Source organism: Streptomyces sp. NBC_01237 (assembly GCF_035917275.1).
Lineage (GTDB): Bacteria > Actinomycetota > Actinomycetes > Streptomycetales > Streptomycetaceae > Streptomyces.
The window spans coordinates 4,880,814-4,992,379 of the sequence record NZ_CP108508.1 but is presented as its reverse complement, the minus strand read 5'-3'; the positions used below and the strand labels follow the sequence as shown (position 1 = coordinate 4,992,379).

Annotated in this window: 113 protein-coding genes, 1 tRNA gene and 7 pseudogenes (1 of these 121 only partly in view); 57 read left to right on the top strand and 64 right to left on the bottom strand. The window is 70.7% G+C overall.

Annotation, left to right across the window (positions count from 1 at the left end; all coding sequences use genetic code 11):
* The first annotated feature begins 73 nt into the window (after nt 1-73).
* Nucleotides 74-940, top strand: a complete 867-nt coding sequence (locus OG251_RS45005) for an Eco29kI family restriction endonuclease (RefSeq protein ID WP_442818358.1) — start codon at nt 74-76, stop codon at nt 938-940.
* A 276-nt stretch (nt 941-1,216) separates the two neighbouring features.
* On the opposite strand, the gene OG251_RS22175 is transcribed toward OG251_RS45005, so the two are convergent.
* Together OG251_RS22175 and OG251_RS22170 are read right to left on the bottom strand one after the other, a co-directional pair.
* Complete coding sequence (locus OG251_RS22175) at nt 1,217-1,906, bottom strand: Eco29kI family restriction endonuclease (RefSeq protein WP_326678799.1); 690 nt, start codon at nt 1,904-1,906, stop codon at nt 1,217-1,219.
* 68 nt (nt 1,907-1,974) lie between these two features.
* Nucleotides 1,975-2,814: a GIY-YIG nuclease family protein gene (locus tag OG251_RS22170; RefSeq protein ID WP_326678798.1), complete on the bottom strand. Its 840-nt coding sequence runs from the start codon at nt 2,812-2,814 to the stop codon at nt 1,975-1,977.
* Nucleotides 2,815-2,930: 116 nt separating this feature from the next.
* Between OG251_RS22170 and OG251_RS22165 the strand changes: the two genes are divergently transcribed.
* The 3 genes and pseudogenes from OG251_RS22165 (at nt 2,931) to OG251_RS22155 (ending at nt 6,678) form a co-directional block, all read left to right on the top strand.
* On the top strand, nt 2,931-4,247 hold the full coding sequence (locus OG251_RS22165) for a DNA cytosine methyltransferase (RefSeq protein ID WP_326678797.1): 1,317 nt from the start codon (nt 2,931-2,933) through the stop codon (nt 4,245-4,247).
* Between the two features lie 140 nt (nt 4,248-4,387).
* Nucleotides 4,388-5,032 (top strand): very short patch repair endonuclease, encoded by a 645-nt coding sequence (locus OG251_RS22160; protein WP_326678796.1) that lies wholly within the window; start codon nt 4,388-4,390, stop codon nt 5,030-5,032.
* A gap of 329 nt (nt 5,033-5,361) precedes the next feature.
* Nucleotides 5,362-6,678 (top strand): annotated as a pseudogene (locus OG251_RS22155) (IS630 family transposase).
* Nucleotides 6,679-6,758: 80 nt separating this feature from the next.
* Here the strand turns inward: OG251_RS22155 and OG251_RS22150 are convergent.
* Complete coding sequence (locus OG251_RS22150) at nt 6,759-6,935, bottom strand: Imm53 family immunity protein (protein WP_326678795.1); 177 nt, start codon at nt 6,933-6,935, stop codon at nt 6,759-6,761.
* On the opposite strand from OG251_RS22150, the pseudogene OG251_RS22145 reads away from it, so the two are divergent.
* Both OG251_RS22145 and OG251_RS22140 read left to right on the top strand, forming a co-directional pair.
* Nucleotides 6,934-8,084: pseudogene (locus OG251_RS22145) on the top strand (tyrosine-type recombinase/integrase); the annotation flags it as partial. The gene OG251_RS22150 and the pseudogene OG251_RS22145 overlap by 2 nt on opposite strands.
* Before the next feature lie 186 nt (nt 8,085-8,270).
* Complete coding sequence (locus OG251_RS22140) at nt 8,271-9,074, top strand: hypothetical protein (RefSeq protein ID WP_326678794.1); 804 nt, start codon at nt 8,271-8,273, stop codon at nt 9,072-9,074.
* Between the two features lie 200 nt (nt 9,075-9,274).
* Here the strand turns inward: OG251_RS22140 and OG251_RS22135 are convergent.
* Nucleotides 9,275-9,351: transfer RNA gene (locus OG251_RS22135), tRNA-Thr, on the bottom strand.
* 179 nt (nt 9,352-9,530) lie between these two features.
* Here OG251_RS22135 and OG251_RS22130 point away from each other — a divergent pair.
* From OG251_RS22130 to OG251_RS22120, 3 genes are all read left to right on the top strand, one after another.
* Nucleotides 9,531-10,667, top strand: coding sequence for an ABC transporter ATP-binding protein (locus tag OG251_RS22130; protein ID WP_326678793.1), 1,137 nt, complete (start codon nt 9,531-9,533; stop codon nt 10,665-10,667).
* 222 nt (nt 10,668-10,889) lie between these two features.
* Nucleotides 10,890-11,303 carry a hypothetical protein gene (locus tag OG251_RS22125; RefSeq protein WP_073720429.1) on the top strand — a complete coding sequence of 138 codons (414 nt, stop codon included), beginning with the start codon at nt 10,890-10,892 and terminating at the stop codon, nt 11,301-11,303.
* A 35-nt stretch (nt 11,304-11,338) separates the two neighbouring features.
* A complete protein-coding gene (locus tag OG251_RS22120) occupies nt 11,339-12,055 on the top strand; it encodes a nucleotidyltransferase family protein (RefSeq protein ID WP_326678792.1) in 717 nt (238 codons plus the stop codon).
* Nucleotides 12,056-12,228: 173 nt separating this feature from the next.
* On the opposite strand, the gene OG251_RS22115 is transcribed toward OG251_RS22120, so the two are convergent.
* From OG251_RS22115 to OG251_RS22065, 11 genes are all read right to left on the bottom strand, one after another.
* Entirely contained in the window at nt 12,229-13,854 is a 1,626-nt protein-coding gene (locus OG251_RS22115; protein WP_326678791.1) for a DoxX family membrane protein, read from the bottom strand.
* Nucleotides 13,855-14,127: 273 nt separating this feature from the next.
* Nucleotides 14,128-15,084 carry a 23S rRNA (guanosine(2251)-2'-O)-methyltransferase RlmB gene (gene rlmB, locus OG251_RS22110; protein WP_266803961.1) on the bottom strand — a complete coding sequence of 319 codons (957 nt, stop codon included), beginning with the start codon at nt 15,082-15,084 and terminating at the stop codon, nt 14,128-14,130.
* 107 nt (nt 15,085-15,191) lie between these two features.
* Entirely contained in the window at nt 15,192-16,592 is a 1,401-nt protein-coding gene (gene cysS, locus OG251_RS22105) for a cysteine--tRNA ligase (RefSeq protein ID WP_326678790.1), read from the bottom strand.
* Nucleotides 16,593-16,818: 226 nt separating this feature from the next.
* Complete coding sequence (locus tag OG251_RS22100) at nt 16,819-17,223, bottom strand: PPOX class F420-dependent oxidoreductase (protein WP_073720434.1); 405 nt, start codon at nt 17,221-17,223, stop codon at nt 16,819-16,821.
* 61 nt (nt 17,224-17,284) lie between these two features.
* The gene (locus OG251_RS22095; protein WP_326681354.1) at nt 17,285-18,460 is read right to left on the bottom strand and encodes an MFS transporter; all 1,176 of its coding nucleotides are present in this window, start codon (nt 18,458-18,460) and stop codon (nt 17,285-17,287) included.
* 197 nt (nt 18,461-18,657) lie between these two features.
* Nucleotides 18,658-20,379: an ABC transporter permease subunit gene (locus OG251_RS22090; RefSeq protein WP_326678789.1), complete on the bottom strand. Its 1,722-nt coding sequence runs from the start codon at nt 20,377-20,379 to the stop codon at nt 18,658-18,660.
* Nucleotides 20,380-20,383: 4 nt separating this feature from the next.
* The gene (locus OG251_RS22085) at nt 20,384-21,910 is read right to left on the bottom strand and encodes an ABC transporter substrate-binding protein (RefSeq protein ID WP_326678788.1); all 1,527 of its coding nucleotides are present in this window, start codon (nt 21,908-21,910) and stop codon (nt 20,384-20,386) included.
* 31 nt (nt 21,911-21,941) lie between these two features.
* A complete protein-coding gene (locus tag OG251_RS22080) occupies nt 21,942-22,553 on the bottom strand; it encodes a GNAT family N-acetyltransferase (RefSeq protein ID WP_326678787.1) in 612 nt (203 codons plus the stop codon).
* A gap of 182 nt (nt 22,554-22,735) precedes the next feature.
* Nucleotides 22,736-23,251 (bottom strand): 2-C-methyl-D-erythritol 2,4-cyclodiphosphate synthase, encoded by a 516-nt coding sequence (gene ispF, locus OG251_RS22075; RefSeq protein WP_073720435.1) that lies wholly within the window; start codon nt 23,249-23,251, stop codon nt 22,736-22,738.
* On the bottom strand, nt 23,241-24,005 hold the full coding sequence (ispD, locus tag OG251_RS22070; protein ID WP_326678786.1) for a 2-C-methyl-D-erythritol 4-phosphate cytidylyltransferase: 765 nt from the start codon (nt 24,003-24,005) through the stop codon (nt 23,241-23,243). Before ispD ends, ispF begins: the two co-directional genes overlap by 11 nt.
* Before the next feature lie 541 nt (nt 24,006-24,546).
* Entirely contained in the window at nt 24,547-25,029 is a 483-nt protein-coding gene (locus tag OG251_RS22065) for a CarD family transcriptional regulator (RefSeq protein ID WP_003953493.1), read from the bottom strand.
* 630 nt (nt 25,030-25,659) lie between these two features.
* Between OG251_RS22065 and OG251_RS22060 the strand changes: the two genes are divergently transcribed.
* Nucleotides 25,660-26,340 (top strand): DUF461 domain-containing protein, encoded by a 681-nt coding sequence (locus tag OG251_RS22060; RefSeq protein ID WP_326678785.1) that lies wholly within the window; start codon nt 25,660-25,662, stop codon nt 26,338-26,340.
* An 81-nt stretch (nt 26,341-26,421) separates the two neighbouring features.
* On the opposite strand, the gene OG251_RS22055 is transcribed toward OG251_RS22060, so the two are convergent.
* Nucleotides 26,422-27,102, bottom strand: a complete 681-nt coding sequence (locus OG251_RS22055; protein WP_073720438.1) for a response regulator transcription factor — start codon at nt 27,100-27,102, stop codon at nt 26,422-26,424.
* Nucleotides 27,099-28,361: a sensor histidine kinase gene (locus OG251_RS22050; RefSeq protein ID WP_326678784.1), complete on the bottom strand. Its 1,263-nt coding sequence runs from the start codon at nt 28,359-28,361 to the stop codon at nt 27,099-27,101. The genes OG251_RS22055 and OG251_RS22050 overlap by 4 nt, the downstream gene beginning before the upstream one ends.
* Before the next feature lie 204 nt (nt 28,362-28,565).
* Here OG251_RS22050 and phoU point away from each other — a divergent pair, with 204 nt between their 5' ends.
* Entirely contained in the window at nt 28,566-29,243 is a 678-nt protein-coding gene (gene phoU / locus OG251_RS22045; RefSeq protein ID WP_266803979.1) for a phosphate signaling complex protein PhoU, read from the top strand.
* Between the two features lie 363 nt (nt 29,244-29,606).
* Nucleotides 29,607-29,756, top strand: a complete 150-nt coding sequence (locus OG251_RS22040) for a hypothetical protein (RefSeq protein ID WP_198953066.1) — start codon at nt 29,607-29,609, stop codon at nt 29,754-29,756.
* Between the two features lie 96 nt (nt 29,757-29,852).
* On the opposite strand, the gene OG251_RS22035 is transcribed toward OG251_RS22040, so the two are convergent.
* A complete protein-coding gene (locus OG251_RS22035) occupies nt 29,853-31,205 on the bottom strand; it encodes an MDR family MFS transporter (RefSeq protein ID WP_326678783.1) in 1,353 nt (450 codons plus the stop codon).
* Between the two features lie 274 nt (nt 31,206-31,479).
* On the opposite strand from OG251_RS22035, the gene OG251_RS22030 reads away from it, so the two are divergent.
* Entirely contained in the window at nt 31,480-32,241 is a 762-nt protein-coding gene (locus OG251_RS22030) for a phosphoglyceromutase (protein WP_326678782.1), read from the top strand.
* A 99-nt stretch (nt 32,242-32,340) separates the two neighbouring features.
* Here the strand turns inward: OG251_RS22030 and OG251_RS22025 are convergent, their stop codons facing one another.
* Nucleotides 32,341-32,520 (bottom strand): hypothetical protein, encoded by a 180-nt coding sequence (locus OG251_RS22025; RefSeq protein ID WP_326678781.1) that lies wholly within the window; start codon nt 32,518-32,520, stop codon nt 32,341-32,343.
* An 817-nt stretch (nt 32,521-33,337) separates the two neighbouring features.
* On the opposite strand from OG251_RS22025, the gene OG251_RS22020 reads away from it, so the two are divergent.
* Nucleotides 33,338-33,526: a GIY-YIG nuclease family protein gene (locus OG251_RS22020; protein ID WP_326678780.1), complete on the top strand. Its 189-nt coding sequence runs from the start codon at nt 33,338-33,340 to the stop codon at nt 33,524-33,526.
* Between the two features lie 374 nt (nt 33,527-33,900).
* Nucleotides 33,901-34,116: a hypothetical protein gene (locus tag OG251_RS22015; protein WP_326678779.1), complete on the top strand. Its 216-nt coding sequence runs from the start codon at nt 33,901-33,903 to the stop codon at nt 34,114-34,116.
* Nucleotides 34,117-34,151: 35 nt separating this feature from the next.
* Here OG251_RS22015 and OG251_RS22010 read toward each other — a convergent pair whose 3' ends face one another.
* Nucleotides 34,152-34,553 (bottom strand): hypothetical protein, encoded by a 402-nt coding sequence (locus OG251_RS22010; RefSeq protein WP_326678778.1) that lies wholly within the window; start codon nt 34,551-34,553, stop codon nt 34,152-34,154.
* 190 nt (nt 34,554-34,743) lie between these two features.
* On the opposite strand from OG251_RS22010, the gene OG251_RS22005 reads away from it, so the two are divergent.
* Together OG251_RS22005 and OG251_RS22000 are read left to right on the top strand one after the other, a co-directional pair.
* Nucleotides 34,744-34,992 carry a hypothetical protein gene (locus OG251_RS22005; RefSeq protein ID WP_073720445.1) on the top strand — a complete coding sequence of 83 codons (249 nt, stop codon included), beginning with the start codon at nt 34,744-34,746 and terminating at the stop codon, nt 34,990-34,992.
* Nucleotides 34,989-35,231, top strand: a complete 243-nt coding sequence (locus tag OG251_RS22000) for a hypothetical protein (RefSeq protein ID WP_073720446.1) — start codon at nt 34,989-34,991, stop codon at nt 35,229-35,231. The genes OG251_RS22005 and OG251_RS22000 overlap by 4 nt, the downstream gene beginning before the upstream one ends.
* 31 nt (nt 35,232-35,262) lie before the next feature.
* Here OG251_RS22000 and OG251_RS21995 read toward each other — a convergent pair whose 3' ends face one another.
* From OG251_RS21995 to mshA, 4 genes are all read right to left on the bottom strand, one after another.
* Nucleotides 35,263-36,102: a hypothetical protein gene (locus tag OG251_RS21995; RefSeq protein ID WP_326678777.1), complete on the bottom strand. Its 840-nt coding sequence runs from the start codon at nt 36,100-36,102 to the stop codon at nt 35,263-35,265.
* A gap of 207 nt (nt 36,103-36,309) precedes the next feature.
* Nucleotides 36,310-38,094: a glycosyl hydrolase family 28-related protein gene (locus OG251_RS21990; RefSeq protein ID WP_326681353.1), complete on the bottom strand. Its 1,785-nt coding sequence runs from the start codon at nt 38,092-38,094 to the stop codon at nt 36,310-36,312.
* A 147-nt stretch (nt 38,095-38,241) separates the two neighbouring features.
* On the bottom strand, nt 38,242-38,754 hold the full coding sequence (locus OG251_RS21985) for a YbjN domain-containing protein (RefSeq protein ID WP_326678776.1): 513 nt from the start codon (nt 38,752-38,754) through the stop codon (nt 38,242-38,244).
* Between the two features lie 246 nt (nt 38,755-39,000).
* Entirely contained in the window at nt 39,001-40,353 is a 1,353-nt protein-coding gene (mshA, locus tag OG251_RS21980; RefSeq protein WP_326678775.1) for a D-inositol-3-phosphate glycosyltransferase, read from the bottom strand.
* A 257-nt stretch (nt 40,354-40,610) separates the two neighbouring features.
* On the opposite strand from mshA, the gene OG251_RS21975 reads away from it, so the two are divergent.
* The 3 genes from OG251_RS21975 (at nt 40,611) to OG251_RS21965 (ending at nt 44,582) form a co-directional block, all read left to right on the top strand.
* Nucleotides 40,611-41,396, top strand: coding sequence for a class I SAM-dependent methyltransferase (locus OG251_RS21975; RefSeq protein WP_326678774.1), 786 nt, complete (start codon nt 40,611-40,613; stop codon nt 41,394-41,396).
* Between the two features lie 336 nt (nt 41,397-41,732).
* Nucleotides 41,733-42,797: a C40 family peptidase gene (locus tag OG251_RS21970; RefSeq protein ID WP_326678773.1), complete on the top strand. Its 1,065-nt coding sequence runs from the start codon at nt 41,733-41,735 to the stop codon at nt 42,795-42,797.
* 426 nt (nt 42,798-43,223) lie between these two features.
* Nucleotides 43,224-44,582, top strand: a complete 1,359-nt coding sequence (locus tag OG251_RS21965; protein WP_326678772.1) for a PP2C family protein-serine/threonine phosphatase — start codon at nt 43,224-43,226, stop codon at nt 44,580-44,582.
* Here OG251_RS21965 and OG251_RS21960 read toward each other — a convergent pair.
* From OG251_RS21960 to OG251_RS21945, 4 genes and pseudogenes are all read right to left on the bottom strand, one after another.
* Nucleotides 44,564-44,905: a DUF2516 family protein gene (locus OG251_RS21960; RefSeq protein WP_326678771.1), complete on the bottom strand. Its 342-nt coding sequence runs from the start codon at nt 44,903-44,905 to the stop codon at nt 44,564-44,566. The two genes, OG251_RS21965 and OG251_RS21960, sit on opposite strands and share 19 nt — an antisense overlap.
* A gap of 128 nt (nt 44,906-45,033) precedes the next feature.
* Entirely contained in the window at nt 45,034-45,720 is a 687-nt protein-coding gene (locus OG251_RS21955; protein ID WP_326678770.1) for a hypothetical protein, read from the bottom strand.
* 52 nt (nt 45,721-45,772) lie between these two features.
* A pseudogene (locus tag OG251_RS21950) lies at nt 45,773-46,144 on the bottom strand (helix-turn-helix domain-containing protein); the annotation flags it as partial.
* A 165-nt stretch (nt 46,145-46,309) separates the two neighbouring features.
* Complete coding sequence (locus tag OG251_RS21945; protein WP_326678769.1) at nt 46,310-46,807, bottom strand: GNAT family N-acetyltransferase; 498 nt, start codon at nt 46,805-46,807, stop codon at nt 46,310-46,312.
* 243 nt (nt 46,808-47,050) lie between these two features.
* Between OG251_RS21945 and OG251_RS21940 the strand changes: the two genes are divergently transcribed.
* Nucleotides 47,051-47,764 (top strand): hypothetical protein, encoded by a 714-nt coding sequence (locus OG251_RS21940; RefSeq protein ID WP_326681352.1) that lies wholly within the window; start codon nt 47,051-47,053, stop codon nt 47,762-47,764.
* A 149-nt stretch (nt 47,765-47,913) separates the two neighbouring features.
* Here OG251_RS21940 and OG251_RS21935 read toward each other — a convergent pair whose 3' ends face one another.
* On the bottom strand, nt 47,914-48,861 hold the full coding sequence (locus OG251_RS21935; RefSeq protein WP_326678768.1) for a helix-turn-helix domain-containing protein: 948 nt from the start codon (nt 48,859-48,861) through the stop codon (nt 47,914-47,916).
* A gap of 96 nt (nt 48,862-48,957) precedes the next feature.
* On the opposite strand from OG251_RS21935, the gene OG251_RS21930 reads away from it, so the two are divergent.
* On the top strand, nt 48,958-49,989 hold the full coding sequence (locus OG251_RS21930) for a saccharopine dehydrogenase family protein (protein ID WP_326678767.1): 1,032 nt from the start codon (nt 48,958-48,960) through the stop codon (nt 49,987-49,989).
* An 11-nt stretch (nt 49,990-50,000) separates the two neighbouring features.
* On the opposite strand, the gene OG251_RS21925 is transcribed toward OG251_RS21930, so the two are convergent.
* Entirely contained in the window at nt 50,001-50,456 is a 456-nt protein-coding gene (locus OG251_RS21925; RefSeq protein ID WP_326678766.1) for a DUF3995 domain-containing protein, read from the bottom strand.
* Nucleotides 50,457-50,697: 241 nt separating this feature from the next.
* On the opposite strand from OG251_RS21925, the gene OG251_RS21920 reads away from it, so the two are divergent.
* Nucleotides 50,698-51,294, top strand: coding sequence for a DUF4240 domain-containing protein (locus OG251_RS21920; RefSeq protein ID WP_326678765.1), 597 nt, complete (start codon nt 50,698-50,700; stop codon nt 51,292-51,294).
* 89 nt (nt 51,295-51,383) lie between these two features.
* Here the strand turns inward: OG251_RS21920 and OG251_RS21915 are convergent, their stop codons facing one another.
* Complete coding sequence (locus OG251_RS21915) at nt 51,384-51,851, bottom strand: MerR family transcriptional regulator (RefSeq protein WP_326678764.1); 468 nt, start codon at nt 51,849-51,851, stop codon at nt 51,384-51,386.
* Between the two features lie 65 nt (nt 51,852-51,916).
* Between OG251_RS21915 and OG251_RS21910 the strand changes: the two genes are divergently transcribed.
* Entirely contained in the window at nt 51,917-53,221 is a 1,305-nt protein-coding gene (locus OG251_RS21910; RefSeq protein WP_326678763.1) for an MFS transporter, read from the top strand.
* Nucleotides 53,222-53,577: 356 nt separating this feature from the next.
* Here the strand turns inward: OG251_RS21910 and OG251_RS21905 are convergent, their stop codons facing one another.
* The 3 genes and pseudogenes from OG251_RS21905 to OG251_RS21895 form a co-directional block, all read right to left on the bottom strand.
* On the bottom strand, nt 53,578-54,156 hold the full coding sequence (locus OG251_RS21905) for a PASTA domain-containing protein (protein WP_326678762.1): 579 nt from the start codon (nt 54,154-54,156) through the stop codon (nt 53,578-53,580).
* Complete coding sequence (locus OG251_RS21900) at nt 54,153-54,635, bottom strand: SigE family RNA polymerase sigma factor (RefSeq protein ID WP_442818428.1); 483 nt, start codon at nt 54,633-54,635, stop codon at nt 54,153-54,155. The genes OG251_RS21905 and OG251_RS21900 overlap by 4 nt, the downstream gene beginning before the upstream one ends.
* Nucleotides 54,636-54,819: 184 nt before the next feature.
* Nucleotides 54,820-55,125: pseudogene (locus OG251_RS21895) on the bottom strand (hypothetical protein); the annotation flags it as partial.
* Between the two features lie 268 nt (nt 55,126-55,393).
* Here OG251_RS21895 and OG251_RS21890 point away from each other — a divergent pair.
* From OG251_RS21890 to OG251_RS21870, 5 genes and pseudogenes are all read left to right on the top strand, one after another.
* Nucleotides 55,394-55,882 (top strand): MarR family winged helix-turn-helix transcriptional regulator, encoded by a 489-nt coding sequence (locus OG251_RS21890; protein WP_326678760.1) that lies wholly within the window; start codon nt 55,394-55,396, stop codon nt 55,880-55,882.
* Nucleotides 55,883-56,145: 263 nt separating this feature from the next.
* Nucleotides 56,146-57,501: pseudogene (locus OG251_RS21885) on the top strand (MFS transporter); the annotation flags it as partial.
* 165 nt (nt 57,502-57,666) lie between these two features.
* Nucleotides 57,667-58,164: a TIGR03618 family F420-dependent PPOX class oxidoreductase gene (locus tag OG251_RS21880; RefSeq protein WP_442818427.1), complete on the top strand. Its 498-nt coding sequence runs from the start codon at nt 57,667-57,669 to the stop codon at nt 58,162-58,164.
* 115 nt (nt 58,165-58,279) lie between these two features.
* Nucleotides 58,280-58,909 (top strand): annotated as a pseudogene (locus OG251_RS21875) (HAD family hydrolase); the annotation flags it as partial.
* Nucleotides 58,910-58,927: 18 nt separating this feature from the next.
* Complete coding sequence (locus OG251_RS21870; protein WP_326681349.1) at nt 58,928-59,602, top strand: HAD family hydrolase; 675 nt, start codon at nt 58,928-58,930, stop codon at nt 59,600-59,602.
* Between the two features lie 161 nt (nt 59,603-59,763).
* Here the strand turns inward: OG251_RS21870 and OG251_RS21865 are convergent, their stop codons facing one another.
* Both OG251_RS21865 and OG251_RS21860 read right to left on the bottom strand, forming a co-directional pair.
* Entirely contained in the window at nt 59,764-60,417 is a 654-nt protein-coding gene (locus OG251_RS21865; protein ID WP_326678759.1) for a TetR/AcrR family transcriptional regulator, read from the bottom strand.
* Nucleotides 60,418-60,524: 107 nt separating this feature from the next.
* Nucleotides 60,525-61,295: a TetR/AcrR family transcriptional regulator C-terminal domain-containing protein gene (locus OG251_RS21860; RefSeq protein WP_326678758.1), complete on the bottom strand. Its 771-nt coding sequence runs from the start codon at nt 61,293-61,295 to the stop codon at nt 60,525-60,527.
* A gap of 98 nt (nt 61,296-61,393) precedes the next feature.
* Here OG251_RS21860 and OG251_RS21855 point away from each other — a divergent pair, with 98 nt between their 5' ends.
* Both OG251_RS21855 and OG251_RS21850 read left to right on the top strand, forming a co-directional pair.
* A complete protein-coding gene (locus tag OG251_RS21855) occupies nt 61,394-62,407 on the top strand; it encodes an ATP-binding cassette domain-containing protein (RefSeq protein WP_326678757.1) in 1,014 nt (337 codons plus the stop codon).
* Nucleotides 62,400-63,173, top strand: a complete 774-nt coding sequence (locus tag OG251_RS21850; protein WP_326678756.1) for an ABC transporter permease — start codon at nt 62,400-62,402, stop codon at nt 63,171-63,173. The genes OG251_RS21855 and OG251_RS21850 overlap by 8 nt, the downstream gene beginning before the upstream one ends.
* A gap of 137 nt (nt 63,174-63,310) precedes the next feature.
* On the opposite strand, the gene OG251_RS21845 is transcribed toward OG251_RS21850, so the two are convergent.
* The 3 genes from OG251_RS21845 to OG251_RS21835 are packed head-to-tail and all read right to left on the bottom strand — an operon-like array spanning nt 63,311 to nt 66,305.
* Entirely contained in the window at nt 63,311-64,564 is a 1,254-nt protein-coding gene (locus OG251_RS21845; protein ID WP_326678755.1) for a GNAT family N-acetyltransferase, read from the bottom strand.
* A gap of 24 nt (nt 64,565-64,588) precedes the next feature.
* Nucleotides 64,589-65,575 (bottom strand): asparaginase, encoded by a 987-nt coding sequence (locus tag OG251_RS21840; RefSeq protein ID WP_326678754.1) that lies wholly within the window; start codon nt 65,573-65,575, stop codon nt 64,589-64,591.
* A gap of 49 nt (nt 65,576-65,624) precedes the next feature.
* Nucleotides 65,625-66,305, bottom strand: coding sequence for an RsiG family protein (locus OG251_RS21835; protein WP_326678753.1), 681 nt, complete (start codon nt 66,303-66,305; stop codon nt 65,625-65,627).
* A 115-nt stretch (nt 66,306-66,420) separates the two neighbouring features.
* Here OG251_RS21835 and dtd point away from each other — a divergent pair, with 115 nt between their 5' ends.
* On the top strand, nt 66,421-66,870 hold the full coding sequence (gene dtd, locus OG251_RS21830; RefSeq protein ID WP_326678752.1) for a D-aminoacyl-tRNA deacylase: 450 nt from the start codon (nt 66,421-66,423) through the stop codon (nt 66,868-66,870).
* A 61-nt stretch (nt 66,871-66,931) separates the two neighbouring features.
* Here the strand turns inward: dtd and ygfZ are convergent, their stop codons facing one another.
* The 6 genes from ygfZ to OG251_RS21800 all read right to left on the bottom strand — a co-directional run bounded on the left by ygfZ (nt 66,932) and on the right by OG251_RS21800 (nt 71,831).
* The gene (gene ygfZ, locus OG251_RS21825) at nt 66,932-67,897 is read right to left on the bottom strand and encodes a CAF17-like 4Fe-4S cluster assembly/insertion protein YgfZ (RefSeq protein ID WP_073720471.1); all 966 of its coding nucleotides are present in this window, start codon (nt 67,895-67,897) and stop codon (nt 66,932-66,934) included.
* A 124-nt stretch (nt 67,898-68,021) separates the two neighbouring features.
* Nucleotides 68,022-68,462, bottom strand: coding sequence for a Fur family transcriptional regulator (locus OG251_RS21820; protein ID WP_326678751.1), 441 nt, complete (start codon nt 68,460-68,462; stop codon nt 68,022-68,024).
* A gap of 46 nt (nt 68,463-68,508) precedes the next feature.
* Nucleotides 68,509-69,081, bottom strand: a complete 573-nt coding sequence (locus OG251_RS21815) for an FABP family protein (RefSeq protein ID WP_326678750.1) — start codon at nt 69,079-69,081, stop codon at nt 68,509-68,511.
* 235 nt (nt 69,082-69,316) lie between these two features.
* Nucleotides 69,317-70,243: a hypothetical protein gene (locus OG251_RS21810; RefSeq protein ID WP_326678749.1), complete on the bottom strand. Its 927-nt coding sequence runs from the start codon at nt 70,241-70,243 to the stop codon at nt 69,317-69,319.
* On the bottom strand, nt 70,240-71,127 hold the full coding sequence (locus tag OG251_RS21805) for a hypothetical protein (protein ID WP_326678748.1): 888 nt from the start codon (nt 71,125-71,127) through the stop codon (nt 70,240-70,242). The genes OG251_RS21810 and OG251_RS21805 overlap by 4 nt, the downstream gene beginning before the upstream one ends.
* Entirely contained in the window at nt 71,124-71,831 is a 708-nt protein-coding gene (locus OG251_RS21800) for a hypothetical protein (RefSeq protein ID WP_326678747.1), read from the bottom strand. The genes OG251_RS21805 and OG251_RS21800 overlap by 4 nt, the downstream gene beginning before the upstream one ends.
* Nucleotides 71,832-72,056: 225 nt before the next feature.
* Between OG251_RS21800 and OG251_RS21795 the strand changes: the two genes are divergently transcribed.
* On the top strand, nt 72,057-72,419 hold the full coding sequence (locus tag OG251_RS21795) for a DsrE family protein (RefSeq protein WP_326678746.1): 363 nt from the start codon (nt 72,057-72,059) through the stop codon (nt 72,417-72,419).
* 26 nt (nt 72,420-72,445) lie between these two features.
* Here OG251_RS21795 and OG251_RS21790 read toward each other — a convergent pair whose 3' ends face one another.
* The 8 genes from OG251_RS21790 to OG251_RS21760 form a co-directional block, all read right to left on the bottom strand.
* Entirely contained in the window at nt 72,446-72,817 is a 372-nt protein-coding gene (locus OG251_RS21790) for a DUF3099 domain-containing protein (RefSeq protein ID WP_442818357.1), read from the bottom strand.
* A gap of 81 nt (nt 72,818-72,898) precedes the next feature.
* Complete coding sequence (locus OG251_RS21785; RefSeq protein ID WP_003968135.1) at nt 72,899-73,186, bottom strand: DUF1416 domain-containing protein; 288 nt, start codon at nt 73,184-73,186, stop codon at nt 72,899-72,901.
* A gap of 55 nt (nt 73,187-73,241) precedes the next feature.
* Entirely contained in the window at nt 73,242-74,081 is an 840-nt protein-coding gene (locus tag OG251_RS21780) for a sulfurtransferase (protein ID WP_326678744.1), read from the bottom strand.
* A gap of 157 nt (nt 74,082-74,238) precedes the next feature.
* The gene (locus OG251_RS45000; protein ID WP_350310325.1) at nt 74,239-74,319 is read right to left on the bottom strand and encodes a putative leader peptide; all 81 of its coding nucleotides are present in this window, start codon (nt 74,317-74,319) and stop codon (nt 74,239-74,241) included.
* 250 nt (nt 74,320-74,569) lie between these two features.
* The gene (locus OG251_RS21775; protein ID WP_326678743.1) at nt 74,570-75,259 is read right to left on the bottom strand and encodes an LmeA family phospholipid-binding protein; all 690 of its coding nucleotides are present in this window, start codon (nt 75,257-75,259) and stop codon (nt 74,570-74,572) included.
* Between the two features lie 144 nt (nt 75,260-75,403).
* Entirely contained in the window at nt 75,404-76,873 is a 1,470-nt protein-coding gene (locus OG251_RS21770) for a hypothetical protein (protein ID WP_326678742.1), read from the bottom strand.
* A gap of 10 nt (nt 76,874-76,883) precedes the next feature.
* Entirely contained in the window at nt 76,884-77,138 is a 255-nt protein-coding gene (locus OG251_RS21765) for a MoaD/ThiS family protein (protein WP_326678741.1), read from the bottom strand.
* Between the two features lie 41 nt (nt 77,139-77,179).
* Nucleotides 77,180-78,139, bottom strand: a complete 960-nt coding sequence (locus OG251_RS21760; protein ID WP_326678740.1) for an alpha/beta hydrolase family protein — start codon at nt 78,137-78,139, stop codon at nt 77,180-77,182.
* A 274-nt stretch (nt 78,140-78,413) separates the two neighbouring features.
* Between OG251_RS21760 and OG251_RS21755 the strand changes: the two genes are divergently transcribed.
* The 5 genes from OG251_RS21755 to OG251_RS21735 all read left to right on the top strand — a co-directional run bounded on the left by OG251_RS21755 (nt 78,414) and on the right by OG251_RS21735 (nt 83,770).
* A complete protein-coding gene (locus OG251_RS21755) occupies nt 78,414-79,250 on the top strand; it encodes a response regulator transcription factor (RefSeq protein ID WP_326678739.1) in 837 nt (278 codons plus the stop codon).
* A 24-nt stretch (nt 79,251-79,274) separates the two neighbouring features.
* Nucleotides 79,275-80,315, top strand: a complete 1,041-nt coding sequence (locus OG251_RS21750) for a LacI family DNA-binding transcriptional regulator (RefSeq protein ID WP_326678738.1) — start codon at nt 79,275-79,277, stop codon at nt 80,313-80,315.
* Between the two features lie 195 nt (nt 80,316-80,510).
* The gene (locus OG251_RS21745) at nt 80,511-81,551 is read left to right on the top strand and encodes a S1C family serine protease (RefSeq protein WP_326678737.1); all 1,041 of its coding nucleotides are present in this window, start codon (nt 80,511-80,513) and stop codon (nt 81,549-81,551) included.
* Between the two features lie 75 nt (nt 81,552-81,626).
* Nucleotides 81,627-82,358 carry a response regulator transcription factor gene (locus OG251_RS21740; RefSeq protein ID WP_073720485.1) on the top strand — a complete coding sequence of 244 codons (732 nt, stop codon included), beginning with the start codon at nt 81,627-81,629 and terminating at the stop codon, nt 82,356-82,358.
* Nucleotides 82,359-82,408: 50 nt separating this feature from the next.
* The gene (locus tag OG251_RS21735; protein ID WP_326681348.1) at nt 82,409-83,770 is read left to right on the top strand and encodes a HAMP domain-containing sensor histidine kinase; all 1,362 of its coding nucleotides are present in this window, start codon (nt 82,409-82,411) and stop codon (nt 83,768-83,770) included.
* A 187-nt stretch (nt 83,771-83,957) separates the two neighbouring features.
* Here OG251_RS21735 and OG251_RS21730 read toward each other — a convergent pair whose 3' ends face one another.
* The 3 genes from OG251_RS21730 to OG251_RS21720 all read right to left on the bottom strand — a co-directional run bounded on the left by OG251_RS21730 (nt 83,958) and on the right by OG251_RS21720 (nt 86,809).
* A complete protein-coding gene (locus tag OG251_RS21730) occupies nt 83,958-84,860 on the bottom strand; it encodes a phosphatidylinositol-specific phospholipase C (RefSeq protein ID WP_326678736.1) in 903 nt (300 codons plus the stop codon).
* A gap of 184 nt (nt 84,861-85,044) precedes the next feature.
* Nucleotides 85,045-85,605 carry a GNAT family N-acetyltransferase gene (locus OG251_RS21725; protein ID WP_326678735.1) on the bottom strand — a complete coding sequence of 187 codons (561 nt, stop codon included), beginning with the start codon at nt 85,603-85,605 and terminating at the stop codon, nt 85,045-85,047.
* Nucleotides 85,606-85,819: 214 nt separating this feature from the next.
* Nucleotides 85,820-86,809, bottom strand: coding sequence for a hypothetical protein (locus OG251_RS21720; RefSeq protein WP_326678734.1), 990 nt, complete (start codon nt 86,807-86,809; stop codon nt 85,820-85,822).
* Nucleotides 86,810-86,995: 186 nt separating this feature from the next.
* On the opposite strand from OG251_RS21720, the gene OG251_RS21715 reads away from it, so the two are divergent.
* Nucleotides 86,996-87,721 carry a hypothetical protein gene (locus OG251_RS21715; protein ID WP_326678733.1) on the top strand — a complete coding sequence of 242 codons (726 nt, stop codon included), beginning with the start codon at nt 86,996-86,998 and terminating at the stop codon, nt 87,719-87,721.
* Between the two features lie 9 nt (nt 87,722-87,730).
* On the opposite strand, the gene OG251_RS21710 is transcribed toward OG251_RS21715, so the two are convergent.
* Together OG251_RS21710 and OG251_RS21705 are read right to left on the bottom strand one after the other, a co-directional pair.
* The gene (locus OG251_RS21710; protein WP_326678732.1) at nt 87,731-87,925 is read right to left on the bottom strand and encodes a DUF397 domain-containing protein; all 195 of its coding nucleotides are present in this window, start codon (nt 87,923-87,925) and stop codon (nt 87,731-87,733) included.
* Nucleotides 87,926-87,939: 14 nt separating this feature from the next.
* Nucleotides 87,940-88,791, bottom strand: coding sequence for a helix-turn-helix domain-containing protein (locus OG251_RS21705; protein WP_326678731.1), 852 nt, complete (start codon nt 88,789-88,791; stop codon nt 87,940-87,942).
* 246 nt (nt 88,792-89,037) lie between these two features.
* Between OG251_RS21705 and OG251_RS21700 the strand changes: the two genes are divergently transcribed.
* Both OG251_RS21700 and OG251_RS21695 read left to right on the top strand, forming a co-directional pair.
* Entirely contained in the window at nt 89,038-89,490 is a 453-nt protein-coding gene (locus OG251_RS21700) for an ATP-binding protein (RefSeq protein ID WP_326678730.1), read from the top strand.
* A complete protein-coding gene (locus OG251_RS21695) occupies nt 89,487-89,663 on the top strand; it encodes a hypothetical protein (protein WP_326678729.1) in 177 nt (58 codons plus the stop codon). The genes OG251_RS21700 and OG251_RS21695 overlap by 4 nt, the downstream gene beginning before the upstream one ends.
* Nucleotides 89,664-89,830: 167 nt before the next feature.
* Here OG251_RS21695 and OG251_RS21690 read toward each other — a convergent pair whose 3' ends face one another.
* The gene (locus tag OG251_RS21690; RefSeq protein WP_326678728.1) at nt 89,831-91,654 is read right to left on the bottom strand and encodes a bifunctional metallophosphatase/5'-nucleotidase; all 1,824 of its coding nucleotides are present in this window, start codon (nt 91,652-91,654) and stop codon (nt 89,831-89,833) included.
* Between the two features lie 148 nt (nt 91,655-91,802).
* Here OG251_RS21690 and OG251_RS21685 point away from each other — a divergent pair.
* The 13 genes and pseudogenes from OG251_RS21685 to pstB all read left to right on the top strand — a co-directional run.
* Nucleotides 91,803-92,252: pseudogene (locus OG251_RS21685) on the top strand (DUF1016 N-terminal domain-containing protein); the annotation flags it as partial.
* 107 nt (nt 92,253-92,359) lie between these two features.
* Nucleotides 92,360-92,599: a PDDEXK nuclease domain-containing protein gene (locus OG251_RS21680; RefSeq protein WP_326678727.1), complete on the top strand. Its 240-nt coding sequence runs from the start codon at nt 92,360-92,362 to the stop codon at nt 92,597-92,599.
* A 35-nt stretch (nt 92,600-92,634) separates the two neighbouring features.
* Nucleotides 92,635-93,558 (top strand): mycothiol synthase, encoded by a 924-nt coding sequence (gene mshD, locus OG251_RS21675; protein WP_326678726.1) that lies wholly within the window; start codon nt 92,635-92,637, stop codon nt 93,556-93,558.
* Between the two features lie 93 nt (nt 93,559-93,651).
* Nucleotides 93,652-94,062: a GntR family transcriptional regulator gene (locus OG251_RS21670; RefSeq protein ID WP_326678725.1), complete on the top strand. Its 411-nt coding sequence runs from the start codon at nt 93,652-93,654 to the stop codon at nt 94,060-94,062.
* Nucleotides 94,059-94,961: an ABC transporter ATP-binding protein gene (locus OG251_RS21665; protein WP_326678724.1), complete on the top strand. Its 903-nt coding sequence runs from the start codon at nt 94,059-94,061 to the stop codon at nt 94,959-94,961. Before OG251_RS21670 ends, OG251_RS21665 begins: the two co-directional genes overlap by 4 nt.
* Entirely contained in the window at nt 94,958-95,989 is a 1,032-nt protein-coding gene (locus OG251_RS21660; RefSeq protein ID WP_326678723.1) for an ABC transporter permease, read from the top strand. The genes OG251_RS21665 and OG251_RS21660 overlap by 4 nt, the downstream gene beginning before the upstream one ends.
* Nucleotides 95,990-96,407: 418 nt before the next feature.
* On the top strand, nt 96,408-98,654 hold the full coding sequence (locus tag OG251_RS21655) for an RNA degradosome polyphosphate kinase (RefSeq protein ID WP_326678722.1): 2,247 nt from the start codon (nt 96,408-96,410) through the stop codon (nt 98,652-98,654).
* Nucleotides 98,620-99,660 (top strand): CHAD domain-containing protein, encoded by a 1,041-nt coding sequence (locus OG251_RS21650; RefSeq protein ID WP_399592750.1) that lies wholly within the window; start codon nt 98,620-98,622, stop codon nt 99,658-99,660. The genes OG251_RS21655 and OG251_RS21650 overlap by 35 nt, the downstream gene beginning before the upstream one ends.
* On the top strand, nt 99,657-100,190 hold the full coding sequence (locus OG251_RS21645; RefSeq protein WP_442818356.1) for an NUDIX hydrolase: 534 nt from the start codon (nt 99,657-99,659) through the stop codon (nt 100,188-100,190). The genes OG251_RS21650 and OG251_RS21645 overlap by 4 nt, the downstream gene beginning before the upstream one ends.
* Nucleotides 100,191-100,507: 317 nt before the next feature.
* Nucleotides 100,508-101,647, top strand: a complete 1,140-nt coding sequence (gene pstS, locus OG251_RS21640) for a phosphate ABC transporter substrate-binding protein PstS (RefSeq protein ID WP_326678720.1) — start codon at nt 100,508-100,510, stop codon at nt 101,645-101,647.
* A 233-nt stretch (nt 101,648-101,880) separates the two neighbouring features.
* A complete protein-coding gene (gene pstC / locus OG251_RS21635; protein ID WP_326678719.1) occupies nt 101,881-102,876 on the top strand; it encodes a phosphate ABC transporter permease subunit PstC in 996 nt (331 codons plus the stop codon).
* Nucleotides 102,873-103,958 (top strand): phosphate ABC transporter permease PstA, encoded by a 1,086-nt coding sequence (gene pstA, locus OG251_RS21630; protein WP_326678718.1) that lies wholly within the window; start codon nt 102,873-102,875, stop codon nt 103,956-103,958. The genes pstC and pstA overlap by 4 nt, the downstream gene beginning before the upstream one ends.
* A 42-nt stretch (nt 103,959-104,000) precedes the next feature.
* Complete coding sequence (gene pstB / locus OG251_RS21625; RefSeq protein WP_073720503.1) at nt 104,001-104,777, top strand: phosphate ABC transporter ATP-binding protein PstB; 777 nt, start codon at nt 104,001-104,003, stop codon at nt 104,775-104,777.
* 124 nt (nt 104,778-104,901) lie between these two features.
* Here pstB and OG251_RS21620 read toward each other — a convergent pair whose 3' ends face one another.
* Together OG251_RS21620 and OG251_RS21615 are read right to left on the bottom strand one after the other, a co-directional pair.
* Nucleotides 104,902-105,900, bottom strand: a complete 999-nt coding sequence (locus tag OG251_RS21620; RefSeq protein WP_073720504.1) for an inorganic phosphate transporter — start codon at nt 105,898-105,900, stop codon at nt 104,902-104,904.
* 5 nt (nt 105,901-105,905) lie between these two features.
* Nucleotides 105,906-106,526 carry a DUF47 domain-containing protein gene (locus OG251_RS21615; RefSeq protein WP_073720505.1) on the bottom strand — a complete coding sequence of 207 codons (621 nt, stop codon included), beginning with the start codon at nt 106,524-106,526 and terminating at the stop codon, nt 105,906-105,908.
* Between the two features lie 211 nt (nt 106,527-106,737).
* On the opposite strand from OG251_RS21615, the gene OG251_RS21610 reads away from it, so the two are divergent.
* Nucleotides 106,738-107,124, top strand: a complete 387-nt coding sequence (locus OG251_RS21610; protein WP_326681346.1) for a metal-sensitive transcriptional regulator — start codon at nt 106,738-106,740, stop codon at nt 107,122-107,124.
* 33 nt (nt 107,125-107,157) lie between these two features.
* Here OG251_RS21610 and OG251_RS21605 read toward each other — a convergent pair whose 3' ends face one another.
* Both OG251_RS21605 and OG251_RS21600 read right to left on the bottom strand, forming a co-directional pair.
* Entirely contained in the window at nt 107,158-107,472 is a 315-nt protein-coding gene (locus tag OG251_RS21605; protein WP_326681540.1) for a hypothetical protein, read from the bottom strand.
* Nucleotides 107,473-107,701: 229 nt separating this feature from the next.
* On the bottom strand, nt 107,702-108,562 hold the full coding sequence (locus OG251_RS21600) for a hypothetical protein (protein WP_326678717.1): 861 nt from the start codon (nt 108,560-108,562) through the stop codon (nt 107,702-107,704).
* Between the two features lie 178 nt (nt 108,563-108,740).
* On the opposite strand from OG251_RS21600, the gene OG251_RS21595 reads away from it, so the two are divergent.
* Together OG251_RS21595 and OG251_RS21590 are read left to right on the top strand one after the other, a co-directional pair.
* The gene (locus OG251_RS21595) at nt 108,741-108,989 is read left to right on the top strand and encodes a hypothetical protein (protein WP_326681539.1); all 249 of its coding nucleotides are present in this window, start codon (nt 108,741-108,743) and stop codon (nt 108,987-108,989) included.
* 159 nt (nt 108,990-109,148) lie between these two features.
* Nucleotides 109,149-110,759 (top strand): FAD-binding oxidoreductase, encoded by a 1,611-nt coding sequence (locus OG251_RS21590; protein ID WP_326678716.1) that lies wholly within the window; start codon nt 109,149-109,151, stop codon nt 110,757-110,759.
* 319 nt (nt 110,760-111,078) lie between these two features.
* Here the strand turns inward: OG251_RS21590 and OG251_RS21585 are convergent, their stop codons facing one another.
* Nucleotides 111,079-111,566 carry the 3' portion of a phosphatase PAP2 family protein gene (locus OG251_RS21585; RefSeq protein WP_326678715.1) on the bottom strand. The gene runs 244 nt beyond the window's last position, so only the last 488 of its 732 coding nucleotides appear in the window; the start codon falls outside the window, past its right edge; its stop codon occupies nt 111,079-111,081.

The following is a 111,566-nucleotide window of genomic DNA, read 5'->3' as shown; positions in this document are numbered from 1 at the left end:
GTCGTTGTCCGGACCTACCTTTCACCCGTGATCGACACTTTTTGTTCACCATGCACTGACTGACTTGCGTGTGATGAGCGGCTGGAACGTCAATCAGCTCGTCGCTAGGTGCGGTTCTCTGGGGCGGACAGTGATCAGCAACGCACTGAACGCCCGTAAGGGCCGGAAAATCCCATCTGCGGATACGGTCGTTAGGATCTGCCAGGCTCTCGGCGCGGACTCGACCCCGTTGCTTGAACTGCTCAGGCAAGCCAAGGAGGATCGGCGGACCCCGCCCCCCGGGCCGCGAGCAGAGGACCGGAGCCGGCAGTTCGCCCGAGAACCCAGCTCTGAGGTAGACGATGCCGCCGACACTTCAGGCCGGTTCGACCCGCTACGGCGCGAGAACCTGGAACGGTCAGTGCAGTGGGCGCTGGAAAGTGCTCCACCCGTCCCGCTTGCCTCGTTCCCTGCGGCGCCGGTCGAAGGTCTGTACGCCCTGTATTACGTGGGGTCGCACTCGCTCTATCGCCCGGTGTCCTCATCGGCTTGCGCGGTTCCGATCTATGTCGACAAGTCCCTGCCGAGTGGGAAGTCTCGTAGCGGGATGGCCGTCCGGGGTTCCATGAATCGTCGGCTGCGCACTCATCTGAGATCGCTTGAGGACGTACACGACCTTGATGCCCTGGACTTCCTGGTGCGGTATCTCCCAGTAGACGAAATCTGGACGATCGGCCCTGAGCGGCTCATGATCGGTGATCACCGACCGGTCTGGAACGTCGTCGAAGGCTTCGGGGTCCACATGCAGGGGAGCTTTCGGGCGGCAACGACCCCTCGGACGTTCTGGGATGAGCTGCATCCGGGAAGGCCGCAGTCCGAGCGCCAGAGGGACGCCGAGTTGAGCCGCGCCGATCTGCAACGGGCGGTGCGGCAGCACTTCGCTCGCGTGGCAAGTGACTAAAGCGCATGGCTTCGACCGACGGACCAGGCTGGGGGCACCCGGACTACACAGCATGCCCTTCTCCAACAGATCACGGATCGCGTCGTCTCGCCTGCGAAACAACGATCCGCCCATCCCCGGCGCTATACACAACGACAGCGGCTCCTGGAGACAGCCGCGCCTCCGCGAGTACCCCAAGGGAATCTCGATGGCGCCTGCTTCGGAGATGGTGGCCTCGGCTGGTTCCCTGATCATTCCGCCAGTGAGCCACCGCCCACGGGTCGGCTTAGAGCGTGATCAGATCGCTCCGGGGGGCCGCCCGGCCGCGCTCGTCGGAGGCGTTGCATGCAGCTTCAGGTGCTCGCGGACCGCTTCTCGGAGTGGCACGGGCCCCGATGGCTGGGGGCGCATCCCGTCGGCCCACGCCACACCGGTGTGGACCTCATGCCACTTTGGTCGCATCTGTTCGGCCTGGCGGGGCCCTCCCTGGGGGTTCACACCGAAGCCCTCAAGTATCACGTTCCAGACAGGCTGGAGGTCTTGGATCATCAAGCGCTCGGCCATCGGCGTGAAGAGGTCGTCGGCGGGGAGGTAGCGGACGTAGAAGTCTTCCAGTTCGAAATCAGCGGCCGCTTTGAGCTTCCGCCGATGGGTCGAGAGTCGCTTCCAAAGCGGCGTTCCTGCCCACGCTTCAGCGACCTCAACGCCCTTGCGGCCGCCCTCAGGATCAGACTTGCCCACATAAATGGGCACCTCGAACGATCCGGAGATCGGCGCGTACAGCTCGTGGTCCCCCGCGTAGTAGATCGCGTAGATCCCGCAGCCGTTGAACGACCGGACCCTGTCCATCCGAATAGGCTCGCCGGACGTTAGCGCCCAGAGCACACTGCGCCCGAGGTTTTCCCGTCGAAGCGGGTCGTAGATGCTGTCGGCGCCAGCCTTTGGCGGCTCGTCCACGACGCCATCGAAGGGAAGTTGGGCTGACACGGCGGCTACTCCTTTTCTTGTTCGGAATCGTTGGCTACTGGATGGGATGCTGGTCCGCGCGGGCTGGGTCAGCCCCCTGTTGTTGGCGGATCGACTTCGATGTCCCCTGCCGGCTCGGCCTCGGGCACGGCGTTGACGCGTTGGCCAGCGCGGTAGTACCGCCACGCGCTCTTGTAGTCATTGGGGCTGTCGTCGTACATGATCACGTAGCCCATGAGAGCGGCGACCTGCCATTTAGCCGGTATCTCCGCCGAGACCAGCTGGAAGACCTCGTCGGCGGTCATTGCGGCCGATGGCACGTGGACGCTTCGAGCCTTGAAGTCCGCCGACTTTCCGTACCTGAAGTTGTACGGGAGGCCAGCCTTGATCGTCTCCAGGAGTTCCTGCAGCGTCGTCTCGCCGGGCAACAACCCCTTGATCGGCCGGTCAAGATCGATGGGGAACACGACGTCGAAGTGGTTCTGCTTCAGGACGGTGCTGTCCCGCTGGCGGCCAGGATCCTTGTTGCCGAAGCCGTTGTTGTTCCAGGGGATGTCGCCCATGCCCTTGTGGTGGGTGATGAGCAGCTGTTCCGGGGCGAGGGCGGAGAAGTCCTCGGCTACGTACAGGCACGAGAAGGCCATCTCGTCCGGGGAGATGTTGCGGCGCCCCGAGATCTTGCCGAGGTGGTTGCGGAGACGGGCCGGCAGGGACTTGTCGGCCTTGCCGACGTAGACGAACTCGCCGTTCAAGTAGAGCTGGTAGACCCCGGGCTTCTCCTTGAGCCGCGCGATGTTCGGCTCCGTGAGTGGAGCCCTGTCGAGTCCATCGAGGGCGGCGGCCAGCTGGTCACCGAGCGCCTTGGTGATGCTCAACGTGAAGTCCTTGTGGTACTGCGTCCCGTCGTCGGAGCCCACCACCGGCGTCATCGGTCCCACTCCCTTGTCGGCATGATCGCGGGCAGCCTATCGGCGACCTGCACACACTGACGAACCTTCAGCTCGAAGCGGCTTGAAGATCTACAACTCCGCGGTATGCTTTTAAAATGGCTGAACTGCAAGAAGGATCAAAGAAGGACCGCACGGGTGTCGAGCTCTTCGCTGGCGCCGGCGGTCTGGCCATGGCCGTCCACCGTGCCGGATTCCGCCCCCTGCTCTTCAATGAGTTCGCCAAGCGGGCGTGCGAGACCCTGGAGGCCAACGGGGCCCAGCGGCTGCCGGACGGCCAGAAGCCGACGCGGGCTCCCGAACCCGGCGAGAAGGTGCCCCTCGTCGCGGGCGATGTCCAAGAACTCGACATGGACTACCTGGCCGGCGAAGTGGACGTCCTCGCTGGCGGCCCTCCCTGCCAGCCGTTCAGCCTCGGCGGCGTCGCCAAGGGCGACGAGGACAAGCGGAACATGTTCCCCCAGATGTTCAAGGCCGTCCGGCAGATCCAGCCGAAGGCCGTGATCTGCGAGAACGTCCGCGGTCTACTCAGGCCCTCATTCCGTCGCTACTTCGACTACATCCAGCGCGAGCTGGAGCTGCCTTTCGAGGAGCGAGTCGACGGCACCGACTGGGAGCAGCACTACGAGTACCTGCTGGAGCGCCGCGAGAAGGAGCTGGACGATCCCGGGAAGCGGTACGACACCGTCATGATGCCGGTGAACGCAGCCGACTACGGGGTCCCGCAGATTCGCAATCGTGTGATCATCGTCGCGTTTCGTCGCGACCTGAACGTCGACCTTGAGCTCTTCAAGGACCTCGTGAGGCCGACACACTCCGAGACTGCCCTCTTCCGATCCATGGAGGACGGGAGCTACTGGGAGCGGCACGCGAATGTGCCCGACCACGTGCGCGAGTGGGTCCTGGCCCGCCTCCCGAAGACCATGCCCATGGACGACGGCCTGCTCCCCTGGCACACCCTGCGTGACGCGATCGTCGGTATCGGTGACAACAAGCCACTGCCAGAGGTACCGGACGAGTGGCTGGACCGCACCGAGCACTTCCTCGGCGGGTTCACGGAACACGTCGGTTGGCCCGGTGCCCGCATCTACGACGGGCACACCCCCAACGAACTCGACCGCCCGGCGAAGACCGTCAAGGCCGGCGTGCACGGCGTGCCCGGCGGCGAGTCGGTCATGCTCCTGGACGAGCTGGTGGCCGACAAGGCCGCTCAGGGCGGCGTCCGGTACAAGTACCGGTACATGACGGTTCGCGAAACCGCTCGCGTCATGACCTTCCCCGACACGTGGGAGCTCAAGGGCCCGCGGGGGGAGAAGATGCGCCAGCTCGGCAACGCCGTACCCGTTGCCCTTGGCGAGGTCTTCGCCAAGGCGGTCGCCGCCGTCCTGGACGAGGCGGAGGAGCGCCAGAAGTGACGGCGCCCACCAGCAGAGCGCAGAGCGGCTGGAAGCACGACCCGCCGCCGGACCGGGCGTGGAAGGGGCGGCCCGACAGGGCACGCTCCGCCATCGCCGCTGAGCAGGACCGGGCGGCCGGCGGTCGTCACAGACGATCTGTGGACCTCGGCGAGGGGCGCTTCGCCCGGGCCTCTGTGGAGCTGAAGGTTCTTCCCGACACACGACGCATTCGCGCGTACCTGCGCTGGTCCGACGGCGGCAAGTCCCCGGCCCGCTACCTCGGACAGGTCGAGCACGAGACCCGGGCCGCGAACCTCGCCGAGGGTTGGAGGATGGCCTGGGAAAAGGGCCTTCTCACCGAGGAACCGCCGGCTGAGGGCTCCTGGGCTTCCTCGCCATCCGTGCGTGCGGTGATGCGGGGCAACAGGAACAAGGACACCCGGCCAGAGCTGCGACTCCGCTCCTTGCTGCACAAGCAGGGCCTTCGCTACCGCGTGGCGGCACGGCCACTACCCGAACTGCGACGAACCGCTGACGTGTTGTTCTCCAAGCCCAAGGTCGCGGTCTTCGTCGACGGCTGCTACTGGCACGGATGCCCCGAGCACCTTCGAGAGTCACACAAGAACGCCGAGTTCTGGCGCACCAAGATCGAGGGCAATCGCGCTCGCGATGCCGAGACTGATCGTCTGCTCGGTGAAGCGGGGTGGACCGTCATCCGCGTCTGGGAACACGAAGATCCGGTGGATGCCTGCGCTCGAATCGAGGGCATCGTGCGACAGACATCAAGGGACGCGACCGGCTAAAGCCCGCTCCCGGAAAGTACGTCTACGGCCTCATACTTCACGCCACCATTGAGGCATGAGGCATGGCATGAACAATTCGATCGTTGAGTGGGCGATGCAGGTGGCAGAGGCAGAACTACGGGCCTCCCTTCCACGGTGGTGGGCGCATATACAAGGCATGGCTGGCCGTGCGGGCGAGATTGGGTCCGCCCTAGGCAAAGATTCCGCTATGCTCGTCAGCGCCGCCACGCCGCACGATGTCGGGTATGCGCCACGGCTAGTGTGATGCGCCTGAAATCCTGATGCTTAGTTACTACTCTGTTGGCATGTCGCATCCCGGGCCTTCTGCTGTGGAGATCACACTGTCCGAGGCCGAGCGTGCCGAGTTGGTGCGCTGGACGGAATTGCCGCACCGGCGCTCGGCTGAGAAGGCCCGCATCGTCCTGTGCGCGGACGGCATGTCGAACGCTGGTGTGGCACGGCTTGTCGGTGTCCAGGCCAAGACGGTCGGCAAGTGGCGTCGGGCCTTCGCCGCGGATCGGATGGCTGGGCTTGAGGACGCAGGCTGGATCGGCCGGCCGAAGGCAGACCTTGTCCTCGACGACGCCGAGCGCAGGCAGCTGCAGCAGTGGGCGCGGCGGGCGAAGACCGCGCAGTTCCTCGCGTTACGGGCCAAGATCGTGCTGCGTTGCGCGGAGGGCGGGACGAACCAGCAAACCGCGGTGGACCTCGGTATCGACCGATCGACCGTGGACCGCTGGCGGGCCCGGTTCATCGCGAAACGCCTCGATGGTCTGCAGGACGAGCCGCGCTCGGGCCGGCCGCCTTCGATCCTCCTCGATCAGGTCGAGGAGGTCGTCGTGGCCACCCTGGAGTCGTTGCCGGGCCAGGACACGCACTGGTCACGGGCCTCAATGGCTCAGCGAACGGGCCTGTCGAAGTCGACGATCGGGCGGATCTGGAAGCGGTTCGGCCTCAAGCCCCACCTGCAGGACTCCTTCAAGTTGTCCACCGATCCGCAGTTCGTCGCGTAGGTCGTCGACGTTGTCGGCCTGTACCACCATCCGCCCGAGAAGGCGGTCGTTCTCTGCGTGGACGAGAAGTCCCAGATCCAGGCACTGGACCGGTCCCAGCCGGTGCTGCCGATGATGCCGGGTATGCCCGAACGCCGCACCCACGACTATCTCAGGCACGGCATCACCAGCCTGTTCGCCGCCTTCAACATCGCCGACGGCACTGTCATATCGGCACTGCACCGCCGCCACCGGGCGATCGAGTTCAAGAAGTTCCTCACCCGGATCGACAAGGCCGTGCCCAATGGCCTCGACGTGCACCTCGTCTGTGACAACTACGCCACCCACAACACAGCCGACATCAGGGCATGGCTCGCCAAACACCCCCGATTCCACGTCGATTTCACCCCCACCGGCTCCTCCTGGATGAACCAGGTCGAGCGGTGGTTCGGCCTACTCACCGACAAGCTCATCCGCCGCAGCGTCCACACCTCCGTGAAGGCTCTGGAGGACGACATCTCAGCATGGATCGACACCTGGAACGAGAACCCATGGCCCTTCACCTGGACCAAGACCGCCGACGAGAACCTCAACTCCCTCGCCGACTACCTCAACAAGGTCGGAACCACCGGCCAGAAAACCGAACAGAACTAAGCATCAGGATTTCAGGCGCATCACACTAGTGCTCTGACCGCATAGGTTCGCCGGGTCGGTGTCTCTGGCTCTGCGACTGCTCAGGGAGTGGGCGAGGTCGCCCAGGAGCGGAATAGCGTGAGGGCCTCGGTGACGTTGCCGGGGCCGCACGCGGCGTGAAAGATCTTCTCGGCGGTCCACGCGTGGACCCAGTCGTGTGTGCTGCGATCGACGTCCTGGCGGGGGTACTCCTGCTCCTCCAGGTCTGTCTCCTCCAAGTCCGGCCTGAACCGCTACGACACCGACATCCGCGTGCACCTGAAGCCGCGCATCGGCGGCCGGCGCCTCGACCGGCTGCGCGTCAGCCACCTCAGCGAGATGTTCACGGACATCCGCGACGCCAACGCCCAGATTCTGGAGGACAACGCCCAGCGACGAGCCGCGATCGACGAGATGCCGCCCTTCCGCCGCATCACCGGGCCCGCTACGCGCCAGCACGTCAAGGCCACCCTCCGGGCATCGCTGAACGACGCGATTGGGCAGCAGATAATCACCTTCAATCCCGCCACCCACGTCGAGATCGACCCCGTGCGCAAGCCGAAGGCCCTCGTGTGGACCGACTAACGGGTCACCAAGTGGGAGCAGACGGGCGAGAAGCCGTCGCCCGTCATGGTCTGGACACCCCAGCAGACCGGCGCCTTCCTCGACTTCGTCGCCGAGGACCGGCTGTACGCGAATGGCACCTCATCGCCTTCCGCGGCCTGCGCCGGGGCGAGGCGTGCGGGCAGCCATGGTCGGAGACGAACCTCGACACCCACTCCCTCACCGTCTCCTCCCAGCTCGTCCAGGACGGCTGGGGAATCGAGGCATCCGATCCCAAGACCGACAGCGGCTACCGCGTGGTCGCACTCGACGACGACACCGTCGATGTCCTGAAGCGCTACCGCGAACGGCAGGGCCAAGACCGCGAGAAATGGGGTACAGCCTGGGTCGAGACCGGCCACGTCTTCACCCAGGAAGACGGCTCCTGGCTCCATCCGGGCAAGGTGACCGACCTCTTCGAGCGCCTCGTCGCCGCTTCCGGCCTCCCGCCGATCCGCCTGCACGATCTGCGCCACGGCGCGGCAACGCTCATGCTCGCAGCCGGCATCGACATCAAGATCGTGTCGGACACCCTCGGCCACAGCGACACCCGGATCACACGGGACATCTACCAGAGCGTCCTGCCCCACGTCGGCAAGAATGCCGCCGAGGCCACCGCCAAGCTGGTCCCCCTCCAGCGCAAGACCGAGGAAAAGAAGGCTGCCCGCAAGGCCGCGAAGTCCGCCAAGAAGGCCAAGGCGACGAATACCGGCAAGGGCAACGGCAAGCCGAAGCGCGACGTGAGCCCCCAAGCCAAGGCAAAGCACCAGAAGCCCGAGAAGTAGCCATCAGCGGCTCTCCAGGCACCCCACGGCACCCCACCCCTGCTTTTCAAGCCCTGCCTCGGGTGACCTCCACGCAGTGACGACGGCAGCGCCCCGCTCCCGCAAACCAAGAGGAGCGTTCGCCTAAACCGCGTCCCACCCGACGCACCGTTTCCAAGTGCATGCCATACCGACATGATTAGCGCCGTGAAGGACTTCGTGATTCCTCTCGTGATCGCAGTGATCGGATTGGCTGCAACCGGACTGGGTGCCCTTGTTGGAGCACGAGCAACCAGGTTCGGCGCCGAGAGGAACGCCGAGACCGTTCGGCGGCAAGTACAGGACCAAGCCGCCGTGGAACACGGCCACTGGCTGAGGCAGCAGCGGCTCAATACGTACGAGAGCTTCCTCGAAGCCTGGGATGAATGCCTACGCATCACCCAAGCATCGGCAGCAGTGCACGATCCAGACTCGACGGGCCTTGAGGATCTCAGCGAGGCCGCAGGCCGAATGGCGGAACGTGCACGGCGCATCGCGCTCTTGGGGCCGGAAGAGGTCACACGCACGGCCGAGGAACTGACCGCGACGATGCAGGAAGACGTCGCAGTCTCCACCCGGTTCATCGAGGTAGCCCAAGCCGCGACAGCAGCGGTCGACAGCCGAGCGGTTCCCGCTGACGCCGTGGCCGATGCAACAGAGGAGTACAGGCAACGCACGGAGCAGCTTGGTGAGCTCATGCGCTCTTATCGCGACCAAGGGCGGAGCCTACGAGATCTTGATGGTCACCCCCTTTTGGGCGAGGTGGTGAGGAGCATCGAGCAGTACCGTCACGCTTCCAGGGAAGCGCGGGGAGCACTGGAGGAGAATCTCGCGCACCTGTCTGGGACGGTGGAAGAGGCATCCGCCATGGTGGATGTCCTCACGCGCAACAAGCAGGCCCGGGAACTCAGTCGGGAACGCTTCACGAGCGCGGTACGGCAGACACTCGGCACGCCGCCCATGACCGAGTAGCTCAAGCAGGAAAGGGCGCCGGCTGAGAGCAACGGAGGGGCCAGATCACCAAGCGGAGCAGGCTCACCCAGTAAGCCCTGGCCCCCCTCCGCTCACGCATCGCTCACGCAAGCCGACTCACGGCGTCTCGACCGCCCCTCACGTCATGGACCGAGCAGCAGAAAACCCCAGGTCAGAAGCCATCTGACCTGGGGTTCACGTGGAGCCCCCTGTCGGATTCGAACCGACGACCTACGCATTACAAGTGCGTTGCTCTGGCCAACTGAGCTAAGGAGGCGTGCCGGAGCAGTGTAACCAACCCGGCGTGGTGACCGGACGAGATATTCCCGGCGCCTCGGACTACTGACAGATCCGAAAACGCCAGGTAGCGTCACATCAGGTTCACCCAAGTGGACCAAACCACTCCCTTACTCGGACCGTCCGGCACGTTCCTGCCGGTGGAGGAGAAGATCCAGCATGGCCAGTGTCACGTTCGACAAGGCGTCCCGCGTCTACCCCGGCTCCACGAAGCCGGCCGTGGACCAGCTCGAGATCGACATCGCGGACGGTGAGTTCCTCGTCCTCGTCGGTCCCTCCGGTTGTGGCAAGTCGACCTCCCTGCGCATGCTCGCGGGTCTTGAGGACGTCAACGGCGGTGCGATCCGCATCGGTGACCGCGACGTCACGCACCTGCCGCCGAAGGACCGGGACATCGCCATGGTGTTCCAGAACTACGCGCTGTACCCGCACATGTCCGTCGCGGACAACATGGGCTTCGCGCTCAAGATCGCCGGTGTGAACAAGACCGACATCCGGGCGAAGGTCGAAGAGGCCGCCAAGATGCTGGACCTCACCGACTACCTGGACCGCAAGCCGAAGGCGCTCTCCGGTGGTCAGCGTCAGCGTGTCGCGATGGGCCGCGCCATCGTGCGTGAGCCGCAGGTCTTCCTCATGGACGAGCCGCTGTCGAACCTCGACGCCAAGCTCCGTGTCTCGACCCGTACGCAGATCGCGTCGCTCCAGCGCCGCCTCGGCATCACCACCGTGTACGTCACCCACGACCAGGTCGAGGCCCTCACCATGGGCGACCGGGTCGCGGTCCTCAAGGACGGGCTGCTCCAGCAGGTCGACTCGCCGCGCAACATGTACGACCGCCCGGCGAACCTCTTCGTGGCCGGCTTCATCGGCTCCCCCGCCATGAACCTGGTCGAGGTCCCGATCACCGACGGTGGCGTGAAGTTCGGCAACAGCGTCGTCCCGGTCTCCCGTGAGGCGCTCACCGCCGCCGCGGACCGTGGCGACACGACCGTCACGGTCGGCATCCGCCCCGAGCACTTCGACATCGTCGAGCACGGTGGCGCCGCCGCGAAGACCCTCACCAAGGACTCCTCGGACGCCCCGGCCGGCCTGGCCGTCTCGGTCAACGTCGTCGAGGAGCTCGGCGCCGACGGCTTCGTCTACGGTGCCGCCCAGGTCGGTGGCGAGCACAAGGACCTGGTCGTCCGCGTCGGCGGCCGCGCCGTCCCGGAGAAGGGCACCAAGCTGCACGTCGTCCCCCGCCCGGACGAGCTGCACGTCTTCGCGACCTCGACCGGTGAGCGCCTCACCGGCTGATCGCCCCGCCGTACGCACGGCCCCGCACCCTTCGAGGGTGCGGGGCCGTTTGCATGGCGCGGGACATGTTTGCGTTTCGATCATGGACATCACCAAATACCGCGCCAGACGGGACATTTCGAACCCTCTCGTCAACCGATGATTCGAATGACCACGTCGAACCATCCCCCGCGAGAGTGACGAAATGTCGTCAATTCATCACTGCCCGCTACGCTCGCCTGCGTGACCCACACCGCGCGCCGAATCGGCCGAACTCTCGCTCTCGTCCTGCCCGTCGTCATGGTTCTCTCCGGAACCCTCGCGGTGACCCGCGTTCCGTGGGCGGCGCAGAACAACGAATCCCCCTTGCTCGCCGCCGCATCGGAGACCGTCTCCAAGCGCGCCAAGCCGCGCGCCGCGCAGGACGTACTGCGCGACAAGCTGCTCGTGGAACTCCAGGAGAAGGACCCTGCGGCGGCCCTCACCGACCTCCAGCGCGCCGTCGAAGCGCGCCCCTCGCTCGCCCAGCACTGCATGTCGATCGCCAAGGCGCTCGGGAAGGCAGCCGTCGAGCAGTACGGACCGACGCGCGCCCACCGCTTCTCCCGCCCGGTCTGCGACACCTCGTTCGCCTCCGGTGTCGCACAGTTCAGCTGAGCGGGACATGGCAGGCACCGCATATCGTGCCTGCCATGCATACGTATCCGACGCAGGCGGTGATCCTGGCGGGTGGCCAGGGCTCGCGGCTGCGCCCGTACACCGATGACCGCCCCAAGCCGATGGTCGAGATCCCGGGAACCGGGACCCCGATCATCGGCCATCAGCTTTCCTGGCTGGCCGCCGAGGGCGTCACCGACGCCGTGGTCTCGTGCGGCCACCTCGCCGAGGTGCTCCAGGAGTGGCTGGCCTCGGCCGATCTGCCGTTGCGCGTCACGACCGTCGTCGAGACGGAGCCGCTCGGCCGCGGCGGTGGCCTGAAGTACGCGGCGGCCCGGCTGCCCGATCCGGAGCAGCCCTGGTACGCCACCAACGGCGACATCTGGACGCGCTTCTCCCTGCGCGAGATGGCCGCGTTCCATGCCGAGCGCGACGCCACCGCGACCCTGGCCCTGGCCCGGCCCCGGATTCCCTGGGGCGCCGTGGAGACGGACGCGTTCGGGCACATCACCGACTTCATCGAGTCGCCGCCCTCGCCGTATCTGATCAACGCCGGTGTGTACGTGTTCTCGCCCGCGTTCACAGGGCTGCTGCCCGACCGGGGCGACCATGAGCGGACGACGTTCCCGCGGCTGGCCCGGGAGCGCAGCCTCGCCGGGTACCCCCTGCCGCACGGGGCCTACTGGCGGGCGATCGACACGGCGAAGGACCTCACCGAGGCGGCGAAGGAACTGGGCGCCCAGACGGGCTGAGAGAGCCGCTGAGGGGAAGCGGGGAGCGGACCGTTCCCCGGCCCCTGGTCCGGACCGTCTGCGCGGACCCCGGTGGACCAGGAGCCCGGAAACGGAAGCAGCACGTCGGAGGGACGGGCACCGGAATCGGTGCCCGTCCCTCTTCGTACGTCCGGTCCGTTCTCCCGGTCGGCTCAGCCGAGCAGGCCGCCGATCGGGTTCCGACCGGCCCCGCCGGAGCCGCCGCCGGTGTCGCCGCCGGTCGAACCGCCGCCGCTGTCCGAGCCGCCGCCCGTGGAGCCACCGCCGTCGGTGCCGCCGGAGGACGTCGGACCCGCGCTGGTGGACGGGGGCTGCTGCGGGGTCGTCTGCTGCGGGGGCTGCTGGCCCGTGCCCTGGGTCTGGCTGGGCTGGGTGCCCGCCCCCGAGGCGCTCCCGGATTCGCGGACGGTGTCCGTACCGGGCGTGGACTCCTTGCTGGACGGGGTCGTGGCGGCGCCGGAGCTGGAGGGCTCGGGGCGCCGGCCGTCCGGGGTGCGGGACGCCTTTCGCTCACCGGTGGACTCGCCGGGGAGCGGCATGCCGGGGAGCTGGTTGGTCGGGTTGTCGTGGGGGCCCGGGACCGTGACGACCTCGGTGGAGCGGACGGCGCCGCCGAGCATGGAGCCGATCAGCAGCGTGAGACCGACGACCACGGTGGCGACCACGGTGCCGCGCCGCAGCACACGGCGGCGCAGGTCCCAGATCTCGGAGCGCGGGCCGAGCCGGCGCCAGGCCTCTCCGGCGAGGCGCGCGTCCACGGAGTAGACGGGCGCGCCCGCGATGATCAGGGGGCTCCAGGTGGCCAGCATGATGATGTCGGGTGCGTCGTAGACGGCGACGGTGCGCCAGCTGACCGTGACCAGGAGAGCCGCGGAGAGCAGCGCGCCCACCGAGGCGGCGACGCGCTGCCAGAGGCCGAGGACGGTGAGGACGCCGACGACGACCTGGAGGAAGGCGACGGTCAGACCGGCGCCGACGGGGTGGGAGAGGGCGAAGTCGCGCAGCGGCTCGGCCAGCGCCCAGGGGTGCAGCGAGGTCAGCCACTTGACCATGGAGCCGCGCTCACCGCCGTCGAAGTAGACGGGGTCGCACAGCTTGCCCATGCCGGCGTAGATGGAGATGAAGCCGAGCAGGACGCGCATGGGGAGCAGCACGACCCCCAGGTTCATCCGGCGGCCGGGGTAATAGGCGTGCTTGACCGGGTCGTTGCCGTGGCGGCGGTCCCGGGCGGCGGGGCTCTCGTCGTACTCCTCGTCGTCGCCTCCGGGCCCGTCGGGCCCGATGTCGACCGCGTCGTACGCCCCTACGGCCTGCCGCATGGGCGGGAGCAGCGGCCCGTTGCCGCGTCCGGGCTGGTGCGGTGCGGTCAGTACGGGGTTGGGCTGGGTCTCGTCGAGGCGCGGGATGACCTGCGTCCCGACGGCTCCGCGGCCGTCCTCGTACTCCCCACCGAGGCCGCCGTGCCCGCCGGGGCCGACATCGAGCTGTCCGGCGGTGGAGTTGCGTACGGCCTGGAGGAGGCCGGTCGCGCCCGGGTCGCCGGGGGCCGATCTGCCGCTCCAGACGACGGGGGCCCGCCTGCGGCCGCCGGAGCCGCTCATGGCGGGGACGCGGGCCGTGCCCGCGGGGGCACCGCGCAGCCGTGCGCGCTGGCCCGGGGCGAGCTGCACCCGGAAGCTGGCGTGGTTGACGATGACCTGCGCGGGGTCGCTGTCCACCTTGGTCATGCTCAGGGCGGGTTGCTCGTCGAACCGAGGCGTTCTGGTGTCCACACTCATCTAACCGAGTGACGTGTGGATAGGACACTGCTTTGACGGGCCCGATGTGTCCGAGACCCGTCAAGATCCGGCCAAACTCGGGCATCTAGGAACTGTGTTCGGCGCTCGCGCGTCAACCGACCCGGAGGTCACAGCCACTGCCACCCGCGCGAACACCGCTCGCCCCTGCCGCACGCTCGTTCCGTGCGCCCCGCGCTCCCCCTCGCCCGGGGAGCGCACGGAACGAACGGGGCGCACGAGGCGCATGACGAGCGCGGGCGGCGCACCCGAGGCCTACGCGCGGCGGCGCGCCACCTCGTACAGCACGATGCCGGCCGCGACACCGGCGTTCAGCGACTCGGCGCCGCCCGGCATCGAGATCCGGACCCGGTAGTCGCAGGTCTCGCCGACGAGACGGCCCAGACCCTTGCCCTCGCTGCCGATGACGATGACGACCGGACCGGCGAGCTGCTCCAGGTCCTCGACCGTGTGCTCGCCGTCCGCCGCCAGGCCCACGACGGTGAGGCCGGCCTTCTGGTAGCCCTCCAGGGCACGGGTCAGGTTGGTGACGCGGGAGACCGGTGTACGGGCGGCCGTACCGGCCGAGGACTTCCACGCACCGGCGGTCATCCCGGCCGCGCGGCGCTCGGGGACGACGACACCGTGGCCGCCGAAGGCGGAGACGGAGCGGACGATCGCACCGAGGTTGCGCGGGTCGGTGACGCCGTCGAGGGCGACGATCAGCGGGTCCTCGTTGTTGTCGTACGCGGCCGCGGTGAGGTCCTCCGGGTGCGCGTACTCGTACGGCGGGACCTGGAGGACGAGGCCCTGGTGGTTCAGGCCGTTCGTCATCCGGTCGAGCTCGGGGCGCGGGGCCTCCATCAGGTTGATGTTGCCGCGCTCGCCCGCGAGCTTGAGGCAGTCGCGGACCCGCTCGTCGTTGTCGATGTACTGCTGGACGTACAGGGTGACCGCGGGCACACCGTCGCGCAGGGCCTCGTAGACCGGGTTGCGGCCGACCACCATCTCCGAGGTGCCCTTGACGCCACCGCGCCGGGGCGCGGGGCGGCGGGCCGCGGCGTGCTTGGCCTGGGCGTTGGCGACCCGGTTCTTCTTGTGTCCCTTGCGGGCGGAGGCGGGCGGCGTGGGTCCCTTGCCTTCGAGACCACGGCGTCGCTGGCCACCGCTGCCGACCTGCATGCCCTTCTTGTTGGACGTGCGGCGGTTCCTGCGCTGGCTGTTCCCGGCCATGACCTACCTGTTTCGTTGCTTCAGAAGTACGTACGTAATGAAAGTGTGCCGCCCGGACGGCCGGGCGGCACATTTGCGCCGGTCAGGCCGGTGCCAAGAGGTGGTGTTCAGCGCGGTCCGAGCGTCCATCGGGGGCCGCTGGGGCTGTCCTCGATGACGAGGCCGGACTGGTTGAGCTGGTCGCGGATGGCGTCGGCGGCGGCCCAGTCCTTGCGGGCGCGCGCCGACTGGCGCTGGTCGAGGACGAGGCGTACGAGCGTGTCGACGACACCGTGCAGGTCCTCGCCGCGGTCGGTCTCGCCCGCCCAGTGCGGGTCGAGCGGGTCGAGGCCGAGGACGCCGAGCATGGCCCGGACCTCGGCCAGGCGGGCGACGGCGGCTTCCTTGTCGTCGGCGGCGAGGGCGGAATTGCCCTGCCGGACCGTGGTGTGGACGATCGCGAGGGCCTGCGGAACGCCCAGGTCGTCGTCCATCGCCTCGGCGAAGGCGGGCGGCACCTCGGCGGCGGCGGGTACGGTCTCCCCCGCCTTCTCGGTGACGCGCTGCACGAAGCCCTCGATCCGCGCGAACGCGGACTCCGCCTCGCGCAGTGCCTCCTCGCTGTACTCGATCATCGACCGGTAGTGCGGGGTGCCGAGGTAGTAGCGCAGCACGATGGGGCGCCATGCCTTGACCATCTCGCTGACCAGCACGGAGTTGCCGAGCGACTTCGACATCTTCTCGCCGGACATGGTGACCCAGCCGTTGTGCACCCAGTACTTCGCGAACTCGTCGCCGAAGGCCTTGGCCTGGGCGATCTCGTTCTCGTGGTGCGGGAAGATCAGGTCGATGCCGCCGCCGTGGATGTCGAAGGCGGTGCCCAGGTACTTGTGCGCCATGGCGGAGCACTCCAGGTGCCAGCCGGGACGGCCGCGGCCCCACGGGGTCGGCCAGCTGGGCTCGCCCGGCTTGACGGCCTTCCACATGGCGAAGTCGCGCTGGTCGCGCTTGCCGGTCTCACCGTCGCCGGTGGGCTGGCGCAGGTCGTCCAGCTCCTGGTTGGACAGCTCCAGATAGCCGGGGAAGGACCGCACGTCGAAGTAGACGTTGCCGTCCGCCGCGTAGGCGTGGCCACGCTCGATGAGGCCGCGCATCATCTCGACCATTTCGGTGATGTGGCCGGTGGCGCGCGGTTCGTAGGTGGGCGGCAGGCAGCCGAGCGCGTCGTAGCCGTCGTTGAACGCGCGCTCGTTCTCGTAGCCGATCGACCACCAGGGGCGGCCCTGCTCGGCCGACTTGTTGATGATCTTGTCGTCGATGTCGGTGACGTTCCGGATGAACGTGACGTCGTAGCCGCGGTAGGCGAACCAGCGGCGCATGATGTCGAAGTTCAGACCGGACCGGATGTGCCCGATGTGCGGGGCGGCCTGGACAGTGGCGCCACAGAGGTAGATCGAGACACAGCCCGCTGTGAGCGGGACGAAGTCACGGATCTGCCGGGCGCTGGTGTCATACAGGCGAATAGTCACGCCTCAAGGGTAGTAGGCCGACACCAGTGCCCCGCGACCCCTTGGGGATCGCGGGGACAACTTTCTGATATTGGGATGTGCCGTTCCGGCTCGCGCGAGGTAGGGGGCCGGTGCCGCGGAGGCCGTGGGACCGGTGCCCCCGAGCCCTCGGGCCGGGTCCCGGAGCCGGCCCGAGCGGGGCTCCGAGCCGCCGGACCGGGGTCCCGGAGGCCGTCGGCCCCCGGTCTCAGAGGCGCCCGACGACCTTGCGCGGGGTGATCCGCACGACCACGCGGGCGGCGTCGTCTGCCGAGCTCGGGTTGAACTCCGCGTACTTCTTGCCGCTGTACTTCAACGCCAGCTCGTCGATCAGTTCCTGGCCGCCCTCGGTGGTCAGGGTCGCGGTGCCGCGGATCTCCGCGTACGCGTACGGGTTGTCGGCGGGCTGCACGACCACGGTGACGCGCGGGTCGCGGCGCAGGTTCTGCTCCTTGCGGCGGTCCACGGTGGTCGAGATCAGTACGTCGTCGCCGTCCCGCTTCACCCAGACGGGAGAAACCTGCGGGCTGCCGTCGGGCTGGATCGTGGCGATGGTGACGAACACGGGCGTGTCGAGCACGTTCTTGAGGTTCTCGGAGAGTGCGGCGGTCATGACGTACGTCCTCCTGTGTACCGGCGGGCTGTCGGATTCGCTCCTACCCGCCAACCACGCGTCAGCCCCGCTGCTTCCCGATCCGGCCCGCCGGAAGGGTGAATGCCAGTACGGCACCGGTCAGCGGGACGGCGGCGAGGACCGTCCACAGGACGGGGCCGGGGGCGCCCAGGAGCGCGCCCGTGGCCGCGCTGCCGCCGAGGACCGCGAGCCCGGAGACGGAGGACAGCGCCCCGGTGGCGAACCCGAGCTGCCGGTCGTCGACGAGGTCGGGGACCAGCCCGCGGGCGGCGGGCACCAGCAGCATCTGGCCCAGGGTGAGCAGGACGACCAGTACGGCACCGGGCAGCAGTCCGGCGGGCCCGCCCGGCGTCAGCGGCACGGCGGCGAATCCCGCGGCGACGGTCACCAACCCGGCGACGAGCGCGGTACGCGGGGCGATCCGGTGCGCGGACCAGCGGGTCAGCGGCAGCTGCGCGCCGACGACGAGGAGCGAGGAGAGCGCGAAGAGCCAGCCGAGGGCCGCCTGTGAGCCGGTGGCGCGTTCCACCTCGGCGGGCAGCGAGAGGTAGAGCTGGTTGTACGCGACGAGGTAGCTGCTGTACGCCAGGCACAGGACGAGGAACGGCCGGTGGGTGAGGACCGCTCCCCGGGCCGGGCGGGGTTCGGCCGTCCGGCCGGCGGGAGCCCGGCGTGGCATGAGGCGGGCGTGTCCGGCGAGTACGGCGACGAAGACGAGCGCCCCGGCCAGGCAGGCGGCCCGGAAGCCGCCGCCGAGCAGCAGGAGCAGCGAGCCGAGGAGGGGCCCGAGGAAGGCTCCGGCCTGTCCGGCGGCGGAGAACACGGCCAGTACCCGGGCGCGCGGGATGCCGGTGGCCGCCTCGTGCCGGACCGCCTCGCGGGCGGTCTCCGACTCGACGGCGGGCGAGAAGAGCGCGGCGGCGAAGCCGATGAGGAGGACGGCGGCGATCACGGTCGCGGTGGAACCGGCGAACGCGAGCCAGCCGAACCCGGCGATGCGCAGGACGCAGCCGGCCAGGACCACGGGCCGGGGGCCGTAGCGGTCGGTGAGCGCCCCGCCGACGACGAAGAGGCCCTGCTGGCTGAAAGTACGCAGGCCGAGGACGAGCCCGACGAGCCAGCCGGCCATGCCGAGACCGCTGCCCAGGTGGGTGGCGAGGTAGGGCAGGACGGCGTAGAAGCCGATGTTGAAGGCGAACTGGGTGCCGGTGAGCAGCCGGAGGTAGGGCGTGTGCCGGGCGGGGGCGGTAGCTGCCTTCGAGGCGGGGGCGGGGGCGGCGGGGGCTGCTCCCTGGGTGGAGGGGAGGAACCCGGCGGGGGCGTCGTCCTCGGTCGCCGGGCCCGCGGGGCTTCCGGCGGACCCGCGGGTGCGTCCTCGGGGAACGGGCCCGCGGATGCGTCCCCGCTGCTCCGTCACTTCGGGACCGCCGGGGTCCGGCCCCGTACCGCCGCCGAGGTCAGTACCGCGAGGGCGCCGAGGAGGGCGAGGGCGGCGGCGGGGGCGAGGACGGACCAGGGGGCCCGTTCCGCGTACGGCATGTTCTCGGACAGCATCCGTCCCCACTCCGGTGCCGGTGCCTGGGTGCCGAGGCCGAGGAAGCCGAGGGAGGCGAGGGCCAGCGCGACGGCCGGTACGCGAAGGACCGCGTGCCGGACGACCGGGGGCAGCACGCCGGGCAGCACATGGCGGCGCAGCCGGTGCCATCGGCCGGCCCCGAGGGCGACGGCCACGGAGACGTGCGGGGCCGCGCGTTCCTGGGCGTACAGGGCCGCGGTGTGGGCGGCGAGCGGGGCCCAGGCGACGGCGGCGACGGCTGCGGCGGCGCCCCAGGGGCCGGGGCCCGCGATGCCCGCGACGACGAGTCCGGCGAGGACGGCGGGCAGGGCGTTGGCGGTCTCGGTGAGCGCTCCGGCGCGCAGGGCTCCGATGACCAGGCCCAGCAGCAGGGTGACGGCGCCGACGGCGAGGGCGGTGAGGACCGTGCGGGCCGCGCCGTGACCGAGGCGGGCGAGGACGTCCCGGCCGAGGGAGTCGGTGCCCAGGGGGTGCGCGGCGGACGGGGCGGCGAGGCGGGCCGCGGCGTCGACGTGGAGGGGGTCGCGCAGCAGGCCCGCGACGGTCACGGCGACGAAGAGCACGGCCAGCAGCACGGCGGCCGAGGTGATCAGGCGGCTCGTGGGCAGCGGCGGGCGGACCAGCGCGGGCAGGGCGCCGTCGGCCAGGGCCCGGCCGAGCAGGGCGCGGGAGGCGAGGCGGGCGGCCAGTCCGGCCGCGACGCCCAGCAGGAGGAGGGTCAGGACGCACGCCTGGAGGACCGGCAGGTCCTGCGCGAGGGCGGCCCCCAGCGCCGTACCGCCGAGCCCCGGAATGGCGTACAGCGTCTCCACCGCGACGGCGCCGCCGGTGAGCCCGACGACGACCAGGCCGACCTGGGGCAGCAGACCCGGCAGCGTACGGCGCAGGGCGTGACGGGCGATGCGGCGTCCGGGCAGGCCGCCCGCGGTCGCGGCACGGGCCCACGGTTCGGCGAACGCGGCGGGCAGCGCGTCGTCCAGCAGCCGTCCCAGGAGCGCGCCCGCCGGGACGCCCATGGCGAGCGCGGGCAGGATCACCTGGTCCGGGGCGCCCCAGCCGAGCGCCGGGAGCCAGCCGAGCTGCACGGCGACGACGGTGGCCAGGACGGCGGCGATGAGGAACTCCGGCAGCGCCGCGAGCACGGCGGCGCCGACCCCGGCACGTTCCCGGTCGATCCGGCGGGCCGCCCCGCGCCGCAGGGTGCCGGCGCTGAGGGCGAGGGCGAGGAGCACGGCGACGGCGAGCGAGACGCCCATCAGGGTGAGGGAGACGCCGAGCGCGGAGGTCAGGTCGGGGGCGACGGGCTGTCCGGAGACCCAGGACTCGCCGAGGTCGCCGCGGAGCAGCCCGCCGAACCAGCCGCCGAGTACCCGTAGGGGCCCGCCGTCGAGCCCGGTCTCGGCGCGGATCGCGTCGAGGGTCTCGGGGGTGGGCGGCCGGTCGGCGTACCGGGCGTGCAGGATCGTCAGCGCCGGGTCGGTGCGGGTCAGCCGGGGCAGCAGCCCGATGACGGCGACGACGGCCAGGAGGGTGCCCAGCCGCCCCGCGAGGTACCTCACGCGGTCACCCGACGCGGGTGTCGGCGGTGATGAGGGTGCGTTCCATCGGGTCCAGCGCGACGCCTTCGACGCGGCCGTCGTCGTACCCCTGGACGAAGCGTTCGTGGACGAGCGGTACGAGGGCGTCGACGCCGAGGATGCGGGCCTCGGCGGTCATCTCGGCCCGGTGGCGGGCGTCGGTGTCCGCGAGGGAGGCGGCCTTGTCCACGTCGGCGTCGACGCGCTTGTCGCAGAGCTGGGAGATGTTGAAGCTGCCGTCGCAGGTGAAGTCGGAGGCGAGGTACGAGACCGGGTCGGCGGTGTCGAGCAGGGTGTTGCGGGCCTGGATGAACGCGTCGTACTTCCCGCCGAGCGCGTCGGCCTCCATCTGCGCGTAGTCGCGGACGACCTGCTTGACGGTGAAGCCGCGCTTCTCCAGCTGCTGCTGGACGATGGTGGCGACCTCGGGGAGTTCGGGCCGGTTGGTGTACGTGGCGAGGACGATCTGCCCGGTCTTCGCGACCTCGGCCGGGGTGGCGGCCTTCGCCCGGCCGATGGGCGCGGTGCGGTCGGCGGCGGCCCACGGGACGCCGGGGCCCAGGAGCCCCCGCGCGGTGTCGGCGCGGCCCTCGTAGACGCCCTTGACCAGGGCCTTCGAATCGATGGCCTCGCGGGCGGCGGCGCGCATCGCCGGGTCGGCGAAGACACCGCGTGCGGTGTTGAGGGAGAGGCCGTTGGTACGGGCGGAGGGGAATTCGTGGACGAGGGCTTCGCCGAGGAGCGAGGCCTGCGAGATCGGTACGTACTCGGCCACGTCCACCGCCTTCGTACGCAGCGCGTTGGCGCGGGCGGTGCCGTCGGCGACGAACGTCACGTCGACGCCGGGGGCCTTCGCCCGGTGACCCCAGTAGGTGTCGTTGCGCTTCAGCGTGGCGCTGACCGCGCCGTTGACCTCGGCCAGGGTGAACGGGCCGGTGGCGTGCCCGGCGGGGTCGACCTTGCCGCCCTTGTAGGCACCCGCCGACAGGATCGTCAGGGACGGGTTGGCCAGCCGCTGGGGCAGCAGCGGATCGGGGGCCGCCGTCGTGATCCGTACGGTGTGCGCGTCCGGTGCCGAGGCGGTGAGCCGGGTGTCGCTGAGGACGCGGGGCTTGGGGGACGCGGCCTGGGCGGCGTTCAGGGACCGCACCACGGCGGCGGGGTCGACCGCGGTGCCGTCCTGGAATTCGGCGTCGCGGAGCGTGAACGTCCACGCGTTGTCGCTGTCCCGCTTCCAGGACGCGGCGAGGGCGGGCTTCGCCCCGCCGTTCCTGTCCAGGGTGGTGAGGCCCTCGATGACGGCGAGCCGGCTGAGGGTGACGGCGTCGTCCCCGTACGGCGACATGGCCTGGGCGGGCGGGAAGGCCATGACGACCCGGAGCCGCTGCCCGCCCCCCGACGCACCGGAGCCGTCCGGAGAACCGCCGGAGCAGGCGGTGGCGAGCGGGACCAGCAGGGCGGCCGCGGACAGGGCCAGCGGCAGCCTGGAGCGACGGAGTCGGGGCGTGGGCATGGCAGCGACCTTACATGAAAACGATTGTCATCTAACGGGTGGGGGCGATGTCTCCGGAGGATGCCGCGGAGGGCACGGGCATCGGCAGTTCGAAGTGGATGATGCCCTGGCCGCCGCCCGGCAGCTCGCGTTCGTCGCACACCTCGTGGGCGAGCGAGCGCCAGAACGGCTCGGCACCGGACACGGCCGGATCGGTGTGCAGGTAGAGCGAGGTGTAGCCGCCCGCCCGCGCCGCGAACAGCCCCAGCTCGCGCACCAGCAGCCGGGCCAGCCCGTGCCTGCGGTGCCCGGGGCGCACATAGATCCGGCAGAGCTGGGCGGTGGAACCGGACGGGAAACGGTCCGCGACCCACTGCGGGTTGGGCGGCGCCTGCGGCCCCCGGTCGCGTACGGCACCGGTGGCGACGATCTCGCCGTCGCGCTCGACGACCAGCAGGGTGCAGCGGTCGGGGCGCAGATAGGCGGCACCGGGGTCGATGATGTCGCCGTGCCAGCGGGGTACGTAACCGGACTTGAGGTCTCCGTAGACGGTGTCGAGCATCACGGCCCTGGCCCCGTCGAGATCCTCCGCGGTGGCGGTCCGCAGGACGTAGCCGTCCACGTCGGTCGTCGGCGTACCAACCGTCACCGTGGTCGTGCTCACCACCGGGCCCTCGCTCTCACCTCGTACGGCACATCGACCGCCGTACACATCACGTGTCTTGCACATCGCTTGCCGTACCAGCGTACGTGCAAGCGATGTGCAACAAGGGGCGGGCCCGGGAGGACCGGCAGGTCAGGCGGGTGGCGAACGGCGCGCGAACGGGCCCCGGCCGGGCGGACGGGTCATCCCACCCGGTAGACCAGCGCGGTGGCGATCCCGGCGATGCCTTCGCCGCGCCCGGTGAACCCGAGCCCGTCGGAGGTCGCGGCGGAGAGCGAGACGGGGGCGCCCGCGGCGGCGGACAGCACCTTCTGCGCCTCGTCGCGCCGCTTGCCGATCTTCGGCCGCACGCCGACGACCTGGACGGCCACATTGCCGATCTCGAAGCCCTCGGACCGGACGATCCGGGCCGCCTCGGTGAGCAGCGTGACACCGGAGGCGCCGGACCACTCGGGGCGCCCGGTGCCGAAGTGCTGCCCGAGGTCACCCAGGCCGGCGGCCGAGAAGAGCGCGTTGCAGGCGGCGTGCGCGACGACATCGGCGTCGGAGTGCCCGGCGAGGCCGGGGCCCTCGCCCTCCCACTTCAGGCCCGCGCACCACAGCTCGCGGCCCTCTTCGAAGGCGTGGATGTCGGTCCCGATCCCGACGCGCGGGATCACGGGGGCCGCGGGCGCACCCGCGGGGTTCTCAGAAGCCATCGTTCGCCCTCCGGCGTGCGAGTACCGCCTCGGCCAGCAGCAGATCGAGCGGCCGGGTCACCTTGAACGCCTCTTCGTGCCCGGGGACGACGACGACCGGCGCCCCGAGCTGTTCCACCATGCCCGCGTCGTCGGTCGCGCCCTCGCCGTCGACGGCGACCGTCGCGTGCGCCCGCACCAGCGTGTCCCGGTCGAAGCCCTGCGGCGTCTGCACGGCGCGCAGCCTGGCGCGCACGGGGGTCGAGAGCACCGGCTCCGGCTCCCCCGGCGCTCCGGGCTCGACCTCCTTCACGGTGTCGGCGAGCGGCAGCGCGGGGACGACGGCGGGCGCCCCGTCGCGTACGGCCTCGACGACCGCGTCGACCGTGTCGACCGGGACCAGCGGCCGGGCCGCGTCATGGACCAGGACGACGGAGATGTCCTCGGGCAGCGCGGCGAGGCCGAGCCCCACGGACTGCTGCCGGGTGTCGCCGCCCGGCACCACCAGGTAGTCGGTGCGCTCGGGCAGGGCGTGTTCGTCGAGCAGGTTCTTGACCTCGGGCGCACCGTCGGGCGGCGCGACGACGACGACCAGGGAGACGGCGCGGGAGGCGGCCATCGCCCTGACCGCGTGGATCAGCATGGGTGTACCGCTGAGCGCGCGGAGCGCCTTGGGCGCCCCCGGGCCGAGCCGCACGCCCCGGCCGGCCGCGGGAATCACCGCGGCGGTGCGGTGCGGACGCGATTCATCAGGCAGCGGTGACATCGGTGACATCGGTTGCACTCCGAAGCTTCGGCAGGTTTGTTTCCACGGCCGACATGGGTATGGCCCCAGCGAGCCGGGCGTGACGACCTGACTTGATCCGGGCCCCTTCCGTGACACCCGGTCGAGTCGGTCGCCGTACGGCTCGGGGTCGGCTACTGGGGGACGGTAGCCGGGAACAACCGGCGGGGGCGGATCAGCGCAGGCTTTGCCCATGACATGGCCGAATTGAGTGGTAGCGGTTTGGCCGAAAAGGGAAGTCGCGCACCTTCATGAACGTCCGGTACGGGCGGCATCATGCGTTCCGCACACACCACCGGCCCCACGTACGGCACGTTTCCGGAATACGCACCGGTAACCGCGTCCGTCCGGTCGCCACACCCCTTCGGGTAACCGCGTCCGAACATGCCGCAGGGCCCGACGACACAGCGTGAATACGGCTGGTCAACGGGCACCGCGACACATTCTTACGATCGGTATGACCCGATCCGGTTCAGTCCGGGACGATCCGGTCCGACCGTTTCGGTCCGAGCCGAAATCGGCCCGAGCCGATTCAGGACGCGAGGACCTCGTCGAGAAGGGCCTCGGCCTTGTCCTCGTTCGTGTTCTCCGCGAGTGCGAGCTCGCTCACCAGAATCTGGCGGGCCTTGGCGAGCATGCGCTTTTCACCTGCGGAGAGACCGCGCTCACGCTCACGGCGCCACAGGTCACGCACCACTTCGGCGACCTTGATGACATCGCCGGAGGCGAGCTTCTCGAGATTTGCCTTGTAGCGACGGGACCAGTTCGTCGGCTCTTCGGCGTACGGCGCGCGCAGCACCTCGAAGACCCGGTCCAGCCCGTCCTGCCCGACCACGTCGCGCACGCCCACGAACTCCGCATTGTCCGCCGGCACACGAACCGTCAAGTCGCCCTGGGCGACCTTGAGCACCAAGTAGGTCTTGTCCACGCCTTTGATCTGGCGAGTTTCGATAGCCTCGATCAGCGCGGCCCCGTGATGGGGATAGACCACGGTGTCGCCAACCTTGAACGTCATGTGACAGGTACCCCTTCCGTGGCTATCCAGAGTAACACGAGAACAGCATCTCCTGAATGGCGTTTTCGCAGGTCAGGGCATATCTCGGGGCTTGACAACAGCAACAGGAACGTGCTGCGGAAGGCTTCCGGAAGCCGGTATTCGCAGGTCGGAGCCACTGTGCGGCCACGGTGAAACGCGCGCGTCACACATGTCGCAACCCCTCCAGAAGGGGCTGAACGTCCCGTTTTGCCGGATTCCAGATGGTGAACTTTCCGTACTCCGTTCGGAGATCGATCACCCGTACGGAGGTAAGAGCGGAGGCCCAATGAATTCGATCAACGACCCTCCCGCTCACGGATTATGCGTAAGGAATACGCCAAGGACCGGGAAATTGATCACCCCCGTAATGTGAACGAACTGCGAATCCGCGTCGGCGGGTCGCGGGGGTGCCGGGCAGGTCTGAGCGGTGCCGGACAGGTCGCGGCACGAGGCAGTGGGCCCAAGGGGGCGGGTCGGGTGCGGGGCGGGAGCGGCGGCTCGGTAGCCTGACCTCGCTGACACACACTTAGGGCGGCTTTACGTCGCCCGTCCTTGCCGTCCGCAGAGTCCGAAGCCCGCAGACCGAACGTTCAAGGAGTTGCCGCCGCCGTGAGCCGCAGCCTTCGACACGGCGCTCTCGCCGCCACTGCCCTCGTGTTCTCGATCGCCTCGATGTCCGCCTGCAGCGCGGGCAACGACGCACAGACGCTCCAGATCAGGCCCGACAACGCGGCCACCTCGGTCGGCACCATCAAGATCCAGAACGTCAACGTCATCACACAGCCCGAGCACGACGCCGAGGGTCCGGCCGTGGTCGCCGCGACGCTCTTCAACGACTCCACCAAGCGCGAGGTCCTGGAGACCATCACGCTGCCGGGCTCCAACGCCGAGGTGAAGCTGCACGCCGCCGAGGGCAAGGGCCCGATCGTGGTCCCGGCCGGCGGACGGGTCGTCATCGGCGGCAAGGGCAACGCCGCCGCCGTGATCGAGAACGGCCGCGAGGCCGCCCGGAACGGCGACGTCCAGCAGGTCGTCTTCAAGCTCAGCCGGACCGGCGACATCGGGCTCGGCGCCAGCGTCGTCCCGGCGACCACCTTCTTCGAGGGCTTCGGCCCGAGCTCGCTGCCCGCGACTCCGTCGCCGAAGCCGACGCGGACGGCCTCCGACGGGACCTCCCCGACCCCGGGAGAGCCGACGGGCTCCGCGACCTCCGGCACGCCGTCGGACGGCGCGACCGGTGCGGGCACCCCCGGCGACACCGCCTCCAGCTCGGAGTCCACGGGTCACTGACCCACGCAGCCGCGTACACGTGAAGGGGCGCCTCCCGGCCGGGAGGCGCCCCTTCACACATCACACGTGTCAGGTGCCGGTCTACGGCTCGAACTTGTACCCCAGGCCCCGCACCGTCACCAGGTAGCGCGGCGCACCCGGGTCGGGCTCGATCTTGGCGCGGAGGCGCTTCACATGGACGTCGAGGGTCTTGGTGTCACCCACGTAGTCCGCGCCCCAGACGCGGTCGATCAGCTGCATGCGGGTCAGTACGCGGCCCGCGTTGCGCAGGAGCATCTCCAGGAGGTCGAACTCCTTGAGCGGGAGGTCCACCTTGCCGCCGGAGACCGTGACGACATGGCGGTCCACATCCATCCGGACCGGGCCGGCCTCCAGAGCGGCCGGGGCGACCTCCTCCGGCTCGCCGCGGCGGCGCAGGACGGCGCGGATGCGGGCGACCAGCTCCCGCGAGGAGAAGGGCTTGGTCACATAGTCGTCGGCTCCTATTTCCAGCCCGACGACCTTGTCGATCTCGCTGTCCTTGGCGGTGACCATGATCACCGGGACGTTGGAGCGGCCGCGCAGCTGGCGGCACACCTCGGTGCCGGGCAGACCCGGCAGCATCAGGTCGAGCAGGACGAGGTCGGCGCCGTTGCGCTCGAACTCGTCGAGACCGTCGGGGCCGGTGGCCGCCACGGCCACCTCGAAGCCTTCCTTGCGCAGCATGTAGGACAGGGCGTCGCTGAAGGATTCCTCATCCTCGACGACAAGCACTCGGGTCACGGAAGAGCCTCCGGGGCGGGGAATGGTTCAAAGGTGTCGGTCTCGTACGGGCCCTCGTCGTCACCATTGACGATAAGCGGTCCGCCGGTGGTGCGCTCCCGTACGACGCCCGATTCGGGCAGCCGCAGGGTGAAGGTGGAGCCCTGTCCCTCGGAGCTCCAGACGGTGACCTCCCCGCCGTGCGAGGCGGCCACGTGCTTGACGATGGCGAGGCCGAGACCGGTGCCACCGGTGGCCCGGGAGCGGGCCGGGTCGACGCGGTAGAACCGCTCGAAGACCCGCTCGCGGTCCTTCTCGGAGATGCCGATGCCCTGGTCGGTCACGGCTATCTCGATCAGATCCCCGCCGGTTGCGGCGATGCGGCGGGCGGCGATACCGACACGGGTGCGGGCGGGACTGTAGTTGACGGCGTTCTCGACGAGGTTGCCGAGGGCCGCCGCGAGCTGGCCGCGGTTCCCCCATATGAACAGGTCCGCGGTACCGCCCGAGGCCATGGTGATCTGCTTCGAGCCCGCCTGCTGGCGGCAGCGGTCGATGGCCTCGGCGACGAGCTCGTCCACCCGGACCGGTTCGGCGTCCTCCAGCGGGTCGTCGTTCTGCACCCGGGAGAGGTCGATCAGTTCCTGGACGAGGTTGGTCAGCCGGGTCGCCTCGATCTGCATCCGCCCGGCGAACCGCTCGACCGCCTCCGGGTCGTCCGAGGCGTCCATGACCGCCTCGGAGAGCAGCGAGAGAGCCCCGGTCGGCGTCTTGAGCTCATGGCTGACGTTGGCGACGAAGTCGCGCCGTACCGCCTCTATGCGGCGGGCCTCGGTGAGGTCCTCCACCAGCAGCAGCACCAGCCGGGAGCCCAGCGGGGCGACCCGGGCGGAGACGGCGAGCGCCTCGCCCCGGCCCGTCCCGCGCCGGGGCAGGTCCAGCTCGACCTGCCGTATCTCGCCGTCGCGGCGGGCGTCCCTGGCCATGTGGAGCATCGGCTCGACGGCGAGGCGCCCGCCCCTGACCAGACCCAGCGCGTACGCGGCGGAGCTGGCCTTGACGACGCTGTCGCTCTCGTCGAGCACGACGGCGGAGGAGCTGAGCACGGAGAGGACCGTGTCCACTCCCGGGGGCAGTGCGGCATTGCCGTCGGGCCGCAGGGACGTACGCGTGGGCCGTTTCAGGTCGCGCTCGCTCCAGCGGAACGCCAGCATGGCGATCACACCGGTACACAGCCCGGCGATCGCTGCAGCTGCGGCGACCGCCGCGTTCACGTCCATGCTTCAAGGTTATGCGGGCGCGACGACACTCTCCCAGCCATCCGGGTGCCATCTCGAACACTCGTCGCCCAGAGTTCACCGAGGAGCAAGTACCGGTTCACTTCGGGGGCCGGATCCGGACGCGTTGCGCACGCACCGTGGGAGCGTGGGGGCCGGCCCCAGAGCCCGGCCCCAGGACGGTCCAAGAAACTGGAGACATTTCTCATGCGCGACGCTTACCACGAGGAACTCGATTCGATCGGCGAGGGCCTGGTCGAGATGGCCCGGCTCGTCGGGTCGGCGATCGGACGCGCCACCACGTCCATGCTCGACGCCGACCTCAAGCTCGCGGAGACCGTGATCGCCGCCGACCAGAAGGTCGACGACCTCCAGCACGACCTGGAGGCACGTGCCATCGCGCTGCTCGCCCGCCAGCAGCCCGTGGCGACCGATCTGCGGATCGTGGTCACGTCGCTGCGGATGAGCGCCGACCTGGAGCGTTCGGGCGACCTCGCCCAGCACGTCGCCAAGCTGGCCCGGCTGCGCTTCCCGCAGTCCGCGGTACCGCACGACCTGCACGCCACGATCCTGGAGATGGGCCAGCTCGCCCAGCGGCTGATGGCCAAGGCCGCCGAGGTCATCATCACCAAGGACGTCGATCTGGCACTGCAGCTGGAGCAGGACGACGACGAGATGGACCTGCTGCACCGCACCCTGTTCCAGCACCTGATGGACGACCGCTGGAAGCACGGCATCGAGACGGCCGTCGACGTCACGCTGCTCGGCCGCTACTACGAGCGCTTCGCCGACCACGCGGTGTCGGTCGCCAAGCGCGTGGTCTACCTGGTGACGGGTGAGCACGCGGACGAGATCCAGGCGGCGGCCCCGGTGGAGGGCGTGTAGGACCGTCCCGTACGGATGGGGGGTGCAGGACCGTCCCGCACGGAAGGGGCCTGTCGGACCGTCCCGTACGGAAGGGGCCTGTCGGACCGTCCCGTACGGAAGGGGCCCGTCGGACCGTCCCGTACGGAAGGGGCCCGTCGGACCGTCCCGTACGGAAGCGGGGCGTGCGGGGCGCCTCCGGAGTGCGGTCGTCGCACGTTTGTCCTGCGCGCGTGCGCCGTTGATGCGCCCGCCGGGGTGGGCATGCAATGGGGTGGGGGCGCCACGCCATGCCGTACGTCCCCGGCGTGCGCACCTGTCGTACGTCACCGGCGGCGGCGTACCTGTCGTACGCCGCCCAGCCGTACGACCTGAGGAGGGACCATGGCCGATTCCCCCACGACCGAACCCCAGCAGGAGACACCGACCGAAGTGGTGCGCCTGACCGTGCTCGGCGCCTGCGGCTGCGGCTCGGGCTGCGGGTGCGGCTGCCAGTCCGGCGGCCCGTGCCAGTGCGGTGGCTGCTCCGGCTGAGTCCCGGACACGGACGGCGCCCCGCGGCGGAGTCATCCGCAGCGGGGCGTCCCGGCCGGGCAGGTCCGGGAGGCCCGGCGGAGGGCCTCGAAGCCGTCAGGCGGTCTGCTCGGCGGCCAGGTCCTTCGCCGCTCCCCCGGCGGCCGCCACCGGCACCGGCAGGACAGCCGCCTCCGCCACGGGCACCGGCGTCGGCACCGGCGCGGTGGCGCCCGTGGGGACCTCCCCCGCTCCTGACTGCGGCAGGTTCCGCATCAGCAGCCAGTAGCCGAGCGCCGCCACCGTGCCCAGCACCGCGCAGGTCCCCCACAGCCAGGCGGCGCCGTAGCGGTCGATCACGATGCCGGACATCAGCGGGGCGATGAGGGCGGCCACCGACCACGACATGGTGTACATGCCCTGGTAGCGACCCCGCCCCTGAGCCGGCGACAGCTGCACGACCAGGCCGGTCTGGATCGGGGCGTTGACGATCTCCGCGAGGGTCCAGACGCACACCGTCAGCGCGTACACCGCGACCGATCCGGCGAACGCGGTCAGCCCGAATCCGTACCCCGCGAGAAGCGAGGAGATGATCAGCAGGCGGCGCGGGTCACGGTGCTCGATGAAGCGGGTGACGGGGATCTGGAGCGCCACGATCAGCACACCGTTGACGGCGATGGCCGTGCCGAAGTCGGAGCTGGAGAGCCCGTCCGTGCCCATCGCCACCGGCAGGCCCACGTACCCCTGCTGGAAGATCAGTGACACCAGGAACGACAGCCCGACGACGCCCATGAACCGCCCGTCGCGCAGGACGGTCCCCAGCCGCACGCCGTCGTCCGACCCCGGCTTTGCCCCGCTCGACGCCGGTGCCCGCTCCGGCCGGGATTCCGGCACCTTCAGGAACACCACGACGGCGCAGAACAGAGTCATCGCGGCCTCGCCGACGAAGCCCGCCAGATAGCTGTACTCGGCGATGAACCCGGCCCCGGCGGAGGAGACCGCGAAGCCCAGGTTGATGGCCCAGTAGTTGAGCGAGAAGGCCCTCACCCGGTCCTCGGGCCGGACGATGTCGGCCATCATCGCCTGAACGGCCGGGCGCGAGGCGTTGCTCGCCATACCGACCAGGAAGGCGACACCGGCGATGGCGAACGGGTGCTCCATGAACCCGAGCACCGCCACGGACACGGCGGTCGAGGTCTGCGCGATCAGCATCGTGGGCCGCCGCCCGAGCCGGTCCGTCATCACCCCGGCCCCGAGCGAGGAGACGACCCCGCCGAGCCCGTGCAGCGCGGCGACGAGCCCGGCGTACGAGGCCGAGTAGCCCCGGTCCAGCGTCAGGTACAGCGCCATGAACGTGGCGACGAACGCCCCGAGCCGGTTGACCAGCGTGCTGACCCACAGCCACCAGAACTCCCTGGGCAGCCCGGACACGCTCTCGTGTACGGCTCTTCTGAGACCGGCGACAGACATGCGGGTTCCCCCCGGGGACGTACGGAACGGGCGTCACCGGTAAGAGTCCCGGCGGCGATCCGAACATTACGAAGAGCGGGTTCCGGGCCGCCACTCGATTGACGCCGACCGTCAAACGTCGCAGCGCCCGGCCGCTCAGGCCACCTCGGCCGACCGTCGCGGCCACCCTGCCGCCGCCCCGGATCCGCCCCGCGACCGGCCCCCGCTTCCGCCCCCGTGTCCGTCCTGTGGCCGGGCGCGCGGAGGCCGGGAGGGTTCGATTACGCTCGGACTCATGGCCGACGCACCGTACAAGCTGATCCTCCTCCGCCATGGCGAGAGCGAATGGAACGCGAAGAACCTGTTCACCGGTTGGGTGGACGTCAACCTCACCGAGAAGGGCGAGAAGGAGGCAGTCCGCGGCGGTGAGCTGCTCAAGGACGCCGGTCTGCTCCCCGATGTCCTGCACACCTCCCTCCAGCGCCGCGCGATCCGCACCGCCCAGCTCGCCCTGGACTCCGCGGACCGCCTCTGGATCCCGGTCCACCGCTCCTGGCGGCTGAACGAGCGCCACTACGGCGCCCTCCAGGGCAAGGACAAGGCGCAGACGCTCGCCGAGTTCGGCGAGGAGCAGTTCATGCTCTGGCGCCGCTCCTACGACACCCCGCCGCCCGCCCTTGAGGACGGCACCGAGTTCTCGCAGAGCGACGACCCGCGCTACGCGACGATCCCGCCGGAGCTGCGCCCGCGCACCGAGTGCCTCAAGGACGTCGTCGTCCGCATGCTGCCGTACTGGTACGACGGCATCGTCCCGGACCTCCTCGACGGCAAGACCGTCCTGGTCGCCGCGCACGGCAACAGCCTCCGCGCTCTGGTCAAGCACCTGGACGGCATCTCCGACGCGGATATCTCGGGCCTCAACATCCCGACCGGCATCCCGCTCTCCTACGAGCTCGACGCCGACTTCCGCCCGCTGAACCCGGGTGGCACGTACCTCGACCCGGACGCGGCGAAGGCCGCCATCGAGGCCGTGAAGAACCAGGGCAAGAAGAAGTAAGCAGAGCTGAACGAGCCCCCCACCTGCGGGTTTTCCGCGTGGTGGGGGGCTTCTTGGTGCGCTGGGCCGTTTGCTGGCCGTCACATGCTCAACAGGCCGTCAGGCGCGTTGGCTCCAGCGGCGGATGCGGATGTCGAGGACGATCAGTAGTGCCACGGGGACGACGATCTCCGCGAGGGCGTCGGCCCACAACGCGAGCGCGCCCCCGGCAGTGCCGATGAGCGCGAGCGGCAAGTCACGAGGACAGATGTCGACGGTGACACCTGTGCGTGGGAGCATGGGCCTCCTCCTGAGGATGCGTTGCTACATCGATGGAGACAGGGCCGTTCCCGGACACGGGGAACGGCCCTGAATTTCGCTTGAACCCTATTCAGGTGGAAGCGCTCCAGCAAGTTGCCAGGTGAGGGGCGTGAGAATTGAATGCAAGGCGTTTTGAACGTAGTTTGCAGGCCCCCTTCGCGGATCCGGTGCCCATCCGCCAGACCATGCCGACCGTGCATGCTTGCACGCACGCTCAGCAGGAAGTTGACGACGGCAGGGCAGCCAGCGTCACCGATACCAGCGCAGCGAACAGTTAGCGATTAGCCCGTTACTCACTAGTCGCGACTCCCTATTAACTCTTATCGTGACAGCCAATCGACTCCTCTTATCAACTCTTTCGACTCCTCCAGTATCCGCCGCTTTACATATCCCCTCGCCTATCCTTGTTAAAGATCTATGCAGCAGCCTTACGCATGTGCTCTTGAATCGACACCATCAGGTGCGCGCACACCCGCTGCCTCAGACCTGGCTCCGAGTAGCTGAGGTGCTCAGGGGCCGACCTCAACACGCAAGCGTCGCGGGTGGCGCCCAAACAGACACCCCATAGGGATCTGCTGGCCGGCCGCTTGCTGTACGTCGGGATTGCCCCGCAGCACGTGGCGAACCGGACCAGTGCCCAGAACCTGTGCGCGCGGGTACGCCATCACTACAGGGGCAGCGCGGCTAGCTCGACGCCACGGCTCCCTTTGGGATGCCTACGCGTGATCTGCGCCGCGTGGAAAGCGCTGAGCGTATGACCTTCGGCAGGGCAGGCGAAGCCATCCTGAGCCAGTAGATGGCGGACAACGCACTAGTGTGCTGGATGGAGCAGGAGCAGCTGTGGGAGCTGGAGTCAAAACCCATCTGCCAGCTCGACCTCCCGCTGAACCTCGACCAGCACCGCCACAACACGTTCCACAGCTGCCTAAAGAAGCTACGGGTCCAAGCACGCCAGCGAGCTGGCGAGTTGCCCATTACCTGCTAGGCCGATGGCTATCTGTCTGGGCCGACCGAGGTTGCTCAATGGCACCCGATGACGACCAATGGCACCGCTCACCTCAAGTCGATCAACATCCCCACCAGCGAAATCCCTGGTCGCCGAGATTCCCCGCAAGACCCAGGGCAAGAAGAAGCCTGCAGCTGGTCCTTCAGCTCACGAGCCCCCGCCCGCGTGAATCCGCGAGTGGGGGCTCGTCGCTTTTGCCGGACACCGTTTCGTACGTGGACACATGGGGATGGGCGGTATCCCTCCCTGGCGCCCTCGACCGGTGCGGCCGATCGTCCGGTTCGGCTGACGGCCGGACCGGACACACTGCTCCGGCCGTGGTGGAGAACGTGAGTACCCGCCAGGATCAAGCCATGAACAAGCCTTCGATTTCTGCGGGATTGAGCAGAGCCCTCGACTGGGCGGGGCTGCCCCTGCCTCTCGGTCTTCTCGCGATCGGCATCAGGGACTACCGCGACGGCGCTTCCGTGGGACGGCCCATGGGCGGAGCCGTCCTGGTACTGGTCAGCCTCTGGGTGGTCCGGCGCGGGTTGCCCCACCGGCGCGCCAGGACCACCGTGTCGCCGTAGCGGTGCGACCACGCGGGTGAGGTGTCAGGCGTCGCCTACCACTCCCGCCACTCGTCCGTGATCTCGTACCGTTCCAGACCGTTCCGTTCGGCCAGGGCCGCGACGTCCACGCCGTTCTCGGTGAGGGTCTGGTCGATGTATTCGCAGAGCATTTCGCGCTCCACCGTCTCGTAACCCACTCCGCCGTGGGCCTCGTTGACCGCGTTCAGCGCGAGCACCACACGTTGGACCGCTACGAGGATCTCGTCGTCCGATGGGGCGCCGAGGGCGCGTATGCCGGTCTCGAAGGAGTCCAGCGTCGTGCCCGTGGCGGTCACGAGGGATTCGGGGAAGAGCTGTGTCGTGTACGCGTGTTCCGGAGCCAGGGTGCCGGTCGCGATGCCGGTCGCCTCCTCGGCCAGACGTCGGCGCCAGAGGTCACTAGGTTTCTCAGCCATGGGGCGAAACTACGGGCCGGCACTGACAGTCGGGCCCGTCGGTGAACAACAGGCAGCACTCGGCCGTACGCGCTCCCCCGCCGTTCGGCCGGATGTCGCACCCAACCGATAGCGTGTCCCCACCTCACGTTCGCGCAGCGCGGGAGCGGCCAACCAGGCGTCAAGGGCAAGGAGATCGGGGAGAGCGATCATGGGCGAGTCTCTGAAGACCTTCGTCGGTGGCACCGAAGTCGAGGTGCCCAACAGCATTCCGGCCATCCGGGCCACGCTGCCCGAGGAGAGACGCGAGGAGTTCGACCGCGCCATCAACGAGGCGGGTGTGCACGAGATCCAGGCCGTGATGCGGCACTGGATGCTGGAGGCCGTCCCCGATCCCGAGGCCGAACAGATCCTGGACCGGCTGGCGCAGGACGAGGCCGAGAGGCGGAGCGTCGCTTGAGCTTCCGCATCTCCTACGCACCGCCCGCCGACGACTCCCTGGCCAAGATGCGGGACGGCGAGTCCTTCCGGGACGAGATGGCCCGCACCCTGGGAAGTGATCCGTACGGACACGGGTCGTCCGCCGTCAAGCGCGAGCACGACCGTCGCGAGGCCACGGTCTTCGGCGCCATCGTCCTCTACTACGTCTCCGGTTCCGTCCTGACCGTCACCGTCGTCCGCCTCGTCCCCCTGCCCTGAACCGGAGCCGGGCAGGGGAACGCCCCACGGATCAGGAGAGCTTCGTCGCCTGCGCGGCCACGATCGCGGTCGGCAGCCCGAAGCCCTCGGCCCTGCCGCCGGTCGCGGCGAGGTTGAAGGAGACGAACGTCGCGAAGGTTCCCGACTGCCGCAGCGCCACCAGCTTGAACGGGACCTGCTTGCCGTCGCTCTCGCTCACCACCGTCCAGCCGATGGCCTCGTCGCCGCCGGTCACCTTCTCCTCGACCAGCTTGGCGATCTTCTGCGTGTCCCCGTCCATCGTGATGGTGAATCCACCGGCGCACGCGGCCGCGGACTCCCGTACGACCGCCAGGGTTTCGGGCGCGCCCTGAGCCTCGTAGGAGGAGAGCGAGACCAGCGTGGACGTCAGGTCGAAGGCCGCGGCGAACGCGTCCTCGGCATCGCCCTCCGGCATCTCCGCGAGGTCTTCGAGCGACGTGCCCTTGTCGGTCTTCTTGGGCTCGCTGACGGCGGTGCGCTGGGTGCGCGCGACCGGCTTGCCCTGCTCCACGCCGAGGTAGGCGTGGGCGAAGGGCTCGCACTCCTTCTTGTCGACCTTGACGCCTTCCGCCTTCACCTGGTCGTCCGGGCCGGCCTTGGCGATCTTGTTGCCCTTGACATCGCCCTGGACCAGCGATGCCTTCTCCAGCTCGGCGGCGGTCAGCGTCTTCACGGCGGCCTTCGGCACGGCACCGCCCTTGTCCCCGGACCCGGACCCGGCTCCGGCTCCGGCCCCGCTCGCGCCGCCCTTGCCGTCGGAGTCGGACGAGCCGCCGCACGCGGTGGCCAGCAGGGTCAGGGCCGCCACGGAAGCGGCAAGGGCGGTACGGCGTACGGCAGTGGCGCGCATGGGTTCATCTCTCCGTCTCATGGAGCAACGGACCCTGTCCGATGCGGCAGTTCGACGCGCACCGGGACAGACCGCCGCAGTACGCCACAGCCTACGATCGGACACCTGTCCGAATCGCGGATCGGCCGCCCACCGGCCATGATCGTAATTTTGCTGTGATCAACGTGTGCAGACGCTGTGAGGGACGCACCACGGTACGTTCCGGGTTCAGCCCGCCAGGTGCCGCTGCGCCTCGTACAGATTGCGCGGGCGTACCGACTCCGGCCGCCCGTAGCCCTCCAGCCGCGTGTGCAGGTCGCCCGTGAAGTCGGGGACGTCGATCTGGTCGAACTCCGACACCTCGCTGATGCCGGCCGTCGCGCTGTACGGGGCGAGGCCGTCGATCCGCATCAGACCGGCCCTGCCGTTGGTCACCCGGATGTTCCAGTGGGTGAACCTGGCGCCGAACAGCGGTCCGGCACTGGCGTCGCCGCCGTGCCGCCCGTTGTTGTTCACCGTGATGTCCGTACGGACGTTGGCGAACGGCATCCCCCGGTGGGAGTCGAACGTGCCCATCGCCATCCGTCCGCGGGACCAGACGTTGTAGCTGGACAGGCCCTCGACGTTGATGCCGTGCAGTTGGGTGCCCGCGGGCGCGGGGACCGTGCGCCGCTCGATGGCGAAGTCCTCGATCAGGTTGTCGTGCGAGCCCTCGCGGCAGTAGTACGGGTGGTGGGCACCGCGGCCCTCCACCTTCGTACGGCGCAGGGTGCAGGCGGACGCGCCGATCAGTCCGAAGCCGTTGTCGACGTGGCGGACGGTGATGTCGTCGGCCCAGCAGTCGTACGCGCACTGGAAGGCGACTCCGTTGTACCCCTTGTCGAGCAGGTGCGGCGACTGTGGGGTCTCCACCGCTTCGAGCGTGAGCCCCTCGACGCCCGAGCCGGTGAGCGGGGTGACGAGAGTGGTCAGCCGGGGGTCCCACTCGGGGCGCACATCGAGCGGGAGCGGGCGCTCCAGCGTGACCTCGCGGCCTCGTACGGCGGTGATGCGGACCGGCCACTCGTAGGGGACGTACGACGTCAGCTTGGTCTTGTCGTCCCAGTGGTACGCAGCCGGGCCCGCGCCGTCGCCCGCCATGTGTTCCAGCAGGGTGTGCGCGGGGTCGTCGGCGAGGCGCAGCAGGACCAGCGCGCCGCTCCTGAGCCCACGGGCATCGTGGACGGTGATCGTCCGGTCGCCGCGGCGGGCGGGGGCGACGGTGGCCAGGGTGCGCCACTCGTCCCGCCGATTGCCGGTCCAGCCCTCGAACGGCCAGTCCGCGGCCCTGATCGCGTCGGTGAGCGCGGTCCAACGGCCCTCGGGGCAGAGCCAGATGAGGCCGCCCGCCCAGGACCAGCTGGACTTGTCGCCGCCGTAGCGGCTGCCGTAGGGGCCGATCAGTTCGGTGAGGTTCCTGGTGGCGTGCAGGGTGGTGCGGCCACTGCCCGCGCCCCGCACCACCACATCGCTGTGGCCGATACGGATGAGGTCGTCGATGCGGTACGTCCCGGCGGGGATGAGCACCGTGCCACCGCCACGCTCTCCGGCAGCGGCGATGGCACGGTTGATCGCGGGTGCGGCGTCGGCCGAGCCGTCCGGCCGGGCTCCGTAGCGGCGGACATCGGCGACGAAGCCGTGGGCGGTGCGGCGGGGGAGGTCCGAGCCGGCGCGGTAGCCGGCCCGGCCGATGAACGGGATCTGGGGGTGGGTGAAGGGGGCCGCGGTGAACTCCCGCCAGAGGACCGAGCCTCCGTGACGCCCGGCCGCCGCCGCGGGGACGGGGGCGCTTCCCGCCGGTGCGGTGGCGGTCGTCGCGCGGGCTGTGGTGGTCGTTGCCGGTGCGGTGGTGGTCGCCGCGCGGGCTGTGGTGGTCGCCGCCCGCGCCCTTCCGGTGCCGAGCGCGCCGGTTGCCGCGGCGGCCACGACCGCCACCGCGCTGCCCAGCAGTCCGCGTCTGCCGATGTTCCCCATGCTCGCCACGATCCCGACCGCCTTTCATACATGTGAATGACGTTCATGTCTGCGTCGGCGGCGAGCATGCCACGGCGCGACGGCACGGCGAAAGACCGCCGCACCGCCCAGATTCGGGGAATCCCCCGGGCCGGAGCGCCGGAAGTGTCAGCTGTCCGCCGGGCGTTGAATCAGATGAGTGAACGCGTCGAGGTTCCGCGTGGACTCGCCGCGCGACACCCGCCACGCGTGCTCCTTGCGGATCGCACGGGCGAAGCCCAGTTCCAGCAGCGTGTTGAACGAACCGTCCGCCGCTTCGAGGACGGTGCCCAGCAGCCGGTCCAGCTCGTCCGGCGTGATCACGGAGAGCGGAAGCTTGCCGACCAGATAGATGTCGCCCAGCGAGTCGATCGCGTAACTCACCCCGAAGAGACGCAGATTGCGCTCCAGCAGCCAGCGGTGGACCGCGGCGTCGTTCTCGTCCGGGTGCCGGACGACGAACGCGTTGAGGGAGAGGGAGTGCTTCCCGACGATCAGTGAACAGGTGGTGGACAGCTTGCGGGTGCCGGGCAGTTTCACCACGTAGGCGCCGGGCTCCGGGCTCTCCCATTCGAGCCCGGCCTCGCCCAGGGTCGCCTCGATGACCTGCGCCGCTGCGGTTTCGTCGGGTACGTCAGCCATGGGGCGAGCGTACGACAGGGGCGCCGCGCCCACGCATCGGCCGCCGGACGGACAGCGGCGCCGCGTCCACGCGGGGCGCCGTACGACAGCCGCGCCGGGCCCCACGTCGCCCCGTCGTACGACAGCGACGCCGGGCTCCCCCATCCGGCGCGGGGCGCCACGCGGGCGCGGTCAGCCGTGGTGGGTGCGGGCGACGTCAGCCGTGGTGGGTGCGGGCGACGTCAGCCGTGGTGGGTGCGGCCGACGTCAGCCGTGGTGGGTGCGGGCGCGGCGCCGGTGATCGCACATCGCCGCCGTGTACACATCCGCGGTCGCCGCCGCCGCCGTGTCCCAGCCGAACGACTGCGCGTGCGTGGCGGCCGCCGCGCCCATCCGCTCCACGAGTTCCGGCGCCTCCGCGAACCGGCCGATCGCCCGCGCGTACGCCTTCGGGTCGTGCCCCGCGATCAGGAAGCCGCTGACCTCGTCCCGCACCGCCACCGGGAGGCCGCCCACGGCCGCCGCGACGACCGGCGTACCGGCCGCCTGGGCCTCTATGGCGACCAGGCCGAAGGACTCGCTGTACGAGGGCATGACCAGTACGGACGCGGCCCGGAACCAGTCGGCGAGCTGGTCCTGCCCGACCGGCGGGTGGAACCGTACGACATCCGCGATGCCCAGGCGCGCGGCCAGCTTCTGCAGGCCCTCCGGCTTGGCGAGCCCGCTGCCGCTGGGGCCGCCGACGACGGGCACCACCATCCGGGTGCGCAGCGAGGGCTCGCGGTCCAGGAGCTCGGCCACCGCGCGCAGCAGCACATCGGGGGCCTTGAGCGGCTGGATGCGGCCCGCGAAGAGCGGGATCAGGGCGTCCTGCGGCAGTCCGAGGCGGGCGCGGGCGGCGGCGCGGCCGTCCGCGGGGCGGAAGCGCTCCAGGTTGACCCCGGGGTGCACGACGGCGACGGCCGCCCGATCGGCCTCGTAGAAACGGACGAGTTCGTCGGCCTCCTCCGCGGTGTTCGCGATCAGCCGGTCCGAGGCGCGGACGATCTGGGTCTCGCCGATGACCCGGGCGGGGGGCTCGGGGGTGTCGCCCTCGGCGAGCGCGGCGTTCTTGACCTTCGCCATGGTGTGCATGGCGTGGACGAGCGGGACGCCCCAGCGCTGCGCCGCGAGCCAGCCGACCTGGCCCGAGAGCCAGTAGTGGGAGTGGACGAGGTCGTAGTAGCCGGGACGCTGACCGGCCCACGCCTGCATCACCCCGTGTGTGAAGGCGCAGAGCTGGGCGGGCAGGTCCTCCTTGGCCAGACCCTCGTACGGCCCCGCGTCGACATGCCGGACCAGGACGCCGGGCGCCAGCTCGACCTCGGGAGGCAGCGAGCCGGTGGTGGCCCGGGTGAAGATCTCGACGTCGATGTCGATCGCGGCGAGGCGTTTGGCCAGCTCCACGATGTAGACGTTCATTCCGCCCGCGTCGCCGGTGCCGGGCTGGTGGAGGGGGGAGGTGTGCACGGAGAGCATCGCGATACGGCGCGGCTTGCGAGGTGATCCGCTGAAGCCGCCGGGAAACCTGATGCGCGGCGCCACACGTGCGGAGCCGAGCCGAGAGACGTACTGACTCACGTCGTCCGGTCCTCCTCGATCAGGGCATGCCTTCGAAGGGACACAGGGTCCCTCCGAAGGGCGAGAACAGCGGAATCTCGCCTTTCATTTCCGCTTTGCCAAATCATTACGTATGTATGGCCGGAAGCGATCGGGGGTGTCACGGCCGGAGCCCACAGCCGCGGAGGCTCCCTCCCCTTCACGCCGGACCCCTCCCTGCCTCACCCCTCCCCTTCACCCCTTCAGCCCGCGCTCCGTCCGTCGCATACGCTCGCCGCATGCGCCAGCGCCCCATCGGCACCGCGACCCGCGGGACCACCAACCCCAACCGGCTGCGCCGCATGGACCGCTGGATCGCCGCAGTGCACGGCCCGGTCCTGCGCCGCGCCGACGCCCCCGTCGCCGTCGACCTCGGGTACGGGGCCGCCCCCTGGACCGCCGTGGAGCTGCTGACGCGCCTGCGCACCGTCGAGCCGCGCACCGCGGTGGTCGGGATCGAGATCGACCCGGACCGGGTCGCCGCGGCGAAGCCGTACGAGCGGGAGGGGCTCACCTTTCTCCACGGCGGCTTCGAGATCCCGCTCGCGCGGCGGCCGCACCTGATCCGGGCGGCGAACGTGCTGCGCCAGTACGACGAGGACCGGGTCGCCGAGGTCTGGGAACGGCTGTGCGCGCGGCTCGCCCCCGACGGACTGCTCGTCGAGGGCACCTGCGACGAGATCGGGCGCCGGCATGTGTGGGTGGCCCTGGGTCCGGAGGGTCCGCGCACGGTCACGTTCGCGACCCGGCTCGGATCGCTGGAGCGCCCCTCCGATCTCGCGGAACGCCTGCCCAAGGCGCTGATCCACCGCAATGTGCCCGGCGAACCGGTCCATGCCTTCCTCCGCGACTTCGACCGCGCCTGGGCTGCTGCCGCCCCGTACGCCTCGCTGGGCGCACGGCAGCGCTGGATCGCCGCCGTGCGCGCGCTGTCCGCCGACTGGCCGACGGCGGACGGGGTACGGCGGTGGCGGCAGGGCGAAGTCACCGTGCCGTGGTCCGCCCTGCGGCCCAACAGCGGCTGAACAACGCGCTGCGCGCCCGGAAGTCGCCGCCCCGGGGAACGCCGTACGGGCATCATTCGTCCCGTACGTAAAGGGGATCGCGCTCTGCCGTACGGGCGGGACGGTGGTCCGCGTCGTACGGGGACGGTGGTCCGCGTCGTACGGGGGCGGCGGTCCGCGTCGTACCAGGGGGAAGACGGTGGCCCGTCGCGCCTCGTGTGTGACACGGCAGGTGCGGTTGGCCTCTGTTGCTTTACGGGACGGCATGGCACGATCGCGACGTTGCCGAAAAGTTACTGACGGTAAGTCATATACGCGATATCTGGCTTTTGTTGCATTTGCCCGGAGGGGGAGCTCGTGAACCGACGCCACTGTGCCGCTGCGGCGATCACTCTGGTCTGCGCGCTGGCCGTGCTGGCCGCGCCGGTCCAGGCCATGGCCGCACCGATACCGGAGCCCTCCCCCACCGCTCCCCAGGCTCCGGGGAAGAAGAGCCTCGAAGAGGTGCGCCAGGAGATCGACAGCCTCTACCGCAAGGCCGGGGCGGCGACGGACGCGTACAACCTCGCCGAGGAACAGACCGAGAAGCAGTCCGGCGAGATCGTGAAACTGGCCAAGGCGATCGTCGACGGCCAGGCGAGGATCGCCGAGCTGAAGAACCAGGCGGGCGCCCAGGCCCGCGAGCAGTACCGCAACGGCGGGCTGCCGCCGGGCGCGCAGCTGGTCCTCAGCGACGACCCCCAGCTCTTCCTGGACGGGGTGAACCAGGTCCGTCAGGGCCAGCAGGCGTCCAAGGCGGTCCTGGCGGAACTGAACAGGACCCAGGAGGACCTGGAGACGTACACCCAGGACGCGAGCCTCAACTGGCAGAAGCTCGAATCCAACCGCCTCAAGCAGGCCAAGGCCAAGAAGACGATCAACTCCCGGATCGCGGCGGCGAAGAAGCTCGAATCGCAGCTGGAGAAGAAGGAACGGGCCCGGCTCCTCAAGCTGGAGCAGGACGCCGCGTACACGGCACAGACCGCGTGGCTCTCCTCCGGTGCGCTCAAGGACATCAACCGCGAGGCGACCGCGAGCGGCAAGAAGGCGGTGGCCTTCGCCACGGGGAAGATCGGCAAGCCGTACGTCTGGGGCGCCGAGGGCCCTGATGCGTACGACTGCTCGGGGCTGACCTCACAGGCGTGGGCGGCGGCGAAGCGTCCGATCCCGCGCACCTCGCAGGAGCAGTGGCGCCAACTGCCGCGCATCGACATCAAGGACATGCGCCCCGGCGACCTGATCATCTACCACAGCGACGCGAGCCACGTCGGGATGTACGTCGGCGACGGCGCCATCGTGCACGCGCCGCGCCCCGGCCGGAACGTGACACTGGCCGGCGCGGGATCGATGCAGATCCTCGGAGTGGTCCGCCCGGACAAGTAGGCGGGCAGGCGAGCAACAGCAAAAAGGAGAGCGGGAGCCGGGGCACCGCGCCCGTCGGCACCACTCGCCGGCCGGCAGGCGGACACCGCCGGTCGGCAGGTCCCGGCCGCCACCCCCGCTCCGCACCGGCCGGGACGGTAACCCCCGGCGGACCTGCCGGGCGGGACCGCGTGAACCGGGTCACGTGAGCGGGGCCACGCCGCTGTCACGGCGGCGCGTGATGTTTGTCATGGCCTCCGCCCCGGCGCCGGGCGGTACATCTCGCCGGATCCGTGACGGGACGCGGCTTATGGCTGCGCATACGACAGCGGCCGATCCCTGTACGCCATTCCGTTCCCCTGCCACGGACCGCTATGGTCCCCGTCTGGCGGGTCGTCGATCGTCGTCCCGCCGTGCCCTCGGGGGGAGGGAAGGAAACCCGAACCGATGCCCGTACCCGTACCGCAGCAACGTGCCGTTCCCGCTGCGGAGACCACCCACGGCGCCGACCTCACCCTCCTGGTGATCGAGGACGACCCGACGGGCACCATCGCCGTACCCGAACTGTCGGCCGCCGCCGGGACCCGGGTCCGTATCCGTACCGCCCGCAATCTCACCGAGGCGGGCCGGCTCCTCACCGACGACGTCGACTGCATCCTGCTGGACCTGGCCCTGCCGCCGGGCGCCGAACCGCGGCCCACGACCACCGGGACGGCGCCGGAAACCCTCTCCGGGCGGGCGGACGAGCTGGCCGCCCTCACCCATGTCCTGCGGATCGCGCCCCGGCACGCCGTCCTCGTGCTCACGGCGGAGGACGACGCGGAGCTGGCAGCGGAGGCAGTACGGGTCGGGGCCCAGGACTACCTCTTCCGGGGCGAGCTCGACGCACGGCTGCTGAGCCGCGCCATCCGGTACGCCGTGGAGCGCAAGCGCGCGGACATCGCCCAGCACCAGCTGACCGAGTCCCGGCTCCGCGCCCAGGAGAACGCCCGGCTGGAACGCGGGCTGCTGCCCACCCCCCTCCTGGACGGCTCCGACCTGAGCTTCGCCGCCCGTTACCGCCCCGGCCGCAGCCGCGCCCTGCTCGGCGGGGACTTCTACGACACGGTCCGTACCCCCGACGGCACGGTCCACGCGATGATCGGCGACGTCTGCGGTCACGGCCCGGACGAGGCGGCGCTCGGCGTCGAACTGCGCATCGCCTGGCGGGCGTTGACACTGGCCGGACTCTGCGGGGACCAACTGCTCTCCACGCTCCAGCAGGTCCTGGAGCACGAACGGGAGAGCGAGGAGATCTTCGCGACGCTCTGCACCGTCGACATCGCCCCCGACGGCCGCCGCGCCGGACTCTGCCTGGCGGGCCACCCCGCACCGCTGATCGCCCGCCGAGGACAGTCGGCGCAGCTGCTCCCGTACGAGGACGGCGGACCGGCCCTGGGCCTGCTGCCGCGGGCCCGGTGGCCGCGGCGCCAGGTCGAACTGGGCGGCTCCTGGAGCCTGATGATGTACACGGACGGGCTGATCGAGGGCCGGATCGGACCGACGGGCACCCAGCGCCTCGGCCAGGACGGCATGGTCGCGATGATCAACGCCCAGCTGGACCGGGGACTCGCCGGCGAGGAGCTGCTGGAGACGGCGGTCACCCACGTGCGGGAGCTGAACGGCGGCGAGCTGACCGACGACGTGGCGGTCCTGCTGCTCGACCGCGACCAGGAGCGGATACGCCGACGGGGCGGGAGCGCACCGCGCTCCCGCCCCGTACCGGCGCCGGCCCGGACGGCGAACGCTCAGCGCCCGCCGTTGTAGGGCCCGTACGGCCCGTCACTGCTGGACCCGCCGCCGCGACGGCCACTGCCACCGCCCGAGACCGCCTTGATCGCGGGCCGTACGTCCACCATGAAGACGATCGACGCGACCACGCCCGCGAGCTGGAGGAACAGCATCGGCACGAAGAGGTTCACGACCACGGCGATGCCGAGAATAATCAGCCAGAACGACTTCTTCTGCTTGTCCGCCGCACGGTAGGCGTCCTCGCGGGCCGTCGCCGCGAAGAACAGGGCGATCACGGCCAGCACCAGCATGGCCAGATAGAGCAGCCCGACGAGTGTGCCGAAACCTGTGAGCAACATGGTGTCTACCGCCTAGTGAGTGGAGGGGCGCCCTGCGGCCAAGCTACCGGGAGAACGAACCGGCCACCGGTAAAGGTGCCCGGCCCGCGCCCCGGCCACTCGGCCGACAGCGCCGGAACCGCCCGGGTTCACTTTCCGGCGGGCGGGGTGGTCTTCTTCGCCGCGGGCTTGCGCGGGGCGGGCGCCTTCTTGACGGGCGCGGCCTTGGCCTGAGCCGCTGCGGGCTTGGCGGGAGCGGGCTTGGGCTGAGCGGCTACGGGCTTCGCGGGAGCGGGCTCGGCGGCGGGCTTCGCCGGAGCGGCGGTCCCGGCACGGGCGGCCTTCGGCTCGCTCTTCGCGGCGGGCGCGGGCTTCGCCTTGGGCTCGGCCTCCACCACGGCGGCGATCTCGACGATCTCGTCGGCCGTCCCGCCACGCCAGGTCCGCACGCTCTGCTCGCCGCGCTCGGCGACCTTCTCGTACGTCTCACGGGCCCTGACCGCGTACTCGGCGGCCACGCCCAGGCTGCGCAGAGCCAGGTCCTGAGCGTTCTCGCCCAGCTTCTTCAGATCGGTGTCGAACGACCCGAACACCTCGGTGACCTTCGCCTGCACGGTGGCCTGGGCCTCCTTGGCCTGCGTGGTCACCTTCTCCTGCACGGCCTTGGGGTCGGTGTTGCGTACGGCCTCGATGCGCTCGGGCGCCTCGGCCCGCAGCTGCTCGATCAGCGCCGGGACCTTGCGCGCCTGCTGCACGGCCAGATCGGCCGTACCCGCGGCGAAGTAGAGGGGGGTGGGGTCGGTGAGGGTCTTGCGCAGGTCATCGGTGATGGCCATGACTTGTGGTCCTCCCGGATCATCAGAACTAGCTGTGAGGGTGTGTGACTGTGTCGGAACCGGCATCGGGCTCGGGCTCGAACCCGTTCTCCTTGCGGAAGGAGTCGTAGATCTGGAGCAGCACGTTCTTCTGCCGCTCGTTGATCGACGGATCGGCCAGGATGACCGCCCGCGTCTCCAGCTCCTCCCGCTCCCGCTCGTCGAGAATCCCGGCCCGCACGTACAGCGTCTCGGCCGAGATCCTCAATGCCTTGGCGACCTGCTGCAGAACCTCCGCACTGGGCTTGCGCAGGCCGCGCTCGATCTGGCTGAGGTAGGGATTGGACACCCCGGCGGCATCGGCGAGCTGCCGCAGCGAGAGCTGCGCCGCGCGTCGCTGCTCGCGCAGGTACTCACCGAGATTGCCGACGTTGAGTGATGCCATGACCCGATAGTGCAACACCTTTGCTAACTATTGCAAGCAGGCGCTTGCAAAAGTGTTGCTCGCCACTCGTACGGCAGAAGGCGCCAGGACCGCCCCGGCCACCGGTGGGCACGGTCGCCCGCCCCGGCGGAGCGAGGTGCCGTTCGCGGCGCGGGCCTCGGTCCGCTAGGAGCGGGCCGGCCGGTCCAGCGAGTACACCGTGACCGGGTTGCCCTTCAGGATGTCCTCGCGGAGGGGGGAGAACCCGAGCCTGTCGGCGACCCGCACCGAAGGCGTGTTGCCGGGGCGGATCATGGCGGTGAAGCGGTCCACGTCCAAGGTCGCGAACCCCCATTCCAGGCAGGCCCGAGCGGCCTCGGTCGCATAGCCGTGGCCCCATGATTCGGCCCTCAGCGTCCAGCCGAGTTCGACCTCGTCGAAGGCTTCCCAGTAGTTCAGCCCACAGCGCCCGATGAACTCACCGCTGGACTTCAACTCGACAGCGCACAGCCCATGACCACGCTCGGCCCATTGGCGCTCGATGGACACCAGCCGTTCCGACGCCTGCTCATGGGAGTAGGCGCCGACGAACCGGTTCACACGCGCGTCCGCGTGGAGCGCGACGAACGCGTGGACGTCCTCGACCCGCAGGGGGCGCAGCAAGAGCCGTTCGGTCTCGATCATATGACCGAGCCTATCGACGTCCGGAGACCTCGGGCCACGGTGCCCGGGGTCGGAAGCAGGCGCTTGTCCCTCGGCCTCAAGCAGGGCACTTGAGCTGGGGTCGGTGCGATCCCACGCCATTTTCCGGAACCGAATCGCTGAGACAGAACCCGGACATGCACAGGATCATTTGAGGATCGGCCCGGCCCTAATGTCATCGGTGTCAGCAGGAAACACCGCACACGACAGCCGCTGGAGATCATGATGCGCTCGCGTCTCGCCGCCCGTTCCGCCCGTCTCGTCCTCGCCGCCGCGGCCGTGACAGCCCTCGCTGCCACCACCACCGCCTGCAACCCCGAGGACATCACGAACGCCGGTAGCTCCGCGGCCCCCGCCGCCGCGTCCGCCGGCACCGGCGGGAACAACGGCTCCTCCGGCGACAGCCCCTCCACCACCGGCGGCTCCGGTTCCAAGGTCTCCGGGTCCGGCGGCTCCGGTAACAGCGGTTCCGCCACCGGCGGTTCCACCGAGCAGGTCAGCGCGTCCGACAGCGGCGAGAAGAGCGGTTACGGGCAGTCCTGCGGCACCAACGACCTGGACCTCACGGTCACTTGGGAAGCCCAGCCGATCAGCCACTACCTCGTCACCGCCAAGGCCAAGTCCGGCATCACCTGCTACCTGGACGTCAACACCCCCAGCGTCTCCTTCGGCTCCGGGGCCGACGGCGTCGCCTCCCCCGTCGGACAGGGCGGCGAAGACCCCATCAAGCTCTCCGGCTCCGCCGTCGCGTACGCCGGCATCAACCCCAAGACCACGGACGGCGAGGGCGGCACGGAGTTCGACTTCGTCATCGTCTCCACCACCGAGGAAGACCCCAACCCCGCCGAGCTCGAACTCCCCGACATGGCCACCGTGGACAAGCCCATCGTCACCAACTGGTCCACCAAGCGCAACGAGGCCGTCCCGTACAACGTCTGACGCCTCCCCGCCACGCGGCTCGGCCCGCCCACTCGGCTCCACGCTCGTCCCGGACCCCGCCGTGTCCTCCCGGCAGTGGTCCCGGACTGCTGCGGAGGCCCGGTCGCCGAAGCCGGTTCACCTCCCGAGGGAGCGGACACCCGTGACGGTCAGGCAGGGTTCGCGCTGCGGAACGCGCGCCGGTAGCTGTCGGGCGGCACCCCGACGATCCGTTTGAACTGGCGCCGGAGTGTCGTGGCCGTGCCCATACCGGTGGCGAGGGCAACCGCCTCGACGCTCTCGTCGGTGGCCTCCAGCAGTTCCTGGGCGCGGCGTACACGCTGGGTCAGGAGCCACTGGAGCGGCGTCTGCCCGGTCACCGACCGGAACTGCCGGCCGAGATGGCGCGGGCTCGTGTTCGCCCGCCGCGCCAGGTCGGTCACCGTCAGCGGCTGGTCCAGCCGCTGCTGGACCCAGGCGAGCAGCTGGGCGAGTACGTGGTCGCCCGTCACCTGCACGGGCGTGGACACGAACTGGGCCTGGCCGCCGGGCCGATGCGGCGGCATCACCAGACGGCGGGCCACGGAGTTGGCGATGGCGGCGCCGTGGTCGAGGTGGATCAGGTGGAGGCAGAGGTCCACGGCGGCGGCCTTGCCCGCGGCCGTGAGCACGCTGCCGTTGTCGGTGTACAGCACGTCCGGGTCGACCTCCGCCCGCGGATGACGTGCGCTCAGCTCCGCGGCATGGGCCCAGTGGGTGGTGGCCCGTCGGCCGTCCAGCAGACCCGCGGCGCCGAGCACGAACGCCCCGGTGCAGAGCGAGGCGACCCTGGCACCCCTGTCGTGGGCCGCCCGCACGGCCTCGATCAGCTCCGCCGGCGGCGGCTCGTCGATGTCGGCGCACGCGGGCACGATCACGGTGTCGGCAACTGCCAGACGTTCCAGCCCGTCGTCGGGCTCGACCATGAACGGGCCGACCCGCACCGGTCCGGGCCCGCAGAGCAGTACGTCGTACCAGCCGTCCGTGGCTTCACGCGGGGGATTGCCGAAGATCTCGTAGGCCACTGCCAGTTCGAAGTGCAGCAGATGACCGGCGGTCAGCAGCGCGACAGTTGGCATGTCCGAAAGTGTACGCATGATGTCGTTCCTGACCATCACCGCTGGGTACCGCCTACGACAAGACTGACCCCATCAGCACATCGAGACGGGGGAACGATGCGTACGACAGCGGCAGTGGTGGTCTACGGGGCGACGGGGCACACGGGGCGGTTCATCGTCGCCGAACTGCGAAGGCGTGGCTTCGCCGTCATCATCTCCGGCCGTGACGCTGCCCAGTTGGAGGCGCGGGCGGCCGAGTGGCCGGGCGTGGACGTGCGGCCCGCGACCGTGGACGACGCGAGCTCCCTGGACCGGGCCCTCGCGGGTGCGGCGGCCGTCGTCAACTGCGCCGGACCGTTCGCGGTGACGGGCGGCCCGGTCGTCGAGGCGGCCCTGCGCGCGGGAATCCCGTACGTCGATGTCGCGGCGGAGATCGAGGCCAACGCGGCGATGTTCGCCGACTACGCGGAAGCGGCCCGTAGGGCGGGCGTACCCGTGGTGCCGGCCATGGCCTTCTACGGCGGGCTGGGCGACCTGTTGGTGACCGCGGCGATGGGCGGGTGGACCGCGGCGGACGAGGTGCAGATCGCGTACGGACTGAGCGGCTGGCACCCCACCGCGGGCACCCGGACGGCCGGGCAGGTGTCCCACGAGCGCCGGGCGGGCCGTCGGGTGCGGTTCACGGACGGCGCGCTGCGGTACCACGACGACAAGGCTTCGGAACAGGACTGGCTCTTCCCGGAGCCGCTCGGCCGACGCACGGTGATCTCGGAGTTCACCATGGCCGATGTCGTCACCGTCCCCAGCCACCTGGCCGTGCCGGAGGTCCGCACCCACATGGCCGTCGAAGCCGCGCGGGACCTGGCCGGGGAGGACACACCGGCACCGGAGGCAGTCGACGCCCTGGGGCGGTCCGACCAGACCTTCGTCGTCGACGTCCTGGTCCGCGCGGGTGGTGTCGAGCGACGCGCCACGGCCCGTGGCCAGGACATCTACGCGGTCACCGCCCCACTCGTGGTGGAGGCCGTCCGGCGCATCCTGGCCGGGCGCACGCGGACGACGGGCGTGGCCTCGGCCGGTGCGATGTTCGACGCGCCGGACTTCCTCCGGGCGCTGGCCCCGCATCTGTCGGTCGGGCTTCCGCACTGACCGGCCGGGCGTCAGGGGCGGGTCGCCCCGGCCTCCGGGCGCCCGTGCGAGCCGGCGGCGACCGCCGTCACGGCCGCCAGCGCCAGGCACAGCGGCGAGTAGGCGAGCCGGTCCAAGCGGCGGAAGCGGGCCGAGGACGATCCCGGGGACAGCAGGTCGGTCCGGCCCGAGAGCCCTGCCGCGCCACGCAGACCGAGTACGCCCGCGACCCCGGCCGCGCCGAGGCGGGACAGTGCCGGGCGGCTCCGGGGCCGGCCCGCGACCAGGAGCGCGGCGGCCCCCAGCGCACCCGCGACCGCGAAACACGCCCCCGGGCCGGGCGGGTTCGGACGGCCGACCACCGCGTCCGCGAACGCCTCACGGTCGGGCAGCGGCCACGACGAACCCACACCCCAGGCGACGTGCAGACAGGCGAGAGCGGTCAGCGTCGTGGCGGACATCCGGGTGGCAGCGCGCTCGACAGTCATGGCCCTCAAGCTACGCGTGCGCCCTCTCCCGGCGTGCGGCGGTCGCGGCTCGATCGAGCAGGACGGTGGCGGTGGCGGTGGCGGTGGCGGTGGCGGTGGCGGTGAGGAGGCTGCCGGAGTCGGCGGTGAACCGGAGATCGCGCCCATGCCGAGGATCGGCGGGGTCGCCACGAGCCCCACCAGGAACGGGAACAGGAACAGGACACCGGTCACTGTCGTACCCGGCTGTCAGAGTGCTGCCATGAACGAGGAGAGCTTCGAGGACTTCTGGTCGCTGATCGAGGATTCCCGGCAGCGGGCCGACACCCGTGACGCACGCACGGACCTGCTGCGCGAGCGGCTCGCGCAGCGGTCGGCGCAGGACGTCGTGCGGTTCCAGATCGACCTGCACCGCGTGCGGCAACGGGTCGACACCTGGAACATGTGGGCGGTCGCCGAGCAGATACACGGCGGCTGGTGCTCCGACGACAGCTTCTGGTACTTCCAGTTCTGGGTGGTGGGGCTCGGCCGCGAGGGCTACGAGAGGGTGCTGGCCGATCCGGACGCGCTGGCGGACGAACCGGAACTGAAGCGGCTGACCGGCCGGCCCATGAGCGACTGGGAGGACGACGAGTGGCCCGACTGGGAGAGCCTGGACTACGTCGCGGCCGAGGCGTTCGAGAAGTTGACGGGCGAGGAGGAAGGTCTTGAGGAGGCGCTGGACGCCGAGGGCATCGCACTCCCCTGCAACCCCGAGCCGAGCGGCGAGGAGTGGGACGTACGGGACCCGGCGGAAGCGGCCCGTCGGCTGCCCCGCCTGAGCAGCATGTTCCCGCTGCCGGAGCGCGACGCCGGGTGACATCGGGTCGGGCCTTTGGCTGACATCGGGTCGAGCCGGGTGACGTCGGTCAGGTCGGACGGCGTCGGCCGTCGTCGGCTGGCTTCCGGTCAGGTCGCCTTCTCCGGTACGTGGTCGGCGACGGCGGCACCCTCCCGGTCCGGGCGCCCGGCCGTGCGGGCGCCCGGCCGTCCGTCCGCACGGTCGTCGCGGCCTGCCTCGTCGCGGCGTACCTCGTCCAGGTATTCGGCCACGGCGTCCCTGTTGCGGGCGAGACACGCGATGCGTTCGGTCATGCGGTCGAGCTCATGCTCCAGCGTGGCCAGCATCTCCGGCGTCGCGTCGGGGAAGTGGATGATCCGGGGCTTGTTCAGGCACGGCAGGATCTGTTTGATGATCCGGGTGGGCAGCCCCGCGTCGAGCAGTCCCCTGATCTGCTGCACCCGGTCCACGAAGAACTCGTCGTAGTCGCGGTAGCCGTTCGGGGAACGGTCGGAGACGATCAGGCCCTGCTCCTCGTAGTAACGCAGCAGCCGCCTGGACGTGCCGGTGCGCTCCGCCAGCTCTCCGATACGCATGTGTCCCACCTCACATCGCGTCACATTGACCTTCACATCAGTGTGAAGGTTCGAGCATACGCAGCATGACGAGCCGGAACACCACCCGAATCCCTGCCGGTACAGCCGCCGGTCCCGCTGCCGATGCCGCCCGTGACGCCGTTCACGGCGGCGAGACCGGTGAGGCCGGTGAGGCCGCCGAGGCCGGTACCGCCGGGAAGCGCGCCCTCCCCCTGTCCGCACTACTGGCGCTGGCCACGGCCGTGTTCATCACCAGCCTGACCGAGACCCTGCCCGCGGGGCTGCTGCCCGCCATGAGCGCCGACCTCGGCGTCGGCGAGTCCACGATGGGCCAGACCGTGACCGTCTACGCGATCGGGACCGCGCTCACGGCGATCCCGCTGACCGCCGCCACGGCGGGATGGCGGCGCAAGCGGCTGCTGCTCGCCGCGATGGCGGGGTTCGCCGTCGCCAACACGGTCACCGCGCTCTCCGGCAGTTACCCCCTCACCATGGCGGCCCGGTTCGCCGCCGGGGTGGCCGCGGGCCTCGCCTGGGCACTGCTGGCCGGGTACGCCCGCCGTATGGTGCCCGCGCGTCTGCGCGGCAGGGCCGTCGCGATCGCCATGGCCGGGATTCCGGTCGCCCTGTCGCTGGGCGTACCCGCCGGGACCTTCCTCGGCACCGTACTCAGCTGGCGGGTGGCCTTCCTCGCCATGAGCGTGCTGACCGTGGTGCTGCTCGCCTGGATCGCCGTGTCCGCCCCGGATCTGCCCGGCAGGCCCGGCAACGGACGGGCGCCGGTCCTGCACGCGCTCCGCGTTCCGGGCGTGACACCGGTCCTGTTCGTCACCTTGATGTTCGTCCTCGCCCACACCGTCCTCTACACGTACATCGCCTCGTACCTCGACCGCCTCGGCATGGGCGGCTCCACCGATCTCGTCCTCCTGGTCTTCGGCGCCGCCTCGCTGGTGAGCATCTGGGTCGTGGGGGCCACGATCGGCCGACGGCTGCGGGCACTCACCGTCGCGGGGGCCCTCCTGGTCGCCGTGGCGGCCGCCGCCCTGGCCCTGCCGGCCGGCAGTCCGGCGCTGGTCTATGCCGCCGTAACCCTGTGGGGACTCGGCTGGGGCGGCGCCCCCACCCTTCTCCAGACCGCCGCGGGTGACGCGGGAGGCGACGCGGCGGACGCCGCACAGGCCATGCTCGTCACCCTGTGGAACGTGGCGATGGCGGGCGGCGGGGTCGCCGGCGGCCTCCTGCTCGGGCTCCTCGGGCCGGCCTCGCTGGCCTGGAGCGCTCTCGCCCTCATGCTTCCGGTGCTGATCGTGGTGATCGCCGCTCGCATCCACGGCTTTCCCGCCGTACGCGGCCACGCACCGCGCGGATGACGGCCTCGGGGAACATCGGTACAGCGGTTGGCGCTGAGAACGATCATGGTCAGGGTGTGAGCGCGCTGACCCGGTTCTCGCACTCGCGGCGGGCCTTGCGCTGGGCCGGGACGGGGAGTCGGCGGTCGGCGCGCGCACGGGCGGAGCGTCTGTGCGCGCATGCTCCGCCGACGCCACGGCCCTGCGCCCCACCGGCAGGAGCCCTCCCCCCACTCCCCTCCCCGCACGCGCCCCTCGGAAAAGCCCAGCAGCGGCCCGGAGGGGCGGGCGTCCAGCCGGTGCGCCGCGGTCGACGGACTGCCCGGCACCGGCCCCTGGGTCACTCGGCCGGTGCGCGGGCCGAAGGGCCCGGTCGCTCAGGTTCTGCCGGGTTTGCCCGTCGAGACCAGCAGGAGGACGGACGAGCCCGGTGCCACCGGTTCTGCGCCGCCCCGGGGGTCACTGCTGATCACCTGCCCGGCGGGAGCGTTCCAGTCCGTGTGCCGCATGATCGTGCAGCTCAGTCCGAGTCCGCGCAGCAGGCTTCCGGCCTGTTCGACCGGCATGCCGGCCAGGTCCGGCAGCGCGATGCCCCCTCCCGCGGTCTGCTCCCGCTCCTGTGTCGGAGTCGCATCGGCGCTTCCGCTCTTGGGGGTGCCGGTGGCGAGCGGGGTGCACGCCCCGTTCGCCGGTGAAGACAGGGACGGGGAGGCGCCGGGCGCGGGCGGCACGGGCTTCAGCGCGAAGAACCCCACCGTGGCGCACGCCAGCACGCAGCACGCCGCAGCGGTGCCGAGGAGCGCCCGGCGGGTGCGGCTGCGGCTGACGACTCGCTCGATCGCGGCCGCATCGACGACCGGCGCCGTCGGCCCGTCGGCGAAGGAGGCCACCGCGGCACGCAGCTCGGCTTCGAGGCCCGGCTCGAACGGGGCGGGTCCTGACGACGTGTTCCTCACTTCGTACCTCCGAAAGCGGCCGACGGGGTGTGCGGCGCCTGGGCGCCCGATACGGAATCGCGCAGCTTGGCCAGGCCGCGGGCGAGCTGGGACCTCACCGCACTCGAAGAGATGTCCAGGATGCCGGCGACCTGCCGGGCGTCCAGATCGTGCAGGTAGTACAGGACCACCACGCTGCGCATGCCCATCGGCAGCCCGAGCAGTGCCTCGATCAGTTCCGCGCGCAGATCCACCTGCCCGAACCGGTCCCGGGGGTCGGCCGTCTCGGGCACCCCCGACAGCCCGGGGCGCTCGCCCAGGCGCGACAGCCGCCGCCAGCGGTCGTTGGCCAGGTTGACCAGCACTTTGCGCACGTACGCCTCCGGCGAGTCCGCCACCGCGACCTTCCGCCAGTGTCGGCACGCCCGCTCCAGCGCCTCCTGCACCAGATCCTCGGCCACGTGCACGTCACCGGTCAGCGCATACGCGGTGCGGAACAACGCTCCCGACCGCTGTGCGACGAACTCCGTGAATCCGATGCCCGGACCGCTCCTGCGAAACCTCACCCGCCGACCTCCTCTCCTCGTCCCGTCCCGATCACTGCCCCCATGACGGCGGAACGGGGCCGGGTGCTGCACCGAGCCGCCGGCAGTGACGTGAATCACAGCCGCGGAAGGATGTCCCAGGACCTCGCGCCGCTGCCGCCCGGGGTGCGGGCGGGGCCCGGCGAAGCGGAGGGCCGCCGGGCGGGCGGCCCGCACCGGCCAGGACTCTCTTCCCGGCGCTCGCCGCGTCCAGGGCCTTCGACTCGCCCAGCAGCGCGAGGAACGGGCGCACCGTGGCGTACCGGTTCGCGAGCACGGCCCGCATGGCGACCTCGGCCGAGTTCTCGTCCTCGGGCACCAGGGTCACCACGGTGGCCGCCGCGCTCATCACGGCGGCGCGCGGGGCCACTTCCCCCACGGCTGCCCACAGCGCGGCCACGTCCACTCCACCGGCACGAGCGGACCGTAGCCAGCCCTGGCACCCGCCCGGCGATCTCTCCGCGAACCTCAGCGGAGCCACCGGCCGGTGTGCTAGCCGACCATGATCAATCTCAGCGCCAACCGCTGTACCGATGTTCCCCGAGGCCGGATGAGCGCTCCCCGGCGCCGTCTCGGGCCTCGACCCCCGACACCCGACCCCGGCGCCGTCCCCGACCAAGGGAACATCCCCTTCTGGACGATCCGCCACGGACCGAATTGTTACGCTGGCAGGCATGACCGCCATGACACCCGCACGCACCGCACCCGACCTTTCCTTCCTCCTGGACCACACCAGCCACGTACTGCGGACCCAGATGTCGGCGGCGCTCGGCGAGATCGGCCTCACGGCCCGTATGCACTGCGTACTGGTCCACGCCCTGGAGGAGGAGCGCACCCAGATCCAGCTCGCCGAGATCGGCGACATGGACAAGACCACGATGGTGGTGACGGTGGACGCCCTGGAGAGCGCCGGTCTCGCCGAACGGCGTCCCTCCAGCCGGGACCGGAGGGCCAGGATCATCGCGGTCACCGAGGAGGGCGCCCGGCTCGCCGAGAAGAGTCAGGCGATCGTCGACCGGGTTCACCGGGAAGCGCTGGCCGCGCTCGCCGCCACCGATCGCGAGGTCCTGCTCCGGGCCCTGAACGCACTGGCCGACGACCACTTGGCCACGCCCGCGGAGAACCCCCGGCCGGTACGAAGGGCACGCCAGAACAAGAAGTAGGGAGCGGCCTCCGGGGGAACACCCGAAAGAAGAACCGAAAGAAATAGTCCGCAACAAAACCATCTGCTACGGTCAAACCTGTCGCCTCAACCGACAGGAGAAGACCGATGTCCGCCGTCGTCACGCGCCCCGCCTCCGCTCCTCCCCTCCCCGCACCGCCCTCCGCCGCCGCCGCCACCGACGCCCCGCCTGAACCCCCCGCACCCTCCGCCCCGCCCACGCCACGCGTCCGCAAGCTCGCCCTCGGGGTGATCGCCACGGGGATGCTGATGATCGTCCTCGACGGTTCGATCGTGACCGTGGCGATGCCGGCCATCCAGAGCGACCTGGGGTTCACCCCCGCCGGACTGAGCTGGGTGGTCAACGCGTATCTAATCGCGTTCGGCAGCCTGTTGCTGCTCGCCGGGCGGCTCGGCGACCTGATCGGGCGCAAGCGCGTGTTCGTGGCCGGGACAGCCGTGTTCACCGCGTCCTCGCTGCTGGCCGGCGCGGCCGCGAGCCCGGCGGTACTGATAGCCGCCCGGTTCCTCCAGGGCATCGGCAGCGCGATGGCCTCCGCGGTCGGCCTGGGCATCCTCATCACACTGTTCACCGAACCCCGGGAACGGGCCAGGGCCATCGCCGTGTTCTCGTTCACCGGTGCGGCCGGGGCTTCGATCGGGCAGGTGCTCGGCGGCGTCCTCACCGATGCCCTCGACTGGCACTGGATCTTCTTCATCAACCTGCCGATCGGGCCGGCCGCCCTCGTGATCGCGCTCCGCGTCCTGCCCGCCGACCGCGGCTCCGGGCTCGCCGCCGGGGTGGACCTGATCGGCGCCCTGCTCGTCACCGCCGGACTGATGCTGGGCATCCACGCCGTCGTCAGGGCCGGGGAGTACGGGTGGACCTCGGCGCCCACGCTCGGCGAGGGCGCGCTCGCCCTGGCCCTGCTCGCGGGGTTCGTCGTCCGCCAGGCCACCGCCCGGACGCCGCTCATGCCGCTGCGCATCCTCCGGTCGCGCAGCGTCTCCGGTGCCAACCTGGTCCAAGTGCTCATGGTGGCGGCCCTGTTCGCGTTCCAGATCCTCGTCGCCCTCCACCTCCAGAAGGTGCTGGGATACGGGGCCGCCGAGACCGGGCTCGCGATGCTCCCTGCCGCCGTCGCGATCGGAGCCGTATCGCTGGGCGCCTCGGCCCGGCTCAACGCCCGGTTCGGTGAACGCACCGTACTGCTGGCCGGTATTGCCCTGCTGATCGGTGCCCTCGGTCTCCTCGCGCGGGTGCCGGTGCGAGCGGACTACGTCACCGATCTGCTCCCCGTGATGCTGCTGGCGGCGGGCTTCGGGCTCGCCCTCCCGGCACTGACCGCGCTCGGCATGTCAGGGGCGCGGGACGACGACGCGGGCCTCGCCTCGGGGCTCTTCAACACCACCCAGCAGATCGGCATGGCGCTCGGTGTCGCGGTCCTGTCCACGCTCGCGGCGGGCCGGACCGACAGCCTTCTCGGCGAAGGCCACCGCCCGGCCGAGGCGCTGACCGGCGGCTACCACCTGGCGTTCACGGTCGGTACGGGGCTCCTGGTCACGGCGTTCGCGGTCGCGTTCGTCATGCTGCGGCACACCCCGAAGGCGGTTGCCGCGAAGGCGGACACGGAAGCGGACACGAAAGCGAAGGCAGCCGCCGGGGCCGCGCCCGCGACCGGGAACGCGACCACGACCGGGGCACAGGCTCCGGCCCAGGACGAGGCGGCACCGCAGGGCAGGCCCGCCCCGCGCGTCCTCACCGACAGCGAACTCTCCCGGCTGTTGGGCGAGCAGCAGTTCGGAGTCCTCGCGGGCGTCCGGTCCACCGGACACCCGCACCTGTCCACCGTCCTCTACCGCTGGGACGCCGGCGAACGCGTCCTGCGCGTCTCCACGACCGCCGACCGCCTCAAGGCACGCCGGCTGCGCCGGAATCCACGCGCCGCGCTCCATGTCCAGGGTCCCGACGTCTGGTCCTTCGCCGTGGCCGAAGGAGAGGCGGAGGTGTCGGGAGCGACCACGATGCCCGGTGACGCGGTCGGCCGCGAACTGCTCTCCCTGACCCCGGGTTTCGAGGACCGGGCGGAGGAGGCGGCCTTCCTCGAACAGGTGGTGGAGGAGCGTCGCGTGGTGATCCGGATCAAGGTCTCCCGGCTGTACGGGACGGCCCTGGACATTCCGGCCCAGGACGGAGAACCGGACCGGCGTCATGGGCCGGGGCCTGACCCGGACCTCGGCCCGGAACCTGGCCGGCAGCTCGACGGAATCGTCCCCGGATGAAAATCTGACCTGCCGGACGGACCGGACCGGAGCGACGTGGCCGCCGGACCTGCCGGACCCGACGGACCTGCTGGAACCCTGGACGCGGACCCGAAGCGCCGGACGGAGATCTGAAGTGAGCGCGAAGTACGTCCTCCTCGATGTCGACGGCACCCTGATCGACGCCCTCGACAACCAGCGCCGGATCTGGGGCACCTGGGCCCGGCGGTACGGGCTCGACCCCGACACGGTGTACCGCACGGCCCTGCGTACCCGGCCCATGGAGACCTTCGCCGAGGTCGCGCCGGACCGGGACCCGCACGCCTGCCTGGACCTGCTGCACTCCCTGGAGGACGACGACGTACGCGACGGTGCGTACAGCGCCTTCGACGGCGCCGCGGACCTCCTGGCCGCCCTGCCTGCCGGGTCCTGGGCCCTGGTGACCTCCAACTACGAGCACCGGGTGCGCGGCCGGTTCACCCGTACGGGGCTGCCGCTGCCCGAGGTGATCGTGGACGCGGCCTCGGTCGAGGAGGGCAAGCCGTCCCCCGTGCCGTACCTGCTGGCGGCGAAGCGGCTGGGCGCCGACCCGGCGGACTGTCTGGTGATCGAGGACGCCCCGTCCGGGGTGCGGGCGGGGCTGGCGGCCGGGATGACCGTATGGTCGGTGAACTCGCCTGTCACCCAAGGCACTTCGACCGGAGCGCACCGCCACTTCACCACGCTGCGCGACGCGGTCGGCGACATCCGCGCCTTCCGGTCCGGCCGACGCCCCTTCGACGCGGTGCTCTGCGATCTTGACAACGTGATCCGGTTCTACGACACGGCGCGGCTGGCGGAGCTGGAGCGGGCATCGGGCCTTCCGGAGGGCACGACCATGGAGGTGGCCTTCGCCCCCGAGGTCGATCTCCCCCTCCTCCTCGGCCGGATCACCACGGACGAGTGGGTGGAAGCCATCGCCCACGGACTGACGGACCGGGGAACGGATCGGGGGACGGGCGCGGCAGAGGGTCCGGCGGACGGCCGGGTGACGGGCGAGCGGGCCCGCGAGCTGGGCCGGGCGCTCGCACGGGCCCCGTTCCGGGCGGACACCGAGGTGGTGGCGCTGCTGAGGCGGGCCAGGGCCCACGTCCCACTGGTGCTCGTCACCAACGCCTCGTCCCAACTGGACCAGGACCTCGCCTCGTTGGGGTTGTCAGATCTGGCGGACCAGGTGGTGAGCAGCGCCGTGGAGGGCGTGGCCAAGCCGGACCGGGCGATCTACGAGATCGCCGCCGCGCGGGCTGGCGTACCGAAGGAGCGCTGCCTGTTCGTGGACGACCGGCGCGAGAACGTCGAGGCGGCCGTCGCCCTGGGCATGACCGGCGCGCTCTTTCACGAACCGGCCGATCTGGAACGTGCGCTGAGGCCCGTCCTGACGGGCGGGGCGGGGCGGGGCGGGGCAGGGCGGGAAGCATGAGCCCCGAGGTGCTGTCCGGCTGACCTACCGAGGTGCCGACCCGCTGACCCGACCTGCTGACCCGCTGACCCGCCGACCCGCTGACCCGCTGACCCGCTGACCCGCTGACCCGCTGACCGACAGGGTTGACCACCCGCCCGGCGAACAGGTCCGCCCCGCCCCTACCGCCCCTGCTCCAGCCCCGCCCGCAGCTGTGCGAACGCCAGATCGGCCGCCCGTACCGCCCCCGCGTACACCTGCCCCGCGCTCTCCCCCGCGTCGATCCGCCGCCAGTTCGCCTCGGCCAGGATGCGCAGTACGGCGATGATCTGCCCGGCGGCGAGCCGCTCGGCGACCCCGTCCCCGCCCAGGGCATGGGCGAGCGCCGCCTCGGAGCGGCCCTGGTACGCGTACAGGCGGGCCACCAGTGCCGGCGTCCCGTACAGCAGCCGGTGGAAGGCGAGCACTTCCGGGGCGTCGCAGAGCCCCGTCACCGGGTCCCGCTCCTCCAGCCCGGCCAGGAAGTGGCGGCGCAGCGCGATCAGCGGTGTCTCCTCGGGCGCCCGCCCCGCGACCACCCTGGCCGCCTCGTCCTCGTGGTCGGCGAACCGGTGCAGCGCCAGGTCCTCCTTGGTGGGGAAGTACCGGAAGAGCGTCGGCTTGGAGATGTCGGCCGCCGCCGCCACTTCCGCCACCGAGACCTTGTCGAAGCCCCGCTCCAGGAACATCGCGATCGCGGCGTCGGAGACCGCCTGATAGGTCAGCTGCTTCTTGCGCTCCCGCAGACCGACCGGCACATGCGCCGACGCCCCGGTTCCGGCCTTCTCTCCACTCATGACGGCAAAGCCTACGCCCTTTACCTCAAGCGGACTTGATGTAGCGGACGACTGCCTGCGGCCCCCGCCCCACCTGTCCACCGCGCCCTCCCCCCTCGCACCCGCCCCTACCGCCCCCGCTCCCGGACGAGCGCCTCGATCCCGTCCAGCAGCCTGGCGAGGCCGAAGGTGAACTCGTAGTCGGGTTCGTCCGGCTCGCTCATCACGCCGGTTTTCAGCAGCCGGGAGAGCGCCGGATGCCGTACGGGATCGACGAGCCGCTTCACGGTGCGCTCGTACCCGGCCATGACCTCCTCGGGCGGCACGCCGCGCGCCTCGACGGCGGCGGCGATCTCGCTCATCAACAGCGCCTCGTTCCGCACGAATCCGGCGATGAGGAGGATCACCGAGATCTTGTCGCCCTCGGGCAGGCCGCTGCTCTCCAGCGCCTGGAGCCCCTGCTCCCACCAGGCGACCGAGTGCGGGCTCGCGGGCGGGCCCGCGATCGGGATGCGCAGCATCCACAGGTTCCGGTGGAACATCGCGCGCTGCGCCCAGGCCCACTCGGAGATCGCCTCGCGCCAGCCCGCCCCGGCCTCCAGGGCGGGCAGCGGCGAGGGCGGGCCCATGGCCGCCTCCTGCATGAGGAGGAACAGCTCGTCCTTGGCGGAGACGTACCGGTAGAGCGACATCGTCGACGCGCCGAGATCCTTGGCCACGCGCCCCATCGACACGGCGGCGATCCCCTCGGACGCCGCCACCGCGACCGCCGCCGCCACGATCCGCTCCAGGCTCAGGCCCGGTTTCGGGCCCTTGACCGGGCGCTCGCGCAGTCCCCACGCGGCCTCGATGCTGGCCGGCAGGTCGCCCGCTCCGGGCGCGTCACTCTTCTCCGCCACCGAATCCCCTTTTCCCGTTTTCCCGATTCCCGGCCCCGGCCCCGATCCCCCGCTTGACCACCATCCTAGTTTTGCGTAATGCTTACACAGTAACGCGTATGGCATACGCAGAAGGGGGATCGATCGTGATCATCGAGAGCGACAGAAGCCGACGGAGCGACGCACGGGCCACGGGCCGGTACGCCATCGAGGCCCACGGCCTCACCAAGTCCTACGGAAAACCGGCGGTACGGGTGCTGGACGGCATCGACCTCGGCGTCGAGCGTTCCACCGTGTTCGCCCTGCTCGGCCCCAACGGCGCGGGCAAGACCACCGCCGTACGCATCCTCGCCACGCTCACCGCGGCGGACTCCGGCACCGCACGCGTGGCCGGGTACGACATCGTCGCCGAGCGCGACCGGGTACGCCGCTCCATCAGCCTGACCGGGCAGTTCGCCGCCGTCGACGAGACACAGACCGGCGAGGAGAACCTGCGCATGATGGCCCGGCTGACCGGCCTCTCCCGCAGCGCCGCCCGGCGCCGGGCCGAGGAACTCCTCATCCGCTTCGACCTGACCGACGCGGCCCGCCGTCAGGCGCGTACGTACTCCGGGGGCATGCGCCGCCGGCTCGACCTGGCGGCCGGCCTCGTCGGATCGCCCGAGCCCGGCGTCTTCTTCCTCGACGAGCCGACGACCGGCCTGGACCCGCGCAGCCGCCAGCAGCTCTGGCAGGTCGTCCGCGGGCTCGCCGAACGCGGCGCGACGGTCCTGCTCACCACCCAGTACCTGGAGGAGGCCGACCAGCTCGCGGACCGGATCGCCGTCCTGAACAAGGGCCGGATCGTCGCCGAGGGCACCGCCGACAGCCTCAAGACACGCATCGCCGGGCACCGCCTCGATCTCGTCCTCACCAGCCGGGAGGCGTATCTCCGGCTGGCCGGACGCGCCGTCCACCACTCCCCCGAGACGCTCACCCTCGGCCTGCCCACGGACGGCACGGCGGCCCATGTCCGCGCCCTGCTGGACGAGATCGACCCCGCCCGCACCGAAGTGGCCCGCCTCACCGTGCACACCGCCACCCTCGACGATGTCTTCCTGGCCCTCACCACGGAGGTACCGGCCCATGTCTGACGCATCCGGAGCCCTCGGCCACGCGGCGGTCATGACCGGCCGCAGCCTGCGCATCAGCCGCCGCAACATCGACGCGGTCATCACCTCGATGATGCTCCCGATCATGCTGATGCTGATCTTCGTCTACTTCTTCGGCGGCGCGATCGACACCGGCACGCGGTACGACTCGTACGTCATGTACGTCGTCCCCGGAGTGCTGCTCCTGTGCGCCGGATTCGGCTCCGCCACGACCGCCGTGGCCGTCAGCGAGGACATGAAGGGCGGCATCATCGACCGCTTCCGCTCGCTGGACGTGGGCGGTACGTCGGTGCTGGCCGGCCATGTGGTGGCGAGCACCGTACGCAACCTCGTCTCCACGACACTGGTCTTCGGCGTGGCCGTGCTGATCGGCTTCCGCCCGGCGGCCACCGTCGGCGGCTGGCTCGCCGTGGCCGCCGTGCTCCTGGCCTACATCGTGGCGCTGTCCTGGATCTCGGCGGCGATCGGCCTGCTCGCCCGGACCCCGGAGGCGGCGGGCGGATTCACGTTCTTCATGTCGTTCCTGCCGTACCCGAGCAGCGCGTTCGTCCCGATCGACTCGATGCCCGGCTGGCTGCACGGCTTCGCCGACCACCAGCCGATCACCCCGGCCATCGAGTCCCTGCGCGGGCTCCTGCTGAACCAGCCGGTGGGCAACACCCCCTGGATCGCGCTGACCTGGGCGGCGGGCATCCTGCTGGTGGCGGTGGCGCTCTCGGGGGTGCTGTTCAGGGCCCGGACCCGGTAGGGCACCGGCACGGTACCGGACCCCGACAGGACACCGGCACCGTACGCACGGCCCCGGGCAGGACACCGGCACCGCACGCACGGACCCCGACAGGACACCGGCACCGCACGCTCACCGCCGCGTGCCCGCACCGCGTCTCAGAACACGTCCGGGCACCAGGGGCGCCGCCCCGTCCGCAGTGCCAGTTCCGCCGAGTCCGCGGCGCCCGGCCGGTTCTCCTCGACCCGGCCCAGGTCCACCAGCCGCCGCACCGACTCGTCACCCAGGTACAGCGCACCCAGCTCCCGCACGTCCAGGGTCAGATCGGCGCTCCTCGTGGTCGGGGCACAGCTCGCCCCGGACGGTGAGACGTCCAGCCGGAAACGGCCGCCCGCCAGGCCCGCGGAGTCGTGGATCTCCAGCACCAGATCGGCCTCGGCGGCGTACGTACGGGCCTCCATCGCCCGGGTGACGTCCAGGACACGCACCCACAGCCAGTCCGCCAGGGTGACGATGCGGGCGGCGCGGGGGTCCGGGAGGAGCAGGGGCAGCAGATCGTCGGGGGCCCGGTAGCCGGAACGGACCGTGGTGATCCAGTCGATCGAGCAGACGAAGTGCCACAGCGCCCGTTCCGCCGCCGGGGTCACCCCGATCAACTGCCGCACGGTCGCCTTGTTCAACGGCTGCTTGCCGTCGCCCCAGTTGTCGTCGGTGGAGTAGACGACGAGGCCGTCGACCTCACCGTCGGCGGCACGGTGGACCGCGTAGAACGGCTCGGTCCAGCCCTCGTGCGCGGGGACGTCCACGCCGGTGCCGCGCTCCCACCAGCGCTCGTCCCGGCTGATGACACCGGGCCGTCGGGCGGCGAGGCGGGCGTGGAGTCCGGGGCCCAGCTTCCGTATCTCCGCCCCGTCGGCCATCTCGATCCTGCCGCCGCCGTCCGCCGCGGACGGGCCCGCCCAACGGGGGTCGAGACCGGCCCTCGGGACGTCGATATCCCACTCCGCGGTCCAGGTGGCCGGGCCGAACCCGTACCGGCCGTAGATCGGGTACTCGGCGGCGATCAGCGTGGCGACGGCCTCGCCGCGTTCCTTCGCCGCCGCCAGGTCCGCCGCCATCATCCGGCTCAGCAGTCCGCGGCGGCGATGGGTGGGCGTCACCGTCACCCCGCTGATCGCGTCGGCCCGCACCGTCGCACCGCCGACGACGGTCAGTTCCTGGGCGAACGAGCGGAACGTCGCCACGCACCGCCCGCCATCGAACGCCCCCCGCACGCGCGAGAGGTCGGTGTGGGCCAGCCGCCCCGCGATCTCCTCCTCCGACGGCTTCGCGGCGCGGAGGAAGCCGGTGCCCACGGCACGCATCCAGTCGGGATATTCGGTGGCGGTAACGGTACGGACCTCAGGGCTCATGCCCCCACGCTAGGCATACGGCCGTCAGAATGTCGTGCGGATTTCGCCGACCTCCGCCGCCCCGCCCAGCAGCGGCGCCCGGCCGATCCGGGACACCACCGGGGCGTCCACGCCGAGCAGTTCGAGCGTGCGGGCCAGCACCGGGCCGAGTGCCCGCCCCGAGCCGTCGTCGATCTTGAAGGCCAGCGCCCGGCCGTCCGCCAGCGCCACCGCCTGCACCGCCTCCGCCCCCATCTTCGAGAGCGTCCCCGGCACCTCCCGCATCAGCCAGGTGTCGGGACGCCGGGTACCGGCGACGTACTCGGGGTGCGCGCGCATCGCGTCCGCGACCCGGCGCTCCGCCGTCCCCGGCTCCGCCAGCACGAACGACCGGAACGCCCTCGCCAGCCCGACCAGGCCGATCGCCATCAGAGGGGCCCCGCAGCCGTCCGTGCCGACCGCCGCGACCGGCTCGCCCGCCGCCTCCTCGACCACCTGGTGCACCAGACGCTGGAGCGGGTGCGCGGGATCGAGGTAGGTCGCGGTGTCCCAGCCGTTGCGTACGCAGACCGCCAGCATCGCCGCGTGCTTGCCGGAGCAGTTCATCGTGATCCGCTCCCGGACGTGCCCGGCGGCGAGATACGCCTCCGCCTCCACCGGGTCCAGCGGAAGATCGGGCGGGGTCCGGAGGTCATCGGTGCTCAGCCCGTGCTCGGCCAGCATCGTCCGGGCGAGATCGAGGTGGAACCGCTCCCCCGAGTGGCTCGCGGCGGCCAGTGCCAGCCGCTCCCCGGACAGTTCGAGCCCGGCCCGCAGGATCGCGGCGGCCTGCATCGGCTTGTTGGACGAGCGCGGGAAGACCGGCGCCGCCGGATCGCCGAGCGTCCACTCCACGCTGCCGTCGGCGGCCAGCACGACCAGCGAGCCCCGGTGATGGCCCTCGGTGAACCCGGACCGTACGACCTCGGCCAGTACGGGCGGGGCGGGGGCTATGGCGGGGGCTATGTCGGAGGTGGCGCCGATCGACGTCATGGTGGCCTTCCGGGGACGGGGTGCGGGACCCGCGCCCGGAAGGATCGCTTCAGGCGAGCAGGTCGTCTACTTGTGCTTCCCCGTCACGGTACCTGCGGGCGATCTCCGCGCCGCAATCGTCCGCGGTGCGCTGGAGCTGGTGACGGCGCCGGGAAACCTGCTGCTCATAGCGGATGAGCCGCCCCATCGCCGTGTGCAGTTCCTCGTCCGTCCGGGCGTCCAGGTCGGAGAGCTCGACCTCGGCGAGCGTCTCCGCGGCCAGCCGGCGGTACTCGTCGCTGCGCGGCGTGGTCAGCGTGACGTGCCGGGCGGAGGTGCGGTGCCGGGACGGGGCGTCGGCCAGGATCTCGGAGAGCCGGTCCACCACCGGCGTCTCGGGGTCCCTGCGGCGGGCCAGCTCGGCCCGCAGGATGTCGATGCGGCCCTGCACCAGCCGGCGTACGTAGCTGAGGTCGGCCTCGTCGCGCTGCGCGTCGCGGCGCAGCGCCCGCAGTTCCGGCAGCCGCAGCCCGGCGAACCCGGCGGGCGGGCCGTCCTCCCCCGCCGCGGCCGTCGCCACCGGCGACACCCCCTGTTCGGGTACGGACCCGGCGGGCACGGCCCCCGGACCGGCCGGGGGCGGGGGCACGGGTCCCTGGCCCGGTACGCTCCGCTGCACGGGTGGCCGCATGGTGCTGGCGCGTGGCACCGGTACGGCACCGGGAGATTGTCCGGCTCCATATGTACTCATGCTGTTCCGTCCCCTCAACCGGTGCGTCGGCACACCGCCATCGTGCATCGTGCCACCTGCCGGGGGGCCCACGCTGTTGATCTGTACCCGTTCAGCCCAAGATAGGTTGGTCTGTATGCGTGCAGTGATACAGAGAGTGGACGGCGCGAGCGTCACCGTGGCAGGCACCGCGGACGACCCGTCGGGGACCCGAACCGTCGGCGAGATCGTCGGCGAGGGACTGTGTGTGCTGGTGGGGGTCACCCATGGGGACACCCCGGAGAAGGCCGCGCAGCTCGCCCGCAAGCTCTGGTCGGTGCGTGTCCTGGAGGGCGAGAAGTCCTGTTCGGATACGAATGCCCCCCTCCTGGTGATTTCCCAGTTCACTCTCTACGGGGACGCCCGGAAGGGCCGCAGGCCCACGTGGAACGCAGCCGCGCCCGGCGAGATCGCCGAACCGCTGGTCGACGAGGTGGTGGCGCAGCTGCGGGCGCTCGGCGCACATGTGGAGACGGGCCGGTTCGGTGCGGACATGCGCGTCTCGCTCACGAATCACGGCCCGTTCACCGTACTGATCGAGGTGTAGCGGTGCGGGGGTGCGAAGGCGCCCCCGCACCGGCGGCGGTGGACGCGGGTGCGTAGGGGAACTACGGCTCGACGACCGTCTCCTGGGCGGCGGCCGTGTCCCCCGCGATCAGTTCCGCGTCCACGGCCACGTTCCGCTTCACCAGTGCCAGGGCGATCGGGCCCAGCTCGTGGTGGCGGGCCGAGGTGGTGATGAAGCCGAGCTGCCGCCCCTCCGCCCCGTCGGCCGCCAGCCGTACCGGCGTGCCGTGTCCGGGCAGGTGCACCTCGCTGCCGTCCAGGTGCAGGAAGACCAGCCGGCGCGGCGGCTTCCCCAGGTTGTGGACGCGGGCGACGGTCTCCTGCCCCCGGTAGCAGCCCTTCTGGAGGTGGACGGCGGTACCGATCCAGCCCAGCTCGTGCGGAATGGTGCGGTGGTCGGTCTCGAAGCCGATGCGCGGGCGGTGCGCCTCGACGCGCAGCGCCTCGTACGCCAGGATGCCCGCCGCCGGACCGTGCCCGGCGGCGTACGTCTCCAGGTCCGCGCGGGGCAGGAACAGGTCCCGGCCGTGCGGCGTCTCCCGTACGGCGACGCCTTCGGGCACCTCGGCGATGGAACCGGCCGGCAGATGGACGACGGCGATGTCCTCGGTACGGTCGGCGACCTCGACCCGGTAGTAGAACTTCATCGACTCCAGGTAGGCGATGAGCTCGCCCTGTGTCTCCGGTTCGACATGCATCCACACCCGCTCGCCGTCGTCGACGAGGTACATGGCGTGCTCGATGTGCCCGTTCGAACTCAGGATCAGCGCCTCGGTGGCCTGACCGGGGGCGAGGTCGCTGACGTGCTGGGTGAGCAGCAGATGGAGCCAGCTCAGCCGGTCGTCGCCGCTGACGGTGACGACGCCCCGGTGGGAGAGGTCGACGAAACCGTTGCCGTCGGCGAGGGCGCGTTGCTCGCGGAACAGGTCGCCGTAGTGCGCGGCAACACCTTCGTCGCGGCCCTCGGCGGGGACTGCGCCGGGCAGGGACAGCAGGGGGCTCTTCATGCGCCCAGCCTACGACCCGGCGGCGGACGGCCGCCCCGGCCGGGCACCGGGCCTTTGTACCTAGGACCCTGCCGGGATCTATTCGGCTGCGCCCACGGGACAGCCCCTGGGACCCGGCCGGGATCTATTCGGCCGCGGGGGACTTCGCCTTCGCGGTGCAGTCGGCACAGCGGCCGAAGATCGCGAAGTGCTTCATGTCGGTCTCGAAGCCGAAGCTGTCGCGGAGCTTGGCGGTGAAGTCGGCGACCACGTCGACATCGGCCTCGATGACGTCCGCGCAGTCCCGGCAGACCAGATGGATGTGGTGATGGCGGTCGGCCAGGTGGTACGTCGGAGCGCCGTGCCCGAGATGGGCGTGGCTGACCAGCCCGAGCTCCTCCAGGAGCTCCAGGGTCCGGTACACGGTGGAGATGTTCACGCCGGACGCGGTCCGGCGCACCTCGCAGAGGATGTCGTCGGGCGTCGCGTGTTCCAGTGCGTCGACGGCCTCCAGGACGAGCTGACGCTGAGGCGTCAGCCGGTAGCCACGCTGCCGAAGATCGGTCTTCCAGTCGGTGCTCACCACAGGGCCAGTGTAGGTCCGGGTGAGCACCTTGCCGCAGCCTCGCGGACTACTTGAAGAACGCGATGCCGTCGTCGGGCATGTCCTCGAGGTTCCGCGCCATCTCGGCGACCTCTTCCGGAGTGACGACCTTCTTCAGGTGCGCCGACATGTAGGGGCGCAGCTCGACCTCGGGGGTGGACTTCTCGCCGACCCACATCAGGTCGCTCTTCACATACCCGTAGAGGCGCTTTCCGCCGCTGTACGGGCCGGAGGCCGCCGTACGGGCCACCGCGTCGGTGACCAGGTCGATCTGCGGCTTCTGGTCCGCCAGCTCGCCGTACCAGATCTCGACGATGCCCTGGTCACGGACCATGACGACCTCGACCTTGCGGTCCTTGTCGATGCGCCAGTAGCCGGACTCGGACTCCAGCGGCCGGACCTGATTGCCCTCCTCGTCCAGCACCCAGGTGTGCGACACGTACTCCAGGAAGTCCCGGCCGTCGTGGCTGAAGGTGACTTCCTGGCCGAAGTTGCACTTCTCGGCACCGGGGAAGTCGGACACACCCGCGCCCGCCCAGTTGCCCAGGAGGAAGGCCAGCGGGACGAGGTCCGGGTGGAGGTCGGACGGAATCGAGATCATGGGCGTCTCAGACGATCTGTGAGGGAGCGGAGGAGTTCTACGAGGGTCAGCGCTGGCCCTGGTACAGCTTCTTCACGGTCACACCGGCGAACGCGAGCACGCCGACGCAGACCAGGATCAGCAGGGCGGAGAAGAATGCCTCAAGCACGGGGGCTCCTCGGAACGAGCGAATGGCGGCAGTACAGGGCCGGGCCCCAGCCTAATGGGTAGGGGCCCGGCTCTCTCGTTCAGGTCCTCAGCCGAGCAGCTGGTTCTGGAGGATCAGCGACTGCTGGAACGGGATGCGCGCCGTCTCCTCCTTGCCCTTACGGGTGTGGATGACCAGCGCGAGGGTGTCGCCCGCGACGGAGTACGCCTGGCGGACGTGCTCGCCGCCGAACGGGGCCTTCTCGCTGAACACGTACGGCGTGACGCCCGGGACCTTGTCCGCGGCGTTCCAGGACTCGTCCAGCTCCATCACGTCGGTGCCGACGATCGGGATGCCGGACGAGACCCCGACGTACAGGTCGTCGCGGAGCGCCCCCGCGAAGCCCGCGGAGTTGAACTGGAGCAGATAGGTGCGGGACACGGTGCCGTCCGGCATGGTCCAGCCCCGGGCCGCGATGTGCCGCAGGGCCGAGTCCTTGAGGAGCTGGGACAGCGCGTCCCGCTTGTCCTTCCGGAACTCCGCGAGGAACTGCCCGGTGGGGACCCAGCCCCCGGTCAGCTTCTTGTCCGCCGTCGCTCCGGCCGGGGCGGGCAGCAGCAGCTTCCGCAGGTCGGCGTGGTGCACCTCGGCGGGATTGCCGTCGCTGAACGGTCGCGGCGAACCGGCCGGGAGCGCGGGCAGGGACAGCGTCGGGTACTCCCAGCGCCCGTCGCCCTCGGTGGCGAGCCCCGGCACGTCGGTGCGCTCCATCGACGCGAGACCGAGGGCCGTACCGGTGCCGACCGAGCCGAGCACCAGCACGGCGGCGGTCCAGCGCGCCACGGCCCGCAGCACGCGCCGCGGCGGCTTCGGCCCCTGCGGCGGGGCGGCGGGAGGGGTCCCGGGTACGGGAGGTGCCGTCGCGGGTATCCCCGCGGGTATCCCTGCGGCGGTCTCCGGCACGGACACGGGTGCCTCCGGCGCGGACGCGGGCACCTCGGGCTCCGGTGCCGCCGTCACCGTCTGCTCGGTCATACGTACTCCCCCGGAGACTTGATGTGGTCGAGCTGGTCCTTCACCAGATCGGCGACGTCGGACGTGCTGAACGGCTCGCTGCCGCTCGCCGTGACGGAGACGTACGCCTCCCCGTCGTAGGCGAGGCAGAACACCCCGTCGAGCTTGTCCTTGCCGTCCTTCGGCATCCGGTAGCAGGTGGCCTTCTTGTGGCCCTCGATCCTCGGCCCCTTCCGGAAGCCCCCGAAGGAGTCCATCAGTTCCTTCTGACCCGCGTACGTGTCGTGGACGGCCTTCCTGTCCCGCATCTTCGAGATGTGGATCTCGACGGTCAGGTCATTGGCGTCCGAGGTGTACGAGCGCTGTGCGATGCCCTGGATACGGAGGCGGTCGATGCGCTTGTCCAGCTCCCGGCGCTGCTTGCCCGCCAGGCCGCGGCCCATTTCCTTCATGGCCGCCGTGGCCTTCTTGCCGCTCGTCTCGCTGTCGTTGCCGAACTCACCGATGTCCGGGCCGAGCCGGTACCCCTTGGGGACCGGCAGCAGCAGCTTGCTCAGTGCGGTGGTGGCCCGGCCGCGGTCGGGGCCACCGGCCGGGTCCTCGGCGGGCTTGTCCCCGGTCTTCGCCCAGACGGACGTGGTGACGGTGCGGTCGGCGCCGTCCACGGTGCTCTTGGTGTACGCGGCGGCGCCACCGACCGCGCCGAGGACCAGGACGAAGGGCAGCGCGGTGAGGACCAGCCGCCGCGCCCTGCCGGGCCGGGCCGGAAGGCCGTTCTGCTCGGGGCCGCTCTGTGCGGCGCCGTTCTGCTCGGGGCCGCTCTGTGCGGCATCGCTCTCCGGGCTCGTGCCGGAAGCCGTCGGGTCGTTGTCCGGACTCGTGCCGGGGCTCATCTCGTCGTTCACAGCCGCTCCAGCTGTCGCTCGGCCAGCTTGCGGATGTCCTTCTTGCTGATCGGCGTGGTGTCGAAGATGTTGATGTCGAGCATGATGTCGCCGCGCAGCGCCAGGGCCCTGGCGCGGTAGGAGGGCATGTAGCCCGCCTTCCGCTCGACCTCGAACAGGAAGTAACGGCCCTTGCCGCTGCCCTTGATCGGGTCGCCCTCGTTGCCCGCGCCGTCCTTGTCGAACGGCATGTAGTCCATCTGGCCGTCGAAGTGATCGCTCGCGCCCAGCTGCGATCCGGAGCGGAACTGGACGAGGTTGACGGCGGTGTCCCGGTACTGCCCCTGGCGCCACGCGGCCGACGCGACCCGGCGGAAGTCGCCCTCGGCCATCGTCTCGAACATGTAGTCCTCGCTGTCGAAGTCCCGGGCATAGGTGTCGAGCGGCGTCCAGCCGTCGTCGATGCCCAGCTCCAGGACCGACCTCTTGGCGCCCTTGGGCCGGTCCACCAGCAGCTTGCGCAGGTCACCGTCCGTCTTGACCTGCCGGTCCTGCGCGACGGGCAGCGGGGCCGGGACCTTGTCCGCGGGCAGCGGCTTCGCCGGGTAGCCGAGGCCCGGCTGCGACAGCGCGGCCAGCGGGGTCGGTGCGCGCTCGGCCTGGATGCCGTAACCGACGGCGGCGCCACCGGTGATGCCGAGCAGCGCGGCGGCGGCGATGAGCAAGGTCGTACGTCCACGCGGACGTGGGCGTACGGGAATGTCAGCAACAACGGGAGTGACAGGAGCGACGGGAGCGGAAGGTGGCTCGGTCGGTACGTCAGGAATGGTGTCGTTCAGTTCCAAAAGGGTCCCCCCACGAGACCTGAGGCGCAGATTCCGTTACCTGCGCACACAACTGACCCACAGGTACCGAAAGAGGTTGCCCACCCGACGATTACAGTTCGGCATATGCCAAAGAAGCTTGTGATCAAGGTGACTGCCGGGGCCGATTCCGCCGAGCGCTGCTCCCAGGCCTTCACCGTGGCGGCCGTGGCCGTCGCCAGCGGTGTGGAGGTCTCGCTCTGGCTGACCGGAGAGTCCTCCTGGTTCGCCCTGCCGGGGCGCGCCGCCGAGTTCGAGCTGCCGCACGCCGCGCCGCTGCCCGACCTGATCGAGTCGATCCTGGCGGGCGGTCGCGTCACGCTCTGCACGCAGTGCGCGGCCCGGCGCGACATCGGTGAGAAGGACGTACTGGAGGGCGTACGGATCGCCGGCGCCCAGGTCTTCGTGCAGGAAGCCATGGCGGACGGCACCCAGGCCCTCGTCTACTGAGGTCCCACGGCCGCCGGGGGGGGCTCCTACCGGCGGCGCTTCTTGCCGTCGAGTTCGTCCCACCACTCGTCGGACTTCGAATCGCCGGACGGGTCGTCCCACCAACGGTCCTCCGGGCCGCGCCGGTTGGCGACTATCGCCGCGATCGGCGGGATGACCATGGCGACCACGCACATCCCGATGGCCACCGGCATCGACCAGAGGCGTACGACGGCCCAGGCGGAGACGAAGAGGACGATGCATCCGCCCATCATCAGGAAATAGCCGCGACGGCGCCGGGCGTACATGTCTCCAGCGTAGGCCCGATCCGGCGTGCGGCCCAGGCGAACGGCACGAAGGGCCGCACCCCTGCTCAGGTGGCGTCCAACCCCCTGGGGTGCGGCCCTTCGGCCGGTCATGCGTCGTGCGTCGTACCGCCGCGTCGTACCACCGCGTACTTCTGCGTCGTACTACCGCGTCGTGCGTCGCGTCGGCCGGAGCTAGACGGCGATCGCGACCTCGGAGAGGCCACCGGTCTGCGCCACGACCGTACGGTCGGCGCTGCCGCCCGGAACCAGGGCGCGGAGCGTCCAGGTGCCCTCGGCCGCGTAGAAGCGGAACTGCCCGGTCGCCGAGGTCGGGACCTCGGCGGTGAACTCGCCGGTCGAGTCCAGCAGGCGCACATAGCCGGTGACGGGCTCGCCGTCACGGGTCACGCTGCCCTGGATGGTGGTCTCGCCGGGCTTGATCGTCGAAGCGTCGGGGCCGCCGGCCTGTGCTCCACACATGGTGTTCTGTCCTTCTGGTCGGGGTCCTGCTGAACGGTTGAGCGGTCCTGCGGAACTACTTGGCGGCGCCGAGCTCGATCGGCACGCCCACGAGGGAGCCGTACTCGGTCCACGAACCGTCGTAGTTCTTGACGTTCGCCTGGCCGAGCAGCTCGTGCAGCACGAACCAGGTGAGCGCGGAGCGCTCACCGATGCGGCAGTAGGCGATGGTGTCCTTCGCCAGGTCGACCTGCTCGGCCTCGTAGAGGGCCTTGAGCTCGTCGTCCGACTTGAAGGTGCCGTCGTCGTTGGCGTTCTTCGACCACGGGATGTTGCGGGCGCTGGGCACGTGGCCGGGGCGCTGCGACTGCTCCTGCGGGAGGTGCGCCGGCGCGAGCAGCTTGCCGCTGAACTCGTCGGGCGACCGCACGTCGACCAGGTTCAGGCTGCCGATGGCCTTCACGACGTCGTCGCGGTAGGCGCGGATCGACTCGTCCTGGGGCTTGGCCTTGTACGAGGTGGCCGGGCGGGACGGAACGGCGTCGACCAGGTCGCGGGAGTCGAGCTCCCACTTCTTGCGGCCGCCGTCGAGGAGCTTGACGCCCTCGTGGCCGTACAGCTTGAAGTACCAGTACGCGTACGAGGCGAACCAGTTGTTGTTGCCGCCGTACAGGACGACGAGCGTGTCGTTCGCGATGCCCTTCTCGGACAGGAGCTTCTCGAAGCCGGCCTGGTCGATGAAGTCACGGCGGACCGGGTCCTGGAGGTCCTTGGTCCAGTCGATCCGGATCGCGTTCTTGATGTGGTTCTTCTCGTACGCGGAGGTGTCCTCGTCGACCTCGACGATGGCGACCTTCGGGTCGTCGATGTGGGCCTCGACCCAGTCGGCGTCTACCAGGACGTCACTGCGGCTCATGTGGTTCTCCTCCGGGGCAGTCTGCGGCGGGGTGGTGCGGAGTGCGGGTGCGGGATGTACGCGCGACATGCACGGAGCGCGGCACGTACGGGACGCGGGCTCGGCCCTGACCGTGGTCGAAGGGCCGGGGGGAAACGGGACGCCGGGAACGTCCCGCTCAGAAGGTGCGACAGAGCATGGCGGCGACGCGGCAGAGGTCCACTGCCCGCCGCTTCGTGAGATCCGCCTGTCGCTTCATGTGTCCGATCGTAGGGAGGTACGGGCGGAGATGTCACCGTCGTGTCGGATGATGAGACGGGATCGTCCGCCATCCGAGACGGGAGCAGCGCGACCAGGGGCTCGGAGCCGTGCTCCGGCGGTGTGCGCCCGGCGTCCATCTGAGGACCGGACAGGAACGTCTCAATATCTGGATCGGCTGCGGATCCGGGACGGCCGGGACCGCCACGGACCGCACGCCCGGGGCGGCCGGGGCCGCAGTCGCCGGTCCGTCACCCCGTGAGCGCGACGTCCGAGCCCGTGACCGAGATCTCCAGGCCGTCCCGGGTCACCTCGACCTTCTCCAGCTTCAGACCGTCCGGCAGCCCGCCGATCTCCCGCTCGAAGTCGGTCTGCCCGCGGACCAGATCCTCCAGGCCGGGAATGCCCTCGCCCGGGACCTTGTCCGCGTGCACCCGGATGGTCCTGCCGTCGACGAGGGTGACGGTGGAGAGGACGCTGCGCGAGACGGGGCGGCCGAGGATGTCGACCGTGCCGGTGACCTTCACCTTGCCGTCGCCGCCGTACTCGACGGCGACGCCGTCGTTGGCCGCCGAGGTCAGGTCCTCGTAGTTGACGACGGCCGTACCGGTGGCACGGGCGGCCGTGGCACTGGAGTAGCCGGACCCCAGGGTCACGTCGTGCAGCTGGGCCCGCATCTCACTGATCCGGATCGCGCGGCCACCGGCGCTGGCCCTGATCCCGGTGAGCTTGACGTCCACCTGGTCGAACCGTGAACCGGCGACCTGCGTCAGGAACGGGAAGCCCTTGATCGAGACGTCCGTCGACCCGGCGCTGCCCCCGGTGATCCGGACCCGGCCCTCGGCCTCGGACTCCGCGAAGTACACGGCGGCACGGTCGACGGCGACGAAGGCACCGCCCAGCACCACCAGGACGATCAGCAGTATTCGCAGTGCACGCATGCCCGTTGCTCCCCACCCTGACCCGACCGGACCCCCGTGGGACCCGATCGGACCCCTGGCGCCCGTGAGCCTACTCGCGGCCGCACGGGACACCCGGGGTGATCGACGTCCAAAGACCCCCGATCGGTTCCCGCGGCATCACCGTCAGGCGATCACGCGGCCGATCAGGTACACGGCGGGAGCCGCGGCGGTCAGCGGCAGCGCCACTCCGGCCGTCATGTGCACGAAGCGGGACGGGTAGTCGTAGCTCGCCACCCGCAGCCCGATCAGCGCGCAGCCACCGGCGGCCAGCCCGAGGAACGCGGCCTTCGTGCCGAAGTCCGTGAATCCGCCCATCGCGAGACCGGCGCCCGTGGCGACGAGCAGCGCCACCACGACCGAAGCGGCTCCCGGCAGGGGCAGCGCCCTGACGAGCACGGCGGCCGCGACCGCGACCCCGCCCACCGTCACGGCGTCCGGGACGGCCGCCAGATGCCCGGCGGCGAGCACGGCGAGGGCGGCGGACACGACGGTGGCCATCAGCCCGTACATCCGCTCGTCGGCGCCCGCGTGGCTGCGCAGTTGCAGGACGACCGTCAGCAGCACCCAGACACCCAGGGTGCCCAGGAGGGCGGCGGGACCGTTCTCCCGGCCGGCCGCGAGCAGCGCCACGTCCGCGACGAACCCGCCCGCGAAGGCGAGCGCGATGCCCTGGCGGGCCGGCCACATGCCGTTGAGCCGGAACCACCCGGCGGCCGTCACGGCCTGGAGCAGGACCAGGGGGACGACCAGGGCGTACTGCCCGATCGCGGCACCGAGGGCGAGGAGCAGGCCGAGCCCCGCGGTGATCGCGGCGGGCTGCATGCCCGGCGCGATGATCGGCGAACGGCCCTCGGCGCGGGCCCGCTGTGCGTCGGTGACCCGGCTGTTGCCGAGGGTGGTGGGCGCGCTGAACCCGGAGGCGTCCCGCAGCGCGGAGGCCCCGGCGGGCGACGCGGGTGCGGGGGCGGGGGCCGATGCGTCCGGCACCTCGGGCGGCAGCGGGTACGAGCCCGAGTCACCCTGCGGCGGCAGATACGCGGCATCGGTGGCGGCGGCCGGGTGCTGGTGCTGCGGGTTCTGCGGGTGTCCCTGCTGCCCCTGCTGCCCCTGGTACTGCTGCTGGGGCTGCTGGGGCTGGGGGCGCTGCTCCGGGTACTCCTGATGAGCCTGGTGCTGAAGCGGCTGCTGAGGCTGCTGAGGCTGCTGAGGCTGCTGGGGCTGGATCGTCGGCTGGTACTGGGTGTCCCAGGTCTGCGCCTGCCAGGTCTGCGTCGCGCCCTGATCGAAGGCCCCCGGCTCCGACTGCCCGGTGGGCCACTGGCCCGCCGCGGCCCCTGTGGCGCCCGTGGCGCCCGCGTGGGGCTCGTACGCGCCGTACGGGGCCTGGCCACCGTACGACTGCTGCGGCTGGGGGTGCTGAGGCTGCTGCGGCTGCTGCCCGTACACGGGGGCGCCCTGGGCCGGATCGCCGTAGGACTGTCCGTCGTACGGCTGCTGTCCGTACGGCTGCTGTCCTTCGTACGGCGGGGCCTGCTGTCCGTCGTGCGGCTGCTCACCGTACGGATACGGATACTGCTGGTCGTTGCTGCTCATGGTCTGCGGTTCACCCTCCTGCGAACGGCGGGAGCACCTCGACCGTGCCGCCCTCGGCAAGCCGTACGGTCTCATGGCCACGGGTCCCGACGGGATCACCGTCGATCAGGAACGAACACCTTCGCAGTACGTGGGCCAGCTCACCGGGGTGCCGTTCGCGCACCGCGTCGAGCGCCTCGGCGAGTGTCGCCGCCGTGTACGGTTCCTCCGCGGCCCCCGCAGCGGCCTTGGCCGCAGCCCAGTAACGGATCGTTCCCGTCGCCATGGCGCCACCCCTTTCCTCGTGCGTCAGCTGTCCATGATGGGTCACGCCGCGACCGCCCAGTCGGCGATGCGGGCGAGCAGGGCGTCGTCGGACGCGTTCTCCGCGTGCCCCATCCCCCGCTCCAGCCACAGGTCCGCGCCGCCCTCACCGGCCGCCGCGGCGAGCGCCCTCGGGTGGTCGAGCGGGAAGTACGGGTCCTGGTCGCCGTGCACGACGAGCAGCGGGGCGGGGGCGATCAGCGGGACCGCGCCGACCGGGGAGAGCGGTACGGGGTCCCAGGCCGCGCGGTCGATCCGGGTGCCGAAGCCGTAGCGGCCGACGAGCCGGCCCGTGGGACGGGTGACCACCCAGTGCAGGCGCCGCATCGGGGCCGTACCGCGGTAGAACCAGCGCGCGGGAGCACTCACCGCAACCACCGCGTCGGCGTGCGCCTCCATGCGCCCCTCGCACGCCGTTACTCGAACGGCCGAATCGCCCCGTATCACATCGTGGACGGAATCCGGTCCCGCGTTCCGGGCCGGAATCGGGGTCGCGTCATCCGTATACAGCGCCCCGTGCCGGAGCGCCACGGAGCCGCCCATCGAGAAGCCGACCATAACGATCCGCCGGTGCCCCAGCGAGCGCGCCCAGGCCACCGCGGCGGCCAGATCCCGTACTTCCCGGTCGCCCACGGTCGAGCGCCCTCCGGACCGTCCGTGCCCCCGAAAGGAGAACGTGATCACGGCCGCACGCTGGGAGAACACCTGAGCCGCCCGCCGCACGGCGGGCCGGTCCAGATGGCCGGTGAAGCCGTGCGCGACGACGATCGCCGTAGTGGCCCGAACCCGCTCCCCCGCACTGTCCGCCGCCCCCTCCCCCACAGCCGCGAAACCCGCCGTACACGGTTCGTACACCGCCTCGACCGCGACCCCGTCATCGGTCAGCAATGTGGTGCGGCGGGGGTTCGGCGTGAGGAGGGAAACAGAAGAACTCAGGAATCGACCCTCGGACACAGAACTCATGTGGGTTATTCTGCTGCGAAGAGGATCCGGGCAATGCAGCCCCCGGGTCCTTTTGTGCTTTCCACACGTTGTTACGGAGACGTTTCAACAAGCTCAGCGGTCCCAGGGCGCGGGACCGCACCCGTAGAACCCGCATGACCGTACGAAGCAGTGCCGCATACTCCCCCGGGTCCGACCCGGGAGTGCCCCTCTCGCAGGGAACGAGGAGGACCGACGTAATGGGCGAGCGAACCGTGCAAGACGATCGACCGACGAACCGGGCAGGTGGGCGGCGATGAGTTCACTGCTGCTTCTGACCAACGCACTTCAGCCGTCGACGGAGGTGCTCCCCGCCCTCGGCCTCCTGCTGCACAGCGTGCGGGTCGCCCCCGCCGAAGGCCCCGCTCTCGTCGACACCCCGGGTGCCGACGTGATCCTCATCGACGGGCGCCGCGACCTCCCACAGGTGCGTTCGCTCTGTCAGCTGCTGCGGTCCACCGGACCCGGCTGTCCGCTGATCCTCGTGGTCACGGAGGGCGGGCTCGCCGCCGTCACCGCCGACTGGGGCATCGACGACGTCCTGCTGGACACGGCGGGCCCCGCGGAGGTCGAGGCCCGGCTGCGGCTGGCCACCGGCCGCCGGCAGATCACCTCGGACGACTCCCCGATGGAGATCCGCAACGGCGACCTCTCGGTCGACGAGGCGACGTACAGCGCCAAGTTGAAGGGCCGGGTCCTGGACCTGACCTTCAAGGAGTTCGAGCTGCTCAAGTACCTCGCCCAGCACCCGGGCCGCGTCTTCACCCGCGCCCAGCTGCTCCAGGAGGTGTGGGGATACGACTACTTCGGCGGTACGCGGACGGTCGACGTCCACGTCCGGCGGCTGCGCGCCAAGCTGGGTCCCGAGCACGAGTCGCTGATCGGCACCGTACGCAACGTCGGTTACCGCTTCGTCGCCCCGGAGAAGGTGGAGCGCGCCGCCGCCGAGGAGGCGAAGGCGCAGGAGGCCAAGGACCGGGCGGCGAAGGTCCGGGCGGCAGTGGTGACGGCCACCGAAGCCGTGACCCGTTCGGCGCAGCCGCCCAAAGCGGAGCTCCCGGAAGAAGCCCCGGTCCGACCTGCCAAGAGGTAGGTCCATCCGCGTAGACTGCCGCGCGTGGCCAAGGTGACGCGGGACGATGTGGCGAGACTGGCGGGTACGTCGACCGCGGTCGTCAGTTATGTCATCAACAACGGACCCAGGCCGGTCGCCCCGGCCACGCGCGAGCGGGTGCTCGCCGCGATCAAGCAGTTGGGATACCGGCCCGACCGGGTTGCCCAGGCCATGGCCTCGCGGCGCACCGACCTCATAGGCATGATCGTTCCGGACGCGCGCCAGCCGTTCTTCGCGGAGATGGCGCACGCGGTCGAACAGGCCGCCGCCGAACGCGGAAAGATGGTCCTCGTCGGCAACTCCGACTACCGCGACGAGCGCGAGGTCCACTATCTGCGTGCCTTCCTCGGTATGCGCGTCTCCGGCCTGATCCTGGTCAGCCAGGGACCCAGCGAGCGGGCCGCGGCCGAGATCGAGGCATGGGACGCCCGTGTCGTGCTGCTCCACGAGCGGCCCGAGGCGATCGATGACGTCGCGGTGGTCACGGACGACGTCGGCGGCGCGCAGCTGGCCACCCGCCACCTGCTGGAGCACGGCAACGCGTACGTGGCCTGCCTCGGCGGCGTGGAGTCGACCCCGGCGGTCGGTGACCCGGTCGCCGACCACATCGAGGGCTGGCGCCGGGCGATGCACGAGTCGGGGCGTTCGACGGAGGGCCGGCTGTTCCAGGCCCCGTACAACCGTTACGACGCCTACCAGGTGGCGCTCGGGCTGCTGTCCGGCCCGGACCGGCCCCCGGCGATCTTCTGTGCGACGGACGACCAGGCCATCGGGGTGCTGCGGGCCGCCCGCGAGCTGCGGATCGATGTGCCCGGGGAGCTCGCGGTGGCGGGCTTCGACGACGTGAAGGAAGCCGGTCTCACCGACCCGCCGCTGACGACGGTCTTCTCGGACCGCCCGGCGATGGCGCGGGCGGCCGTGGACCTGGTCCTGGACGACGCGCTGCGGGTCTCCGGCTCGCGCCGGGAGCGGCTGAAGCAGTTCCCGTCGGCGCTGGTGGTGCGCCGCTCGTGCGGGTGCGGGGAGCCGACGCCCGAGCGGTAGAGCGGTAGACCCACCGGGAGGCGGGCGGTCCGGGGCGGGTGGTCCTGGAGGCCGGCCGCTCACGGCGGGCGGTCCGGGAGCCGGGGCGGCCCGGGGCGGGCGGGGGCGGGACTTTATTTCGGACATACACGGTTCTGCCGGGCTTCTCAGGACGTATTCAGGCTCCTCTCATGTTCGCTGGCCACTCTCGTAGACATGACTGAGAGCCACCGCCCGAGCGGCGAATACCCGACGTACCCCTCGTACCCGACGGACCCCTCGCACGTGTACGCCGGCGGAGCCTCGTCCTACCCGCCGCCGCCCGCGTACGAGCCCGAGCAGCCGAAGCCCCGTCGCCGGGCGAGGCGGCCCGTCGCGCTCCTGGCGGCGGTGGCGATCGTCGCGGCGGTGGTCGGCGGCGGCAGCGCGGCCCTGGTCGGACAGCTGACCGACGGCGGTACGACCGCCTCCGGCTCCCCCGGCGTCGTCAACGGCACCACCGTCTCGCAGAGCAGCGCGGGCACCGTCTCCGGGGTCGCGGCGGCCGTGTCCCCGGCGATCGTCGAGATCGGCGCCACCTCGACGGCGGGCCAGTCCACCGGCTCCGGCGTGGTCATCACGGCCGACGGCGAGATCATCACCAACAACCACGTCATCTCCGGCGCCTCCGAGATCGAGGTGACGCTCTCCACCGGTAAGACGTACACCGCCGATGTCGTCGGCACCGACGCCGACAAGGACCTCGCGCTGATCAAGCTCCAGGGCGCGAGCGGGCTGAAGACGGCTTCGCTCGGCGACTCCTCCGCGGTGAAGGTCGGCGACCAGGTCGTGGCGATCGGCTCCCCCGAGGGTCTGACCGGCACGGTCACCAGTGGCATCGTCTCCGCGCTCGACCGCGATGTCACGGTGGCCAAGGACGACGACTCCGGCAGCGGCCAGGGGCAGGACCCGCGTCAACAGGGCGGCGGGCAGTGGCCGTTCGAGTTCGGCGGGCAGCAGTTCAACGGCGACACGGGTACGTCGAAGACCACGTACAAGGCCCTCCAGACCGATGCCTCGCTCAACCCGGGCAACTCCGGCGGCGCGCTGATCAACATGAACGGCGAGATCATCGGCATCAACTCCGCGATGTACTCGCCCAGCTCCGCGAGCGGCACGGGCGGCTCCGCCGCGGGCAGCGTGGGCCTCGGCTTCGCCATCCCCGTCGACACGGTCAAGGCCGACCTGGACACCCTGCGGTCCGGCGCCGGCTCCTGAGCACCGGTCCGGGTGCCGACCGTGCGAGGCTGAGAGCATCCTTATCAGGCCGGAACGAGAAGAGGACGAGCAGCGATGAGCCCCGCCGAAGACGATCCGCAGCGCATCCTGATCGTCGACGACGAGCCCGCCGTGCGCGAGGCGCTGCAGCGCAGCCTCGCCTTCGAGGGGTACGGGACCGAGGTCGCCGTGGACGGCTACGACGCCCTCACCAAGGCGGAGGCGTACGCCCCCGACCTGATCGTCCTGGACATCCAGATGCCGCGCATGGACGGCCTCACCGCCGCCCGCCGCATCAGGTCCACCGGCACCACCACCCCCATCCTCATGCTCACCGCCCGCGACACCGTCGGCGACCGGGTCACCGGCCTCGACGCGGGCGCCGACGACTACCTGGTCAAGCCCTTCGAGCTGGACGAGCTCTTCGCCCGCATCCGGGCCCTGCTGCGCCGCAGCTCCTACGCGGCCGCGGCGGGCGCGGACATCACCGACGACGACGTCCTGTCCTTCGCCGACCTGCGGATGGACCTCACCACCCGCGAGGTCACCCGGGGAGAGCGCCGGGTCGAGCTGACCCGTACCGAGTTCACCCTCCTGGAGATGTTCCTGGCGCACCCGCGCCAGGTCCTCACCCGGGAACAGATCCTCAAGGCGGTCTGGGGATTCGACTTCGAACCGAGCTCGAACTCCCTGGACGTGTACGTGATGTACCTGCGCCGCAAGACGGAGGCGGGCGGCGAACCGCGTCTGGTCCACACGGTGCGCGGCGTGGGATACGCGCTGCGGTCCGGCGGCGGTGAGGGGTGAGCGGCCCGCTGCGGCGGCTTCGGGCGCTGCCCCTGCGGTCGAGGCTGGCGATGCTGGTGGCGACGGCGGTGGCGGTGGCGGTGGCGGCGGTCGCCCTGGCCTGCTGGGTGACGACGCGCGAACGGCTCACCGAGCAGCTCGACACGACCCTGAGCCAGGTCAAGCCGAACGACGACGCGATCAGGCTGCTCACGGCGTCCTGCACGAACCAGTTGCCGGGTGACGTCCAGATCGTGACCGGCCCCTACACGATCCAGCTGGTGACGGCGGTCGGTGCGGAGCCCTGCACACAGCCGGACAAGTCCGCGATCCCCGTGCAGCCCTCCGACCGGGTGGTCGCCGCGGGTGTGCGCAAGAGCGCCACGCACACCACGGACGCCGCCGACGGCACGGCCATGCGCGTCTACACGACGACGATCCCCAACCAGGAGCGGCGCGGCGTCGCGGTCTCGGTGGCCATCCCCATGGACCAGGTCACCGACCCGCTGAACCAGCTGGCCCTGGTCCTGCTCATCGTCTCCGGCATCGGCGTCGTCGGCGCGGGCGCCGCCGGGCTGTGGGTGGCCAGGTCCGGGCTGCGCCCGGTGGACGAGCTCACCGAGGCCGTGGAACACGTGGCCCGTACCGAGGACCTCACCGTCCGTATCCCGGTCGAGGGCGAGGACGAGATCGCCCGGCTCTCGCGCTCCTTCAACTCCATGACCGCCTCGCTCGCCACCTCCCGCGACCTCCAGGCCCAGCTGATCGCGGACGCGGGCCACGAACTGAGGACCCCGCTCACCTCGCTGCGCACGAACGTCGAACTGCTCGCCCGCAGCGAGGAGACCGGCCGGGCGATCCCGCCGGACGACCGCAAGGCCCTGATGACGTCGGTCAAGGCCCAGATGACGGAGCTGGCCTCGCTCATCGGCGACCTCCAGGAACTGGCCCGCCCGGACGCCGCCCAGCCCGGCCCGCTCCAGGTGGTCGCCCTCCACGACATCACCCGCACCGCCCTGCAACGGGCCAGGCTGCGCGGCCCCGAGCTGACGATCACGGCGGAGCTGGCCCCCTGGTACGTAAGGGCGGAACCGGCCGCACTGGAACGGGCGGTCGTCAACGTCCTGGACAACGCGGTGAAGTTCAGCCCGCCCGGCGCGACGATCGACGTGATCCTGCACCGGGGCGAGCTGACGGTACGGGACCGGGGCCCCGGCATCCCCGCCGATGAACTCCCCCACGTCTTCGAACGCTTCTGGCGCTCCCCGTCGGCCCGCCAGCTCCCCGGCTCCGGCCTGGGCCTGTCCATCGTGGCCCGCACGGTCCAGCAGGCGGGCGGCACCATCACCCTGACCCCGGCCGCGGACGACGGCCCCGGCACGGTCGCGTCGATCCGGCTGCCGGGTGCGCCGCAACCGCCGCCGGAGCTGTGACCGGGCGGAGTCGGAGCCGACGGCGGAACTCGGCGGCGAACTGCGGTACGCCGCCCGAGTCCAGCCTGTCCAGCAGACCGTGCAGATCGCGGGGCTCCCGCCGGTAGGAGCCCACCTGGGCGCGCAGGACGGAGTTCATCAGCATCGCGCAATTCGAAAGAAACGCAAGCGGTCCGCGTCCCGCGCCTCAGGCCCCCGGGTTGTGCCGGATCAGGGATTCCACCAGCCCGGACCGGGTCGCGGGGAAGTCCAGGGGGACGATGCCCAGGCCCGTCCAGCCCGCGGTTCCCGAGCCGTCGAGGAAGGAGTGCACCTGCGGGTTGAGCCGGTCGGCGTTCCAGCGGGGCGGCATCAGGGCGGCGGTGCTCACGTAGTTCATGAACAGCTTGCCCGGCTGCTCGGCGGCCCTGCGGAACTGGGCCTCGATCTTCGGGTACTTCCCGAACGGCTCGGCCATGTAGTCGTCCTGGATGTCGAAGACCCCCGGATCGGCGTACCGGACCCCGGGCAGTCCTCCGTTGTCGGCGAGCAGCACCACCTTGCCGCGCGCCTGACCCAGCGTGGGCAGCGTGGAGTCGAGGCGGAACAGCGGCCGCCAGCCCTTGGTGTCGAGGTAGAGGTCGAAGATCCGCCGGAACGCGGCGTCGCTCTCCTCCGAGTACTCCTGCTTGACCCGCATCAGCACGGTCTCGCTCGGCCGCGCGGCCAGGAAGTCCCAGCAGGCGCCGAGGACATCGCCGAACATCAGGTTCTGGAACGAGGCCCCGTGGTGGATGGCGAACGAGTCCCCGGTGATCCGGCACCGCACGTCGAGGAAGCGTATGCCGCTGTTCAGCTGCTCGGCGATCGTCGTGTTCTGGCACTCGGACCAGGGGCCGCCGTACCGCGCACCCGAATCGTGCGAGCCCGGGATCGTGAGGCGCTGCAGGGCGGTCGCGTCGGGGATGGCGCCCATCCAGTCCTGCGGGGTGCGGACCGTACGGGACGTACGCGCCCCGGCGACGGCGGGGGCGACGCCGACCAGCGCGGTGGCGGAGACGGCGAGCGCGCCCGCCAGGACGTTCCTGCGGGTAGCGGTGTACGGGCTCATGCGGGAGTGCCTCCGTATGCCGTGGGGGTCAGCCCACGAATTATGACGGGTGCACGTCACCAGAGGAACAAGGCCGTACCCCTGGAGTCGCAGGGTGATTACTCGGCTGAAGGCGGGAGGTCCACGCGCGCCTGGCCAGGGCCCGCATCCCGGTGCACCGCTTCCGGCCGGAATGGGCGACCGGTCAGAGGCGGACCGCGCCCGTCCTGGCCCCGGCGCGGAGGCCCGCGTCGTCCCACGAGACCTCGTAGTACGTCACGCGCTCGTCCTCCCCGACCTGCCGCATGCCGGCGGCCGCCATGACGTGCCGGGAAGCGATGTTGTCGTGGTCGGCGTCACCCTTCACGCGGGCGATACCGCTCACCCGCGCGAACTCCAGCAGCGCGCGCAGCGCTTCGGAGGCGTACCCCCTGCCCCGCCCCACCGGAACGAGCCCGTACCCGATCGTGACGCTGCCGGTGTCGTCGGCGGGACCGTGGAAGTCCACACCCCCGATGGCCAGCCCGTCCTCACGACGGCGGATCTCGAACACCCCGGGGTGCGGGGTCGGCGTAGCGCCCTCGCCCGTAAGGGAGTTCAGCAGGCGCCGGGCGGCGGACACGTCCCCGTCCAGGGGATAGCCGACCGCCCAGGAGTCCCGCCGCCCCGGCCCGTCCGGCCCGCTCTCGGCGTACGCCACCAGTTCATGGGCCTCATCGGCGCTCAGCGGATGGAGGAGGAGCCGCGCTGTCTCAAGGTCGTCCATGCCCCGGTGCCTATCACGCGCCGCGGACGGACCGCACACGCGTTTTCCCACCGGCCACGCATCGGACCGCGCCGCGTCTGCCCTCCCCTCGGACGGGACGGAGAGAGGCGCGTGCTGCCGCCGAGGTGGAAGGCGAGGCAGGGGCGCACGGTGCCGCTCGACGGACGGCCGGGCTGGGGTACTACCGGGCTACCGGGCCGCGAGAACACCGCGGCTACGACGCCGCTCGTGCGGCCTTCCTCGCCGCGGTCGCGCTCCGGTACGGGCAGGCGAGTTGGCGCAGGATCTCCTGCGCCAGCAGATCCTCGGGCCCCTTCAGCGCGTCCGCCAGATCGTGATCCACGGGGAACACCAGCTCCGCCGCGATGTTGTCCTGCACGATCCGGGCCAGGTTGTCGAGGGCGACGAAGACGGGGTCGGCGGGCAGTTGGGCCGTCGGCAGGTCGATCAGGTGCGAGTCCGCCTTCGCAGGGTCCATGAGCTGTCTGACGATGATCGAGTTCTGGTTCAGGGCGGACGTCGTCCAGATCGACAGGACGACGACGTACAGGCCGGGCCAGTCCTCCTCACCGATCGTCTCCCGCCACCGCCCCATGAGGTCTTCCACACCTTCGATCTGCGCCTCGGACGCGTGCCGCACATTGGTGCGGATGGCCGCGTTCAACGGGCCGGTGAAGTCCTCGAACGACTCCATGTCGACCTGCCCGCGCCGCACCGCCCCCTGGACGAAGTCGAGCGCCCCGTCGAGGATCCGCGCGCTCGACGCTTCCAGCCGCCGCGGCAGGTCCGCGTCGCCGAGCTGCTGCCTGGCTGTCGTCAGGGTCGTACCGAAATCCCGGAGCGGACCGATCCAGCCTTTCTCCGCCGCCCCCTTGAACGCCACCATGTCCACGTCGTGCCGGTCGAGACGGTCGGAGCTGGGGAGGTCCGGGAGCCGGCGGCCGAGGTACGGGGCGGTGATCGAGTAGATGCCCAGCGGAATGTGGGCGATGGATTTGGCCAGTTCGAAGATCTCGGAGACAGGGTGCAGCGACTCCTGTTCTCCGTTGTGGATCAGGGTGTACAGGCCGCCCTGGTCGTCGTTCTGAATGACGATGACCGGACTCAGTTGGTCGATCAACTCGGCCCGGAGCGCGTCGTAATGCTTCTGCGTTCCGCTCTCGGCCGCGAGGATCGCCTCGCGGGCCGGGAGCTTCCGGGCCACTGGATCCGGCCCCGGAGAAGTGCTCCCACCCTCTGCGGCTGCGGCCTGAGGAGCGCCGAGGAATGTCATGGCACCGGCTGCGGTGGCGGAGCCGAGAAAACTTCTGCGCGTGCTCACTCACCGCATTCTTCCGGTTCGGATGCCGATGGCTCACGTGCCCGCGCCGAGAATGGAGAGACTGTCGCCATGACCGCGCATCTCATCTCCGTGATCGGAAGCAGCCCCGGCGTCGGCAAATCCACCCTGTGCCGGGCAGTGGCCGACTGGCTCACCGGCGCCGGCGCATCGGTCGACCATTTCGAGGAGGCCGACGTTCTCACGCGACCGGCCTTCCGCCCCGTCGCGGAGGAGTTCGCCGGCGGAGCCGCCGGAGCCGCCGGTGTCCGGCCCGCGACCCTCGTCGCGTGCACCCGGGCCTACGTCGAGGAGTCACTCGGGTCAGGCAAGGACCACCTGGTGACCGACGCCCTCCTGCCGTTCGTCCCGTCCCTCGTGGCATGGGGCCACGACGAGAACACGCTCATCCACGTCATGGCCGAACTGACCCGGGCCGTGGAACCCGCCGAGGTCACGGTGGTGTACGTCCACGACGACCCGGACACGGCACTGCGACGCGCCGTCGACCGGGAAGGCGCCGCCTGGGAGGACTGGTACGTGGCCAGACTCGCCGGTTCCCCCGGCACCCGGGCTGTTCATGACCTCGCCTCGGCCGCCGCGCACCTCCGCTACGAGGCGGACCTGACCCGCCGCCTCCTCGCACGGACCCCCTGGCGGCTTCTGACCGTGGATGCGGGAGATCTCAACGCCGAGAAGTCCTTCGCCCACACCCGTCACCACCTGACGGAAGCGCTGGGGCTTGCCGGACGGGCGGCCCCACCCTGCGCCAGGGGGGACCGCCCGAAGCGAACGTGACCCGGCCGACTAGGCCAGATCGTCGAACTCCCCGTCCTTCACCCCACCCAGGAACGCGCGCAGCTTGGCACGCGTGGTGCGGATGACGACGTCGGGGTTGTCGCTCTCACGCATCAGGATCTCGCCACCGAAATCAGCGAGTTCCAGGCAATTGTCCGACTCGGCATCCGCCGACTTGGACGACTTTCGCCACTGAATGTCCAATGCTTCTCACGCCTTCATACTTGTCGTGCGATTTCACCAATGAAGTCCCTCGAACTCAGCGGGTCGAGGGATCGGCCTTCGGTCCGGTCGAGCACAGCCCGAAAGTTCTGAAGCCGCACCTCGGCATCCACGAATCCGGACCCGGTCGGAGTGTCCGTCTGCACAGTGTCGAGCTGCGGCACGGGCCCGTACACATAGTGCGTCGAACTGCCGGAGTTCGGAAAGCCGCCTGCGGAGAACGGGATCACTCGCACGGTGACGTTGTCGCGTTGAGACTCCTTCAACAGGTGATCGAGCTGACTCAGCGCGACCTTCCTACCGCCGTACTGCATCCGCAGAGCAGCCTCATGGATCAGGAATGTGCAGGTGGGTGGGTTCGGCCGATCAAGTACGTCACGGCGCCTCAGGCGATGCGACAACCTGCGGCGAAGGTTCGACGGAGAGGGGACGGGCATGGCTTCGGCGTACACCGCACGCGCGTAGTCCTCGGTCTGGAGCAGACCGGGCATATGCATAATCTGCACCGCTCGAAACCCGATGGCGTGATGCTCCAACTCGGCCAGATCGAGCGCACCGCTGGGAAGTTCGCCACGGTAGTCCTCCCACCAGCCCTTGCCGCGCTCCTCAGCCATGCCTGCCAGCGCGTCGACGTACGCCTCGTCGGGGCACGCGTAGTGGTTGGCCCACATACGTACGCGCGAACTGCTGACGCCGAAGCGTCCGGCTTCGGTGTTGCTGATGGTGGTGCGGTCCGTGCCGAGCAGCCCTGCGGCCTCGGTGGGGGAGAGACCCGCGCGCTCCCGCATCCTGCGCAGTTCCGCACCCAGTCGGCACTGGCGGGCAGTCGGCGGCTTCCTCGGGGGCATCGGCTTCTCCTCTTGTCAGGCTCGGTGTGTCCATCGTCCCTCTAACGGGTCCACTTCCATCAGCGTTTAGCGATTCACATACAACAATTGATACACAGACGCTACGTTCCTCACCATGACCACCCGGCGCGCTGGTTGGTCCGAAGTGCAGCCGATCCGCGGCACGTTGAGACACGTCGCGACACGGCCATCGCCACGGACAACGAGCGAAGCACCCGTCCGAACGCAGAATGTGGGGAAACCAACATGTTCACCACCGCCCCAACCCCGCCCCTCCGTGCACCCTTTGGGAGCGAGCGATACCGCCTCACCCTTCCCAGCACCGCCAACGCCGCCAGGATCGCGCGGGACTTCGTCGGTTCGTTGCTGCGGGTGAGCCGGCATCTCAGCCTCGTGGACGACGCACGCCTCTGCGTCTCGGAGGTGGTCACCAACGCACACCGGCACACCCGTACGTCGCTGATCCGCGTCCAGGTCGCGGTCAACCGGAAGCGGGTCACCGTCTCCGTCGCGGATGAGGAGGCCTGCGCCGGGAACGCGCTCGCCGCTCTGCGGGCGGGGCCGGAACACGGCGGTGGAAGGGGCCTGTTGCTGGTGGAAAGCCTCGCACTCGCATGGGGCACCAACACGCTGGACGGCTGCCTGCCGGGGCACAAGGCCGTCTGGTTCACGCTGGGCCGGCCCGATCCGCAGCCGTGACGCCTCCCGTACCCTGCGGCGACGTACCGCACTGGGACTTCGTGGTCGTCGCCGTCGTCCTCGGCGCGCTCGCCGCCGGGCTGACCTTCGCGCCGGTGCCGCGTACGCGACCGGAAGACGCGGCGGGAGGGCGCGGACGACGGCCACCGCGTGGGCGGGACGCTTCCGGCTGAAGGCCGTCGCAACAACGCGATCCCGACGCCTCCGAGCACCTGGTCGAGCAGGGCCGCATCGAGAGCGGCGGCGTACGGAGACCAAGAAGGTGGGGGCGGCGGGCCCTTCCGGCCCACCGCCCCCACCCATGTACTCACGCACTCATGCGGTCACCCGCGTCACGGGGTCACTTGATGATCGTGATCCGGTCCGTGGCCGGCGGGGCCAGCGGGGCCGTCGCCGTGGAGTGGGCCGCCAGGTAGGTGTTGAACACGTCCAGGTCGGACGCGCCGACCAGCTTGTTCGTGCCCTGGCCGAGGGCCGCGAAGCCGTCGCCGCCGCCCGCGAGGAACTCGTTCATCGCGACGCGGTAGCTCTTCGCCGGGTCGATCGCCGCGCCGTCGAGCTTGATGGTGTCGGTGACCACGCGGGCCGCGCCCGTCTTCGTCATGTCCAGCGTGTAGGTGAGGCCCCTGGAGACCTGGAGGATCTTCGGGCTGGCCTCGTTGGAGCCGCTGACCTGCTGCTGAAGGGCCTCGACCAGCTGCGCGCCGGTCAGGTCGACCACGTTCATCATGTTGGTGAACGGCTGCACGGTGAACGCCTCGCCGTACGTCACCACCCCGTCGCCCTCACTGCCCGACGCCTTGTGCACCAGGTCCGAGCGGATGCCGCCCGGGTTCATGAACGCGACCTGGGCGCCGCCCTTGTCGGCCGGGGCCAGGCCCTCCAGCTGGGCGTCGGCGATCAGGTTGCCGAGCGGCTTCTCGGGGGCCGTGGAGCCGCGGCCGTTGATGTCGGCGGTGATCCAGCCCTGCGGCCTGTTGGCTATGGGAGCCGCGAGGGCGTTCCAGCGGGCGATCAGCTTCGTCATGTCGGTGGCCTTGGACTGCTCCCGGCTGACGACGTGGTTCGCGGACTTCACCGACGTACGGACGATGTCCTTGGTGCGGCGGTCGTAGGTGAGCGTCGTGTCGGTGTAGACCTTGCCGAACGAGGACGCCGAGGTGACCATGCGGGGCTTGCCCGCCGGGTCGGGGACGGTGCACACGTACGCCTGGTGGGTGTGGCCCGTGACGAGCGCGTCCACCTTCGGCGTGATGCCCTTGGCGATGTCGACGATCGGCCCGGAGATGCCGTCACCGGCGCCGGGGCTGTCGCAGTCGTAGTTGTACGAGGTGGAGGCCGGGGCCCCGCCCTCGTGGATCAGCGCGACGATCGACTTGACGCCCTTGCGGTCCAGTTCCCTGGCGTACTTGTTGATCGTCTCGACCTCGTCGTGGAACTTCAGGCCCTTGACGCCGTTGGCCGTGACGATGTTCGGGGTGCCCTCCAGGGTCACTCCGATGAAGCCGATCTTGACGCCGTTCTTCTTCCACACCGTGTACGGCTTGAGAAGCGGCTTGCCCGTCTTCTCCTTCGTCACGTTGGCCGCGAGGTAGGGGAAGTCCGCGCCCTTGAACTTCTTGCCCTTCTCGTAGCAGCCCTCCGTCGGGTGGCAGCCGCCGTTCTGGAGACGGGCCAGCTCGGTGGCGCCCTCGTCGAACTCGTGGTTGCCGACCGACGTGACATCGAGGTCGAGCCCGTTCAGCGCCTCGATCGTCGGCTCGTCGTGGAAGAGCCCCGACAGCAGCGGGCTCGCGCCCACCATGTCACCGCCCGCGGCCGTGACGGAGTAGCGGTTGCCCTCGCGCGCCTTGCGCAGCGAGGTGGCCAGGTACTCGACGCCACCGGCCGGAACCGACTTCACCGTGCCGTCGGCCTGCGTCTCGGAGACCGTGCCCGCGGAACCGGCCGGGGGCTCCAGGTTGCCGTGGAGGTCGTTGAAGGACAGCAGTTGCACGTCGACGGTACGGGGCTTGTGCCCGTGCCCGTGGCCGTGACCGTGGCCGTTGCCCCGGTCCTGGGCGCCGGCCGGCAGCGCGGCGACGAGCGCGCCCACGGTGGCCAGCCCGGCTGCGGCGGCGAGCACCCGCCGGGACGCACGGTTCTTCTGCGGAGTCGCTGACATCGGTCCCCTTGTGAGTTCAGCGGGAGGGTTGGGAAGTGGTCAAAAGTCTGAATCCTGCCTGCCGCAGCCTAGAGTCAACGCGCGTAGCGCAACAGGGGCTTTCGGGTTACGAGCTGGTTGCCCTTGAGGTCACAGGGAGGACCTAACGGTGCATATAACTCGTTTGGCTTACATATGCAGGCAGAAACGTCACGGCACTCACGTGTGGCGCAAGCCTGTACGGCATGGACAGCGAACTGACGGCCAAGGCCGTCGTACCGGGCGCACGGACGCCGGACCTGCCGCCGGGCTTCAACGAGATGGTCGACCAGCTGAAGTCGATCGTGCGGGGCGCGCATGTGCGCGCACAGCTCAAGGTCAACACCGAGATGCTGCTGATGTACTGGGAGATCGGGCGGACGATCCTGGAGCGGCAGAGCGGCAGAGCGGGGAGCGGTGGGGGACGAAGGTCATCGACCGCATCGCCACCGAGCTGCGGACGGAGTTCCCGAACCAGCGGGGGTTCAGCACCCGCAATCTCCAGTACATGCAGCAGATGGCGCGGACCTGGCCCGACTCAATTGCGCAACAAGCTGTTGCGCAATTGCCGTGGGGCCACGTCGCCCTCCTCATGAGCAAGTGCAAAACCCGCTTTGAGCTGGACTTCTACTGGAGCTCAAGACGCAAAAGGCCCGGCCCGAGCACTTCGGGCAGCTCGGGTTCTACGTGGCGGTGGTGGACGACCTGGTCCGGGACAAGGAACGCGACGAGCCCACCATCGGCATCCTCATCGCGGAGAGCCGCGACCGGGCCATGGTCGAGTACGCGTTGCGCGGTTCCAACCACCCACTGGCCGTCAGTACGTATGCCGGTCTGCCCGAGCGGGTCCGCGGGCTGCTGCCCAGTGCCGAGGATCTGTCGCGGATCGCGGATCAGGTGCTGCACGCCCCGCCCGGAGCCGTGTGACCCGCCTCGAAGCCGTCCGCCGTACGCTCGTACGCATGACGACTGATGTGCCCCTCCCCGCCCCCGGACGCGAGATTCAGACCCTCGACGCGCTCGACCCCGCGCAGGCCGAAGCCGTCCTCGACCTGCTCGGCGAGGCGGCCCGCTCCGACGGCAGGCAAGCGGTCTCCGAGCAGGGGCGGCTCCGACTCCGGGGCGGACACCGTGTGGGCGTGCGCCACCTCCTGCTCACCACCGGCGGCACCCTCGCCGGGTACGCCCAGCTGGAGGACACCGACCCCGTCGAAGCCCCCGCCGCCGAACTCGTCGTGCATCCCGCCCACCGGGGCCACGGGCACGGGCGGGCCCTGGGCGCCGCTCTCCTCGCCACGACCGGCAAGCGGCTGCGGGTGTGGGCGCACGGCGGTGGGTCCGCCGCCCGGCATCTGGCCCAGGTCCTCGGCCTCTCCCTCTTCCGCGAGCTGCGCCAGCTCCGGCGCACGCTGATCCCCCTCGACCTCGCCGCCCCGGTCCTGCCCGAGGGCGTCACCGTCCGCACCTTCGTGCCCGGACAGGACGACACCGCCTGGCTCGCCGTGAACAGCGCCGCCTTCGCCCACCACCCCGAGCAGGGCTCCCTGACCCAGCAGGACCTGGACGACCGCGAGGCGGAGTCCTGGTTCGACCCGAAGGGCTTCTTCCTGGCCGAGCGCGGGGGCGAGATCGTCGGCTTCCACTGGACCAAGGTGCACGCCCGGGAGCAGCTGGGCGAGGTGTACGTCGTCGGCATCAGGCCCGACGCGCAGGGCGGCGGCCTCGGCAAGGCGCTCACCGCGATCGGGCTGCGCCACCTGGCCGCCGAGGGGCTGCCCACCGCGATGCTCTACGTCGACGCCGACAACACGGCGGCCGTGACGGTGTACGAGCGGATGGGTTTCACCACCCACGAGGTGGACCTGATGTACCGCACGGAGTCCTGACCTGGCCTCATCTCCGGCAGGGGCGGCGCCACTTGACGCCGCCCCTTCTTTGCGCCACCCTTTCACTACTCAATTAGTGAAAGGGTGGTGAACATGGCAGAGTCCGCAGCGGTCGAGTTCCGCATCGACCGGCGCAGCGGCGTCGCCACCTACCTCCAGATCGTCCAGCAGACCAAGCAGGCCCTACGGCTGGGCGTGCTGGAGCCGGGCGACCGGCTGCCCACCGCACGGGAGGTCGTCGAAGCCACGGCCATCAACCCGAACACCGTGCTCAAGGCCTACCGCGAACTGGAGCGCGAAGGGCTCGTGGAAGCCCGTCGCGGGCTCGGCACCTTCGTGCGCCGGACCCTCGGCGGCGCCGCGGCCGACACCGACGCGCCGCTGCGCGCCGAACTCACCGACTGGGCCCGCCGGGCCCGGAAGGCCGGGCTGGAGAGGGACGACGTGAGCGCCCTCTTCACCGCCGTACTGGACAGCACATTCAAGGGGGACCAGCACGCATGACTGGCGCTGCGATCGAGGCGGACGGCCTCGGAATGACGTACGGGCGCAGAAAGCAATGGGCCCTGCGCGACTGCACCTTCCGGCTGCCCGCCGGACGGGTCTGCGCGCTCGTCGGGCCCAACGGGGCCGGCAAGTCCACGCTGCTCGCACTGGCGGCGGGACTGCGCGCACCGGGCGAGGGCACCGTGCGCGTCCTGGGCTCGTCCCCCGCCGAGGTCCGCGAACGGATCGCGTACGTCGCCCAGGAGAAGCCGCTGTACCCACAGCTCACGGTCGCGGACACGCTCTGGGCGGGCGGCGAACTGAACCCCGCCGCATGGGACCGGGACACCGCCGAACGCGTCGTCGGGGACCTCCCCCGCGACGCCCGGGTCCGTTCGCTCTCCGGCGGCCAGCGCACCCGGCTCGCCCTGGCCCTCGCGCTCGGCAAGCGGCCCGAACTGATGCTGCTCGACGAGCCGATGGCCGACCTCGACCCGCTCGTCCGCCACCGGCTGATGGGCGTCCTGATGGCGGAGGCCGCCGAGCACGGCACCACCATCGTGCTGTCCTCGCACATCCTCACCGAGCTGGAGGGCGCCTGCGACTACCTCCTGCTCGTCGACGGCGGGCGGGTCCGCCTCGGCGGCGAGACCGAGGACCTCGTCGGCGCGCACGCCCTGCTCACCGGCCAGGTCCGCGATCTGGCCCCGCACACCGTCGTCGAATCCCGCACCACGGGACGTCAGCTCACCGCGCTCGTACGGAAGGAGGGCCCGGTGGACGACACCGCCTGGGACATCACGGAACCCTCGCTGGAGGACCTGCTGCTCGCACACCTCCGCGCGCCCGACGCCCCGCCGCTGCTCACCCCCAGCGCGACGGCCCACACCTCCCGCGAGGCGGTGACCTCGGCATGAGCACCCTCACCCAGCACGGACCCGGCGCCCGCGACGGCGCACGCGAAGCTCCCCGCGCCGGCGCGCCCACCGAGGGCCTGCGCGGTTCCGTCCGCGTCCTGCTGCGCACGCACCGCCGCACCCTCCGGACGGCGGGGGCACTGCTCCTGCTCGGCGTCGGCGCGGTCGTGGCGCTGCGGATCTGGGTCGCGGTCGCGGCCTCCGAGGAGCGCTGCCCCGACGGGGACACCACCGTGTGCGGGGATGCCTTCTACGGGCCCACCAGCGCGCGCGTCAACGCCCAGACGTTCCTCGCCGACGGCGGCACCGTGGCACTGCTGCTCGCCGGACTCCTCGGCGTCTTCGTCGCGGGCCCGCTCATCGCCCGGGAGCTGGAGAGCGGCACCTTCAGAATGGCCTGGACCCAGTCGGTCACCCCCGCCCGGTGGCTGACCGTGCGCCTCGCCGTCCCGTTCGTCCTGGCCACGGCCGCGACCGCCGTGCTGGTCCCCGTGTACCGCTGGGGCTGGACGGGCCTCCAGCACAACCCGTTCTCCTGGGGGCTGCGCTGGTACGAGAACGCCGTCTACCTGAGCAGCGGCCCGGTCACCCTCGGCTACGCCCTGCTGGCCGTGGCTCTCGGCGCGCTCGTCGCCGTACTCGTACGCCGCACCCTCCCGGCCATGGCGGTCACCGCGCTCCTGGTCGGCGCCGTCGCCCTGACGATGACGCAGCTGCGTGAGCACCTCTGGCCGATCGCCCGGTTCTCGGGGAAGCCGAACCCGGACGACTTCTCCTGGTTCATCGACTCGGGCATGCTGACCGCCACCGGCAAGGCGGTGTACTGGAACGACTGCGCCCACGAGGCGTCCGCCGTCGGGGACATGACCGTGTGCATGCGCGAGCGCGGCGGCGTCACCCCGTTCACCGATGTCCACCCCTCCTCCCACTTCTGGCCGCTCCAGCTCGTCGAGACCGGCATCCTGCTCGCCGTCGCCGTGCTGGCCGTGTTCGTGGCCTTCCGGGTGCTGCGCCGCCTGCACGGCTGAGGAGAGCGCCCACCCGGCTACGCGCGCCGGTCAGGGCCCCGCGAGGGGCGGACCCGGACCGGCGCGCGTACGGTGGGCCCGGGCGCCCGGCCGGCCGGCGCACGGCCTCCGCCGCGTACGGTGGATTCGGGCCGCGCGGACCGCCGCACGGCCTCCGCGTACCGTGTGCGCGAGCCCCACCGGCAGGCACACCGCTTCCTGCATGTCATGTCGCCGTTACCGGCCATTCAGACACGCTTGCGACCCTCACGGGATGCAGCCAGCTGTGCCCACCCCCCGCAACGGGAGAGTCCCCCGGAAGGAACCCGGGAGAGCGCCCGGAACAGCGCGCGGAACCGAACCCGGCTTCCCCGGACCTTCCGCGATCTTTCCCGGCTCCGACGAGCCTGGAGGGCCGTACGCGCGGAACAATAGGTACATGAGCCAGCAGCCCAGCTCCGAGGTCCCCGCCCAGCCCACCCAGCCGTCCGTCGGTTCCCTCGCCGCGCACCGGCCGCATGCCACCGCCGCTTCCCACAACGTCGGCTTCTCCACCGCGGCCGACCTGGATCCCGACCTCGACGCCGACGCCGACGCGTACGAGCCCGACCGGGACGGCGACGAGCTTCCCCAGGGCCGTTTCCTCGACCGGGAGCGCAGCTGGCTCGCCTTCAACGAACGCGTCCTCGAACTCGCCGAGGATCCGGCCACACCGGTACTCGAACGGGCTAATTTCCTCGCCATCTTCGCCTCGAACCTGGACGAGTTCTTCATGGTCCGGGTGGCCGGACTCAAGCGCCGCATCGCCACCGGCGTCGCCACCCGCTCCGCGTCCGGGCTACAGCCCCGCGAGGTCCTCGAACTGATCTGGACCCGCTCGCGCGAACTCATGGCCCGGCACGCCGCCTGCTACCAGCAGGACATCGCACCGGCCCTGTCCGACGAGGGCATCCAGCTGATCCGCTGGCCGGAGCTGACCGAGAAGGAACAGGCCCGCCTGTTCACCTTCTTCCGCCAGCGGGTCTTCCCGGTCCTGACCCCGCTGGCCGTCGACCCGGCGCACCCCTTCCCGTACATCTCGGGCCTCTCGCTCAACCTCGCCGTCGTCGTACGCAACCCGGTCAGCGGCCACCGCCACTTCGCACGCGTCAAGGTGCCGCCGCTGCTGACCCGCTTCCTGGAGGCCTCCCCGCAGCGTTACGTCCCCATCGAGGACGTCATCGCCGCACATCTGGAGGAGCTCTTCCCGGGCATGGAGGTCCTCGCCCACCACATGTTCCGGGTCACCAGGAACGAGGACCTGGAGGTCGAGGAGGACGACGCCGAGAATCTCCTCCAGGCCCTGGAGAAGGAGCTCATGCGGCGCCGCTTCGGCCCGCCGGTCCGGCTGGAGGTCGAGGAGTCCATCGACCCGTACGTCCTGGACCTGCTGGTCCGCGAGCTGAAGGTGTCCGACGCCGAGGTCTACCCGCTGCCCGGCCCGCTCGACCTCACCGGACTCTTCGCCATCGCCTCCCTGGACCGGCCGGAGCTGAAGTTCCCCAAGTTCATCGCGGGCACCCACCGCGATCTCGCCGAGGTCGAATCCGCCTCCGCGCCCGACATATTCGCCGCCCTGCGCGAACGCGACGTGCTGCTGCACCACCCGTACGACTCGTTCTCCACCTCCGTCCAGGCGTTCCTGGAACAGGCGGCGGGCGACCCGGACGTGCTCGCGATCAAGCAGACGCTGTACCGGACCTCCGGCGACTCCCCGATAGTCGACGCCCTGATCGACGCGGCCGAGTCCGGCAAACAGGTCCTCGTCCTCGTCGAGATCAAGGCCCGCTTCGACGAGCAGGCCAACATCAAGTGGGCCCGCAAGCTGGAGGAGGCCGGCTGCCATGTCGTGTACGGCCTCGTAGGGCTGAAGACCCACTGCAAGCTCTCGCTCGTCGTCCGCCAGGAGGGCGACACCCTGCGCCGCTACTCCCACGTCGGCACCGGCAACTACCACCCCAAGACCGCCCGGCTGTACGAGGACCTCGGCCTGCTCACCGCGGACCCCCAGGTGGGCGCCGACCTCTCCGACCTGTTCAACCGGCTCTCCGGCTACTCCCGCCGCGAGACCTACCGCCGGCTGCTGGTCGCCCCGAAGTCCCTGCGCGACGGACTGATCACCCGTATCAACAAGGAGATCGCCCACCACCGCGCCGGGCGCCCCGCCTACGTCCGCTTCAAGGTCAACTCGATGGTCGACGAAGCGATCGTGGACGCCTGCTACCGGGCCGCGATGGCCGGCGTGCCGGTCGACATCTGGGTACGCGGGATCTGCGCGATCCGCCCCGGTGTCACCGGCCTCTCCGAGAACATCCGGGTCCGCTCGATACTGGGCCGCTTCCTCGAACACTCACGGGTCTTCTCCTTCGGCAACGGAGGCGAACCCGAGGTGTGGTTCGGCAGCGCCGACATGATGCACCGCAACCTCGACCGCCGGATCGAAGCACTGGTCCGGGTCACCGACCCCGCCCACCGCGCCGCGCTCAGCCGGCTCCTGGAGACCGGCATGGCCGACACCACCTCCTCCTGGCACCTGGGTCCCGACGGCAACTGGACCCGGCACGCCACGGACGCGGACGGCCAGCCGCTGCGGCACGTACAGGAAATGCTCATTGATGCCCGGAGGCGCCGGCGTGCGACGCCCTGACCACCAGACGACGACGCGGGACCCCGCGGACCTGAGCGCGGAGGCGGTCCTCGCGCCCTACCTCCGGGCGCAGGCCGCGGACTTCCTGCGCAGCCTGCGCCTGCACCGCGAGCACAGCGCCCCGACGGACCCCGGTCAAGGGGGAGCCGACGCGGCCGCGAGCGCGCTGCGCCGGTCCGCCCGCCGGATCAGCGGCTCGCTGCACACCTTCCGCGGGGTGCTCGACCCCGTCTGGGCCGACCAGCTCCGTACGGAACTGGCCTGGCTCTCCGGCACACTCGCCCGCGAGCACGCCTACTCCACCAGGCTCGTCCGGCTGCTCGAAGCCCTGCACCGGCTCTCGGGCGCCGCCCTGCCCGCGGCACGCTCCTCCGCCACGGCTCCGGCATCCGCGTCCCCGGCCGCCCCGGGCCAGGAACGGGCCGCGCTCGGCGTCGGGGCGGCCCGGGCCGGGGCGCTCCTGGAACGCCAGCTGACCCTGGCCCGGACCCGCGCCCACTCCGCCGCCCTCCAGGCGCTGGGCTCCTCCCGCTTCCACGCGGTCGCCGACGCCGTCGCCCTGCTGGCCTCCGAGGTCCCGCTGGCGGCCGGGGCCACGGGTCCGGCCGCCGAAGCCCTCCTGGAGTCGGCCGAACGGGCCGAGCAGCGGCTGCTCGGTGCGGTCGCGGCGCTGCCGCCCGACGAGACGGCCGAGCCGTACAACGAGGCGCAGGACGCGCCCTGGCACCAGGCCCGCCTGCTGCTGCGGCTGCACCGTTACGCCCACGAGGTGGTGCTGGGCGCGCCCGATCCGGTCCTGGCCGGGGCGGGGAACGCCCTCGATCTCCACCGGGACGCGGCGGAGGCGGCAGCGGCGGCGGCAGCGGCGGCCCGCACCCCGCGGATCGCCCCGGCGACGGCGTACGCCCTCGGAGTGCTCCACGCGGACCAGCGGCACGAGGTGGAGGCGGCCCGCGGGGTGTTCCGGGAGACCTGGCCGTACGCGGCGGCCGCGACCGCGCCATGAGCGGGGCGACGTCCCACCCGGACGCTGACGGTGGCCACGCGGCGGACGGCGCGGGTCCGGTACCGGACGGCGACCGCGACCGCGGCGGCGCGGCGGACGGCGCGGGTCCGGCGCCGGACCCGGCGCCCGTGCTGGCCGCGGGCTGTGTGCTGTGGCGCCGGTCCCCGTACGACGGCGGGCCGGAGATCTGTCTCGTGCACCGGCCGAAATATGACGACTGGTCGTTCCCCAAAGGGAAGCTGAAGCGGGGCGAGGCCGCGTTGGACGGCGCCCTGCGCGAGGTCCTGGAGGAGACCGGCCACCACTGCACCCCGGGGACCCGGCTCCCGACGTCGCGGTACGTGGTCAACGGCCGGCCCAAGGAGGTCGCGTACTGGGCGGCCGAGGCCACCAGCGGCGCCTTCGCCCCCAACGACGAGGTGGACCGCCTCGCCTGGCTCTCCCCCACGGCCGCGCGCAACCGGCTGACCCGCCCGCGGGACCGGGACCAGCTGGAAGCGGCCCTCCCGGACCTCCTCCCGCACGCCTGACCTGTGCCCGACCCACCCCTGACCTGCTCCTGACCTGCTCCTGACCTGCTCCTGACCTGCCCCTGGGCGGCTCGTGGGCGGCTCGTGGGCGGCTCCTCAGCCGGTTCCTGACCTGCCTCGGACCGGCTCATCGTGGGCCGCCCCCCGTCTGTCCGACACGGTTCACCTTCCGTTCACTCTCTTCCGTGGGCCGCTTCACCTGTTCTGCCTAATTTCGGACGTACAAGGTGCGCGGCGCCAAGCCGCAACACCGATCCTCATCGCACGCCGTCGTAGAACGAACAGACCACGGCGGCTCCTGGAAGGAACACCCGAAAGTGAAGCTTCAGCGCAAGAACCGGCTTCGTGCCACCGCGCTCGGTGCCCTCGCCGTCTCCGGCGCCCTGGTCCTCACGGCGTGCGGTTCGGACAACAACAGCGGCGACGGCAGCACCGGCGGCAGCGGCGAGAAGACGAGCGCTGCGTCGAACATCAAGTGCGACGACGCCAAGGGCCAGCTGCGCGCGTCCGGCTCCAGCGCACAGAAGAACGCCATGGACCTCTGGGTCAAGAACTACATGGCCGCCTGTTCCGGTGTGGAGATCAACTACAAGTCCTCCTCCTCCGGCGAAGGCATCATCGCCTTCAACCAGGGCACCGTCGGCTTCGCCGGCTCCGACTCGGCGCTGAAGCCCGAAGAGGTCGCCGACTCGAAGAAGACCTGCAAGACCGGCCAGGGCATCAACCTCCCGATGGTCGGCGGCCCGATCGCGATCGGCTTCCACCTGGAGGGTGTCGACAGCCTCACGCTGGACGCCCCCACGCTCGCCAAGATCTTCAACAACAAGATCAAGAAGTGGAACGACCCGGCGATCGCCAAGCTCAACGACGGCGCCAAGCTCCCGGACAAGGCCATCCAGGCCTTCCACCGCTCCGAGGACTCCGGCACCACGCAGAACCTCGGCAAGTACCTCGCCGCCACCGCCCCGAGCGACTGGAAGTACGAGGCCGAGAAGAAGTGGCCGGCCCCCGGTGGCCAGGCCGCGTCCGGCTCCTCCGGCGTCGCCGCCCAGGTGAAGCAGGTCGACGGCGCGATCGGTTACTTCGAGCTCTCCTACGCCGCCTCGCAGAGCATCTCCACCGTCGACATCAACACCGGCGGCTCCGCCCCGGTCAAGGCCACCTCGGAGAACGCCTCCAAGGCCATCGCCGCCGCCAAGGTCAAGGGCACCGGCAAGGACCTGGCGCTCGACCTGGACTACACCACCAAGGCCGAGGGTGCCTACCCGCTGGTCCTGGTGACGTACGAGGTCGTCTGCGACACCGGCAACAAGGCCGACACCCTCGGCACGGTCAAGTCCTTCCTGACCTACACCGCCTCCGACGAGGGCCAGAAGGTCCTCACCGAGGCCGGCTACGCCCCGATCCCCGCCGAGATCAACGCCAAGGTCCGCGAGACCATCGGCAGCCTTTCCTAACCGAACGGCACACCCGCAACACCTGCACCACACGCACCACCCGGCAGGCCGGTCCGGCGCACCCCTCCGGACCGGCCCGCCACCCCCTCTCCCACAGCAACACCGCGACACCAGCCCCACCGCGACACACGCACTGCCCGCCCCACCCGCTCCACCCTCTCCATCCGCCCCACTCCATCCGGTGCACCGCCGCCAGGGGAGCGCACCGCTCCCCCACACAGACCGGAAAAACCATGGCTTCCACCACACCGATAGACACGCCACCGGCCCCGCCGGTCCGACGAACGCCCCCCACCAAGTCCACCGGGCGCACAGGCGACAAGATCTTCCTGGGCCTCTCGCGGGGTTCGGGCATTCTGCTGCTCGTGCTCATGGCGTCGATCGCCGTGTTCCTCAGCTACCGCGCCGTCCTGGCCGTCTCGAAGGACGAGGGCAACTTCCTCACGACCTTCGACTGGAACCCGGCCGGTGACCCGCCGGTCTTCGGTATCGCGGTCCTGCTCTTCGGCACCGTCGTCAGCTCGATCATCGCGATGCTCATCGCGGTTCCGATCGCTGTCGGCATCGCCCTCTTCATCTCGCACTACGCGCCGCGCAAGCTGGCCGCACCCCTCGCGTACGTCGTCGATCTGCTCGCCGCCGTACCGAGCATCGTCTACGGCATCTGGGGCGCGCTCGTCCTCGTGCCGTACCTGGAGGGCCTGAACCTCTGGCTCGACCAGTTCTTCGGCTGGACGTACATCTTCGAGAAGACCGAGGTCGGCGTCGCCCGCTCGCTCTTCACCGTCGGCATCCTGCTGGCCATCATGATCCTGCCGATCGTGACCAGCGTCAGCCGCGAGGTCTTCCTCCAGGTCCCGAAGATGAACGAGGAAGCCGCGCTCGCCCTCGGCGCCACCCGCTGGGAGGTCATCCGCCTCTCGGTGCTGCCCTTCGGCCGCTCCGGCGTGATCTCCGCCTCGATGCTGGGTCTGGGCCGGGCGCTCGGCGAGACGATGGCCGTCGCCACGGTCCTGTCGCCGAGCTTCCTGATCTCGCTCCATGTGCTCAACCCGGGCGGCGGGACGTTCGCCCAGAACATCGCCGCGAAGTTCGACGAGGCCGACGCCTTCGGGCGCGACGCCCTGATCGCCTCCGGACTCGTCCTCTTCGTCCTCACCCTGCTCGTCAACGGCGCGGCCCGGCTCATCATCGCCCGCCGCAAGGAGTACTCGGGGGCCAACGCATGAGCCACGCACCTACCAGTGTCGAGGAACGCCCGAAGCCCGTGACGACGACCGAGCCGAAGAACAGCCTCAGCAGCCGGACCCTGCCCCGCCTGGCCCCGCTCGGCTTCGCCGCGGTGGCCCTCGCCCTCGGCGTCGGCATCGGCGTGGCCGCCGGCTGGCACAGCCGCACCCAGTGGGGGCTGATCTCCGCCCTGCTCTTCCTGGTGATCTCGTACGTGGCGACCACCGTCGTCGAGAACCAGCGTCAGGCCAAGGACCGCCTCGCCACCAGCGTGGTGTGGGTCTGCTTCCTGATCGCCGTCGTCCCGCTCGCCTCGCTGCTCTGGACCACCGTCAGCCGCGGCGCGGAGCGTCTGGACGGATACTTCCTGACCCACTCCATGGCCGGAGTGCTCGGCTCCGAGGCCAGCGGCGGTGTCTACCACGCGCTGATCGGCACCCTGGAGCAGGTCGGCATCGCCACGGCGATCTCCGCCCCGATCGGTCTGCTGACCGCCGTCTACCTGGTGGAGTACGGCAAGGGCGCCCTCGCCAAGGCCGTCACCTTCTTCGTCGACGTGATGACCGGTATCCCGTCGATCGTGGCCGGACTCTTCATCCTCTCGATCATGCTGATGGCCGGGCTCCAGCCGTCCGGTCTGATGGGCGCACTGGCCCTGACGATCCTGATGGTCCCGGTCGTGGTCCGCTCCACGGAGGAGATGCTCAAGCTCGTCCCCAACGAGCTCCGCGAGGCGTCCCTCGCCCTCGGCATCCCGAAGTGGCGCACCATCCTGAAGGTGGTCCTGCCGACCGCGATCGGTGGCATCACGACCGGCGTCATGCTCGCCATCGCCCGCATCGCCGGTGAGACCGCCCCGATCATGCTGCTGGTCTTCGGCAGCCAGCTGATCAACCCGAACCCCTTCGAAGGCGCTCAGTCCTCGCTCCCCTTCTACATCTGGGAGCAGTACAAGATCGGCGAGCCCGCCGCGTACGACCGTGCCTGGGCCGCTGCCCTGGTCCTGATCGCCTTCGTCATGATCCTCAATCTCGTGGCCCGCGGCATCGCCCGCTGGAAGGCCCCGAAGACCGGTCGCTGACGCGGCCACCAGCGACCTCCCGAAAGAAGCAGTGATCTGATCATGGCCAAGCGCATCGACATCAGCGGACTGACCGCCTACTACGGCAGCCACAAGGCCATCGAGGACATCTCGATGACCGTGGAGCCCCGCTCCGTGACCGCCTTCATCGGCCCGTCCGGCTGCGGCAAGTCCACCTTCCTGCGCACCCTGAACCGGATGCACGAGGTCACCCCCGGCGGCCGCGTCGAGGGCAAGGTGCTGCTGGACGACGAGGACCTCTACGGCTCGAACGTCGACCCCGTCACCGTGCGCCGCACGGTCGGCATGGTCTTCCAGCGCCCGAACCCGTTCCCGACCATGTCGATCTTCGACAACGTCGCGGCGGGCCTGCGCCTGAACGGCGGCTACCGCAAGAACGAGCTGAACGACACGGTCGAGAAGTCCCTGCGCGGCGCGAACCTCTGGAACGAGGTCAAGGACCGCCTCAACAAGCCCGGCTCCGGGCTCTCCGGCGGCCAGCAGCAGCGCCTGTGCATCGCCCGCGCCATCGCGGTCGAGCCGGACGTCCTGCTGATGGACGAGCCGTGCTCCGCCCTCGACCCGATCTCGACCCTCGCCATCGAGGACCTGATCGGCGAGCTGAAGGAGCGCTTCACGATCGTCATCGTGACGCACAACATGCAGCAGGCGGCCCGTGTCTCGGACCGCACGGCGTTCTTCAACCTCTCGGCGGTGGGCAAGCCCGGCCGCCTCATCGAGATAGACGAGACGGAGCGGATCTTCTCCAACCCGTCGGTCCAGGCCACGGAGGACTACATCTCCGGCCGCTTCGGATAACCCCCAGACGGCCTTGCGGTGCTGCATGGCGGTGCCACCACAAGGCAAAAGGGTCCGCCCCCGCTCTCCGGAGAGAGAACGGGGGCGGACCCATATGACTACCCGATCGGCTGTGCGTACCCGATCAGCCGAACAGCAGGACGACGATCCCGTAGCTCAGCGCGGCGACGAGCGCCGCGGCCGGCATGGTGATGAACCAGCCGAGGATGATGTTCTTCGCCACGCCCCACCGCACCGCGTTCACCCGCTTGGTGGCACCGACACCCATGATCGCCGAGGTGATGACATGCGTCGTGGAGATCGGCGCGTGGAACAGGAACGCGGAGCCGAACATGATCGAGGCACCGGTCGTCTCGGCCGCGAAGCCCTGCGGCGGATCCAGCTCGATGATCTTGCGGCCGAGGGTACGCATGATGCGCCAGCCGCCCGCGTACGTACCGAGCGAGAGCATCAGCGCACAGGCGATCTTCACCCAGACCGGGATCTCGTCGTTCGGTCCCTCGACATCGGCGATGACGAGCGCCATCACGACGATGCCCATCGTCTTCTGCGCGTCCTGGAGGCCGTGCCCGAGCGCCATGCCGGCCGCCGAGACCGTCTGCGCGATCCGGAAGCCGCGCTTGGCCTTGTGCGGGTTGGCGTTCCGGAACATCCACATGATCGCGACCATCACCAGATAGCCGACGACCAGGCCGACGATCGGCGAGAGGAACATCGGGATGACGATCTTCTCCAGCACCCCGTCCCAGTGCACCATCGTCCCGCCGGCCAGTGCCGCACCGACCATGCCGCCGAACAGCGCGTGCGAGGAGGAGGACGGCAGGCCGTAGTACCAGGTGACGAGGTTCCAGATGATCGCGCCGACCAGCGCCGCGAACAGGATGCCCATCCCCTTCTGCCCCTGGGGCGTGGCGATGAGCCCTTCACTGACGGTCTTGGCGACCCCCTGGCCCAGGAAGGCGCCCGCGAGGTTCATCACGGCGGCCATCGCCAGGGCCGCCCGCGGGGTCAGCGCCCGGGTGGAGACCGAGGTGGCGATGGCGTTCGCCGAGTCGTGGAAGCCGTTCGTATAGGTGAAGCCGAGCGCGACACCAATGGTCACGATCAGCGCAAAGGTGTCCACGTGGTTCAGGACTCCTTGACCGCGATGGTCTCCACGGTGTTGGCGACGTGCTCGAACGCGTCAGCCGCCTCTTCCAGTACGTCCACGATCTGCTTGAGCTTCAGAACCTCCATGGCGTCGTACTTGCCATTGAAGAGCTGGGCGAGCAGCTTGCGGTGGATCTGGTCGGCCTGGTTCTCCAGACGGTTGACCTCGATCCAGTACTCGGTGAGGTTCTCCATGGTGCGCAGGCTCGGCATGGCCTCGGCGGTCAGCTCCGCAGCGCGGGCCAGCACCTCGATCTGCTGCTCGACACCCTTGGGGAGCTCTTCGACCTGGTACAGCACGACCAGGTCGACGGCCTCCTCCATGAAGTCCATGATGTCGTCGAGCGACGAAGCGAGGTTGTAGATGTCCTCGCGGTCGAACGGCGTGATGAAGGAGGAGTTGAGCTGGTGGAAGATCGCGTGGGTGGCATCGTCCCCCGCGTGCTCCGCTGCCCGCATACGCTCCGCGATCTCGACTCGGGAGGCAGAATCCGCCCCGAGCAGTTCCATGAGGAGTTTCGAGCCCGTGACGATGTTGTCCGCAGACGCGGAAAACATGTCGTAGAAGCTCGTCTCCCTGGGGGTCAGACGAAAGCGCACGTGGGGTCCTCGGGGTGCTTTGGATTCGGTCAGGCTGATGCTAGGCGCATCATCCGGCCACGGCTAACCGGCCTTGTCAGTGTCGCCCATCGGGCACAGTGATCAGCACGGGGCCCCGGTCACGTTTCGGCTGGATTCGTTACGATATACCCAGCAGGGGTATGTCGGACGTAGGCAAAGAGGACAACGGGAGGACGCAATGACGGACGCGATGACCACGGCCGAGGCCACGGACTCGGCACAGACAGCGGACCCGGCGGCCGCGGAAACAGCGGCGGCGGCACCGGCCGAGGTCCTCACCGACCACGACCGCGGCATCCACGGCTACCACCACCAGAAGGACGAGCACCTCAAGCGGCTGCGCCGGATCGAGGGCCAGATCCGCGGCCTCCAGCGCATGGTCGACGAGGACGTCTACTGCATCGACATACTCACGCAGGTCTCGGCCTCCACCAAGGCCCTCCAGTCCTTCGCGCTCCAGCTCCTGGAGGAGCATCTGCGCCACTGCGTCGCCGACGCCTCGGTCAAGGGCGGCGGGGAGATCGACGCGAAGGTCGAGGAGGCCACGAAGGCGATCGCCCGGCTGCTCCGTACATGAGCCGGTGTACGAAGGCCCGCGGCGCGCGGGATGTCACCCCCGGCAACCGGCCTGCCGGGGGACCGACGTCCGCTGCCCGCCGACGCCGCAGCCGTCCCGGGTGTCCCTGACGTCCCGGGCGTCCCTGACGTCCCGGGCGTCCCTCCGGACGTCACCACGGGCATCGGCCCGGACATCGGACCTGAAATCAGTCCGCACGTCCCCCCGGGCATCGGCCCTCGCCTCTCCCCGGGCGTCTCCCCGAACGTCGAGCACCTCGTCGATACGGTCCGGACTGAGGCGTTCCTCACGGCTGGCCGACGCCGCGATCATCAGCTCACCGCACCATTCGATCTCGGCGAGAGCCACACAGTCCTGAGCGTTCGGAGCGCTGAGCGTCACCACCTGCGTCACCTCTCTCTGCCGTATCACCGCCGTCGCCGACCCTTGGCGTACCGCTTCCTAGCGTAGGGATCGCGATACGCGCCGCGCATGGCACGGACGGACCATTTCGGCCACCCAACCGGACCCCACGCACCACACCCCGTCGCTCCCGGCCCCGTCCGCCGCACCGGCTCCGTCCGATCCCGCGCGCATATCAGCTCTGTCTGATCCTGCCGGTATAGATGTGCGCATCGTCCGGCAACGTCACGGTGACCGTCGCCCCGAACCCGTACAGGAGCATGGTCGAGACCACGGACACCGCGGGCCCCTCGGCGGCGAAGCTGAAGCGGTGGCGCACCTTCCGCAGCCGTCCCTCGTCGTCCAGATACGCGTCGAACGGCACCGCGTCCCTGCTGAACCCTTTCGCCGCCGCGGCCAGCGCACCGCGTGACAGTGGTGAGGCCGCCATCGCCGCGCGCCCCAGATCCGCGACGCCCCGGTAGTGACGCACCGCCACCCCGGCCAGCTCCGTCCTCCCCCGGTACGTCACCTCCCGTGCGCCGCGCAGCAGTTCGGCCGCGGCCATCGGATCGGTGACCCCACCGGTGACGAGATTGCCGTCCTCCAGAGCCGTCGTGTCGACCCTGACCCACTTGTCGTCGGGGACTCCGGCGCCGCGGTGCTTCATATAGAGGGCCCCGGGGGCCAGCAGCTCGATGATCGGCCGGTGCCCGTCGGCACCCGCGGCGTCCTTCGGGAGCACGACCTTGATCTGCCCGAGCTGTCTGCGGAAGTCGTACGTCCCCTGTCCCCTGATCGTCACCCGGGTCCCGCCGACCGCCGTCTCCATGGACGTACGGGTCTCCGCGCCACCCGCCTCCGCCAGCACATCGGCCGCCTGCCCGAGCACAACGGCCGGACGCTCCGCGGACACCGCACGGCCGCCGGCCCCCGCCCCGCCGCTGCCACCACCGCCACCGCCCGCACACCCGGCGGCCACCGCCATCACACCCGCCACCGCGAGGGCACGGACCGCCAGGGGCCCGCCTCCGCACCTGTGCTGCCGCACCACCATCGCCTGCCAACCCCCAACGACTTACCACCCGACCGAGCCCTCACCCGCCCCGCATAACGACCACCGGGGTCCCCCGTCACGCCGCCCCGGCGCGCCCCCACCGCGCCCCCACCCCAACGACGGACGGATCGGCCCGCTCCCCCTCCCGTACGGGGGCCGCCGCCAGTACCGTGGACGCGTGCATGAGGAAGCCCCCACCCCAGCCCCCACCACCCCGGCACCCGCTCCTTCCGCCCCCCTCCTCCCCCTCGCCCCTCCCGCACCTCTGCGGGTCCCGCCCCCGTCGACCGTCGCGGCGCACAGCACCACGACGGTCGAGCGGGGCTCGTTCTGCCTGGCCCGCTGCACCTGCGGCTGGTCGGGGCCGGCCCGCAGATCACGGGACCGGGCCCGCACCGACGCGGAAGAGCACCTCTCCACTCCCTGAAGCCCCCGGACGCCCGTGAACGCCGGCGGATTCCCGGGCTGTTCCGAGAAGTTCCGGGACATTCCCTGACACCCCAGGATGCTCCCGGACGTTCTCGAATGTTCCCGGACATTCTCGGACCGTCGCTCGTCCCGGCCGGAGGCCCGACCCGGAGGTCCCATGAACGCCCCCACCACGCCGACCCGCCGCACCGTGCTGGGCACCGGCCTCGCCGCGGCACTCGCCACCGCCACGGCCTGCGATCCGCCGGACCACGGCACCGGCGGCGGCACCGCGTCGGCCACGCCCCACCCCGCCCCGTCCGGGTCCGCCCCGTCCGGGTCCGCCTCACCGTCCCGCGCCGACTGGCCGGCGCTGGCCCGCGGCCTCGACGGCACCCTCGTACGGCCCGGCGACTCCGCGTACGCCACGGCCCGGCAGCTCTACAACACCCGGTTCGACGGGCTGAAGCCCGCGGCGGTGGCGTACGCGCGGCACGAGGACGACATCCGCGCCTGTCTGGACTTCGCCCGCTCGACCGACACCCCCGTGGCGATCCGCAGCGGCGGCCACTCCTACGCGGGCTGGTCCAGCGGCAACGGCCGCCTCGTCATCGACGTCTCCTCGCTCTCCCGGGTCGACCGCGACGGCACCGACAGCACCATCGGCGCGGGCGCCCGGCTCATCGACGTCTACCAGGGCCTCGCCCGGCACGGCCGCACCATCCCGGGCGGCTCCTGCCCCACCGTCGGGATCTCCGGCCTCACGCTCGGCGGCGGCCACGGCGTCGCGTCCCGTGCGTACGGTCTGACCTGCGACAGCCTCACCTCGGCCCGGATGGTCACCGCCGACGGCAGGACGGTCACCGCGGACGCCTCCCACCACCAGGACCTGTTCTGGGCGCTGCGCGGCGCGGGCAACGGCAACTTCGGCGTCATCACCGAACTCCGCTTCCGTACCCGCCCGGTCCCCCGAACGGTCAGCGCCTACCTCAGCTGGCCCTGGTCCCGCGCCCAAGCGGTCCTCGCCGCCTGGCAGGAGTGGGGCCCCGACCAGCCGGACGAGATCTGGTCCTCCGTCCACCTCGCCGCAGGTCCCGGCGGCGGCACCCCCACCCTCACGGTCGCCGCCTTCAGCCTCGGTACGTACGGGGACCTTCAGAACGCCGTCGACCGCCTCGCCGACCGAATAGGCGCCTCGGCCTCCTCCGTATCGCTGCGCCGCCGCAGCTACCAGGAGGCGATGCTCGTGTACGCGGGCTGCTCGGGCATCACGGACGCGCAGTGCCATCTGCCGGGTACGACACCGGGCCGTACGACGGACGGGGTCCTCCAGCGCGAGACGTACGCCGCCGCGTCCGACTTCTTCACCGGCTCGCTCCCCCCGGCGGGCCTGCGCGCCCTGATCGACCGTACGGAAGCGTTCACCCGGATCGGCGCGGCGCGTGAGCAGGGCGGAGGCGGCGGTTCCGTTGCCCTGACCGCGCTGGGCGGGGCCATCAACCGGGTCGACCCGCAGGCGACGGCGTTCGTCCACCGCCGCTCGCGGATGCTCGCCCAGTACATCGGTTCCTGGCGCCCCGACAGCTCCGGTCGTGCGCAACAGGAGTGGCTGAAAAACACTCATGGGGCGCTACGCCGATACGCGTCGGGAGCGGCGTACCAGAACTACGCGGACCCCCTGCTGACCGACTGGCGGACGGCCTACTACGGCACATCGGCGGACCGCCTCACACGGCTGAGGAAGCGGTACGACCCGACGGGCCTGTTCACTTTCCCCCAGGCGCTGTGAGGCGTTCCCCGAAGTTCCGAGGCCGCCCGGCACGGTGACGTCTCCGGGCTCGGGGCTCCGGTCTCCGTCCGGCACCGGTGACGTTCCCGGGCCCCGGCCTTCGGGCTCCGCCCTGCCCGCCGGCATTTCCGGCCTGCGGGCCCCGTCCTCCGCCCTGCCCGCCGGCATTTCCGGCCTGCGGGCCCCGTCCTCCGTCCGGCACGCCGGCCTTCGTCCGCACGGTGAAGTTCGCCGGGCACGACAAAGCCCCGAAGCCGTGAGGCCCCGGGGCGCCGGGTCGGATCCGAAGGGGGGAGGCCCGGACGATGCGAGGCCCGGATCAGGCCGCCAGGTCCTTCTCCCCCGCGTTGCCGCGGCCGGACCCCGGCCGCGGCTCGGGAATCCCGAGCGCGTCCTCACGCCCGTCGGCGGACGCGGCGCCGGGACGACGGGACCGTACGAGCCCGCCCACCCGTTCCGACCGGGAGACGGCCGTCACCAGCGGGGTCAGCAGCGCCATGGCCGGCGGGGCGAGCAGCAGGGCCACGGCCGTGCCGAGGGCCATGCCGCCGATCACGTCGGTGGGGTAGTGCACGCCCATGTAGACGCGGCAGAAACCTTCGACGAGCGCGAGCCCGAGGGCGACGAACCCGAACTTCCGGTTGGCCACGAAGAGTCCGACGGCGATGGCCATCGCCATCGTGGCGTGGTCGCTGACGAACGAGAAGTCCGTCTTGCCCTTCACCAGGACATCGAGACCGTCGTGGTCGTTGAACGGACGCGGCCGTTCCACGAAGCCACGGATCGGGATGTTGATGAGGAGGGCGA

Bases quoted from the DNA above. Each gene is read 5' to 3' on its own strand.
- OG251_RS45005 (WP_442818358.1), top strand. From the start codon at position 74: ATGAGCGGCTGGAACGTCAATCAGCTCGTCGCTAGGTGCGGTTCTCTG.
- OG251_RS22170 (WP_326678798.1), bottom strand. From the start codon at position 2,814: ATGACGCCGGTGGTGGGCTCCGACGACGGGACGCAGTACCACAAGGAC.
- OG251_RS22165 (WP_326678797.1), top strand. From the start codon at position 2,931: ATGGCTGAACTGCAAGAAGGATCAAAGAAGGACCGCACGGGTGTCGAG.
- OG251_RS22130 (WP_326678793.1), top strand. From the start codon at position 9,531: ATGGCCAGTGTCACGTTCGACAAGGCGTCCCGCGTCTACCCCGGCTCC.
- OG251_RS22120 (WP_326678792.1), top strand. From the start codon at position 11,339: ATGCATACGTATCCGACGCAGGCGGTGATCCTGGCGGGTGGCCAGGGC.
- OG251_RS22115 (WP_326678791.1), bottom strand. From the start codon at position 13,854: ATGAGTGTGGACACCAGAACGCCTCGGTTCGACGAGCAACCCGCCCTG.
- rlmB (WP_266803961.1), bottom strand. From the start codon at position 15,084: ATGGCCGGGAACAGCCAGCGCAGGAACCGCCGCACGTCCAACAAGAAG.
- OG251_RS22100 (WP_073720434.1), bottom strand. From the start codon at position 17,223: ATGACCGCCGCACTCTCCGAGAACCTCAAGAACGTGCTCGACACGCCC.
- OG251_RS22085 (WP_326678788.1), bottom strand. From the start codon at position 21,910: ATGCCCACGCCCCGACTCCGTCGCTCCAGGCTGCCGCTGGCCCTGTCC.
- ispF (WP_073720435.1), bottom strand. From the start codon at position 23,251: ATGGCTTCTGAGAACCCCGCGGGTGCGCCCGCGGCCCCCGTGATCCCG.
- ispD (WP_326678786.1), bottom strand. From the start codon at position 24,005: ATGTCACCGATGTCACCGCTGCCTGATGAATCGCGTCCGCACCGCACC.
- OG251_RS22065 (WP_003953493.1), bottom strand. From the start codon at position 25,029: ATGACGTTCAAGGTTGGCGACACCGTGGTCTATCCCCATCACGGGGCC.
- OG251_RS22050 (WP_326678784.1), bottom strand. From the start codon at position 28,361: ATGGACGTGAACGCGGCGGTCGCCGCAGCTGCAGCGATCGCCGGGCTG.
- phoU (WP_266803979.1), top strand. From the start codon at position 28,566: ATGCGCGACGCTTACCACGAGGAACTCGATTCGATCGGCGAGGGCCTG.
- OG251_RS22040 (WP_198953066.1), top strand. From the start codon at position 29,607: ATGGCCGATTCCCCCACGACCGAACCCCAGCAGGAGACACCGACCGAA.
- OG251_RS22035 (WP_326678783.1), bottom strand. From the start codon at position 31,205: ATGTCTGTCGCCGGTCTCAGAAGAGCCGTACACGAGAGCGTGTCCGGG.
- OG251_RS22030 (WP_326678782.1), top strand. From the start codon at position 31,480: ATGGCCGACGCACCGTACAAGCTGATCCTCCTCCGCCATGGCGAGAGC.
- OG251_RS22025 (WP_326678781.1), bottom strand. From the start codon at position 32,520: ATGCTCCCACGCACAGGTGTCACCGTCGACATCTGTCCTCGTGACTTG.
- OG251_RS22020 (WP_326678780.1), top strand. From the start codon at position 33,338: ATGGCGGACAACGCACTAGTGTGCTGGATGGAGCAGGAGCAGCTGTGG.
- OG251_RS22015 (WP_326678779.1), top strand. From the start codon at position 33,901: ATGAACAAGCCTTCGATTTCTGCGGGATTGAGCAGAGCCCTCGACTGG.
- OG251_RS22010 (WP_326678778.1), bottom strand. From the start codon at position 34,553: ATGGCTGAGAAACCTAGTGACCTCTGGCGCCGACGTCTGGCCGAGGAG.
- OG251_RS22005 (WP_073720445.1), top strand. From the start codon at position 34,744: ATGGGCGAGTCTCTGAAGACCTTCGTCGGTGGCACCGAAGTCGAGGTG.
- OG251_RS21995 (WP_326678777.1), bottom strand. From the start codon at position 36,102: ATGCGCGCCACTGCCGTACGCCGTACCGCCCTTGCCGCTTCCGTGGCG.
- OG251_RS21990 (WP_326681353.1), bottom strand. From the start codon at position 38,094: ATGGGGAACATCGGCAGACGCGGACTGCTGGGCAGCGCGGTGGCGGTC.
- OG251_RS21985 (WP_326678776.1), bottom strand. From the start codon at position 38,754: ATGGCTGACGTACCCGACGAAACCGCAGCGGCGCAGGTCATCGAGGCG.
- OG251_RS21975 (WP_326678774.1), top strand. From the start codon at position 40,611: ATGCGCCAGCGCCCCATCGGCACCGCGACCCGCGGGACCACCAACCCC.
- OG251_RS21965 (WP_326678772.1), top strand. From the start codon at position 43,224: ATGCCCGTACCCGTACCGCAGCAACGTGCCGTTCCCGCTGCGGAGACC.
- OG251_RS21960 (WP_326678771.1), bottom strand. From the start codon at position 44,905: ATGTTGCTCACAGGTTTCGGCACACTCGTCGGGCTGCTCTATCTGGCC.
- OG251_RS21955 (WP_326678770.1), bottom strand. From the start codon at position 45,720: ATGGCCATCACCGATGACCTGCGCAAGACCCTCACCGACCCCACCCCC.
- OG251_RS21945 (WP_326678769.1), bottom strand. From the start codon at position 46,807: ATGATCGAGACCGAACGGCTCTTGCTGCGCCCCCTGCGGGTCGAGGAC.
- OG251_RS21940 (WP_326681352.1), top strand. From the start codon at position 47,051: ATGCGCTCGCGTCTCGCCGCCCGTTCCGCCCGTCTCGTCCTCGCCGCC.
- OG251_RS21935 (WP_326678768.1), bottom strand. From the start codon at position 48,861: ATGCCAACTGTCGCGCTGCTGACCGCCGGTCATCTGCTGCACTTCGAA.
- OG251_RS21930 (WP_326678767.1), top strand. From the start codon at position 48,958: ATGCGTACGACAGCGGCAGTGGTGGTCTACGGGGCGACGGGGCACACG.
- OG251_RS21925 (WP_326678766.1), bottom strand. From the start codon at position 50,456: ATGACTGTCGAGCGCGCTGCCACCCGGATGTCCGCCACGACGCTGACC.
- OG251_RS21920 (WP_326678765.1), top strand. From the start codon at position 50,698: ATGAACGAGGAGAGCTTCGAGGACTTCTGGTCGCTGATCGAGGATTCC.
- OG251_RS21915 (WP_326678764.1), bottom strand. From the start codon at position 51,851: ATGCGTATCGGAGAGCTGGCGGAGCGCACCGGCACGTCCAGGCGGCTG.
- OG251_RS21910 (WP_326678763.1), top strand. From the start codon at position 51,917: ATGACGAGCCGGAACACCACCCGAATCCCTGCCGGTACAGCCGCCGGT.
- OG251_RS21890 (WP_326678760.1), top strand. From the start codon at position 55,394: ATGACCGCCATGACACCCGCACGCACCGCACCCGACCTTTCCTTCCTC.
- OG251_RS21865 (WP_326678759.1), bottom strand. From the start codon at position 60,417: ATGAGTGGAGAGAAGGCCGGAACCGGGGCGTCGGCGCATGTGCCGGTC.
- OG251_RS21855 (WP_326678757.1), top strand. From the start codon at position 61,394: ATGGCATACGCAGAAGGGGGATCGATCGTGATCATCGAGAGCGACAGA.
- OG251_RS21850 (WP_326678756.1), top strand. From the start codon at position 62,400: ATGTCTGACGCATCCGGAGCCCTCGGCCACGCGGCGGTCATGACCGGC.
- OG251_RS21845 (WP_326678755.1), bottom strand. From the start codon at position 64,564: ATGAGCCCTGAGGTCCGTACCGTTACCGCCACCGAATATCCCGACTGG.
- OG251_RS21840 (WP_326678754.1), bottom strand. From the start codon at position 65,575: ATGACGTCGATCGGCGCCACCTCCGACATAGCCCCCGCCATAGCCCCC.
- OG251_RS21835 (WP_326678753.1), bottom strand. From the start codon at position 66,305: ATGAGTACATATGGAGCCGGACAATCTCCCGGTGCCGTACCGGTGCCA.
- dtd (WP_326678752.1), top strand. From the start codon at position 66,421: ATGCGTGCAGTGATACAGAGAGTGGACGGCGCGAGCGTCACCGTGGCA.
- ygfZ (WP_073720471.1), bottom strand. From the start codon at position 67,897: ATGAAGAGCCCCCTGCTGTCCCTGCCCGGCGCAGTCCCCGCCGAGGGC.
- OG251_RS21815 (WP_326678750.1), bottom strand. From the start codon at position 69,081: ATGATCTCGATTCCGTCCGACCTCCACCCGGACCTCGTCCCGCTGGCC.
- OG251_RS21810 (WP_326678749.1), bottom strand. From the start codon at position 70,243: ATGACCGAGCAGACGGTGACGGCGGCACCGGAGCCCGAGGTGCCCGCG.
- OG251_RS21795 (WP_326678746.1), top strand. From the start codon at position 72,057: ATGCCAAAGAAGCTTGTGATCAAGGTGACTGCCGGGGCCGATTCCGCC.
- OG251_RS21790 (WP_442818357.1), bottom strand. From the start codon at position 72,817: ATGACCGGCCGAAGGGCCGCACCCCAGGGGGTTGGACGCCACCTGAGC.
- OG251_RS21785 (WP_003968135.1), bottom strand. From the start codon at position 73,186: ATGTGTGGAGCACAGGCCGGCGGCCCCGACGCTTCGACGATCAAGCCC.
- OG251_RS21780 (WP_326678744.1), bottom strand. From the start codon at position 74,081: ATGAGCCGCAGTGACGTCCTGGTAGACGCCGACTGGGTCGAGGCCCAC.
- OG251_RS45000 (WP_350310325.1), bottom strand. From the start codon at position 74,319: ATGAAGCGACAGGCGGATCTCACGAAGCGGCGGGCAGTGGACCTCTGC.
- OG251_RS21775 (WP_326678743.1), bottom strand. From the start codon at position 75,259: ATGCGTGCACTGCGAATACTGCTGATCGTCCTGGTGGTGCTGGGCGGT.
- OG251_RS21770 (WP_326678742.1), bottom strand. From the start codon at position 76,873: ATGAGCAGCAACGACCAGCAGTATCCGTATCCGTACGGTGAGCAGCCG.
- OG251_RS21765 (WP_326678741.1), bottom strand. From the start codon at position 77,138: ATGGCGACGGGAACGATCCGTTACTGGGCTGCGGCCAAGGCCGCTGCG.
- OG251_RS21760 (WP_326678740.1), bottom strand. From the start codon at position 78,139: ATGAGTTCTGTGTCCGAGGGTCGATTCCTGAGTTCTTCTGTTTCCCTC.
- OG251_RS21755 (WP_326678739.1), top strand. From the start codon at position 78,414: ATGAGTTCACTGCTGCTTCTGACCAACGCACTTCAGCCGTCGACGGAG.
- OG251_RS21745 (WP_326678737.1), top strand. From the start codon at position 80,511: ATGACTGAGAGCCACCGCCCGAGCGGCGAATACCCGACGTACCCCTCG.
- OG251_RS21740 (WP_073720485.1), top strand. From the start codon at position 81,627: ATGAGCCCCGCCGAAGACGATCCGCAGCGCATCCTGATCGTCGACGAC.
- OG251_RS21735 (WP_326681348.1), top strand. From the start codon at position 82,409: ATGCTGGTGGCGACGGCGGTGGCGGTGGCGGTGGCGGCGGTCGCCCTG.
- OG251_RS21730 (WP_326678736.1), bottom strand. From the start codon at position 84,860: ATGAGCCCGTACACCGCTACCCGCAGGAACGTCCTGGCGGGCGCGCTC.
- OG251_RS21725 (WP_326678735.1), bottom strand. From the start codon at position 85,605: ATGGACGACCTTGAGACAGCGCGGCTCCTCCTCCATCCGCTGAGCGCC.
- OG251_RS21715 (WP_326678733.1), top strand. From the start codon at position 86,996: ATGACCGCGCATCTCATCTCCGTGATCGGAAGCAGCCCCGGCGTCGGC.
- OG251_RS21705 (WP_326678731.1), bottom strand. From the start codon at position 88,791: ATGCCCCCGAGGAAGCCGCCGACTGCCCGCCAGTGCCGACTGGGTGCG.
- OG251_RS21700 (WP_326678730.1), top strand. From the start codon at position 89,038: ATGTTCACCACCGCCCCAACCCCGCCCCTCCGTGCACCCTTTGGGAGC.
- OG251_RS21690 (WP_326678728.1), bottom strand. From the start codon at position 91,654: ATGTCAGCGACTCCGCAGAAGAACCGTGCGTCCCGGCGGGTGCTCGCC.
- mshD (WP_326678726.1), top strand. From the start codon at position 92,635: ATGACGACTGATGTGCCCCTCCCCGCCCCCGGACGCGAGATTCAGACC.
- OG251_RS21670 (WP_326678725.1), top strand. From the start codon at position 93,652: ATGGCAGAGTCCGCAGCGGTCGAGTTCCGCATCGACCGGCGCAGCGGC.
- OG251_RS21665 (WP_326678724.1), top strand. From the start codon at position 94,059: ATGACTGGCGCTGCGATCGAGGCGGACGGCCTCGGAATGACGTACGGG.
- OG251_RS21660 (WP_326678723.1), top strand. From the start codon at position 94,958: ATGAGCACCCTCACCCAGCACGGACCCGGCGCCCGCGACGGCGCACGC.
- OG251_RS21655 (WP_326678722.1), top strand. From the start codon at position 96,408: ATGAGCCAGCAGCCCAGCTCCGAGGTCCCCGCCCAGCCCACCCAGCCG.
- OG251_RS21645 (WP_442818356.1), top strand. From the start codon at position 99,657: ATGAGCGGGGCGACGTCCCACCCGGACGCTGACGGTGGCCACGCGGCG.
- pstC (WP_326678719.1), top strand. From the start codon at position 101,881: ATGGCTTCCACCACACCGATAGACACGCCACCGGCCCCGCCGGTCCGA.
- pstA (WP_326678718.1), top strand. From the start codon at position 102,873: ATGAGCCACGCACCTACCAGTGTCGAGGAACGCCCGAAGCCCGTGACG.
- pstB (WP_073720503.1), top strand. From the start codon at position 104,001: ATGGCCAAGCGCATCGACATCAGCGGACTGACCGCCTACTACGGCAGC.
- OG251_RS21610 (WP_326681346.1), top strand. From the start codon at position 106,738: ATGACCACGGCCGAGGCCACGGACTCGGCACAGACAGCGGACCCGGCG.
- OG251_RS21600 (WP_326678717.1), bottom strand. From the start codon at position 108,562: ATGGTGGTGCGGCAGCACAGGTGCGGAGGCGGGCCCCTGGCGGTCCGT.
- OG251_RS21590 (WP_326678716.1), top strand. From the start codon at position 109,149: ATGAACGCCCCCACCACGCCGACCCGCCGCACCGTGCTGGGCACCGGC.